Source organism: Mesorhizobium sp. M0563, from assembly GCF_040321065.1.
GTDB lineage: Bacteria > Pseudomonadota > Alphaproteobacteria > Rhizobiales > Rhizobiaceae > Mesorhizobium.
Window position 1 is genome coordinate 111,509 of the sequence record NZ_JAMYQV010000003.1, and the last position, 115,343, is coordinate 226,851.

General features: G+C 63.3%; 100 protein-coding genes and 1 riboswitch (1 of these 101 cut by a window edge). Of the genes, 52 read left to right on the forward strand and 48 right to left on the reverse strand.

The genetic code is table 11. The annotated features are described in order from the left end of the window. The first annotated feature begins 77 nt into the window (after positions 1-77). The 5 genes from NKI50_RS05880 to NKI50_RS05900 all read left to right on the forward strand — a co-directional run bounded on the left by NKI50_RS05880 (position 78) and on the right by NKI50_RS05900 (position 5,376). Positions 78-1,061, forward strand: coding sequence for an ABC transporter permease (locus NKI50_RS05880; RefSeq protein WP_198030454.1), 984 nt, complete (start codon positions 78-80; stop codon positions 1,059-1,061). Between the two features lie 149 nt (positions 1,062-1,210). After that, on the forward strand, positions 1,211-2,149 hold the full coding sequence (locus NKI50_RS05885) for a sugar ABC transporter substrate-binding protein (protein ID WP_352484098.1): 939 nt from the start codon (positions 1,211-1,213) through the stop codon (positions 2,147-2,149). Between the two features lie 33 nt (positions 2,150-2,182). Next, the gene (locus NKI50_RS05890; RefSeq protein ID WP_023716792.1) at positions 2,183-3,691 is read left to right on the forward strand and encodes a sugar ABC transporter ATP-binding protein; all 1,509 of its coding nucleotides are present in this window, start codon (positions 2,183-2,185) and stop codon (positions 3,689-3,691) included. A 126-nt stretch (positions 3,692-3,817) separates the two neighbouring features. Beyond that, the gene (locus NKI50_RS05895; RefSeq protein ID WP_023716791.1) at positions 3,818-4,582 is read left to right on the forward strand and encodes an SDR family oxidoreductase; all 765 of its coding nucleotides are present in this window, start codon (positions 3,818-3,820) and stop codon (positions 4,580-4,582) included. Between the two features lie 8 nt (positions 4,583-4,590). After that, positions 4,591-5,376, forward strand: a complete 786-nt coding sequence (locus NKI50_RS05900) for a glucose 1-dehydrogenase (protein WP_023716790.1) — start codon at positions 4,591-4,593, stop codon at positions 5,374-5,376. A 56-nt stretch (positions 5,377-5,432) separates the two neighbouring features. On the opposite strand, the gene NKI50_RS05905 is transcribed toward NKI50_RS05900, so the two are convergent. Further along, a complete protein-coding gene (locus tag NKI50_RS05905; protein ID WP_023716789.1) occupies positions 5,433-6,509 on the reverse strand; it encodes a D-alanine--D-alanine ligase family protein in 1,077 nt (358 codons plus the stop codon). Positions 6,510-6,800: 291 nt separating this feature from the next. Then, complete coding sequence (locus tag NKI50_RS05910) at positions 6,801-6,983, reverse strand: hypothetical protein (protein WP_023716788.1); 183 nt, start codon at positions 6,981-6,983, stop codon at positions 6,801-6,803. Between the two features lie 85 nt (positions 6,984-7,068). Between NKI50_RS05910 and NKI50_RS05915 the strand changes: the two genes are divergently transcribed. From NKI50_RS05915 to NKI50_RS05930, 4 genes are all read left to right on the forward strand, one after another. After that, a complete protein-coding gene (locus NKI50_RS05915; protein ID WP_352715779.1) occupies positions 7,069-8,043 on the forward strand; it encodes an ABC transporter substrate-binding protein in 975 nt (324 codons plus the stop codon). A 73-nt stretch (positions 8,044-8,116) separates the two neighbouring features. Then, a complete protein-coding gene (locus tag NKI50_RS05920) occupies positions 8,117-9,193 on the forward strand; it encodes a quaternary amine ABC transporter ATP-binding protein (RefSeq protein WP_023716786.1) in 1,077 nt (358 codons plus the stop codon). Then, complete coding sequence (locus tag NKI50_RS05925; protein WP_023716785.1) at positions 9,190-11,172, forward strand: ABC transporter permease; 1,983 nt, start codon at positions 9,190-9,192, stop codon at positions 11,170-11,172. The genes NKI50_RS05920 and NKI50_RS05925 overlap by 4 nt, the downstream gene beginning before the upstream one ends. A gap of 160 nt (positions 11,173-11,332) precedes the next feature. Next, entirely contained in the window at positions 11,333-12,898 is a 1,566-nt protein-coding gene (locus NKI50_RS05930) for a hypothetical protein (RefSeq protein WP_352484106.1), read from the forward strand. Positions 12,899-13,021: 123 nt separating this feature from the next. Here NKI50_RS05930 and NKI50_RS05935 read toward each other — a convergent pair whose 3' ends face one another. Genes NKI50_RS05935 through NKI50_RS05955 form a run of 5 tightly spaced genes read right to left on the reverse strand, consistent with a single transcriptional unit; the run spans position 13,022 to position 17,827 of the window. Beyond that, a complete protein-coding gene (locus tag NKI50_RS05935; protein WP_023716783.1) occupies positions 13,022-14,203 on the reverse strand; it encodes a M20 aminoacylase family protein in 1,182 nt (393 codons plus the stop codon). Between the two features lie 42 nt (positions 14,204-14,245). Beyond that, on the reverse strand, positions 14,246-15,019 hold the full coding sequence (locus tag NKI50_RS05940) for an amino acid ABC transporter ATP-binding protein (protein ID WP_023716782.1): 774 nt from the start codon (positions 15,017-15,019) through the stop codon (positions 14,246-14,248). Beyond that, entirely contained in the window at positions 15,006-15,926 is a 921-nt protein-coding gene (locus NKI50_RS05945; protein WP_023716781.1) for an amino acid ABC transporter permease, read from the reverse strand. Before NKI50_RS05945 ends, NKI50_RS05940 begins: the two co-directional genes overlap by 14 nt. 8 nt (positions 15,927-15,934) lie before the next feature. Next, a complete protein-coding gene (locus tag NKI50_RS05950; protein WP_031193332.1) occupies positions 15,935-16,804 on the reverse strand; it encodes an ABC transporter substrate-binding protein in 870 nt (289 codons plus the stop codon). Between the two features lie 33 nt (positions 16,805-16,837). Beyond that, a complete protein-coding gene (locus tag NKI50_RS05955) occupies positions 16,838-17,827 on the reverse strand; it encodes a substrate-binding domain-containing protein (protein WP_031193330.1) in 990 nt (329 codons plus the stop codon). Between the two features lie 108 nt (positions 17,828-17,935). Between NKI50_RS05955 and NKI50_RS05960 the strand changes: the two genes are divergently transcribed. After that, positions 17,936-19,273 (forward strand): aminotransferase-like domain-containing protein, encoded by a 1,338-nt coding sequence (locus NKI50_RS05960; RefSeq protein ID WP_023716779.1) that lies wholly within the window; start codon positions 17,936-17,938, stop codon positions 19,271-19,273. A gap of 27 nt (positions 19,274-19,300) precedes the next feature. Here the strand turns inward: NKI50_RS05960 and NKI50_RS05965 are convergent, their stop codons facing one another. Further along, a complete protein-coding gene (locus NKI50_RS05965; protein ID WP_023716778.1) occupies positions 19,301-20,659 on the reverse strand; it encodes a trimethylamine monooxygenase in 1,359 nt (452 codons plus the stop codon). Between the two features lie 260 nt (positions 20,660-20,919). On the opposite strand from NKI50_RS05965, the gene NKI50_RS05970 reads away from it, so the two are divergent. Both NKI50_RS05970 and NKI50_RS05975 read left to right on the forward strand, forming a co-directional pair. Continuing rightward, positions 20,920-21,636, forward strand: a complete 717-nt coding sequence (locus NKI50_RS05970) for a helix-turn-helix domain-containing protein (protein WP_023716777.1) — start codon at positions 20,920-20,922, stop codon at positions 21,634-21,636. A 156-nt stretch (positions 21,637-21,792) separates the two neighbouring features. Then, positions 21,793-22,164 (forward strand): endonuclease domain-containing protein, encoded by a 372-nt coding sequence (locus NKI50_RS05975; protein ID WP_023716776.1) that lies wholly within the window; start codon positions 21,793-21,795, stop codon positions 22,162-22,164. A 135-nt stretch (positions 22,165-22,299) separates the two neighbouring features. Here the strand turns inward: NKI50_RS05975 and NKI50_RS05980 are convergent, their stop codons facing one another. Genes NKI50_RS05980 through NKI50_RS05995 form a run of 4 tightly spaced genes read right to left on the reverse strand, consistent with a single transcriptional unit; the run spans position 22,300 to position 26,056 of the window. Beyond that, positions 22,300-23,340: a heme-dependent oxidative N-demethylase family protein gene (locus NKI50_RS05980; RefSeq protein WP_023716775.1), complete on the reverse strand. Its 1,041-nt coding sequence runs from the start codon at positions 23,338-23,340 to the stop codon at positions 22,300-22,302. Between the two features lie 9 nt (positions 23,341-23,349). Next, positions 23,350-24,315, reverse strand: a complete 966-nt coding sequence (locus NKI50_RS05985) for a PDR/VanB family oxidoreductase (RefSeq protein ID WP_023716774.1) — start codon at positions 24,313-24,315, stop codon at positions 23,350-23,352. Then, the gene (locus tag NKI50_RS05990) at positions 24,312-24,908 is read right to left on the reverse strand and encodes a dimethylamine monooxygenase subunit DmmA family protein (RefSeq protein ID WP_023716773.1); all 597 of its coding nucleotides are present in this window, start codon (positions 24,906-24,908) and stop codon (positions 24,312-24,314) included. The genes NKI50_RS05985 and NKI50_RS05990 overlap by 4 nt, the downstream gene beginning before the upstream one ends. 14 nt (positions 24,909-24,922) lie before the next feature. Next, on the reverse strand, positions 24,923-26,056 hold the full coding sequence (locus NKI50_RS05995) for an aminomethyl transferase family protein (RefSeq protein ID WP_023716772.1): 1,134 nt from the start codon (positions 26,054-26,056) through the stop codon (positions 24,923-24,925). A 248-nt stretch (positions 26,057-26,304) separates the two neighbouring features. On the opposite strand from NKI50_RS05995, the gene NKI50_RS06000 reads away from it, so the two are divergent. From NKI50_RS06000 to NKI50_RS06075, 16 genes are all read left to right on the forward strand, one after another. Next, positions 26,305-26,592, forward strand: coding sequence for a hypothetical protein (locus NKI50_RS06000; protein ID WP_023716771.1), 288 nt, complete (start codon positions 26,305-26,307; stop codon positions 26,590-26,592). An 11-nt stretch (positions 26,593-26,603) separates the two neighbouring features. Next, on the forward strand, positions 26,604-26,981 hold the full coding sequence (locus NKI50_RS06005; RefSeq protein WP_023716770.1) for a hypothetical protein: 378 nt from the start codon (positions 26,604-26,606) through the stop codon (positions 26,979-26,981). Positions 26,982-26,997: 16 nt separating this feature from the next. After that, positions 26,998-27,159, forward strand: a complete 162-nt coding sequence (locus tag NKI50_RS06010; RefSeq protein ID WP_023716769.1) for a hypothetical protein — start codon at positions 26,998-27,000, stop codon at positions 27,157-27,159. Positions 27,160-27,174: 15 nt separating this feature from the next. Then, positions 27,175-28,575, forward strand: coding sequence for an APC family permease (locus tag NKI50_RS06015; protein ID WP_031193329.1), 1,401 nt, complete (start codon positions 27,175-27,177; stop codon positions 28,573-28,575). A gap of 102 nt (positions 28,576-28,677) precedes the next feature. After that, entirely contained in the window at positions 28,678-29,307 is a 630-nt protein-coding gene (locus NKI50_RS06020) for a hypothetical protein (protein WP_051409557.1), read from the forward strand. Further along, on the forward strand, positions 29,304-29,624 hold the full coding sequence (locus NKI50_RS06025; RefSeq protein WP_352715789.1) for a hypothetical protein: 321 nt from the start codon (positions 29,304-29,306) through the stop codon (positions 29,622-29,624). Before NKI50_RS06020 ends, NKI50_RS06025 begins: the two co-directional genes overlap by 4 nt. Before the next feature lie 95 nt (positions 29,625-29,719). Continuing rightward, entirely contained in the window at positions 29,720-30,613 is an 894-nt protein-coding gene (locus NKI50_RS06030; RefSeq protein WP_023716765.1) for a class II glutamine amidotransferase, read from the forward strand. 4 nt (positions 30,614-30,617) lie between these two features. Then, positions 30,618-31,352, forward strand: a complete 735-nt coding sequence (locus NKI50_RS06035) for a GltB/FmdC/FwdC-like GXGXG domain-containing protein (protein ID WP_023716764.1) — start codon at positions 30,618-30,620, stop codon at positions 31,350-31,352. 6 nt (positions 31,353-31,358) lie between these two features. Next, positions 31,359-32,687: an FMN-binding glutamate synthase family protein gene (locus NKI50_RS06040; RefSeq protein ID WP_023716763.1), complete on the forward strand. Its 1,329-nt coding sequence runs from the start codon at positions 31,359-31,361 to the stop codon at positions 32,685-32,687. 34 nt (positions 32,688-32,721) lie between these two features. Next, positions 32,722-34,029, forward strand: coding sequence for a type III glutamate--ammonia ligase (gene glnT, locus NKI50_RS06045; protein ID WP_023716762.1), 1,308 nt, complete (start codon positions 32,722-32,724; stop codon positions 34,027-34,029). A 36-nt stretch (positions 34,030-34,065) separates the two neighbouring features. Continuing rightward, complete coding sequence (locus NKI50_RS06050) at positions 34,066-35,319, forward strand: sarcosine oxidase subunit beta family protein (protein ID WP_023716761.1); 1,254 nt, start codon at positions 34,066-34,068, stop codon at positions 35,317-35,319. Between the two features lie 17 nt (positions 35,320-35,336). After that, positions 35,337-35,612: a sarcosine oxidase subunit delta gene (locus NKI50_RS06055; RefSeq protein WP_023716760.1), complete on the forward strand. Its 276-nt coding sequence runs from the start codon at positions 35,337-35,339 to the stop codon at positions 35,610-35,612. Continuing rightward, the gene (locus NKI50_RS06060) at positions 35,612-38,596 is read left to right on the forward strand and encodes a sarcosine oxidase subunit alpha (protein ID WP_023716759.1); all 2,985 of its coding nucleotides are present in this window, start codon (positions 35,612-35,614) and stop codon (positions 38,594-38,596) included. Before NKI50_RS06055 ends, NKI50_RS06060 begins: the two co-directional genes overlap by 1 nt. Beyond that, positions 38,589-39,218 carry a sarcosine oxidase subunit gamma gene (locus tag NKI50_RS06065; RefSeq protein WP_023716758.1) on the forward strand — a complete coding sequence of 210 codons (630 nt, stop codon included), beginning with the start codon at positions 38,589-38,591 and terminating at the stop codon, positions 39,216-39,218. Before NKI50_RS06060 ends, NKI50_RS06065 begins: the two co-directional genes overlap by 8 nt. 301 nt (positions 39,219-39,519) lie before the next feature. Then, on the forward strand, positions 39,520-41,889 hold the full coding sequence (locus tag NKI50_RS06070; protein ID WP_023716757.1) for a trimethylamine N-oxide demethylase: 2,370 nt from the start codon (positions 39,520-39,522) through the stop codon (positions 41,887-41,889). A 395-nt stretch (positions 41,890-42,284) separates the two neighbouring features. Then, positions 42,285-43,994 (forward strand): trimethylamine N-oxide permease, encoded by a 1,710-nt coding sequence (locus NKI50_RS06075; protein ID WP_023716756.1) that lies wholly within the window; start codon positions 42,285-42,287, stop codon positions 43,992-43,994. 257 nt (positions 43,995-44,251) lie between these two features. On the opposite strand, the gene NKI50_RS06080 is transcribed toward NKI50_RS06075, so the two are convergent. From NKI50_RS06080 to NKI50_RS06100, 5 genes are all read right to left on the reverse strand, one after another. Next, on the reverse strand, positions 44,252-45,739 hold the full coding sequence (locus NKI50_RS06080; RefSeq protein ID WP_023716755.1) for an aldehyde dehydrogenase family protein: 1,488 nt from the start codon (positions 45,737-45,739) through the stop codon (positions 44,252-44,254). Positions 45,740-45,809: 70 nt separating this feature from the next. Next, positions 45,810-48,944, reverse strand: a complete 3,135-nt coding sequence (locus NKI50_RS06085) for an efflux RND transporter permease subunit (protein ID WP_023716754.1) — start codon at positions 48,942-48,944, stop codon at positions 45,810-45,812. Between the two features lie 208 nt (positions 48,945-49,152). Then, a complete protein-coding gene (locus NKI50_RS06090; RefSeq protein WP_352715795.1) occupies positions 49,153-50,304 on the reverse strand; it encodes an efflux RND transporter periplasmic adaptor subunit in 1,152 nt (383 codons plus the stop codon). A 62-nt stretch (positions 50,305-50,366) separates the two neighbouring features. Next, positions 50,367-50,975 carry a TetR/AcrR family transcriptional regulator gene (locus NKI50_RS06095; protein WP_023716752.1) on the reverse strand — a complete coding sequence of 203 codons (609 nt, stop codon included), beginning with the start codon at positions 50,973-50,975 and terminating at the stop codon, positions 50,367-50,369. Between the two features lie 250 nt (positions 50,976-51,225). Continuing rightward, the gene (locus tag NKI50_RS06100; protein ID WP_352715798.1) at positions 51,226-52,833 is read right to left on the reverse strand and encodes an acyl-CoA synthetase; all 1,608 of its coding nucleotides are present in this window, start codon (positions 52,831-52,833) and stop codon (positions 51,226-51,228) included. 191 nt (positions 52,834-53,024) lie between these two features. On the opposite strand from NKI50_RS06100, the gene NKI50_RS06105 reads away from it, so the two are divergent. After that, on the forward strand, positions 53,025-53,990 hold the full coding sequence (locus NKI50_RS06105) for a sugar-binding transcriptional regulator (protein WP_352715801.1): 966 nt from the start codon (positions 53,025-53,027) through the stop codon (positions 53,988-53,990). Between the two features lie 85 nt (positions 53,991-54,075). Then, the gene (locus tag NKI50_RS06110; protein WP_023716749.1) at positions 54,076-56,130 is read left to right on the forward strand and encodes a bifunctional aldolase/short-chain dehydrogenase; all 2,055 of its coding nucleotides are present in this window, start codon (positions 54,076-54,078) and stop codon (positions 56,128-56,130) included. Between the two features lie 73 nt (positions 56,131-56,203). Here the strand turns inward: NKI50_RS06110 and NKI50_RS06115 are convergent, their stop codons facing one another. The 4 genes from NKI50_RS06115 to NKI50_RS06130 form a co-directional block, all read right to left on the reverse strand. Then, a complete protein-coding gene (locus NKI50_RS06115) occupies positions 56,204-57,049 on the reverse strand; it encodes an acyl-CoA thioester hydrolase/BAAT C-terminal domain-containing protein (RefSeq protein ID WP_023716748.1) in 846 nt (281 codons plus the stop codon). 156 nt (positions 57,050-57,205) lie between these two features. After that, positions 57,206-58,261, reverse strand: coding sequence for a substrate-binding domain-containing protein (locus NKI50_RS06120; protein WP_023716747.1), 1,056 nt, complete (start codon positions 58,259-58,261; stop codon positions 57,206-57,208). 46 nt (positions 58,262-58,307) lie between these two features. Further along, entirely contained in the window at positions 58,308-59,303 is a 996-nt protein-coding gene (locus tag NKI50_RS06125) for an ABC transporter permease (protein ID WP_023716746.1), read from the reverse strand. An 83-nt stretch (positions 59,304-59,386) separates the two neighbouring features. Next, positions 59,387-60,898, reverse strand: a complete 1,512-nt coding sequence (locus tag NKI50_RS06130; protein WP_023716745.1) for a sugar ABC transporter ATP-binding protein — start codon at positions 60,896-60,898, stop codon at positions 59,387-59,389. A 135-nt stretch (positions 60,899-61,033) separates the two neighbouring features. Here NKI50_RS06130 and mtnK point away from each other — a divergent pair, with 135 nt between their 5' ends. The 10 genes from mtnK to dhaL all read left to right on the forward strand — a co-directional run bounded on the left by mtnK (position 61,034) and on the right by dhaL (position 71,452). Continuing rightward, entirely contained in the window at positions 61,034-62,305 is a 1,272-nt protein-coding gene (mtnK, locus tag NKI50_RS06135; protein WP_023716744.1) for an S-methyl-5-thioribose kinase, read from the forward strand. After that, positions 62,302-63,396, forward strand: a complete 1,095-nt coding sequence (gene mtnA / locus NKI50_RS06140) for an S-methyl-5-thioribose-1-phosphate isomerase (protein ID WP_023716743.1) — start codon at positions 62,302-62,304, stop codon at positions 63,394-63,396. The genes mtnK and mtnA overlap by 4 nt, the downstream gene beginning before the upstream one ends. A gap of 183 nt (positions 63,397-63,579) precedes the next feature. After that, entirely contained in the window at positions 63,580-64,464 is an 885-nt protein-coding gene (locus NKI50_RS06145) for a helix-turn-helix domain-containing protein (protein WP_023716742.1), read from the forward strand. Between the two features lie 131 nt (positions 64,465-64,595). Continuing rightward, the gene (locus NKI50_RS06150; RefSeq protein WP_023716741.1) at positions 64,596-65,255 is read left to right on the forward strand and encodes a 2Fe-2S iron-sulfur cluster-binding protein; all 660 of its coding nucleotides are present in this window, start codon (positions 64,596-64,598) and stop codon (positions 65,253-65,255) included. Positions 65,256-65,258: 3 nt separating this feature from the next. Beyond that, positions 65,259-66,245 (forward strand): FAD binding domain-containing protein, encoded by a 987-nt coding sequence (locus tag NKI50_RS06155; RefSeq protein ID WP_023716740.1) that lies wholly within the window; start codon positions 65,259-65,261, stop codon positions 66,243-66,245. Between the two features lie 70 nt (positions 66,246-66,315). Next, on the forward strand, positions 66,316-66,786 hold the full coding sequence (locus tag NKI50_RS06160; protein ID WP_023716739.1) for a nuclear transport factor 2 family protein: 471 nt from the start codon (positions 66,316-66,318) through the stop codon (positions 66,784-66,786). 98 nt (positions 66,787-66,884) lie between these two features. After that, positions 66,885-68,903 (forward strand): xanthine dehydrogenase family protein molybdopterin-binding subunit, encoded by a 2,019-nt coding sequence (locus tag NKI50_RS06165; protein ID WP_036244135.1) that lies wholly within the window; start codon positions 66,885-66,887, stop codon positions 68,901-68,903. Between the two features lie 128 nt (positions 68,904-69,031). After that, a riboswitch (FMN riboswitch) is annotated at positions 69,032-69,177 on the forward strand. Between the two features lie 76 nt (positions 69,178-69,253). Beyond that, positions 69,254-69,727 carry a 6,7-dimethyl-8-ribityllumazine synthase gene (locus NKI50_RS06170; protein WP_023716737.1) on the forward strand — a complete coding sequence of 158 codons (474 nt, stop codon included), beginning with the start codon at positions 69,254-69,256 and terminating at the stop codon, positions 69,725-69,727. Between the two features lie 69 nt (positions 69,728-69,796). Beyond that, on the forward strand, positions 69,797-70,804 hold the full coding sequence (locus NKI50_RS06175; protein WP_023716736.1) for a dihydroxyacetone kinase subunit DhaK: 1,008 nt from the start codon (positions 69,797-69,799) through the stop codon (positions 70,802-70,804). Between the two features lie 9 nt (positions 70,805-70,813). Further along, positions 70,814-71,452, forward strand: coding sequence for a dihydroxyacetone kinase subunit DhaL (gene dhaL / locus NKI50_RS06180; RefSeq protein WP_023716735.1), 639 nt, complete (start codon positions 70,814-70,816; stop codon positions 71,450-71,452). Here the strand turns inward: dhaL and derI are convergent. Genes derI through NKI50_RS06195 form a run of 3 tightly spaced genes read right to left on the reverse strand, consistent with a single transcriptional unit; the run spans position 71,449 to position 73,453 of the window. Next, positions 71,449-71,892: a D-erythrulose-4-phosphate isomerase gene (gene derI, locus NKI50_RS06185; RefSeq protein WP_023716734.1), complete on the reverse strand. Its 444-nt coding sequence runs from the start codon at positions 71,890-71,892 to the stop codon at positions 71,449-71,451. The two genes, dhaL and derI, sit on opposite strands and share 4 nt — an antisense overlap. A gap of 26 nt (positions 71,893-71,918) precedes the next feature. Continuing rightward, the gene (locus NKI50_RS06190) at positions 71,919-72,677 is read right to left on the reverse strand and encodes a triose-phosphate isomerase (RefSeq protein ID WP_023716733.1); all 759 of its coding nucleotides are present in this window, start codon (positions 72,675-72,677) and stop codon (positions 71,919-71,921) included. A gap of 11 nt (positions 72,678-72,688) precedes the next feature. Continuing rightward, entirely contained in the window at positions 72,689-73,453 is a 765-nt protein-coding gene (locus NKI50_RS06195) for a DeoR/GlpR family DNA-binding transcription regulator (protein WP_031193326.1), read from the reverse strand. A 262-nt stretch (positions 73,454-73,715) separates the two neighbouring features. Here NKI50_RS06195 and fba point away from each other — a divergent pair, with 262 nt between their 5' ends. Then, a complete protein-coding gene (gene fba, locus NKI50_RS06200) occupies positions 73,716-74,780 on the forward strand; it encodes a class II fructose-bisphosphate aldolase (RefSeq protein WP_023716732.1) in 1,065 nt (354 codons plus the stop codon). A 46-nt stretch (positions 74,781-74,826) separates the two neighbouring features. On the opposite strand, the gene NKI50_RS06205 is transcribed toward fba, so the two are convergent. The 10 genes from NKI50_RS06205 to NKI50_RS06250 form a co-directional block, all read right to left on the reverse strand. Continuing rightward, positions 74,827-75,765 carry a sugar phosphate isomerase/epimerase family protein gene (locus NKI50_RS06205; protein WP_023716731.1) on the reverse strand — a complete coding sequence of 313 codons (939 nt, stop codon included), beginning with the start codon at positions 75,763-75,765 and terminating at the stop codon, positions 74,827-74,829. Further along, the gene (locus NKI50_RS06210) at positions 75,765-77,282 is read right to left on the reverse strand and encodes a glycerol-3-phosphate dehydrogenase (RefSeq protein WP_023716730.1); all 1,518 of its coding nucleotides are present in this window, start codon (positions 77,280-77,282) and stop codon (positions 75,765-75,767) included. The genes NKI50_RS06205 and NKI50_RS06210 overlap by 1 nt, the downstream gene beginning before the upstream one ends. Before the next feature lie 19 nt (positions 77,283-77,301). Then, positions 77,302-78,342: a 2-hydroxyacid dehydrogenase gene (locus tag NKI50_RS06215; RefSeq protein WP_023716729.1), complete on the reverse strand. Its 1,041-nt coding sequence runs from the start codon at positions 78,340-78,342 to the stop codon at positions 77,302-77,304. 7 nt (positions 78,343-78,349) lie between these two features. Beyond that, entirely contained in the window at positions 78,350-79,912 is a 1,563-nt protein-coding gene (locus NKI50_RS06220; RefSeq protein WP_023716728.1) for an FGGY-family carbohydrate kinase, read from the reverse strand. Further along, the gene (locus NKI50_RS06225; protein WP_023716727.1) at positions 79,912-81,036 is read right to left on the reverse strand and encodes an ABC transporter ATP-binding protein; all 1,125 of its coding nucleotides are present in this window, start codon (positions 81,034-81,036) and stop codon (positions 79,912-79,914) included. Before NKI50_RS06225 ends, NKI50_RS06220 begins: the two co-directional genes overlap by 1 nt. Then, positions 81,033-82,151 (reverse strand): ABC transporter ATP-binding protein, encoded by a 1,119-nt coding sequence (locus tag NKI50_RS06230; protein ID WP_023716726.1) that lies wholly within the window; start codon positions 82,149-82,151, stop codon positions 81,033-81,035. Before NKI50_RS06230 ends, NKI50_RS06225 begins: the two co-directional genes overlap by 4 nt. A 4-nt stretch (positions 82,152-82,155) precedes the next feature. Further along, positions 82,156-83,013 carry a carbohydrate ABC transporter permease gene (locus NKI50_RS06235; RefSeq protein ID WP_023676025.1) on the reverse strand — a complete coding sequence of 286 codons (858 nt, stop codon included), beginning with the start codon at positions 83,011-83,013 and terminating at the stop codon, positions 82,156-82,158. A 9-nt stretch (positions 83,014-83,022) separates the two neighbouring features. Then, the gene (locus NKI50_RS06240; protein WP_023716724.1) at positions 83,023-83,946 is read right to left on the reverse strand and encodes a carbohydrate ABC transporter permease; all 924 of its coding nucleotides are present in this window, start codon (positions 83,944-83,946) and stop codon (positions 83,023-83,025) included. A gap of 153 nt (positions 83,947-84,099) precedes the next feature. Next, positions 84,100-85,545, reverse strand: coding sequence for an ABC transporter substrate-binding protein (locus NKI50_RS06245; protein ID WP_023716723.1), 1,446 nt, complete (start codon positions 85,543-85,545; stop codon positions 84,100-84,102). A 44-nt stretch (positions 85,546-85,589) separates the two neighbouring features. Continuing rightward, positions 85,590-86,564 (reverse strand): sugar-binding transcriptional regulator, encoded by a 975-nt coding sequence (locus tag NKI50_RS06250; RefSeq protein ID WP_023716722.1) that lies wholly within the window; start codon positions 86,562-86,564, stop codon positions 85,590-85,592. A 227-nt stretch (positions 86,565-86,791) separates the two neighbouring features. Between NKI50_RS06250 and NKI50_RS06255 the strand changes: the two genes are divergently transcribed. The 7 genes from NKI50_RS06255 (at position 86,792) to NKI50_RS06285 (ending at position 94,779) form a co-directional block, all read left to right on the forward strand. Beyond that, entirely contained in the window at positions 86,792-87,835 is a 1,044-nt protein-coding gene (locus tag NKI50_RS06255; RefSeq protein WP_023716721.1) for a LacI family DNA-binding transcriptional regulator, read from the forward strand. Between the two features lie 38 nt (positions 87,836-87,873). Continuing rightward, positions 87,874-89,142 (forward strand): ABC transporter substrate-binding protein, encoded by a 1,269-nt coding sequence (locus NKI50_RS06260; RefSeq protein ID WP_031193325.1) that lies wholly within the window; start codon positions 87,874-87,876, stop codon positions 89,140-89,142. A 76-nt stretch (positions 89,143-89,218) separates the two neighbouring features. Continuing rightward, positions 89,219-90,064, forward strand: coding sequence for a carbohydrate ABC transporter permease (locus NKI50_RS06265; RefSeq protein WP_023716719.1), 846 nt, complete (start codon positions 89,219-89,221; stop codon positions 90,062-90,064). Then, positions 90,061-90,900, forward strand: a complete 840-nt coding sequence (locus tag NKI50_RS06270; RefSeq protein ID WP_023716718.1) for a carbohydrate ABC transporter permease — start codon at positions 90,061-90,063, stop codon at positions 90,898-90,900. Before NKI50_RS06265 ends, NKI50_RS06270 begins: the two co-directional genes overlap by 4 nt. A gap of 21 nt (positions 90,901-90,921) precedes the next feature. Further along, positions 90,922-91,962, forward strand: coding sequence for an ABC transporter ATP-binding protein (locus NKI50_RS06275; protein WP_023716717.1), 1,041 nt, complete (start codon positions 90,922-90,924; stop codon positions 91,960-91,962). Between the two features lie 37 nt (positions 91,963-91,999). Beyond that, complete coding sequence (locus NKI50_RS06280; RefSeq protein ID WP_023716716.1) at positions 92,000-93,280, forward strand: amylo-alpha-1,6-glucosidase; 1,281 nt, start codon at positions 92,000-92,002, stop codon at positions 93,278-93,280. Positions 93,281-93,363: 83 nt separating this feature from the next. Further along, on the forward strand, positions 93,364-94,779 hold the full coding sequence (locus NKI50_RS06285) for an FAD-binding oxidoreductase (protein ID WP_352715813.1): 1,416 nt from the start codon (positions 93,364-93,366) through the stop codon (positions 94,777-94,779). Positions 94,780-94,814: 35 nt separating this feature from the next. Here NKI50_RS06285 and NKI50_RS06290 read toward each other — a convergent pair whose 3' ends face one another. The 13 genes from NKI50_RS06290 to NKI50_RS06350 all read right to left on the reverse strand — a co-directional run bounded on the left by NKI50_RS06290 (position 94,815) and on the right by NKI50_RS06350 (position 110,768). Next, positions 94,815-95,744: a pseudouridine-5'-phosphate glycosidase gene (locus NKI50_RS06290; protein WP_023716714.1), complete on the reverse strand. Its 930-nt coding sequence runs from the start codon at positions 95,742-95,744 to the stop codon at positions 94,815-94,817. 12 nt (positions 95,745-95,756) lie between these two features. After that, positions 95,757-96,866 carry a carbohydrate kinase gene (locus NKI50_RS06295; protein WP_023716713.1) on the reverse strand — a complete coding sequence of 370 codons (1,110 nt, stop codon included), beginning with the start codon at positions 96,864-96,866 and terminating at the stop codon, positions 95,757-95,759. Between the two features lie 86 nt (positions 96,867-96,952). After that, the gene (locus tag NKI50_RS06300) at positions 96,953-98,470 is read right to left on the reverse strand and encodes a zinc-binding dehydrogenase (RefSeq protein WP_023716712.1); all 1,518 of its coding nucleotides are present in this window, start codon (positions 98,468-98,470) and stop codon (positions 96,953-96,955) included. 10 nt (positions 98,471-98,480) lie between these two features. Beyond that, entirely contained in the window at positions 98,481-98,918 is a 438-nt protein-coding gene (locus NKI50_RS06305; protein WP_023716711.1) for an SRPBCC family protein, read from the reverse strand. Between the two features lie 81 nt (positions 98,919-98,999). Then, positions 99,000-101,186 (reverse strand): flotillin family protein, encoded by a 2,187-nt coding sequence (locus NKI50_RS06310; RefSeq protein WP_031193323.1) that lies wholly within the window; start codon positions 101,184-101,186, stop codon positions 99,000-99,002. Between the two features lie 79 nt (positions 101,187-101,265). Beyond that, positions 101,266-103,521, reverse strand: coding sequence for an ABC transporter permease (locus NKI50_RS06315; protein WP_352715816.1), 2,256 nt, complete (start codon positions 103,519-103,521; stop codon positions 101,266-101,268). Then, positions 103,514-104,299, reverse strand: coding sequence for an ABC transporter ATP-binding protein (locus NKI50_RS06320; protein WP_023716708.1), 786 nt, complete (start codon positions 104,297-104,299; stop codon positions 103,514-103,516). Before NKI50_RS06320 ends, NKI50_RS06315 begins: the two co-directional genes overlap by 8 nt. 27 nt (positions 104,300-104,326) lie before the next feature. Continuing rightward, entirely contained in the window at positions 104,327-105,574 is a 1,248-nt protein-coding gene (locus tag NKI50_RS06325; protein WP_023716707.1) for an ABC transporter substrate-binding protein, read from the reverse strand. A gap of 46 nt (positions 105,575-105,620) precedes the next feature. After that, entirely contained in the window at positions 105,621-106,646 is a 1,026-nt protein-coding gene (locus NKI50_RS06330; protein WP_023716706.1) for a branched-chain amino acid ABC transporter permease, read from the reverse strand. Beyond that, entirely contained in the window at positions 106,643-107,644 is a 1,002-nt protein-coding gene (locus tag NKI50_RS06335) for a branched-chain amino acid ABC transporter permease (RefSeq protein WP_023716705.1), read from the reverse strand. Before NKI50_RS06335 ends, NKI50_RS06330 begins: the two co-directional genes overlap by 4 nt. Positions 107,645-107,718: 74 nt before the next feature. Further along, positions 107,719-109,059 (reverse strand): metal-dependent hydrolase family protein, encoded by a 1,341-nt coding sequence (locus NKI50_RS06340; RefSeq protein WP_023716704.1) that lies wholly within the window; start codon positions 109,057-109,059, stop codon positions 107,719-107,721. A 54-nt stretch (positions 109,060-109,113) separates the two neighbouring features. Then, positions 109,114-109,893: an alpha/beta fold hydrolase gene (locus NKI50_RS06345; protein ID WP_352715820.1), complete on the reverse strand. Its 780-nt coding sequence runs from the start codon at positions 109,891-109,893 to the stop codon at positions 109,114-109,116. Next, positions 109,890-110,768 (reverse strand): fumarylacetoacetate hydrolase family protein, encoded by an 879-nt coding sequence (locus NKI50_RS06350; RefSeq protein ID WP_023716702.1) that lies wholly within the window; start codon positions 110,766-110,768, stop codon positions 109,890-109,892. Before NKI50_RS06350 ends, NKI50_RS06345 begins: the two co-directional genes overlap by 4 nt. A 21-nt stretch (positions 110,769-110,789) precedes the next feature. Between NKI50_RS06350 and NKI50_RS06355 the strand changes: the two genes are divergently transcribed. After that, positions 110,790-111,635, forward strand: a complete 846-nt coding sequence (locus NKI50_RS06355) for a FadR/GntR family transcriptional regulator (protein ID WP_245278491.1) — start codon at positions 110,790-110,792, stop codon at positions 111,633-111,635. Positions 111,636-111,678: 43 nt separating this feature from the next. Here NKI50_RS06355 and NKI50_RS06360 read toward each other — a convergent pair whose 3' ends face one another. Then, positions 111,679-112,527 carry a MurR/RpiR family transcriptional regulator gene (locus NKI50_RS06360; protein WP_023716700.1) on the reverse strand — a complete coding sequence of 283 codons (849 nt, stop codon included), beginning with the start codon at positions 112,525-112,527 and terminating at the stop codon, positions 111,679-111,681. Between the two features lie 215 nt (positions 112,528-112,742). Here NKI50_RS06360 and murA point away from each other — a divergent pair, with 215 nt between their 5' ends. The 3 genes from murA to murQ form a co-directional block, all read left to right on the forward strand. Beyond that, entirely contained in the window at positions 112,743-113,999 is a 1,257-nt protein-coding gene (murA, locus tag NKI50_RS06365) for a UDP-N-acetylglucosamine 1-carboxyvinyltransferase (RefSeq protein WP_023716699.1), read from the forward strand. Further along, positions 113,996-114,886, forward strand: a complete 891-nt coding sequence (locus NKI50_RS06370) for a glucosamine kinase nucleotide-binding domain-containing protein (protein ID WP_023716698.1) — start codon at positions 113,996-113,998, stop codon at positions 114,884-114,886. The genes murA and NKI50_RS06370 overlap by 4 nt, the downstream gene beginning before the upstream one ends. Before the next feature lie 186 nt (positions 114,887-115,072). Beyond that, positions 115,073-115,343, forward strand: the 5' end (the start) of a protein-coding gene (gene murQ, locus NKI50_RS06375; protein WP_502896899.1) for an N-acetylmuramic acid 6-phosphate etherase. The gene runs 635 nt beyond the window's last position; the window shows 271 of its 906 coding nt (coding positions 1-271); it begins with the start codon at positions 115,073-115,075; the stop codon falls past the right edge of the window.

Genomic DNA, 115,343 nt, shown 5'->3' on the forward strand with positions numbered 1-115,343 from the left:
GAACAAAGTGGCCCGGTGATGCAGCGCCGGATTGCTGTGGAGGAGACGAAGTGGCTGTGAGCAACGACGCAAGCGAGTTGAAAGCAGGCTCTGGTACGCAGGCCACGACGGGCGCAAAGTTTTCGGCTGTCTTTGCCGGAACCATGGGCCCGCTGATCGGGCTGGTCCTGCTGTGCCTGGCGCTCTCGCTGACCACCGATACGTTCCTGACCATCCGCAACATCCTCAACGTGCTCGACCAGGTTACCGTACTCGGCATCATGGCGATCGGCATGACGCTGGTCATCCTGATCGGCGGCATCGACCTGTCCGTTGGCTCGGTGCTGGCGCTGGCTTCCATGGTGATGGGCTTCGTCGCCCATCCGGACTATCTCAATCTCGGCCTGCCGGCCGGCATCGCCGCAGCCCTCGTCGTCGCCGGCCTTTGCGGGCTGGTTTCGGGCCTGCTGGTGACGGTCACCAAGCTGCCGCCCTTCATCGCCACGCTGGCCATGATGTCGGTGGCGCGCGGTCTCGCCAATATGATCACCGACGGCTCGCAGATCGTCGGCTTTCCCGACTGGTTCACCAGCCTGTCGATCATCCGCCATTTCGGCTTCCTGTCGGTCACCGTCGGGCTGATGATCGTGCTTGCCGTCATTTTCGCGATCTTCCTGAATTATCGCGCCACCGGCCGCAGCCTCTACGCAATCGGCGGCAGCGCCGAAGTCGCCCGGCTGTCCGGCATACCGGTCAGGTCGCTGACAAACTGGGTCTATACGATCTGCGCCGTGCTGGCCGGTCTCGCCGGCATCGTGCTTGCCGCCCGGCTCGATTCCGTCCAGCCGAGCTCCGGCCTTGGCTACGAGCTCGACACCATCGCGGCGGTGGTTATCGGCGGCGCCAGCCTGTCGGGCGGCGTCGGTTCGATCGGCGGCACCGCCATCGGCGTCCTCATCATCGGCGTGCTGCGCAACGGGCTGAACCTGCTCGGTGTCTCGCCCTTCATCCAGCAAGTGGTTATCGGCGTGGTGATCGCGCTGGCGGTGGCCACCGACACCTGGCGGCGCAGAGCACAATGAAAAATGGGGCACAATGAAGAATTGGGCTCAATGAGATTCACCCGGATATTCGGGCGAAAACGGATCGGTGATCCGAAACTGGGAGTTGTTCGGCCACGGGGCGCCGCGATGCGCGGGCAGGACAGATTGAACATCAACGGAGGAATAACATGCTGACTAAACGTTCATTGCTGCTTGCCGCCGCGGCCATCATCCCGCTGCTTAGCCTGTCCGACATGGCCTCGGCCAAGGAAGCCAAGAAGCTCGGCCTCGCCGTCGCCAATCTGCAGGCCGACTTCTTCAACCAGATCAAGCAGTCCGTCGAAGCCTACGGCAAGGAAAAGGGCATCGAGGTCGTCACCGTCGACGCCAAGGGCGATTCGGCGACCCAGGTCAGCCAGGTGCAGGATCTGATCACGCAGAATATCGATGCGCTGATCTACATTCCGGCCGGCGCCACCGCCGCCACCGTGCCGACCAAGACGGCCAAGGCTGCCAGCATCCCAGTCATCAATGTCGACCGCAACGCCGACGGCGCGCCCGGCGACACCTTCATCGCCACCAATAGCGTGGCATCGGCGAAAGCGGTTTGCGACTACATCGCCAAGCAGGCCGGCGGCAAGGGCGAGCTGATCATCATCCACGGCCAGAAGGGTACGACGCCCGAGGTCGATCGCTCGAAGGGCTGCGGCGAAGCGCTGAAGGGCTATCCCGACATCAAGGTCGTCGGCGAATTGTGGAGCGAAGGCTGGCACCAGGACGAAGGTTTCAAGCTGACGCAGGATCTGTTGCAGTCGCATCCCGACGTGTCGATCGTCATCGGCCAGGCCGATGCGCTGGCGCTCGGTGCGGCGCAGGCGGTCAAGGTCGCCAATCCCGGCCACAAGGTCTGGGTTGCCGGCTTCGACGGCGACGTGGCGGCGCTCAAGGCGCTGAAGGACGGCGTCTTCGACGTGACGGCGACGCAGCAGACCCAGGGCATGGGCCGGCTTGCCGTCGATGCGGCAATCAAGCTGGTGGCCGGCGAGACCATTCCCGCAGAACAGCTGCAGGATGCGACGCTGACCACCAAGGACAATGTCGAGCAGTTCATCGCCAAGCATCCCTGATTTAGACCAGTCCGGCAGTCGACGAGCGCAACAATGTCCACCGAACCTCGCCACACGCACAGCCCCAATCTGGGTCTCGTCGTCAGCGGCCTCTGCAAAAGCTACGGACCGGTGCAGGTCCTGGCCGATGCGAGCTTCGAGGTGCGGCCGGGCGAGGTCGTGGCGCTGCTTGGCGAAAACGGCGCCGGCAAGTCCACCGTCTCGAACATCATCGCCGGGTCGACCAAGCCCGATGCCGGCACCATCACCTGGCGGGGGAACGCTTATTCCCCCGCCAATCCTGCCGCGGCGATCGACGCCGGCATCGGCATGATCCACCAGGAGCTGAAGCTGCTGCCGGATCTGTCGGTCGCCGAAAACGTCTATGTCGGGCGCCTGCCGATGCGCGGCGGCCGCATCGACCGCGCGGCAATGAATGCACGGGCATCAGCCCAGTTGAAGCGCCTCGGGCTCGATGTCTCGCCCGAGCGCAAGGTGCGCACGCTGCGTATCGCCGCCCAGCAGCAGGTCGAGATTGCCAAGGCGCTGACGCTCAATGCCGAGCTGCTGATCTTCGATGAACCGACGGCCGCCCTTGGCGGCGAGGAAACGGAGCTCCTGTTCCAGCAAATCCGCAAGCTCAAGGCGGAAGGCATGTCCTTCATCTATATCAGCCACCGGCTGGACGAAATCGCCCAAATCGCCGACCGTGTGGTGGTGATGCGCGACGGGCGCATCGTCGCGCGGCACGAGCGCGCCGACATTCCGGTGCGCACCGTTGTCGAGCAGATGGTCGGCCGCAGCGTCGAGCGGATGTTCCCGACTTTGTCGGCGCCCCGCAACGACACGCTGCTCGAGGTCGAGAACCTGTCCTCGCCGGAACGCAGTTTTCAAAATGTCAGCTTTTCGGTGCGGGCCGGCGAAATCCTCGGCATTGCCGGGCTGATCGGCGCCGGCCGCACGGAGCTGGTGAGGGCGATCGCCGGCGCCGACCCGATCTCATCCGGCTCGGTGCGCGTCGCCGGCAAGCCGGTGCATCTCAATGGGCCGGCGGCGGCGATCAAGGCCGGCGTCGTGCTCGTGCCGGAAGACCGCAAGGCGCAAGGCGTGGTGCTCGACCAGACGATCGGCGAGAATCTGGCGATCGGCAATTTCGACCATGTCGCGCCGAATGGCTGGGTGTTCCCGAAGGCGGTGCAGAAATTCGCCGAGGCCGGTATTCGCCGGCTCGGCGTCAAAGGCCGGCCGAACCAGGCGGTCAGCAAGCTTTCAGGCGGCAACCAGCAGAAGGTGATCATTGCCAAATGGGTGTCGCGCCCGCCCAAGGTGTTTATCCTGGACGAGCCGACGCGCGGCATCGACGTTGGTGCCCGCGCCGCGATCTACGATGTCATCGCCGACCTTGCCCGTTCCGGCATGGCGGTGGTGGTGGTGAGTTCCGACCTCGAGGAAGTGCTCGGCCTGTCGCATCGCGTGCTCGTGCTGAGCCGCGGCCGTCAGCGCGGCATTCTCGACCGCAGTGATGCGAGCAATGTCGCCGTCATGGAACTCGCCACAAGCTAGGACAGCCCATCGAAACAAAGCGCAGCAGGTGGTATCCTCCCGGGCACCAGACCGCGCGGGGCGCCAGCAACAGAGTTGGCGCCCCTTTATTTCCGGAGGACGGCGGTTGGAGGAGAGGGACCGACGATGAAACTATTCGAACTTCATGGTGACGTGGCACTTGTGACAGGCGCCGGCAGCGGCATCGGGCAAGCAATCGCCATCGGCCTGGCCGAAGCCGGCGCCGACATAGCCTGTTTCGGTCACGCCTCCAAAGGCGGGCTGGAGGAGACCGCACACCAGATCACAGCACTCGGCCGCAAGGCACTGGTGCTGACTGGCACGGTGACTTCAGAGGCCGATTTGGCGGCTGCGATCGAGCGTACGGAGGCTGAGCTCGGCGCGCTGACCGTCGCCGTCAACAATGCCGGCGTTGCCGCTGCCGAGCCGGCCGAGACGCTGTCGCTGGAGAAATGGCAGAAGCTCTACGACGTCAATGTCAGCGGCGTGTTCCTGTCCTGCCAGGCCGAGGCCCGTGCCATGCTGACGCGGCGCAAGGGCTCGATCATCAACATCGCGTCGATGTCGGGCTCGATCGTCAATCGCGGCCTGACCCAGGCGCATTACAACTCGTCGAAGGCCGCGGTCATCCACATGTCGAAGAGCCTCGCCATGGAATGGGCCGATCGCGGCCTGCGCGTCAACGTCGTCAGCCCCGGCTACACGCTGACGCCGATGAACAAGCGGCCGGAGGTCGCCGACCAGGTCAGGATCTTTGAGCGCGACACGCCGATGGGCCGCATGGCGGCGCCGGAAGAGATGGTCGGCCCGACCGTGTTCCTGGCCAGCCGCGCCGCGAGTTTCGTCACCGGCATCGACCTGATCGTCGATGGCGGCTTCGTCTGCTGGTAGGAGAAAAAATGCAGAAGCGATTCCAGGGAAAAACGGCGGTGATCACCGGCGCGAGCGGCGGCATTGGCGCGGCAATGGCCAGGCGCTTCGCGGCGGAAGGTGCTGCGGTCGTCGTCAGCGCCATCGACGCGCGCGTCGAAGAGGTTGCCGCCGATCTGAAGACTGCGGGCGCCAAGGTCGCGTGGATGCGCATGGACGTGACCAAAAAGGACGAAGTCGTCGCGCTCTACGATCTGGCCGAGCAGGAGTTCGGCCGCGTCGACATCTCCGTGCAGAATGCCGGTGTCATCACCATCGCCAGGATCGAGGCGATGACCGAGGCAGAATGGGACAAGGTGATGGCGGTCAACACCAAGGGCGTGTTCCTGTGCTGCCAGGAGGCGATCGCGCGCATCCGCAAGCATGGCGATGGCGGCCGGCTGATCAACACCGCATCCGGCCAGGCGCGGCAGGGCTTTATCTACACGCCGCATTATGCGGCCTCGAAATTCGGCGTCGTCGGCATCACCCAGAGCCTCGCCAAGGAAGTGGCGAAGGAGAAGATCACCGTCAACGCGATCTGCCCCGGCATCATCGACACCGATATGTGGGCCTATAACGATGCCGCATGGGGCAAGTTGATGGGCGACTACAAGCCCGGCGAGCTGATGGCCGAATGGGTGGAGAACATCCCGATGGGCCGCGCCGGCAGCGGCGAGGACGTCTCCGGCCTGGTCAGCTTTCTCGCCAGCGACGATGCGGCCTATATCACCGGGCAGACCATCAATGTCGATGGCGGCCTGATCATGTCGTAAGATACGACACAGGCCAACGTTCCATCCGCCGGGATCTGAAAGCCGCTTCGCTGCATTCAGGCTGCTCGGCCGGCCCGCGCCAATCCATGTTCCACGAGCCGGTCGATGATTTCGGAATAGCTGACGCCGCTTGCCGCCATTGCCTTGGAGTACATGCTGATATCGGTGAAGCCGGGGATGGTGTTGATTTCATTGACCAAGAACTGCATGTCCGGTGTCAGGAAAAAGTCGATGCGCGCCATCCCGTCACAGCCGACGGCTCTGAAAGCCCTTGCAGCCACATCCCGCATGCTTGCCTCGACCTCGGGCGGCAGTTCGGCCGGCACTTTTAGCGCCGCGCCGTTCTCGTCGATGTATTTGGCATCGTAGCTGTAGAAACCGTGGCTTTCCGCCGGCACGATCTCGCCTGGCCGCGAGACGAACAGGTCGCCTGCCGGGTCCTCCAACACGCTACATTCGATCTCGCGCCCATGAACGAATTCCTCGGCCAACAGCTTGCAATCGTGCTGGAAGGCTTCAGCAAGCGCCCCATCGAATTCCTGGCTGGCATTGACCTTTCTGACCCCGACAGACGACCCCTGACGCGCCGGTTTGATGAAGAACGGCAGGCCGAGTTCGCTTTCTAGTATGGCGAGGGCAGGCGCCGCACCTTCATAGACCGTCACTGAGCGCGCGATTGGCAGACCCGCCGCTTTCAGGAGCCGCTTGGTGATATCCTTGTCCAGTGCGGTTGCTGAACCCAGGATGCCGCAGCCGGCGAGCGGCACCAGAGCCACCTCGGCCACCCCCTGTACCGAGCCGTCTTCGCCATGGGGGCCGTGCAGGACGGGAAACAGGATGTCGATCGTTGGCAGATCATAGGGCGTGCCGTCGGCCGGGATCGCCATCATCCGTCCGCGCCCACCCGGAAGCAGGCAAACTTCCGTGCCGCCTGCAGGTTTCGCGAGCTTACCATCCTGAAAGCTGCTCAGCCGCCACCGTCCCTCGCGCGTGACGAAGATTGGGACGGCATCGTATTTGGCAGGCAGCAGCGCACGCATGACATTGGTTGCGGAAAGCACCGAAACGTCATGTTCGGCGGAACGTCCGCCAAAGAGCACGGCAATGCGCAGTCTGTTCAAGGAAGAGGTCATGCAAGCCTCGGAGACGATCTGGTGTTGAAAGGGTCAGAAGCCGACGGCGATACCGCGGTTGGCGAAGAAATAAGGCGCTCTGGTCTGCTGCATTGTGTCGATATCCTGTCGTCGCGGCTGGTAACCCGATGACTGGCAACCTTGGCTTTTTTCGAACCGATCTAAGGGTTCATGCAAAAAGACGGCCGTGAAATTGGCGCAGGCGTTAATCGTTGCGCCACGTGAACGTTGGTATATATAATTTCATCTCATGAAAGTGGCTCTGGCAAATTACAGAGCCAACAGCCGAGATCATGGGACTTTGATGGTTTGCACCTCAAGACCGGCGATCGATCCGTGGATCACTGCCTCGGCAGCAATCGTTCGGCAGTCATGACGCGGCCGGTCCCGCCACATCTTCACCAATTTGGGCACCACGCCGTTTTGCGCCGGCATCCGCTTCGGCAGCATTGTGGCGCCGACGGCCTTGCGCAACGACCAGCTTTTCCAACACAATCAAAAAAAGACGCAAGAAGGGAACGAACGATAACGTCCACCAGAGCTTGACAGGAGAACAAGCATGTTACTTCGGAGCATGATTGCGAAACTATCAATGGGAGCCTTGGCGCTTGCCGCAGCAAGCGCGCTGACACTACCGGCACAAGCAGCGGCGCCGGAATCCAACGACCCGATCAAGATCGCGCTGTTCGACTGGACCAGCGTCAATCTGAACGCCAAGATCCTCGGCGGCATCCTCGAAAAGCTCGGCTATACCGTCGAGTACCCGACCGCCGACTATCTCTCCAGCCTGACCACCGGCCTGACCAATGGCGACATCGATGTCGGCATGGAGTTCTGGGACACGACGGCCGGCGAAGCGATGAAGGCCTCGGATGCGACCGGCCAGACCGAACGTCTCGGCAAGCTCGGGCCCAAGGCCAAGGAGGAATGGTGGTTTCCTGAATATATGAAAGAGAAATGCCCGGGCCTGCCGAACTGGGAGGCATTGAAGGACCCGAAATGCGCCGAGACCTTTTCGACGGCGGAAACAACACCGAAGGGGCGCTATCTCGGCGGCCCTGTGACATGGGAAGGTTTTGACGACGAGCGCGTCGAGGCGCTGAAACTGCCCTTCACCGTCATCCATGCTGGCACCGATGCAGCGATGTTCGCCGAACTGGACTCGGCCTATCAGCGCAAGGCGCCGATAATGCTGTGGATCTATTCGCCGCATTGGGCACCGGCCAAATACAAGGGCGAATGGATCGAATTCCCCGACTATACTGTAGAGTGCTACACCGACCCGAAATGGGGCGTGAACCCCGATGCGAAATACGACTGTGGCAAGCCGCATGGCGAGATCTGGAAATATTCCTGGGCCGGCATGAAGGACAAATGGCCGGTCGCCTACAAGGTCGCCAAAAACTACACGGTCGATACCGACGAGCTCAACAAGATGAGCGGCGAGATCGATCTCGAAGGCAAGACGCCGGAAGACGTCGCCGCCGCCTGGATCGCCGCCCACGAAGCCGACTGGAAAGCTTGGGCCGAGTGACCGTCTGACTGGAAATCCGACGGCCCGGCCATTCGTGGCCGGGTCTCGATCCCTATTCCAGAAGGACGATTGCATGACCGATACGATTGAACGCGCGGCGAAAGCGGGCAACGATGCCCGCCCGATAAAGCTTGCCTGCCGCAATGTCTGGAAGCTGTTCGGGGCGGACGCGGCCAATTTCATCCGCCGGCGCGACGGCAAGGCCAGCCTGGCGGACATCGCCGCTGCCGGACTGGTTGGCGCGGTGCGCGCCGTCGATCTCGAAATCCGGCAAGGCGAGATCTTCATCATCATGGGACTTTCGGGATCAGGCAAGTCGACGCTGGTGCGCTGCATGTCGCGGCTGATCGAGCCGACCCACGGCAAGGTCGAGTTTGAAGGCAAGGACCTGCTCAAGATTTCCGATGCCGCGCTGATCGAGCTGCGACGCCACCGCATGGGCATGGTGTTCCAGAATTTTGCCCTGCTGCCGCATCTCAACGTACTGGAGAACATCGCCTTTCCCTTGGGCATCCAGGGGCAGGACCGGCCGACGCGCGAAAAGCGGGCTCGCGAGGTCATCGAGTTGGTCGGCCTGCGCGGCCGCGAGCATTTCTATCCACGCGAGCTTTCCGGCGGCCAGCAGCAGCGTGTCGGCATCGCCCGCAGCCTCGCCACCAAGCCGGAAATCTGGTTCCTCGACGAGCCATTCTCGGCGCTCGATCCGCTGATCCGCCGTGAGATGCAGGACGAGCTGATGCGGCTGCAGACCATGCTGCACAAGACCATCGTCTTCATCACCCATGATTTCGACGAGGCCATCCGGCTGGCCGACCGGATCGCCATCATGAAGGACGGCGAGGTCATCCAGATCGGCACGCCGGAAGAGCTGGTGGTCAACCCGGCGACGGATTATGTCGCCGAATTCACCCGCGACGTCGACCGCGCCAAGGTGATCTCGGCCAAGAGCCTGATGCGCGCCTGCGACGGCGCTGAACATGGCGGCACGGTCGCGCCCGATGCCAAGATCGCCAGTTTCTCGGCAGATATCGTCTCTGCCGGCAAGCCCTTCGCGGTGGTCAACGGCACCGGCAAGCCGATCGGCGAGGTAACGCCGCAGGCGGTGATCGATCTTCTCGCTGGCATCGAACGTCCCGGAGCCGGCGCATGACGGTCACGGCAAGCGCGAGCGCAGCGAGGCCGCGGCAGGGTCAGACCTGGCTGGTGATCTGGGCCTGCGCGCTCGCCGCCGTGCTTGTTGTCTTCCTGCTGCAGGAAAGCCTGCCCTGGACGGTCAATTACCCAGCCAATGCCGTCATTCCCGTCGCCGACTGGGTCAGCGCGCTGATGAACTGGGTGAAGTCGAACTTCTCCTGGCTGACGCGCTCGCTCACCGCCGTGCTCGGCGTGCCGCTCGATTTCGCGCTCAATCTTCTCGCCAAGAATTTCAAGATCGGCCATGGCGCGGATATGATCGTCTTGCCGCGCCTGTCCTGGGTCGGCGTCTGCGCTGCCGCGTACCTTGCCGGCCGCGCTGCCGGCGGCTGGAAGCTGGGCGCGCTGGTCGGCGGGTGTTTTCTCTACATCGCGCTGTTCGGGCAGTGGACCAGCGCCATGCTGACGCTGGGCCTGATCTCGATCGCTGTGCCGTTTTGCATTGTCACCGGGCTGTTCGCCGGCATCTGGGCATGGCGCAAGCCTTGGGCAGAAAGGCTATTGATCTCCCCTGCCCTCGATCTGATGCAGACGATCCCAACCTTCGCCTATCTCATCCCGATGCTGCTTTTGTTCGGCAACAGCCCAGTCTCGGCAATGATCGCGACGGCAATCTTCGCGACACCGCCAATGGTGCGGGCGACGATGCTGGGCCTGTCGCGGGTGCCGTCGGAGATCGACGATTTCAGCGAGATGGCCGGCTGCACGGCACGGCAGAAGCTGTGGCGGGTGCTGTTGCCGTCGGCGCGGCCGACGCTGATGGTCGGCGTCAACCAGGTTATCATGCTGGCGCTCAATATGGTGATCATCGCCTCGATGATCGGCGCCGGCGGCCTCGGCTATGATGTGCTTTTGGCGCTGCGCGCGCTCAAGGTCGGCGAGGCGATGGAGGCAGGCCTCGCCATCGTCGCACTGGCAATTGCGCTCGACCGGCTGAGCCAGGCGATCGCGCACAATCACGCCAAGGGCAATGTCTATCAGGACGTGAGCCCGAGCTTCTGGCGCCGTTATCCCAATCTGACGCTGGCCGTTGCCATCCTTGCCGTCAGCACACTGTTCGGCCTGTTCGTGCCGGCCTTCGCGGCGGTGCCGAAGGCGATCACCTTCACCACCGCGCCTTTGTGGAAGGCGGCGGTGAACTGGATCACCATCAACTTCTTCGACACGATCGAGGCGTTCCGCGTGGCGCTGATCCTCAATGTGCTGAACCCGGTGCGCGCTCTCTGCGAGGGCTTTCCGTGGCTGGGCGCGGTTTGTCTCCTCGGCCTTGCCGGATACCAGCTCGGCGGCTTGCGCTTCGCCGCCCTGGTCGCGGCATTGACAGCGTTCTGCGCCGTCACCGGCCTTTGGGAAAAGACCATGGCGACGGTCTACCTGTGCGGCATCTCGGCCTTTATCGCTTGCCTGATCGGCATCCCTATCGGGCTGATGGCATCGCGCAGCGACCGCTTCGAAAAGATCGTGACGCCGGTCATCGACACGCTGCAGGTGCTGCCGTCGTTCTGCTTCATCATTCCGGTGGTGATGCTGTTCAGAGTCGGCGACGTCACCGCGATGATCGCCACCGTCGCCTTCGCCGTGGTGCCGGCCATCCGCTACACCAATCACGGAATCCGGCAGGTGCCGCCGGCGCTGATCGAGGCGGCGAAGGTTTCCGGCTGCACCAAGCGCCAGACCTTCTTTCGCGTGCAGCTGCCGCTGGCGTTGCCGGAGATCATGCTCGGCGTCAACCAGACTATCCTGATGGCGCTGGCAATGATCATCATCTGCGCCATGGTCGGCACGCGCGATCTCGGCCAGGAAGTGTTCATCGCCCTGTCCAAGGCCGATTCCGGCCGCGGCATCGTCGCCGGCCTGGCCATCGCCTTCATCGGCATCGTCGCCGACCGGCTGTTCAATGCATGGACGGCCAAGGCGAGAGCGAGGCTGGGATAGCCGGGAATAGGACGGCCACAGGAAGCTGCCGTTAATGGCGCCCCGGTGACGAGTTACCGATCCCTACGCCTAACGACATAGCCCTTCGGGATTATTGCTCGCTCTTGGCTCACATCGTACGGCTGTGATGGGACGGGTAGGCTCAACAGGAGAGCGGATAATGTCTAAACGCGTTCCCTTTACTACCGGTGATCTAGCAGATCATCAGTGGGGTATCGATGACGCCCTCACAGGCGATCCAAACACGAATATCTTGACCGGCGACGCCGGCGGCAGCCTGCTCGATTTCTCGAGAGGCGGCAACGATACCTTTACGGAAACCGCACCGTCGACCTACACCTTCTACGGTGACGCGGCTCGGAGCTTGTTCAATTTTGCTCGGGGCGGTGACGACACCTTCACCACGGGGCTTTCGTCCACCACGACGACTGCCTATGGTGACGCGGGCGACGATATGTCGGACCACAGCAAGGGCGGCAACGATACCTTCAACAGTGGATTGGCAAGGCAGGTAGTCGATACCTTCTATGGTGACGCCGGCGGCAACATGCTCGGCCATGCTCATGGGGGTGACGACACTTTCCTGACCCAAACCAAACAAGGAGCCGACCACACCTTCTACGGTGATGCAGGCGGCGAGATGTCCGATCGCAGCAAGGGCGGCAACGACACCTTCGAGGGCTCGAAAGAAGCCAATAACATTTTCTACGGTGACGCCGGCAGCAACATGTCCGGCAATGCGCGGGGCGGCGACGATAGCTTCACGGGCAAGAGCGATTCATTCAACACTTTCTACGGCGATGCCGGCGGCGACATGTCGGACGACAGTAGGGGTGGCAACGATACCTTTACGGGCCGCTCCTTTTCCACCAACACTTTCTTCGGCGACGCCGGCGGCAACATGTCTGGCCATGCTCTGGGCGGCGACGACTATTACACAGACACGTTTGGGGATCTCGGGAGCAAAACTCTCTATGGCGATGCGGGCGGCGATCTTTCCGGTTTTGCCACGGGCGGCAACGACACCTTCACGAGCGTGGGTGGGTCCCGGGTAACGTTCTACGGTGACGCGGGCGGCAGTATGTTCGACCATGCGCTTGGGGGCGATGACGTGGCCGTGCTGCAAGGCACCGCCCATAATGTGGGGTATGGCGACGCCGTGACGATGCTCGGCAACGCTGTGGGCGGCAATGACACCCTGACCGGCGGGGACAAGAGCGCCTTTCCTGACGTTCTAAACGAGTTGTCCGGCGACGCGCGCGCTATGTCCGGCTCCGCCCAGGGCGGCAATGACATTCTTACCGGGGGCCAGAACAGCGAAAGCGGCCAAGTTCGCAACTTCCTGTGCGGCGACGCTCTGCAAATGTCCGGTTCGGCTCAGGGCGGCAACGATGTCCTGTACGCAGGGAGCGCGGCACCTGGCTGCACGGTCATCAATGACATGTGGGGGGATGGACAACTGAGCGAGTTGGCTCAGGGCGGCGCAGACCAATTCATATTCAAGGACGATGGTTCAATGACGGTCGGAACCCAAAACACCATCTACGACTTCAGCCAGACCCAAGGCGACACTATCGTGTTTAGTGGCGTGGAGGGCGTGCAATCGTTCGATGATCTCACAATTGCGCAAAGTGGAACCGACACCATTATTACCGCGGGAGTCGATCAAGTTACTCTCGCAAACTTTGCGAGCCCGCTGACAACGAGTGACTTTTTGTTCGTCTGAAAGTGAAACCTTACCTGTTCGAAGTAGCTGGAATGCGGTGAGAGTTCGTTGAAGATGGTCGCGCGGCCGGTCGCCCCAATTCTGCTCGACCGGCCGATCGGCGATCCCAGCCGCAAGTATGGATCAAGCGGCCAGGAATCTCTCGGTCAATCGAGCCCAGAGCGCTGCGCCAACGGTCAAATTGCCGTCGTTGAAATCATATTTCGAGCTGTGAAGGATGGCTGAATCCTCGCCGTTGCCGAGGCGGAGGAAGCAACCGGGTTTGTGCTCGAGGAAATAGGAAAAGTCTTCGCTGCCGGGGATCAACGGGCAGACGGCCACCTTGTCGTGACCAACGAGTTCAACAGCGACGTCTGTCGCAAAGGACGTCTCGCTCTCGGAATTGACCACCACCGGGTAGCCGCGCTCGTAGTCGATCTCGACGGTTGCGCCATGCGCCTGCGCCACAAGTGCTGCGATACTGCGAATACGCTGCTCGAGCCTATCGCGAATCTCGACCGAGAAGGAGCGGACGCTGAGCGTGATCTCGGCCTGTTCGGGGATGACGTTGGAGGCCGTGCCGCCGTGAATGGTGCCGACGGTGACGACAGCCGTCTCGATCGGGTTGACGTTGCGCGACACCACCGTCTGGAGGGTCATGATGATGTTGGCGGCAGCGACGATCGGGTCGACCGTCAGGTGCGGACGCGAGGCGTGGCCGCCACGCCCGGCGATCTTGATGGTGACGGTATCGCTCGCTGCCATCAGCGGCCCCGCGCGCATCAGGAAGGAACCCGCCGGCGCGCCCGGATGGTTGTGCAGCCCGAAAATCGCATCGCAGGGAAAGCGCTCGAACAGGCCGTCGGCGATCATCGCCTGCGCCCCGCTTCCTTTGCCGGCTTCCTCGGCCGGCTGGAAGATGAGGTTCACCGTGCCGTTGAAATGGCGCGTGCGCGCCAGGTATTCGGCCGCGCCGAGCAGCATCGTGGTGTGGCCGTCATGGCCGCAGGCGTGCATCTTGCCGCTGGCTTGGCTGGCATAAGGGAGATTGGTCGCTTCGGTGATCGGCAAGGCGTCCATGTCGGCGCGGATGGCAATGCTGCGGCCGCTGCCTTGGCGCAAGCGGCCGACGACCCCGAGCCCGCCGACATTGCGTGTCACCTCATAGCCCCAGCTTTCGAGCCGTTCGGCAACGTATGCACCCGTTTCGTGCTCCTGGAAGGAAAGCTCGGGATGCGCGTGCAGGTGCTGGCGAGCCGCAGCAAGCTCGGCGGCCTTGTCGGCGAAGTCGGAAACATCGGCGAACTGGTTGGAGGTCTTTGGCATGAGGGGTCCTTTGCCGAGCACGTAATGGCGCCGGCTTTTCTGTCAGATGAAACGGCTTAAAAAGGCCCGCGTGCGCGGGTGCCTGGGTTTGGCGAGAACCTCGTCCGGAGGCCCGGCCTCGATCACATTGCCGTCGTCCATGAACACCACCCGATCCGCCGCTTCGCGGGCGAAGCCGATCTCATGCGTGACCACGATCATGGTCAAGCCCTGCCTGGCAAGATCGCGCATGGTGGCGAGCACCTCGCCGACCAACTCCGGATCGAGCGCCGACGTCGGCTCGTCGAAGAGCATCAATTTCGGGCGGATGGCGAGCGCACGGGCGATGGCGACGCGCTGCTGCTGGCCGCCTGAAAGCTGGCGCGGATAGGCGTCGATCTTGTCGGCGAGACCGACACGGGTCAGCAGTTCGCGGGCGTAGCCGATCGCTTCCTTGCGGTTCTCCCGGTGAACGCCGACCGGAGCCTCGATGACGTTCTGAAGGGTCGTCATGTGTGGATAGAGATTGAACTGCTGGAACACCATGCCGATCTTGCGCCGCTGCGCCGCGATCGCCCGATCGGAGAGCTTGTCGAGACGGTCGTCGTGCAACCGGTAGCCGATCTGCTCGCCGTCCACCTCGATCGCCCCTTGGTCGATCGCCTCGAGATGATTGATGCATCGCAGGAAGGTCGACTTTCCGGAGCCGGACGGTCCGAGAACGACCACCACCTCGCCAGGCGCGACGTCCAGGTCGATGCCCTTCAGCACCTCGAGCGGGCCGAAGGCCTTGTGAACGTTGCGCGCCCGGACCAAGGGCGTGTCATGCGCGCTCATTGGCGGCCTCCAGGGTGGCGGTCGCCGTCTTCTCGCGGGCGCCGCGGTCGCCGCGGCTGTAATGGCGTTCGATCGCGCCCTGCGCGACATTGAGAACCGAGATGATCAGCAGGTACCAGAGCACCGCAACCATCAGCAGCGGAATGATTTCGAAGGTGCGGTTGTAGATCGACTGCACGGAGTACAGCAGGTCGGCCATGGCGATGACGCTGACCAGCGACGTCGCCTTGATCATGCTGATCAGCTGATTGCCGGTCGGCGGCACGATCGAGCGCATCGCCTGCGGGATGATGATGCGCCGCAGGGCCCGCGCGCGGGTCATGCCGAAGGCTTCAGCCGTTTCGGCCTGCCCCTTGTCCACCGACAGCAGCCCACCACGAATGATCTCTGCCATATAGGCGGCCTCATTCAGCGCCAGACCGAGGATAGCCGCCGTCAAAGGCGTGATCAGGTCGTTGGTGTTCCAACTGGCGAAACCGATGGAAATGCGCGGAAACAGCGTCGAAAGATTGTACCACAGGATGAGCTGCACCAGCAGCGGCGTTCCCCGGAAGAACCAGATGAACAGTCCGGATAGAAAAGATGCCAGCCTGTCTTTCGACATGCGCGCGATGGCGAGCAGCAGGCCGAGCACGATACCCAGGATCATCGCCACGACCGTCAGGCCGAGCGTTACGGAAAGCCCCTGCATGACCGTCGGATCGAAGAAATACTGGGCGACGACTGGCCAACCGAAATTCGGGTTGACCGCGACGATATAGGCGAAGCCGGCCGCCACGGCGACGGTGAACGCCCAGAGCGCCAGCCGGACAAGCGGAAACGGCCGGTGGGCTCGCTTGACATCGCGCAGAGCGTCGTCGGGACGTCGCGGCACCTCGGACGCGTAGGCAGCGGTCGCGTCGGTCATGGCAGCCTCTACTGTCCCTGGTTGATGCCGGGCGCGTCGATCATGTTCTTCTCGAGACCCCACTTCTTCATCACCGCGGCGTAGGTGCCGTTCTTCATCAGGATCTTGAACGCGTCGAGTAGTACACCGCCCAGCGGCGAGCCCTTCTTGACGACGGCGCCTTGATAGATGTCCTTGAAGCCATTGGCCTGGCCGACACCTGAAAGTTCCAGTTGGCCCTTCGCCTGCTCGACGAAATAGGTCAGTGGCGCCTGCGAGGAGAAGAATGCGTCGGAGCGCTTCGACCGGACGGCCAGTATCGAGCTCGGCTGGTCGGTGAAGGATTGCACCTCGACGGCCGGCTTGCCGCCCTCGGTGCATTTCTGCGCCTGCTGCTTGATGACCTTTTCGGCTGAGCCACCCGACATCACGGCGATGCGCTTGCCGCACGCCGTGTCGAGCGAGGTGATGCCTTGCGGATTGCCCTTCTCGACGGAAAAGACGACGTATTCGCGCACCCAATCGATGAAGTCGTTGGATTTCTGGCGGTCGGGATAGTCGCCGACAGGTCCCATCGCGAACTGATAACGGCCGGCATTGATGCCGCTCAGCAAGGCCGGCAAGCCGGCGACCGAGGCGTGATCGACTTCGACACCGAGCAGCTGGCCGATGGCGTCGGAAATGTCCCTGGTTGCCCCGGTCAGTTCGGTGCCGGTGACGATCTCATAGGGCGGGAACGAGCCGTTGTTGACGGCCGTGATCTTTCCCGCCGTGCGGATCTCTTCCGGCAGCCGGGCCCGCAAATCTTCGTTCACCGATTGCTTCTGGATATCCTGGGCGAAGCTGGCCTGCGCCAGAATGGTGACGAGCGAGGCGAATATGAAGCTGATTGTCCTCATGGCATTCTCCTTCGTGTTCTTCGTTGCGCGTTGTCAGGCTGCGGTGGCCCGCGACCTGGCGTCGAAAGGAAACAAGGCTTCGGCGGAAATCGGTTCCGTCAGAATGCCCTGGGCATGTAGCTCGGTGACGAAATCCTCGATCATGCGCCGGTTGGCGGGCAGGCCGCTGGCGTTCCAGGAGGCAGGCAGGTCGCGCCCCGCATGAAGCAGCTCCTCGAGGATCCAGGGCGAGGTATCGGCATATTTTCGGCGCTTGCCCGTCCAGACGCGCTGGCTTTCGTCGATCAGCCTGGCGAGTTCCTGCGGCAGCCAGGGGTGCTCCCTGGCCAGGACGGCCTTGACGGCGACCAGATGCATGCCCGGGACATAACCGACGTCGGCGAAATAGGCGCGTTCGGCCGCGCGAAAATCGCGCAGCACTTGCCGGAAGCCGGAAGCCGGGCCGAAAAAGCCGTCCGGCATGAAGGGTGTGAAAACGGCGTCGAGCTCGCCTTGCGCCAGCAGCTCCATCATCGGGCGCTCGCCTGGCGCTGCTTCGATGCGACCCGGCCTGCCGAATCCGTCGAGGCGGTCGGCGACCGGGTGCTCGGATGTCAGCCTGCCGGCAAACCAGTAGGCGTCCTCGACGCCGACACCTTCGCGGCGAAGTGCCGCCCGCGTCCATGTGTTGCCGGAATCGCGCCAGCCGGTGACGCCGATGCGTTTGCCGGCAAGGTCGGAGAGCCGTACCAGCGGACTGTCACTGACCGTGATGATGCAGCGGTGGCGAAAGCCGCGCATGATGAAACACGGTATTCCAACCACCGTATCCCGGCCCGACGCCATGGCCGACACATAACGGCTGAACGAGACCTCCGCCGCATCGTAGTTCGGATCCGTGCAGAGATCCGGGATCAGCGTGGCGACACGGTCGACCTTCACCGACAGGCGGCTCGAAGTGACGTCACCCAGGACCAAGGGAGTGAGGTAGTCCCAATCGCGGGTGGCTATGGTGATGGAGACGGGCGTGGTGGAGGCGGGCATCGGCATGAACTTCAAAGCTATGTTTGACCGGCGATTGGTAAATGTTTATTTTTGGCCGATCAAATGTTATTATGTTACTGAACATTCACACTGACAGTCGTTGATTCGATGGATTTCGATGCAGGATGGTTCGCTGAACGCCTCGGTGACCGCACGACGCGCGGCATCGCGCGCGAGACCAGCGCGCTGATCAGAAGCGGCGCGCTGCCTGTCGGCGCAAAGCTTCCGCCGGTGCGCGATCTTGCCTATGTGCTCGGCGTCAGCCCGGCGACGGTCTCGCAGGCGTGGAGCGAGCTGCGGCGCTACAAGATCATCGGCGGCCGCGGGCGCAACGGCACCTGGATCATGGGCAACCGCTTTGCCGCCCGGCCCGAGCGCCACATGAGCGGCGGCAATTACGGTGCGGACATTCTGAACCTGGCGATCGCGGAGCCCGATGTGAAGCTCTTGCCGCCGCTCGACATCGCGCTGGCGCATGGCGCGCGCGCCGAAAAGCTCAACAGCTACGACCGGGTGCGCATCCTGCCCGAGCTGGAGGCCGCGGTGCGCCCGTCATGGCCGTACGATCCCGGCGCGTTCCTGGCCACCAATGGCGGTTACAACGCCATCTACACCTTGCTGCATGCGCTGGTCCCGACGGGGGCGCCTGTGGCCATCGAGAATCCGACGGCGCTTCGCCTGCTCGACATCCTCGAAGATCTCGACGTGCCGATCATCCCGGTCGACTGCGACAGTGACGGCCCCTTGCCCGACGCGCTCGCCAACGCTCTGCGGCAGCGGCCGGTCGCGTTCCTATTCCAGCCGCGCGTCCATTCGGTGACCGGCGCCTGCATGTCGTCGGCGCGGCTGGAAGTCATCGGCGACCTGCTCGCCGGCACCGACGTGCTGATTGTCGAAGATGACGGCGTTGGCGATATTGCCGATGCGCCGGGCATTTCGCTTGGCCGGCGTTTTCCCGATCGCGTCGTCCACATCCTGTCCTATTCCAAGACCCATGGCCCGGACCTGCGGCTCGCCGTGCTGTCCGGATCGGCGACGATCGTCGAACAGATCCAGTCCTATCGCAGCTTCAGCTCGGGATGGACCAGCCGTATCCTGCAGGCGGCCACCGCCTGGCTGCTGCAAGACCCGGCCACGGCTGTCTTGGTCGAGCAGGCGAAGGAAGTGTACCGCCGCCGTCGCGAACGGCTCGCCGGCGAACTGGCGAAACGCAATGTCGGGATCGACGCCGGACACGGTCTCAGCGTCCTCATTCCGGTTGCTTCGGAACCTTACGCAATGGTCACGCTGGCTGCCCACGGCATCGCGGTCCATGCCGGGGCCAAGTTTTCGACCGGGAAGACCAGTGCCGTGCGCGTCGCGACCAGCATCTTGAGCGAGGAGCACCTCGAGCACGTCGCAAATTCCCTGGCGCTGGCGGCCGACCCGGCGCGGGACGTTGTCTGAGGCAAGGCAATCGTCGTTCGGACTTGCCTACTCCGCCGCCACGCCCTTCACCTCGAGATAGCTCTCCATCGAATCGTCCATCGCCTGCAGCCAGGGCGTGTGATGCAGCGGCGCCATCGTGCCGGTCATCAGCGAGCGATAGGAATGGTCGCGGAAGCCCATGATGTCTTCCGCCTTGTGGTGCTCCCACTCCATGAAGGTCTGATTGACAGCCTCGACATCGAAGCCGGGATAGTCGGTCTGCTCCATCAACTCCCTGGTGTAGTCGCCCTGGAACCAGATCATCTGCTCGGCGTCTTCCAGCGTTTCCTCGCGTGCCCGCCACTTTTTGCCGTGCTCGGCCATCGCATCGGCCGAGGGCAGTTTGATGCGGCCCATGATGACGTCGCGGGCGAACCAGGCCTGCGCGTCGAACATGTTGAAGGTGTAGAACTGGTCCTGCATGCCGATATAGGACAGCTTCAGGTTTTTCTCCCAGACGACGCCCTCGTAGAGCCCGTCCGGCCACATGCGGTTGGCGGTCTTCAGCTTCAGATCTTCGGTCAGGAACGGGAAGGAGTGGAGATAGCCGGTGCACAGGATGATGGCGTCAACGTCTTTGGTGCTGCCGTCCTTGAAATGCGCGGTCTTGCCGACGACCTTCTGCAGCAGCGGCACTTCCTTCCAGTTCTCCGGCCATCTGAAGCCCATCGGCTTCGAGCGGTAGCTGGAGGTGATCGATCTGGCGCCGTATTTGTAGCATTGCGAGCCGATGTCCTCGGCCGAATAGGAGCGGCCGATGATCAAAATGTCCTTGCCCTTGAATTCCATCGCGTCGCGGAAGTCATGGCTGTGCAGGATACGGCCGTTGAAGGTCGAAAAGCCCTCGAAATAAGGAACGTTGGGCACGGAGAAATGCCCCGAAGCGACGACGACATTGTCGAACTCTTCCGAGTAGGTGACGTCGTTGGTGCGGTCATGCGCGGTGACGGTGAACTTCTTTGTCGCATCGGAAAAGGTGACCATGCGCACCGGGCTGTTGAAGCGCACCCATTGGCGCACGCCGGATTTTTCGACACGGCCCTTGATGTAGTCCCACAGCACGGCGCGAGGCGGATAGGAGCCGATCGGCCGGCCGAAATGCTCCTCGAACGTATAGTCGGCGAATTCGAGGCATTCCTTCGGGCCGTTCGACCAGAGATAGCGGTACATCGAGCCGTGCACCGGGTCGCCGTGCTCGTCGAGGCCGGTGCGCCAGGTGTAGTTCCACAGGCCGCCCCAGTCGGACTGCTTTTCGAAGCAGACGATCTCGGGAATGTCGGCGCCGTTGTCGGCGGCCGACTTGAAGGCCCTGAGCTGGGCCATGCCGGACGGCCCGGCTCCGATGACGGCAACACGATCTTTCATTTCGGGCCTCCCGATCTCATTTCTCTAACGAAACAAATTTCACTGACAGGACAGTAATTACCCCTTCGATGCTGTCAACAGGCCTTGTCGCGAAACCCTCGTTTCACCACGCTGGATTTCCAAGCGACGCGGTAGCTCGGGCGAAATCCGGACATTGCGCAATTCGACACGGGTGGCTTGCCGTAAGAGTTGCGCTTCTGTATCGGCACCGAATATGTTCACCGTGAGTGAAATGAATCGGCAAGGTCCGGGGTGGCGAAATGGCGAAAAAAGCGACCAGTCTAAAGCCTGCGGCAGCCGCCGCGGGCAAAGCCAAGCCGTCGGTTGCTGTAATCGATCCGCGCAAGATGCGCGCGCCGCTCACCCAGAACCCGCACGCCATTCGCGACACTCGCGAAAAAGTGCTGGAGGTCGCGATCGGCCGCGAGGTGCGGGCATTCCGCAAGAAGCTCGGCATCACCGTCGCCGATCTGGCGGCCGCCACCGACATTTCGCTTGGCATGCTGTCGAAGATCGAGAACGGCATCACCTCGCCGTCGCTGACCACGTTGCAGGCGCTGTCGCGGGCACTCGGCGTTCCCGTCACCGCATTCTTCCGCCGCTTCGAGGAAGAGCGCAGCGCCGTCTTTGTCAAGGCCGGGGAAGGCCTTGACGTCGAGCGCCGCGGCACGCGCGCCGGCCACCAGTACAATCTGCTCGGCCATATCGGCTCCAACACCAGCGGCGTCGTCGTCGAACCCTATCTGATCACGCTGACCGAAGATTCCGACGTGTTTCCGACCTTCCAGCACGAAGGCATGGAGTTCCTGTATATGCTCGAAGGCGAAGTGGTTTACCGGCACGGCAGCAATCTCTACCCGATGAAGCCCGGCGACAGCCTATTCTTCGACGCCGACGCACCGCACGGACCGGAAGTGCTGACCGTTCTGCCGATGCGCTATTTGTCGATCATTTGCTACCCGCAGAGCGCGGGGTGAGCGGAGCTCGATCTCCCCTTGGTCGCCTCGTGAGGGAGATCGGCGGCTTCGCGACGGCTACTCTTTGCAGCATTGGGGATTGGCGAAGCCGAAGTGACATTCGATCTCCCCCCTTGAGGGGGAGATGTCCGGCAGGACAGAGGGGGGCGAACCGCGATGACGCATAATCTAGTATCCGCCAACAACCGCCGCAATGCGCGCAAGATGCGCAAGGTGATGACCGATGCCGAACTCAAGCTTTGGAATGAGATCAGGGCACACAGGTTGATGGGACTGGGATTTCGACGCCAGATGCCTATCGCCGGCCATGTCGTCGATTTTGCATGCCCGGACAAAAAGCTGATCGTCGAGCTTGATGGTTCCCAGCATGGCCAGGCCGAAACGTCGGAATCGGACGCTGCAAGAACCGCGAAGTTCGAAGCGCTGGGCTGGACGGTCCTGCGCTTCTGGAACGACGATGTCATTCGCGATATCGACAATGTCTGTCAGCATGTCGTGATCGTGGCTGGGCTGGGCGGCGCGTCGTGAGCTTCGCGGAGGCGCTGGGGTGGAGATTGGGCAAGGCCGGCGCTCCACGGCGCCCCCCTCTGCCCTGCCGGGCATCTCCCCCTCTAGGGGGGAGATTGGCTGCTTTAGGGCAGCGCCAACAGGGGCAAGAAAAACTCAATCCGGCCCAAACCCCGGCGACGTCGCACTGCCGTCATCCAACTTCGACAGCCATTCGACGAGCGTCGCGCGGTAGCGCGTCAGGCCCTTGTAGGTGGCGAGTTCCTCGGGCAGGTCGCGGATGACGCGGTGCAGGCGCCGTGCCCATTTCGGCTGCATCACCAGCTCGTCCATCTTGATCAGGTAACAGCGGATCGGGAACACGATCGCATTCGAGCGCGGCAGCCGCCAGAAGCTCTGCAGCTCGACGCGCAGATGAACCTTGTCGCCGACATTTTCCGGCGTCACCGTGGCGCGGTCCGGACCCCATTTGTGGTAATTTTCCGGGCTGGTATCGAGGCGCGGATTGATGGTCATCGTCCAGTTCAGCCGGCGCGCCGGCTTACCCTGCTGGATATTGGTGAGGAACTTCAGCGCCCGGACGAATATGCCCTTCTCATGCGCCAGCGGCACCGGCGCGTGCCATTCGAAGAAGTTCATGCCGATGTCGAAATCGAGCGACCAGTCGGCCTGGGTGGTGACCATGCCGGCATCCATCCACAGATTGCCGTCGCGCTGGTCGAGGATGCAGAAATCGCCCTGGCTCTGGCGGGTGATGTATTCCATCGGCCCATAGGGCAGCGTCGAGACGTCACCGAAGGTGAAGCTGTCGTCGATGCCGAGCGGCCGGTTGATCCAGCGCCAGCGGTCGCCGTCGCGGGCCAGGGTGAAATGCTCGGGATAGGCCAGCGCCTGCTGCTCCATCAAAAGCTCAAGCAGATCCCAGCCGGCCAGCGTCATGTGCGGCAGCGATTGGCAGCGCAGCGGATCCTCGGCCAGCACCAAAGCGCGGTCCTGCATCTCGGCGACATAGTGCTCGTCGACGTCGATCAAATTCTGCAGCACGCTGCCCTTCGGCCCGACGACATGCGGCTCGATGTTGACCGCATACATGTAGCTGTCTTCGTGGAACGGGAACGGGAACCGCCTGATGTGCTCGGGGCTGTTCCTGAAGGTGAAGTCGTCGCGAAAGGTTTCCTTGCGAAAGGTGATGCCCAAGCTCGCCTCCTATCTTTCCAGCACCAGCGACCGGCCCTCGAAGCGCGAGACGCAGGGCATGATCTTGCAGCCCGAACGGTGGTCTTCCTCGCTCAGCCAGTGGTCGTTGTGGATGAATTTACCGTCATGCGAAATGACGTTGGTCTCGCACTGGCCGCAGACGCCGCCGCGGCAGAGATAGGGCGGATCGACGCCGGCCGCCTCGATCGCCTCGAGCAGGCTCTGCTGCTCGTCGACACTGATGGTCTTGTCGCTGAGCGCCAGCGTCACGTCGAAGGGCGCGCCGGGCTGCGGGGCCGCGAAATGCTCGAAATGCACGGTCTCGGGAGGCCAGCCGAGGGCGGCGGCACGCTCGCGCACCCAGCCGATCATGCCGGACGGGCCGCAGACATAGAGGTGCGTGCCGAGTGGCTGCGACGACAACAGCCGGTCGAGATCGACGCGCTCGTCGCGGTCGTCGTGATAGAGCCTGACCCGGCGATCGTAGCGCTCCTTGAGCAGGTCGGCATAGGTGCCGAGCGAGGCGGTGCGGCAGGTGTAATGCAACTCGAAATTGCCGCCTTCCGCCGCCAGCTGCGCGGTCTGCGCCATGAACGGGGTGATGCCGATGCCGCCGGCCAGCATCAGATGCTTCCTGGCGCGCAGATCGAGCGAGAACAGGTTGACGGGATAGCTGACCACCATCTCGGTGCCGGGCCTGACCTGCCTGTGCATGAACAGCGAGCCGCCGCGGCCGGCGTCGTCGCGGCGAACCGAGATGGTGTATTCGCGGGTATCGAGCGGCGAGCCCATCAGCGAATAGGGATTGAGCCTGGTGCGTTCGCCATCGCGCATCTCGACGACGACATGGGCGCCGCCGGAAAAGGTCGGCAAGAGCTCGCCGTCGCGCCTGCGGAAGTGAAAGCGCGTCACCAACTCGTTGACCGGAACGACATCGCTGACGATGACGTCGAGCTTGGTGGTGCCGGTGCTCATCGAAAGACCTCCTCCGTCGGAGGAATTTCACTGCGGTCCTCGGCGTTGATGCAGACGCCCTGAAAGGCGGCGAGCCGCCGCGAATAGTGATCGCGCACCAGAAGCAGCAGGCCGCAATGCGAACAGGTCGCCGGCTGCGTCGTGACATTCTCGGTGATGCCCTTGCAGTGGACGCACTGCATGCGGCGCGCCAGCGAGCCGCGATGCTCGGTCTGGATCGAGGTGTGGTCGATGCCGGCTTCGAGCGCCGCCTGCATGGCCTGGCCGATCAGCCCTTCGGTGCCGGCAAGGTAGAGCCTGAGTCCCATATGCGCGTTTGCCAGCGTCTGCTTCAGCCGCGGCAAAGCGCTGGCAAAGGAATGGCCGAGGTAGAACTGCGCCGGCTTCAGCGCTTCGAGCACATCGGCATATTTGCTGTCGCGGCCGGGAATGAAAATGATGTGGGCGCCGCCGAAGAAATCCGCCGGTGCCTTGGCGGCCAGATCGGCAATGGCCAGCGCTCCCTCTGCATCCGCTATGAAAAGATGATGCTTGCCGGGCTGCGGAGACAGGGTCCCATAGACCGGCCGGCTGATGATGCTTTTCGCTGCCATACCCGCAGTATGCCTCAGCCTTTCGCCGTGCGCTTGGTCTTCTTCGGATCGTCGAACGGAAGCGGCTCGGCGGTTGCGCTGATGGCGCCGCTCTTGTTGCGGATCTCGAGCCTGGTGCCTTGTACCGCGCAGTCGACGTCGAGCCGGGCGATGCCCATCGATTTTTTGACCAGCGGCGAATACATGGCGCAGGTCACCACGCCGACTTTTTTGCCGTCGCGATAGACTGGCGCGCCCTCGTCGGCCGGCTCCTTGCCTTCGAGCAGCACGCCGAAGATCTTGAAGCGCTCCTTGCCCTTGAGGCGATAATGCTCCTCGGCGCCGCGAAAGCCTGTCTTGCCGGGGCTGACGGTGAAATCGAGGCCGAGCTCCCACAGCGTGTCGCCGGGGCCTTCGTTCTCGAACGGGTATTTCTGCGAATTGTCGTAGGGGTAAAACAGCAGGTAGCTCTCGACGCGCAGCATGTCGAGCGTGGTGAAGCGGCACGGGATGATGCCGGCGCTCTTGCCCTCGTCGAGGATCCTGTCCCAGATCGTGCCGGCGTCCTGGCCACGGCAGAAGATCTCGTAGCCGCGCTCGCCGGTGTAGCCAGTGCGCGAGATCATCACCGGCAAGCCGAACAGCTGCGTCTGCATGTGATGGAAATAGTTGAGGTCGCGAATGCCCGGCACATGCTTTGCCAGATAGTCGACGGCGGTCGGGCCTTGCAGCGAAAGGTCGTGCAGATTGTCATCGAAGCGCAGCGACACGTCACGACCGACCGAAGCGCGCTGCAGCTCTTCATGGCCGGTGCCCGAGCCATGCACCACCATCCAGGAATTCGGGCCGGTGCGGTAGAGGATGCAGTCGTCGGTGAACTTGCCGGCCTCGTTCAGCATGCAGGCATAGGCCGACTTGCCGGGATAGATCTTTTCGACGTCGCGCGTCGTCGCCAGGTCGATCAGGTGCGAGGCGTGCGGCCCGGTGATGTGGACCTTCTTCAAGCCGGACACGTCCATCAGGCCGGCCTTGGTGCGGATGGCGATATACTCTTCGTCGGCGTCCTTGTCGTAGGTCCACGCGGTGCCCATGCCGCTCCAGTCTTCGAGCTTCGAGCCGAGCGCGCGATGGCGGTCCGCAAGGGCCGAAAATCTCCAGGATGCCGTCATCCGCTGGTCCTCCGTTCGAAAAAACTTCTTGCTTTCCCCTGCTCCCTGGCGGGAGCGTTGCCCGAATATTGATCGCAAACGCCGAGAGCCTGCAATACCCGCAAGCAAATAATTTCATTGTCAGGCAAAATCCGGCTGGTCAAACAAACAGTTAACGTTGCGTAAAATCGTCTTGACAATTGCGGAGTTCGGCTTGAAGTTATGAAAAAAATTTCACTCTCTTGAAAGAGAGCGATGGAGGGGAACCGATGTCCGACATGCAGCAGCGCATTGAAGCCCTGTACCGTTCCGACCTTCGTGGATCGGTGCTCCTGATCGTCTGTCTGTGGGCGACGATCCTCTTCGTCCTCTTCATGACATGGCCGTACATCCCCGACGCAGGCATCAAGCTAGTCGTCGCGGTCGCTGCCGCCGCGGTGCTGATCTTCAACACGGCCGCCATCCTGGCGATGGTCAACCACTACAAGGAAGACAAGGACTTCATCTACGGCCTCGACATCAAGAATGCCGACGCTTACCGCAACCGCAAGTCCTGAGGGGGAGACGCATGGCCCGCTACACACCGCCCGAACAGAGCAAGGCCGGACAGGTTTTCGATATCGCCGTCGTCGTGGTCGCGATTTTTGTCGCGCTGTGGCTGCCGCTGAAACTGGGGCTGGCAGGGGCGGCAAAATCCATCGACGCGCTCGACGCCAAGACGTGGGAAGCGCTCGGCCAGAACCCGACCATGGCCTCGATCTGGGAAAAGCTCGGCTACACGCCGGAAACCGCGCACGACATCATCCAGAACCGGTTCCACTACATCATCGACTGGCCGACGCTGATCATCATGGCCGCAGTGCTGATCGGCTATTTCATCTTTCTGTTCCGCGCATCGGACCGCGAATACCGCGACGTCATCAACGAAAAATTCGACGACAAATAAACCGGGAAGCATCGTCATGTGGGTGGCACTATCTTACGCATGCTGGGGCATCTCGATCGTGCTCGCGCTGTGGATGCTCTACGACTGGTTCAAGATCGACACGACATTTTCCGAAGACGTGCTGACCTCGTCCAGGGAAGGCGAACTTGAAGCCGTGTCCGAAAAACACCGGATCTGAGTAGGGGATTGAACGATGACGGTCACGCTTGAACCGGCAGTGCAAGTGCAAGGCGACAGGGTTTCGCTGCTCAGGGTGCTCGGCCCCGCCCATGTCTGGGCACTCGGCGTCGGCATTGTTCTGGTCGGAGAATTCACCGGCTGGAATTTCGCGGCGGACAAGGGCGGCGCGCTGGCGGCGCTGATCGTCTGCTGGATCGTCGGCCTGCTCTACACCTCGGTCGCCATGATCGATTCCGAAGTCACCTCAACGGTTGCCGCCGCCGGCGGCCAATATGCGCAGGCAAAGCACATTGTCGGGCCGCTGATGGCCTTCAACGTCGCGCTGTTCCTGGTCTTTGCCTACACCATGCTCGAAGTGTCGGACGCTATCCTGCTCGGCGACACGATCGTCGCCAAGGCCGGCGTCGAAGGCCTCAACCACAATTCCTTCATCGCCGCGACCATCGTCGTGCTGGCATGGCTGAACTATCGCGGCGTGCTGATGACGCTCAACGTAAACTTCGTCATCACCGCCATCGCCTATGTCTCGATCGTCATCCTGTTCTTCTCGGTCAGCCCGTGGACGCAAGGCGCCGTGCTCAAGCTGAACGAGCTGGTCACCCCCGGCAACGCCCTGCCCTATGGCTGGATCGGCGTCATCGCCGCCTTCCAGTTCGGCATCTGGTACTATCTCGGCATCGAGGGCACCACGCAGGCCGCCGAGGAAGTTCGCTCGCCGGCGCGCTCGCTGCCTTACGGCACGATGGCCGGCATGATTACGCTTTTGATCGCCGCCGCCATGACCTGGTATGTCTGCGCCTCGCTGATGCCCTGGGAATATCTCGGCATCACCTATTATCCGCTCTGGGACGCAGGCAAGCTGACCGGCAGCCCGCTGCTGGAGAACCTGTTGTTCATCGCGACGCTGCTTGCTGCACTTGCTTCGGCCAATGGCTGCATCAACGACGCCGCGCGCGCCTGGTTCTCGCTTGGCCGCGACCGCTATCTGCCGACCTGGTTCTCGGCGGTGCATCCGAAATACCGCACGCCCTATCGCTCGATCCTGTTCCTGCTGCCGATCGCGCTGGCCTTTGCCTTCATCGCCGACCTCAACCAGGCGATCACCTTCTCGATCCTGTCGGGCGTGCTGCAATACACCTTCATGAGCATCAACATCATCATGTTCAGGAAGAAGTGGCCGCTCGGCTCGATCCGCCGCGGCTACACCCATCCCTTCCATCCGCTGCCGGCGATCGTGCTGTTCTGCCTTTGCGTGGTCACCTTCTTTGCGATCTTCCTCGGCTTCGGCTCGCAGCTGATCGCCATGGTCGCCTTCTACTTCCTGATCTCGCTATGGTTCCATTTCTACCGCTACAGATTCGTGCGCCGCGGTGCCCAGTTCACCATGCCGTGGCCGAAACCACAGGGGTACTGACAGGAGGGCGCGCCCTGTCTGGGCGGGCATTTGCGTGACGAGGTGCGTTAGGTGATCTCAGCATTGCTCGCCGGGGCGGTTGCCCTGGCTCTCGTCCTCCACATGACCTGGTTTGCGCGCGCCAACCGCAACAAGGCTTCGACCGCACTTGCCGCCGACGAAGCGGGACTTCGCGAAATCATTCCCGACGTGGCCAACGTCTCGGACGGCACCGCCGGCGTCGTCACCTTCGCCGGCTCGTGGAACGGCCGGCGGGTGCAGGTACGGACCATCGTTGACACGCTGGCGATCAGGAAGCTGCCAGCGCGCTGGCTGAGCGTTTCGATCAACGAAAAAGTCGCGGTGCCAGGCACTTTCGACATGATGATGCGGCCAGGATCGCCGACGACTTTTTCCAATTTCGATCATCTCGACCATACACTGCCGAAGGCGGCGGAATTTCCAGCCGAAGCGGTGCTGCGGAGCGACCGCAAGGGCGTGCGCTTCCCTGACGCCATTATCACCGACCACCTCGATGTCTTTGTCGAGGGGCGCGCCAAGGAATTGCTGATCACGCCGAACGGCGTGCGCATCGTCTGGCTGCTGGCCGAGGCCGAGCGGGCGCGCTATGGCGTGTTCCGGCAAGCCGAATTCGGCACGGTCAGGCTCGATCCGGCGCTGGTCGAGAGGCTGCTGTCGTCGGCGTCGGCACTGCGCGATGCCATCAATCAAAGCGAACGGCAAGCGGCATGAGCAGGCAGAGCACCACCTCCCCCGCGCCACCGAACCCGTATCTGGTTCTCGGCGCCGCGATCGTCTTGCCGGCGAGCGGGCATGTCGTGCTAGGTGTGCCGGTGCGCGGCCTGCAGTTCCTGTTTTTCATGGTGATCCTGGCCTGGGTCACCGCCAAGATCGCGCCGCCGGATGCCAGCTTCATCGGCCGGCATGCCGGCGGCTTCCTGATCTATGCCCTGTCGATCCTGGATGCCTACAAGATCGCCCGCGTCCGCCATGCCAAATGGGTTCACAATGGCGGCAAGCGCAGCGATAGTGCGGACGGCAGCGCCTGAGCCGATATATAACGACAGGAAAATTTTTTTCATACTAATTGAATTCCCGGGACTCATTCGATACATCTCCAAGGGAACAAATCTCGGAGCCTGACATGTGCGGAATCGTCGGACTGTTTTTGAAGGACAAGTCGCTTGAGCCCCAGCTTGGCGCGATGCTGTCGGAGATGCTGATCTCGCTCAGCGATCGCGGTCCCGACAGCGCCGGCATCGCCATCTATGGCGCGTCTTCCAATGAAGCCAAGATCACCATCCAGTCGGCCAAGCCGGAGCGCGATTTCCGCGGCCTCGACGCCGACCTCGCCAAGGCGATCGGCGCGCCGGTGAGCTTGGCTGCGAAGTCGACGCATGCGGTGGTCAGGACGACGCCTGCCAAGATCGACGAAGCGCGCGAGGCGATCCAGGCGCTGCGCCCCGACATCCGCATCATGGGCGCCGGCGACGTCGTCGAGATCTACAAGGAAGTCGGCTTGCCGGAAGCGGTCGTCGATCGGTTCGGCGTCCGCGAGATGACCGGCACGCACGGCATCGGCCATACCCGCATGGCGACCGAATCGGCGGTGACGACGATGGGCGCGCATCCGTTCTCGACCGGCGCCGACCAGTGCCTGGTGCATAATGGCTCGCTGTCCAACCACAACAATGTCCGCCGCGAGCTGATCCGCGAAGGCATGACATTCGAGACCGAGAACGACACCGAAGTCGCGGCCGCCTATCTCTCCTCGCAGATGGCGCATGGCAAGAACCTCGGCGAGGCGCTGGAAGGCACGCTGAGCGACCTCGACGGCTTCTTCACCTTCGTCGTCGGCACCAAGAATGGCTTCGGCGTGGTGCGCGATCCGATCGCCTGCAAGCCCGCCGTGATGGCCGAAACCGACCAGTATGTCGCCTTCGGCTCGGAATATCGTGCGCTGACCAAACTGCCCGGCATAGACAATGCGAAGGTCTGGGAACCCGAGCCCGCAACCGTCTATTTCTGGGAGCATTGATCTTATGCCGGCAATTAACCTCTCCAAGGCCGCGCGCGAGCCGGGCCAGGCATCGAGGGTCTTCGACCTGGCCGAAATGTCGCTGCGCGAGCTCAACCAGGCGCTGCACGATCTGGCTCCCGGTTCGAACGAGACCGCCTGGGAGGTACTGCATCCGCGCGGCAGCCATTCGGTCGCCGTCGGCGTCGACCAGCCGGTCGCCATCGATGTCCGCGGCAGCGTCGGCTATTATTGCGGCGGCATGAACGACGGCGGCACCATCACCGTGCATGGTTCGGCCGGGCCCGGCGTTGGCGAAAACATGATGTCCGGCCAGATCGTCGTCAAAGGCGATGCCAGCCAGTATGCCGGCGCCACCGGCCGGGGCGGGCTGCTGGTCATCGAAGGCAATGCGTCGTCGCGCTGCGGAATCTCGATGAAAGGCATCGACATCGTCGTCCACGGCAATATCGGCCACATGTCGGCCTTCATGGCGCAATCCGGCAACCTCGTGGTGCTGGGCGATGCCGGCGATGCGCTCGGCGATTCCATCTACGAGGCGCGGCTCTTCGTGCGCGGCAAGGTCGAAAGCCTCGGCGCCGACTGCATCGCCAAGGAGATGCGGCCCGAACACCTGGAATTGCTGCAAAACCTGCTCGACCGTGCCGGCGTGACCGGCGTCAAGGCGGCGGAGTTCAAGCGCTACGGTTCGGCGCGCACGCTTTACAATTTCAATATCGACAACGCCGATGCGTATTGAGGCAGCATGACCTATCGCAACCCGCCGACGACGCCGCGCAAATCCGCGACCTTCGACGACTATACGCTTTCCGAGATCCGCCGCGCCGCGGCGACCGGCATCTATGATATCAGGGGCGCCGGCGCCAAGCGCAAGCTTCCGCATTTCGACGACCTTCTGTTCCTCGGCGCTTCGATCTCGCGCTATCCGCTCGAAGGCTATCGCGAGCGCTGCGACACCAGCGTCGTGCTCGGTTCGCGCTATGCGAAGAAACCGATCGAGCTGAAGATCCCGATCACCATTGCTGGCATGAGCTTCGGCTCGCTGTCCGGTCCGGCCAAGGAAGCGCTCGGCCGCGGGGCGACGCTGTCCGGCACCTCGACCACCACCGGCGACGGCGGCATGACCGAGGAAGAGCGCGGCCATTCAAAGACGCTGGTTTACCAGTACCTGCCGTCGCGCTACGGCATGAACCCCCGCGATCTGCGCCGCGCCGATGCGATCGAGGTGGTCGTCGGCCAGGGCGCCAAGCCCGGGGGCGGCGGCATGCTGCTCGGCCAGAAGATTTCCGACCGCGTTGCCGAAATGCGCACGCTGCCGAAAGGCATCGACCAGCGCTCGGCCTCGCGCCACCCCGACTGGACCGGGCCGGACGACCTCGAGATCAAGATCCTCGAACTGCGCGAAATCACCGATTGGGAAAAGCCGATCTACGTCAAGGTCGGCGGCGCGCGGCCCTATTATGATACCGCGCTTGCCGTGAAATCGGGCGCCGATGTCGTCGTCGTCGACGGCATGCAGGGCGGCACGGCGGCAACCCAGGAAGTGTTCATCGAAAATGTCGGCCAGCCGACGCTTGCCTGCATCAGGCCGGCTGTGCAGGCGCTGCAGGATCTCGGCATGCACCGCAAGGTGCAGCTGATCGTCTCCGGCGGCATACGCAACGGCGCCGACGTCGCCAAGGCGCTGGCGCTCGGCGTCGACGCGGTGTCGATCGGCACGGCAGCGCTTGTCGCGCTCGGCGACAATGACCCGCGCTGGGAAGCGGAATACAACGAGCTCGGCACCACCGCCGGCGCCTATGACGACTGGCATGAGGGACGCGACCCGGCCGGCATCACCACGCAGGATCCCGAGCTAATGAAACGGGTCGATCCGATTGCGGCCGGACGACGGCTGGCGAACTATCTTAAGGTAATGACACTTGAGGCTCAGACAATCGCCCGCGCCTGCGGCAAGAACAGCCTGCACAATCTCGAGCCCGAGGATCTTGTCGCCTTGACGATCGAAGCCGCCGCCATGGCCGGCGTGCCGCTGACCGGCACCAACTGGATACCGGGCAAGAACGGCTTCTAAGACAAACCAAAATGCCAGTAAGCGAGGAATTATAATGGGGAACGATCTCGCCGCCTTCGCCAAGGAGAAGGGCGTCAAATATTTCATGATATCCTACACCGACCTGTTCGGCGGGCAGCGTGCCAAGCTGGTGCCGTCGCAGGCGATCGCCGACATGCAGCGGGACGGCGCCGGCTTTGCCGGCTTTGCTACCTGGCTCGACCTGACGCCGGCGCATCCCGACATGCTGGCCGTGCCGGATCCGGATTCGGTGATCCAGTTGCCGTGGAAGCCCGAAGTCGCCTGGGTCGCCGCCAACTGCATGATGGACGACAAATCGGTCGAGCAGGCGCCGCGCAACACGCTGAAGCGGCTGATCGCCGAGGCCGCCGGCGACGGCATGCACATCAAGACCGGCGTCGAGGCCGAGTTCTTCCTGATCTCGCCGGACGGCAAGACGATTTCCGACGAATACGACACGGCGTCGAAGCCCTGCTACGACCAGCAGGCGGTGATGCGCCGCTACGACGTCATCGCCGAGATCTGCGACCATATGCTGGCGCTCGGCTGGGGCGCCTACCAGAACGACCATGAGGACGCCAACGGCCAGTTCGAGATGAACTGGGCCTTCGACGATGCTCTGGCGACCGCCGACAAGCATTCCTTCTTCAAATTCATGGTGAAATCCGTTGCCGAAAAGCACGGGCTGCGCGCGACCTTCATGCCGAAGCCGTTCCAGGGCCTGACCGGCAATGGCTGCCATGCCCACATCTCGGTTTGGGACAGGGACGGCAAGACCAATGTCTTTGCCGATAATGCGATGGAACTCGGCCTGTCGGCCAAGGGCAGGAATTTCCTCGGCGGCATCATGAAACATGCTTCCGCGCTTGCCGCCATCACCAACCCGACGGTCAATTCCTACAAGCGCATCAACGCACCGCGCACCATCTCCGGCGCCACCTGGGCGCCGAACACCGTGACCTGGACCGGCAACAACCGCACCCACATGGTGCGCGTGCCCGGCCCCGGCCGCTTCGAGCTGCGCCTGCCCGACGGCGCGGCAAACCCCTATCTGCTGCAGGCCGTGATCATCGCCGCCGGGCTCGACGGTGTCCGCTCGAAGGCCGATCCCGGCCGGCGCTACGACATCGACATGTACCAGTTCGGCCATACGGTCGAAGGGGCGCCGAAGCTGCCGCTCAACCTGCTCGACGCATTGCGCGAGTTCGACAACGACAAATCGCTCAAGGCGGCGCTGGGTGAGGAATTCTCGTCGGCCTATCTAAAGCTCAAGCAACAGGAATGGAATTCCTATGCTTCCCACTTCACCCAGTGGGAGCGCGACCACACGCTCGACATCTGATCCGGAATTGTTGCACGCCCGGCGCGAAACAGGTTCATGAAATACTCGATCTTCTCCCTCGCCCGGGCGGCATTTTCCGGCCATAAGAACTGGCAGCGTACCTGGCGCGACGCCAGCCCGAAGAGCCACTACGACGTGGTGATTATCGGCGGCGGCGGCCATGGACTGGCGACGGCATGGTTCCTCGCCAGCGAGTACGGCATCAGGAATGTCGCGGTGCTGGAAAAAGGCTGGATCGGCTCCGGCAATGCCGGCCGCAACACCACCATCATCCGCTCCAATTACGGGCTGCCCGGCAATACCGGCTTCTACGAGCTGTCGATGAAGCTGTGGGAACGGATGGAGCAGGACCTCAACTACAACACCATGGTCAGCCAGCGCGGCGTCATCAATCTCTACCATTCCGACGCGCAGCGCGACGCCTACGCACGGCGCGGCAACACCATGCGCATCAACGGCATCGATGCCGAACTGCTCGATCTGACGGCGGTCAGGAAGATGATGCCGTTCCTGAACTTCGACAACGCACGTTTCCCGGTGCAGGGCGGCCTCTTGCAGCGACGCGGCGGCACGGCACGACACGATGCCGTGGTCTGGGGCTACGCGCATGCGGCGAGCGCGCTCGGCGTCGACATCATCCAGAATTGCGAAGTGACCGGCTTTATCCGCGACGGCAGCGGCAAGGTGACCGGCGTCGAGACGAGCCGCGGCAGGATCGGCGCGGCCAAGGTCGGCATGGCGGTCGCCGGCTCCTCGTCGCGCGTCGCGGCGATGGCCGGCATGCGGCTGCCGATCGAAAGCCATGTGCTGCAGGCCTTCGTCTCCGAGGCGATCAAGCCGCTGATCCCCAATGTCATGACGTTCGGCGCCGGGCATTTCTACGTCAGCCAGTCCGACAAGGGCGGCCTGGTCTTCGGCGGCGATATAGACGGCTACAATTCCTACGCCCAGCGCGGCAATCTGCCTGTCATGGAAGACGTCTGCGAAGGCGGCATGGCGCTGATGCCGATGATCGGCCGGATACGGCTTCTGCGTCAGTGGGGCGGCATCATGGACATGTCGATGGACGGCTCGCCGATCATCGACAAAACACCGGTCGACGGGCTCTATCTCAACGCCGGCTGGTGCTATGGCGGCTTCAAGGCGACGCCCGGCTCCGGCCTGGTCTTTGCCCATCTGCTGGCGCGCGACGAGCCGCACAAGGAGGCTACTCGCTTTCGTCTCGACCGCTTCCGGCGAGGTGCGATGATCGACGAAAAGGGCCAGGGCGCCCAACCGAACCTGCATTGAAGGCTGGCTGAAGAAGCATGCGCATTGTCTGTCCCTTCTGCGGCGAACGCGAACTCGGCGAGTTCACCTATCTGGGCGACGCCAGGCCGGTGCGTCCGGCGGCCGGCTCCTCCGAAGACGAGGTCTTCGACTATGTCTATCTGCGCGACAATGTCGCCGGGCCGATGAGCGAATACTGGTATCATGGCGGCGGCTGCCGGGCCTGGCTGAAGGTCGCCCGCAACACGCTGACGCACGAGATTTCGTCGGTCGAGCCGGCTGCGGGCGTTGGCGCCGCCAAGGTGGGCGCCTGATGGTTGGCCCTGCGCAGACACACCGGCTGGAGAGCGGCGGTCTCATCGATCGCGCCGCGCCGCTGAGCTTCCGCTTCGACGGCAAGAGCTTTGCCGGCTTCCAAGGCGACACGCTGGCCTCGGCGCTGATTGCCAATGGCGTCAAGTTGATCGGCCGATCGTTCAAATACCATCGCCCGCGCGGCATCCTGACCGCCGGGTCGGAGGAGCCCAACGCGCTGGTCGAACTGCGCAGCGGAGCGCGGCGCGAGCCGAACACCAAGGCGACCACGGCCGAACTTTACGACGGGCTCGAGGCCGCCAGCCAGAACCGCTGGCCGTCGCTGCGCCACGATCTGATGGCGGTCAACCAGCTGTTTGCGCCGATCTTCGTCGCCGGCTTCTACTACAAGACCTTCATGTGGCCGGCGAAATTCTGGGAAGCGGTCTACGAACCGGCGATCCGCCGAGCCGCCGGTCTCGGCCGCGCCGCCGGCGTCGCCGATCCCGACCATTACGACAAGGCGTGGGCGCATTGCGACGTGCTGATCGCCGGCTCTGGCCCGGCCGGGCTCGCGGCGGCATTGGCGGCCGGGCGCAGCGGCGCCCGTGTCATCCTGTGCGAGGAAGATTTTGCGTTCGGCGGCCGTCTGCTTGCCGACGGCGGCACCATCGACAGCCTGCCGGCGGCCGAATGGATTTCGCGCACGCTGGCCGAACTCGCAGCACTCCCCGATATCCGCATCATGAACCGCACGACATTGTTCGGCGTCTATGATGGCGGCACCTATGGCGCGATCGAGCGGGTCAATGACCACCTGCCCTCCCCGCCAGAGCACCAAGTGCGCCAAAGGCTATGGCGGATCGTGGCTAGGCGCTGCGTCGTTGCCGCCGGCGCCATCGAGCGGCCGATCGTGTTTGCCGGCAACGACACGCCCGGCGTGATGATGGCTTCGGCGATGCGGACCTATGTCGCGCGCTACGCGGCGGCGCCGGCAAAGAGGATCGCGCTGTCCACCAACAATGCGGATGGCTGGCGCACGGTCGAGACCGCGCTCGCCGCCGGATTGCAGATCGCGGCGGTCGTCGATGCGCGCCCGGACGTCTCCGCCGCACATCGCGCGCTCGCCGCCAAGGCCGGCTTTCCGGTGCTCAGCGGCTCGGTCAACGGGGTCGAAGGCGGCAAGGCCGGCGTCCGGAAAATCGCGATCTCGCTGACCGGCGGCGCACGGGCGGAAGTCGAAGCCGACGGGCTTGCCGTCTCCGGCGGCTGGAATCCGGCGGTCGGGCTGACCTCCTACCATCGCGGCCGGCCGAAATGGCAGGACGACATCGCAGCCTTCGTCCCGGACGGTGCGCCTCCGGGCATGATGGCCGCAGGCGCCGCCAACGGCGCCTTCGGGCTGGGCGACTGCCTGCGCCAGGGCTTTGCCGCAGGAGCGGCGGCAGCACAGAGTGCCGGGCGCAGCGGCAATGCCGGCACGCCGCCGGTCGCCGACGATGAGGCGTTTTCGCTGACGTCGCTCTGGCATGTCGCCGGCAAGGGCAAAGCCTTTGTCGACTACCAGCACGATGTCACGGCGTCCGACATCGAACTGGCGCAGCGCGAGGGTTTCGAATCGGTCGAGCATCTGAAGCGCTATACGACGCTCGGCATGGCCACCGACCAGGGCAAGACCTCGAACGTCGCCGGCCTCGCCATCATGGCTACGTTGTCAGGCAAATCCATTCCCGAGACCGGCACGACGATCTACCGCCCGCCCTATGTGCCGGTCGCTATCGGCGCCTTCGCCGGCCATCATCGCGACGAGAACTTCCATGCGACGAGGCTGACGCCGTCGCATCACTGGGCAGCCGAACAGGGCGCGGTGTTCGTCGACACCGGCCTGTGGAAGCGCGCGCAATGGTATCCGCGCGCCGGCGAAAAGGACTGGCTGGAATCGGTGACGCGCGAGGTCAAGGCGGTGCGCTCCGGCGTCGGCTTCTGCGACGTCTCGACGCTCGGCAAGATCGACGTGCACGGCCCGGACGCCGGCGCTTTCCTCGACCGCGTCTACATCAACACCTTCTCCAGTCTTGCCGTGGGAAAAGCCCGCTACGGGCTGATGCTGCGCGAGGACGGCATCGTCTATGACGACGGCACCACCTCGCGGCTGGCCGAGGACCATTATTTCCTGACCACCACCACCGCCAAGGCCGGGCTGGTGATGCAGCATCTCGAATTCTGCCGGCAGGTGCTATTTCCTGAGCTCGACGTCCAGCTCACCTCCGTCTCTGACCAGTGGGCGCAATTCTCGATCGCTGGACCTAGGACCCGGGACCTGCTCCGGGAAATCGTCGATCCGGCCGAGGATCTGTCGAATGAAGGTTTTCCGTTCATGGGGGCGCGCGAGGTATCGCTTCGCGGCGGCACCAGGGCACGGCTGTTCCGCATCTCGTTCTCCGGTGAGATGGCGTTCGAGATTTCGGTTCCCGCCCGTTACGGCGACGCGCTGGTGCGCAATTTGATGCTGGCCGGGAAGCCATTCGGCGTTACGCCCTACGGCACCGAGGCGCTCGGCGTCATGCGCATCGAAAAGGGCCATGTCGCCGGGCCGGAGCTGAACGGCACGACGACGGCCGCCGACCTAGGCCTCGGCAAGATGATGTCGACCAAGAAGGATTTTATCGGCCGCGTCATGGCCGGGCGCGAGGCGCTGGTCGCCCCGGACCGGCAGGTCGTGGTCGGCATCAAGCCGACGGATAAGGCAAGCCGCCTGCGTTCCGGCGCGCATATCATTCCGAAGGACAAGACACCCGGTCCCGACAACGACCAGGGCTACGTCACCTCGGTCTGCTTCTCGCCGACGCTCGACCAGTGGATCGGGCTTGGCCTGGTCGAATGCGGCCGCGAGCGCATCGGCGAGATCGTCCATACGCATGACCCGCTGCGCGGCGAAGACTACGATGTCGAGCTGTGCAGCCCGGTCTTCTACGATCCGGATGGAGGGCGCCAGCGTGGCTGAGTTTTCCTGGATTGCCCGCAGTCCGCTGGAGCACGCGCTCGTCGTCGGCGCCCATGGCGCGCGCGGCACCGAGGCCGGCGTTTGGCTGACGGAAATCCGCAATTTCGACCTGATCCAGGTGATGGCGCGGCGCGGCAAAACGGCGGAGCTGGCAAAAGCTGCCCAGGCCCGTTTCGGCGTTGCCGCACCGGAAACGCCCAAGGCGGTCCGAGTTCCCGACGCTACGCTGATCTGGTCGGGACCGGATCAGTTCCTCGTCCTGTCCAATGCCGGCAAGCACGCGATCGAACCGCTGAGCCAGGCGTTCTCGCAATCCGCCTCGCTATCGGACCAGTCGCATGCGCGCGTCCTGATCAGCGTTTCGGGAGAAAAAGCGCGCTCGATGCTGGCCAAATTGTCTTCACTAGACCTGCACCCGGCGGCATTTCCGGTCGGCACCGCCGCCGCAACATCGGTCGATCACACCAGCATCAATCTCTGGCGCGGCAATGACTGGCCGGATGGACAGGCGGTGTTCAATCTCCTGGTGTTCGCGACGTTTGCCGGGAGCCTGTGGCACACGATGCTCGATGCCGCCGCGGAGTATGGCGTCGATATCCGGCATTCCGAGGAATTGGCATAGCCTTGGCGCGTCTTCCCTTCTCCCCTTGTGGGGTCCGAAGGACGGGACGAGACCCGTGGCTCGCCCAGGGCGGTGGATCGGCGCGCAGCGCCGAGACGGATGAGGGGTGTTCCAGCGGAGTGAGAGGCTGGCGTTCCCTGGAACACCCCTCATCCGTCGCCTTCGGCGACACCTTCTCTCCAAGGGGAGAAGGGGGAGCTTGTGCCACCTTCACCTTGCCAACTCCGGCTCTTCTGCCCTATTCTTCCCGCTAAAATAATTTCACGCACAGGCAAACTTGTTTCTCGAAACCAGGGTTGAGATGAGCCAGTCGCCCTACCCCGTAATCGCCGCCGGACCGCCCCGGCCGAGTCTGATCCTGCGGCCAGGCCAGATCGCGCTGCCGGCCGGGATGGAGCGCTATTCGGTTCAGGGCAATGGCGCGGTGCTGATCGAGGTCGAGGCCGGCGACAGCATCACTGTGCGCAATATCGAGGGCGGGCAGGCCTGCGAGCTGCTGGTATGGGACAGCACCGGCGTAACCGATCCCGGTATTCTCGGCGAAAAATCGAACAGCAATGCCGCCGGCATTAAGGCGCTGCTGGCCGATAGCGACGATAGCCTCGCTTCCTTGCGCCGAGGCCTCGAACGTCGCCAGGTACAGCTAGATCAGGCAAAGGCGGTCCGCGTCTTCGGCGGCTCCACCCCTGCCGGCACCGAACAGAGCTTTGCGATCGCCCGCGACGGCTCGATGCTCGTCGCTGCACCCGGCGGTCCGATGCTGGTCGACGGCCACGATACCGCAACGCCGCTCAGCGTCATCCTGCGCCGCGCCACGATCCGTCCAGCTGCGAAGTCGCGGCTTGCCGACCCGCTGGCCGATCCGGTGCTCGATCTGCGCGTCCATTCGGCGACGGCGGAAGCCTATTTCGTCAAAGCCGGCGACTATCTGCAGATCATCGATGTCGACGGGCGCCAATGCACCGACTTCCAGTGCTTTTCGGCGCGCAAGCTGGACAAGGGCCGCGATCATCCGCTCGACGTGACGACGACGCGCACGCTGATGGGTTCGAGCTATCCGATGCCCGGGCTGCACTCGAAATATTATGACCAGGACATGGAGCCGCTGGTCGAGGTTATCCAGGACACTTGCGGCCGCCACGATGCATTCGCGCTCGCCTGCGCTGCCAAATATTACGACGACATCGGCTATCCCGGCCATCCCAACTGCTCGGAGAATTTCAACCGCGCGCTGGCCGACAAGGGCGTGACGCCCCGCGCCGGCTGGATGGCGATCAACTTCTTCTTCAACACGGCCATCGACGCGTATGGCGTCGTGGTTTCCGACGAGCCGTGGTCGCGGCCGGGCGACTATGTGCTGCTGCGGGCGCTGACCGACATCGTCTGCGTCTCGTCCGCCTGCCCCGACGATACGACGCCGGCCAATGGCTGGAACCCGACCGACATCCATGTGCGGACCTATTCCGGCCAGCACAAATTCTCGCGAGCGATCGCCAGACGCATGACGCCCGATTCGGAACCGAAAATGACCCGCGAGACCGCCTTTCATTCGAGCTTTGCCAAGCACACCCGCAACTTCGTCGAGTACAAGGGTTATTGGCTGGCCAATTCCTTCGCCAAGCAAGGCCCGATCGGCGAATACTGGGCCTGCCGGCAGGATGCAGTGATCATGGACCTGTCGCCGCTGCGCAAGTTCGAGATCACCGGCCCGGATTCGGAAGCGCTGCTGCAATACACGCTGACCCGCGACATCAGGAAGCTCGGCGTCGGCCAGGTCGTCTATTCCGCCATGTGCTACGAGCATGGCGGCATGATCGACGACGGCACGCTGCTTCGGCTCGGCAAGGATAATTTCCGCTGGGTTGGCGGCGACGATCTATTCGGCGAATGGCTGCGCGAAACGGCGACGAAACTCGGCCTTACCGTGCTGGTGCGTTCATCGACCGACCAGATGCACAATGTCGCCGTGCAGGGACCGAAAAGCCGCGACATTCTCAGGCAGATCATCTGGACCTCGCCGCTGCAGCCGTCGATCGACGAGCTCGAGTGGTTCCGCTTTGCCGTCGCCCGCATCGGCGGCGGCAACGGCATTCCCGTCGTTGTCTCGCGCACCGGCTACACCGGCGAGCTCGGCTACGAGATCTGGTGCCATCCGCGCGACGCGGAAAAGGTGTTCGACGCCATCTGGGAGGCTGGCCAGCCGCACGGCCTGAAGCCGATGGGACTGCAGGCGCTCGACATGGTGCGCATCGAGGCCGGGCTGATCTTTGCCGGCTACGAGTTCTCCGACCAGACCGATCCGTTCGAGGCCGGCATCGGCTTCACCGTGCCGCTGAAGACCAAGAGCGACGATTTCATCGGCCGCGAGGCGCTGATCCGACGCAAGGAAAATCCGCAGAAGAAGCTGGTCGGCCTCGACATCGACGCCAATGTCGCGGTCGGCCACGGCGATTGCGTGCATGTCGGTCGCGCCCAGATCGGCGTCGTCACCTCCGGCATGCGCTCGCCAGTGCTGAACAAGACCATCGCGCTGGCCAGGCTCGACGTCACCCATTCGGCGATCGGCACCGAGGTCGAGATCGGCAAGCTCGACGGCCACAGCAAGCGGCTGCCGGCGCGCGTCGTCGCCATTGCCCACTACGATCCGCAGAAGACCAGGCCGCGCTCCTGATCGACGCTGCCCGGTTCTTCCCTTCTCCCCTTGTGGGAGAAGGTGGATCGGCGCGCAGCGCCGAGACGGTTGAGGCGCGCTGGACGAAGTGCGGTTTTGCCAAGCTGGAACACCCCTCATCCGACCGAGCTACGCTCGGCCACCTTCTCCCACAAGGGGAGAAGGAAAGACCGCACCCGTTGGCAGCGCCAACGAAGCTCGACTGTTTCACACGCGCAATGTGCACAGCGTCACAAACCGCTTGACGTGAAAGCGCGTTGGGTCAATCTTCACTGCTAAGAATAAAATACTACTGAGCGGAAAACGCCTGGGCAGTTCAACGTGAGCGTCGATGACGCCTCGCGAGATTGCGGCTGTTGCCGATGGGGAACATCAAAAATGGGGAATCCACGTAAATGAGCACGATAGTCACCACCTTGGTGCCGCCTGCCGAAGGGCAGCTGCACCGGAACATCGATTGGCGCGGCGCCTTTTGGGTGGCAAGCGGCGTTCCGGCCCTTGTCCTGTTTTCGATCGGCGGCATTGCCGGCACCACCGGAACGCTGGCCTTCATGATCTGGACCGCATCCATGATCATGGGCTTCCTGCAATCCTTCACCTATGCGGAAATCGCCGGCCTGTTCCCGAACAAGTCCGGCGGCGCCTCGATCTATGGCGCCACCGCGTGGCTGCGCTATTCGAAATTCATCGCGCCGCTTTCGGTGTGGTGCAACTGGTTCGCCTGGTCGCCGGTGCTGTCGCTCGGCTGCTCGATCGCCGCCGCCTATATCCTCAACGCGCTGGCGCCGGTGCCGCTGTTCACCGACACTTCGCCGGAGGTCGCCGCCTATATCGCGGCCCATGCCGGAACCAGCGCCGCCGACGCCATCACCGCGGTCACCGCGGCGGCGACGCCGGCGATCCGCAACTGGACGCTCTACGGTCACACGCTTGGTCCGGTTTCCTTCACCTTCAACGCCACCTTCTTCATCGGCGCGGTGCTGATGCTGATCATCTTCTCGATCCAGCATCGCGGCATCTTGGGCACGGCCAATGTGCAGAAATATATCGGCCTGCTGGTTATCATCCCGATGCTCATCGTCGGCGTGGTGCCGATCGTCACCGGCCAGATCAACTGGGCGAATTTCTCCCCGCTGGTGCCGCTCGCGGCAGCCTATGCGCCGGAGCCCGGTGCGTGGAACATCGCCGGCTGGACGCTGGTGCTCGGCGGCATGTTCATCGCGGCCTGGTCAACTTACGGTTTCGAGACCGCCGTCTGTTACACCTCCGAGTTCAAGAACCCCGGCACAGATACCTTCAAGGCGATCTTTTATTCCGGCCTGTTGTGCATGCTGCTGTTCATCCTGGTGCCATTCACCTTTCAGGGCGTGCTCGGCTTGAACGGCATGCTGGCGACGCCGATCGTCGACGGCTCCGGCGTTGCCGACGCGCTGGCCGGCATGGTCGGCGGCGGACAGTTGATCCACAGCCTGCTGGTGATGCTGATGATCCTGGCGCTGGTGCTCTGCATCATGACGGCGATGGCCGGCTCCTCGCGCACGCTCTACCAGGGTTCGGTCGATGGCTGGCTGCCGCGCTACCTCAGCCATGTCAACGAGCACGGCGCGCCGACGCGGGCGATGTGGACGGACCTGATCTTCAACCTGATCGTGCTGGCCATCGCCTCGGCCGACGCGACGAGCTTCTTCTTCATCCTGGCGGTGTCGAATTGCGGCTACATCATCTTCAATTTCCTCAACCTCAACGCCGGCTGGATCCACCGCATCGACAATGGCCACATCGCGCGGCCTTGGAAGGCGCCGAGCTGGCTGCTCGGCCTCGGCGCGATCTTTGCCTATGTCAACGCGGTCTTCATGGGCGCCGGAGCCAAGGTCTGGAACCCGATGGCATTGTGGGCCGGGCTGATCACGGCCGCCTTGATCATCCCGGTGTTCTGCTTCCGGCACTACATCCAGGACAAAGGCAAGTTCCCCGACCACATGCTGGCCGATCTCGGCATGAACTCGTCCGACCTCGCAGTGCGAAAGGCGGGCATGCTGCCCTACCTGACGCTGATCGCCGGCGTCGCGGTGATGCTGCTCGCCAACTGGCTGTTCGTCATCTGAGGCTTGCCTTGAGAGCAATTCCAGGAAAAGGTGTGAACGGTTTTCCGGCCGGAATTGCCTCAAAACAAAAATAGAGCGGTTCGGCGTTTCCGTGAAACGATGAACCGTTCTACGGATTGGGCGCGCGATGCGCGCTCGATCGCTTGCATTTTGTTCTTGCTTTGTGCCGGCAGCTATGCTACTAATCCCGCCATGGTGCTGATTCGCCCCGAGACCCGCCGCTGAGGCGGGTTTTTCGTTTCTGGGCCTATTCTGGCTCAATCGATCTTGATGAACACGCCCTTGGTGTTGAGATATTCGTCAAGGTGTTCGGCGCCGCCCTCGCGGCCGTAGCCGCTCATCTTGTAGCCGCCGAAGGGCACGGCCGGATCGATGGCGTGATAGGTGTTGACCCAGACCGAGCCGGCGCGGATCTTTTGCGACAGCCGGTGGGCGGTGGCGAGATTTTGGGTGAAGACCCCTGCAGCCAGGCCGTAAGGCGTGTTGTTGGCCCGCTCGACCGCCTCGTCCAGCGTATCGAACGGCAAGGCTGAAATCACCGGCCCGAAGATCTCCTCGCGGGCGATCTTCATATCGTCCGAGACGCCGGCAAAGACAGTCGGCGCGACGAAATTGCCGGCGGCAAGCGCGCCTTCCACAAGCCGGGTGCCTCCGGTGACGAGTTTCGCCCCTTCTGCAGTACCGGCCTCGAGGTAACCGGTGACCCGTTGCAACTGCTTTTCGGAGACGAGCGGGCCGATCTCGGTCGCCGGGTCGATGCCGTCGCCGACCCTGAGACCCTTGGCGTATGCCGCGAGACGCTCGATGAACTCGTCATGGACCGCGCGTTCGACGAAAAGGCGCGAACCGGCGATGCAGATCTGGCCGGAATTGGCGAACACCGACATCGCGGCCACCGGCACCGCTTTGTCGAGATCGGCATCGGCGCAGACGATGACCGGCGACTTGCCGCCAAGCTCCAGCGAGACGCGCTTGAGGTTGCCGGCCGAGGCGCGCACGATCGACTGGCCGGTCGCCGTCGAGCCGGTGAAGACGATTTTGTCGACGCCCATGTGCTCGGCGAGTGCGGCGCCCGCCTCGGTGCCGGTGCCGGTGACGATGTTGACGACGCCTTCCGGGACGCCGGCCTCGTTCATGATGTCGGCGATCAGCAGTGGCGTCAGCGGCGCCTCTTCCGATGGTTTCAGCACGATGGTACAGCCGGTCGCCAGCGCCGGGCCAATTTTCCAGATCGACGCGGCGGTCGGCGCGTTCCAGGGAATGATGGCGCCGACGACGCCGACCGCCTCCTTGCGGGTGAAGGAGACGATTTCGCCGGGCAGCGAGTTCTCGATCGTCTCGCCGTGCAGCGCCGTCGCCATGCCGGCATAATAGCGCAGCATGCCGATGACGCGGTTGCGATTGGCGCGGGTGCGCACGATCGGCATACCCATGTCGGTGGTGTCGGAGAGGCTGATCTCTTCCCAGTTCTTTTCGAAGAGATCGGCGATCCTCAGCAGCAGTACCTGCCGCTCGTAAGGTTTGAGCCGGCTCCACGGTCCCTCGAACGCCTTGCGGGCGGCAGTCACCGCCAAGTCGATGTCGAGGCGGTCGCCGCGCGGCACCGTGGCGATGACCGCGCCGGTGGCAGGATTGCGGGTCTCCATGGTCCGGCCGGAGCGGGCATCGACCCAGCCACCGCCGATGAACATCTGGCGATGGCGTCCGTCGATCGGCAGCCGCAGCGGTGCCTGAGCTATGGTCATGACGGTCCTCCTCCGGCACCTACGCCTGGTGGGCGGATTAAACCGCCGGAGGTCACATTTGCCAACAGCTCTATTCGGCCGCCAGGGCCAGTTGCGGCCTTTCGTTCTTTTCTTCCGTCTCGGCCGGCTGCTCCACCACCTTCTTGGGCTCCCGGCCGAAGAACAGCGCGTAGGCTGCCGGCAGGACAAGGATGGTCAGCACCGTGGCGACCAGGATGCCGCCCATCATGGCATAGGCGAGCGGCCCCCAGAAGACGCCGCGCGAGATCGGGATCAGCGCCAGCACCGCCGTCAGCGCCGTCAGCACGATCGGCCGGAACCGGCGAACGGCCGAGCCGATGATGGCCTCGGAGCGCTCCACGCCGGCGGCGATGTCCTGGTCGATCTGATCGACCAGGATGATCGAGTTTCGCATGATGATGCCGAGCAGGGCGATAACACCGAGGATGGCGACGAAGCCGAACGGCGCACCGCTGATCAAAAGTGCCGCCGCCGCACCGATGATGCCGAGCGGACCGGTCGCCAGCACCAGCATCGCCTTCCCGAAATGCTGCAGCTGGATCATCAGCAGCACGACGATGACCGCCAGCATGACTGGAGCTTTCGCCGCAATCGAGGCCTGGCTTTCGGCCGCATCCTCGGCGCCGCCCTGGATCTCGATCTTGTAGCCGGGTGCGAGGCCGGCGCGCAGGCCCGACATCTCGCCATACATTTTCATGGCGACATCGTTCGGCTGCACGCCATCCGGCAGCGTGGCGCGTACGCTGATGGTCGGCAAGCGGTCGCGCCGCCATTCGACGCCTTGCTCCAGCACCGGGACAATCTTGGCGACCTGCGACAGCGGCACGGAGCCACCGAAATCCGTCGGGATATAGACGGAATCGACCGCCGACAGCAGGTGACGGCTTGCCTCCGGTTCGCGGGCGACGATCGAAACCGTCTCCTCGCCGTCGCGGAAGTCATCGAGCGGCGCTCCCGACATGGTCGCCTGCAGCATCTGGCGGATGCGCTGCGAGGTGACGCCGAGCGCACGGGCGCGATCCTGGTCGATCACCAGCTTCATCGCCGGCACCGGCTCCAGCCAGTCGTCGTGGATGGCGCCGAGCAGCGGATTTGCCTGGAACTTCGCCTTCACCTCGTCGGCGATGCGGCGCACCTCCTGGCGATCCGGACCCATGACGCGCATCTGCACCGGCCAGCCGGTCGGCGGACCAAGGAACAGGCGGTCGACCTTGGCGCGGATCGACGGGAAATCCTCGGCCAGGATGGTGCGCAGCTTGACAATCAGCCGCTCGCGGGCCGGTTCGTCATTGGCCATCACCAGAAGCTGGGCGAAATTCGGATTGCGAAGCTGCTGGTCGAGCGGCAGGAAGAAACGCGGCGCGCCTTCGCCGATATAGGTGGCGATGAAGCGCTTGTCCTTGTCGTCCATCATCCTGGCTTCGAGCGCCTTGGCCTGTGTCTCGACTTCCTTGATGCTGGTGCCTTCCGGCAGCCAGAGGTCGACAAGGATTTCCGGGCGCGACGATTGCGGGAAGAAATTCTGCGGGATGAACTGGAACGCCCACAGGCTGGTGGCAAAGGTCATCATCGTCATCACCAGCACGATGATGCGATGGCGCACGGCCCAGGTCACGGTCGAGCGAAGGCGACGGTAGAAGCCCGTGTCGAAGACATCGTGATGGCTGCCGGCGTGCTTGCGCTGCTTCAGGATCATGTGGCCGAGCCATGGCGTGAAATAGACCGCCGCGAACCAGGACACGACCAGCGCGATACCGACGACGTAGAACAGGGTGCGCACATATTCGCCAGCCGTCGAGGCGGCGAAACCGACGGGGATGAAGCCGGCCGTGGTGATCAGCGTGCCGGTCAGCATCGGGAAGGCGGTCGAGGAATAGGCGAAGCTCGCCGCCTCGACCTTGACCAAGCCTTCCTCGAGCTTTCGCTCCATCATTTCGACGACGATCATCGCGTCGTCGACCAAGAGGCCAAGGGCGATGATCAGCGCGCCGAGCGAGATGCGCTGCAGGTCGATGCCGAGCTCGTACATGATGGCGAAGGTGGCGGCCAGGACCAGCGGAATGACGATCGCGATCACCAGACCCGAACGCCAGCCGATCGACAGGAACGAGACGACAAGCACGATCAGCAGCGCTTCACCGAGCGCTTCCATGAACTCGGCCACCGCATCCTTGACGACTTCCGGCTGGTCGGAGACCTGGTCCACCGACACGCCGTAGGGCAGCGCCTCCTCGAAGCGCTTGTAGGTCGCTTCGACGTCCTTGCCGACGTCGGTGACGTTGAAGCCCTTGGCCATGACGACGCCGAGCTGGACGCTGTCATGGCCGTTGAAGCGGTATTTGCGCTGATAAGGGTCCTCGAGGCCGGAGGTCACGGTGGCGATGTCGCCGAGGCGCGTCACCTGGTTGCCGGCCCGCAGCCGAAGCTCGCGAATGTCGGCCGCCCTGGCCACGTCGCCTTCGACCGAGATGCGCACCGAACGCTGGCCGGTGTCGACCGAACCTGCCGGGTCGACATTGTTCTGGCCCCTGATCGCATTCTGCAGGTCGGTCAGCGTCAGGCCGCGTTCGGCAAGCACCTTGGATGAAACGTCGATGTAGAGCTTTTCCGGCTGGTCGCCGATGATCACGGCTTTCTCGACGCCGGGCGTCGTCAGCAGCATGTCGCGTGCCTGGATGGCGAATTTCTTCAGCTCGGGATAGCTGTAGCCATCGCCGCTGATCGAATGCAGGGTGATGAATGTGTCGCCGAATTCGTCGTTGAAGTAGGGCCCGAGCAAGCCCTGCGGCAGTTCATTCGAGATATCGCCGACCTTCTTGCGCACCTGATAGAACGCATCCGCGACCTGCGCGGGACTGGTGTCGCCCTTGACCTGCAAGGTGATGATGGCGCTGCCGGCGCGGGTGTAGGAGCGGACGAAATCGAGATGCGGCGTTTCCTGCAGCTTGCGCTCGATCTTGTTGACGACTTGGTCCTCCATCTCCTTGATCGAGGAGCCCGGCCAGATCGCCTGGACGACCATGACGCGGAAGGTGAAATCGGGATCTTCCTTCTGGCCCATGCGCATCAGGCCGAGCGCACCGGCGACGATGATAAGCCCGAACAGGAAGCGGGCAATGCTCGGATGGCCGATTGCCCAGCGCGAAAGATTGAAAGACCGCTTTTCAGTGGTGTCGGTGGTCATCGGCGTCAGTCCGTTTCAATTTGATCAACAGAGCACGCGCTTTCGCATGCCCAAGGAACTTCCGATGTGGGCTTCCGAGCGGCGAGGCTTTCCGAGTTGAGAGATCTACATCGCGGTGGGACACGAGGATCGATGTGGGGGTTACATCGACCTGAGATCTCGAAAATCGGGGGCGCCTGCCGCCCGGAAACCGTGAATTGCCTGGCCGTCAGCGCAAGCGCCTTGCGGCGTCATCATCGGCCGAGGCCGACTGTTGTGCTGCATCACCGGTAAGCTTGACTTTCAGATTCTCGGTCATGAACTGCGTGCCGGCAGCGACGACCACATCGCCCGGCTTCAGCCCGTCGGCGACACTGACGCCGTCAGGCGTGAAGGCGGCGACCTTGACCGGATGCGCATGAACGGTACCGCCACTGCGGTCGACGGTCCAGACGATCGATTGGCTGTCCTTTTGTGCCAATGCGCTCAGCGGGATCGACACCAGCTGCTGCCGGTTGCCCGCCGCGGCTTCGATGGAGGCCGTCATGCCAAGCAGCACGTTCGGATCGTTGGGCAGGCTGACGCGAACGGCAAAGGTGCGCGACTGCGGATCGGCGCTGCCGGCGACTTCGCGGACCTTGCCTTCGAGCGTCAGCGCCTCATCGGACCAGAAACCCGCCTTGACGGTCTTGCCCGGCTTGAACTCGGCGATATCGGTTTCGGGAACAGCGATCAGGACTTCCTTCTCGCCGTCGATGGCAACGGTCACCACCGGCGTGCCTGAGCCGACCACCTGGCCGACATCGGCGGCAACGGCGGTGACGATGCCATTCTTGTCCGCCTTGAGATCGGTATAGCGGACCTGGTTCTGTGCCTGGGCAAGCTGCGAGCGGGCGGAGTCGCGCGTGGCGACCGCCTGATTGTAACTGAGCGTCGCCTGCTCGAGCTGCGACTTCGGTGCGAAATTCTTGGCGTAGAGCTGTTCGGCGCGCTTGCGCGTAAGCTCGACTGTCTCGACCTGACGGTCGGCGGCATCGAGGCTGGCCTGAGCGCTTCTCACCGAAAGCTCGTAGTCGGTGGGATCGATGCGGGCGAGAACGTCGCCGGGCTTGACGCGGTCACCGATGTCGACAAGGCGCTCGGTGATCTTGCCGTTGATGCGAAAGCCGAGATTCATCTCGGTGCGGGCGCGCACCGATCCGGAATAGGAGAGCTGACGGGTATCGCCCGCCTTGGCGATCTCGACCACCTTGACCGGGCGGATGATCTCCTTGACCTCGCCTTTCTCCTGCGAGCAGCCGGCGAGGCCGAGAGCGGCAACGACAATCAGTGCCAGGCCGGCGGCCGGTAGCCTGTAGGTGATGGACTTGGACAAAGACACTTTTCGTACTCCCGAACTGTGGGGATGAATTGCCGACATCACCGCCCGACGGGCGGCAACGGTCATTTCTTCAAGGCTCTGATGGCAAACTCGGTAAGCTCGTCCGGCGTCGCCCGGTTCTTCTTGGCGAGGCATTGGGCCATCATCTGCGGATGACAGAGGCTGATAATAGCAGCGCCGAAACACCTGGACGCGATCACCGGATCCTGATCGACGAACTCGCCGGTGGCGATGCCCTCGCGGATCACTTCCGCGACCAATTCGTGGATGCTGTCGATGTGCTTTTCGATGACATGCCAATCGCGTTCGATGGCGACGATGACCATCTCGTGCACTTTCTCCTGGTCGATCATGGTCTCGAGCGTCCACTGATAGTGCGTATGCACATAGCGGCGGAGCTTCTCGCTGGCGGTGCCGGGACCATGGCAGGCTTCGTAGGTCAACCGGTAGCAGGTGGCGAGCATACGGCCGCAAACCGCCTGGTGAATTTCCACCTTGGAGGCGAAGAAGCGATAGATGTTGGCGGTCGACATGCCGAGTTCGCGCGCTATGTCGGCGACGTTGGTCTTGCCGTAGCCGTAGTGGCGGAACAATCGCTCCGCGCAATCCAGGATGCGCGTGACATTTTCCTGGCGGGCGGAATCGGCGGTGGTGTCTAAGGTTTCAAGCATCTCGTTGGCCAAAATTTACGACTGACGAATTTAGAATTTCGTCACTCGTAAATTGAAAACCATCACCTGTCAAGACATGATTTCGGCCAGCTGATGCCACTGATGACAGATGGTGACATCTCTGGACGGAGTTGGCCCATGAAGCGCATGTGGTTCCCGCCGGGCACGCCTGCAACACCGCGCGTCTTTTTGAACGCACAGGATTTTGAAATGATGCCTCCCGAAATCGGTTCCGTTTTCGGGTCAGGCGCTAAGGCTGCTTCGCCATCTCCCGCAGCCGGAATTCTGCAAAGATCACCGCTTTCGGCACCTTGAAGCGGGCGAGCAGCGCGCGGCAGTGCTCGATGATTTCGGCCTCGGTTGCCGCCTTGCCCGGCTTCAGCTCGACATAGGCGACCGGCACCTCGCCCCATTTGTCGTCGGATCGGGCGACAACGCCACAGGAAGCAACGGCGGGGTGCTTGTAGAGCGCCTCCTCGACCTCGATCGAGGAAATATTCTCGCCGCCGGAGATGATGATGTCCTTGGAACGGTCCTTGAGTTGGATGTAGCCGTCCGGATGCATGACGCCGAGGTCGCCCGAATGGAACCAGCCGCCGGCAAAGGCCTCGTCGCTCGCCTTGCGGTTCTTGAGATAGCCTTTCATGACGATGTTGCCGCGGAACATCACCTCGCCGATCGTCTCACCGTCGGCCGGCATCTCTTGCATCGTCTGCGGGTCCATCACGGTCAGACCTTCGAGCGCGGCATAGCGCACGCCTTGCCTGGCCTTCTTCGCCGCCCTCGCCCCCTTCGCAAGCCGGTCCCACTCGCCATGCCATTCGTTGACGACGGCCGGGCCGTAGGTTTCGGTCAGGCCGTAGAGATGGGTGACGGCAAAACCCGCATCGGCCATGCCCGACAGCACCGCCTCAGGCGGCGGCGCCGCGGCGGTGTTGAAGGTGACGGTCTGCGGAAACTGCCGCTTGTCCTCGTCCCTGGCGTTGATCAGCACCGACATGACGATCGGCGCACCGCAGAGATGGGTGACGCCGTGATCGGCGATGGCGTCATAGATCGGCTTCGGCCGCACCCAGCGCAGGCAGACATGGGTGCCGGCCTGTACGGCAAGCGTCCAGGGAAAGCACCAGCCGTTGCAGTGGAACATCGGCAACGTCCACAGATAGACCGGGTGTTTGCCCATCCCGGCATGGATGGTGTTGGCATAGGCCATCAGTGCCGCGCCCCGATGGTGGCAGACGACGCCCTTCGGATTGCCTGTGGTGCCGGAGGTGTAGTTGAGCGATATGGCGTCCCATTCGTCGTCCGGCATCGACCAGGCGAAATCCTCGTCGCCGCCGGCGACAAACGCCTCGTAGTCGAGCGTGCCGATCCGCAGGCCCTTGGCATAGGGCGCGTCGGCGGCGTAATCGGGATCGTCGTAGTCGATCACCAGCGGCTTGACCTTGGCCAGCGTCAGCGCTTGTCTAACCACGCCGGCGAATTCGCGGTCGACGATCAGCACCTTGGTTTCGGCATGGTCGAGCTGGAAGGCAATGACTGCGGCGTCGAGGCGGGTGTTGAGCGAATGCAGCACCGCCTTGGTCATCGGCACGCCGAAATGCGCTTCCAGCATCGGCGGCGTGTTGGACAGCATGACGGTAACGGTGTCGCCCCTGCCGATGCCGCGCTTCGCCAGCGCCGAGGCAAGCCTCAGCGAGCGCTTCCAGAAATCGCGATAGGTCGTGCGCTGGCGGCCATGGATGATGGCGGTCTGGTCGGGAAACGTTTTTGCCGCCCGCTCAAAATAGGTCAGCGGGCTCAGCGGCTGGTGGTTGGCCGGGTTCCTGTCGAGATCCTGTTCGTAGGGATTGCCCATCCCGTCCTCCGCAATGTGTTCGTCGAGAACTTTAGCTACCGGCTTCCGGCCCGTCACCACCAACGATGCCACGACAGACCGCATTTGGAACAACAATGACGATCTCGATTCGACGGGCGCAAGAGCATTACCTGCCCGCGCCCAATTTGACTTTTGTCGAGAGCCGTGAATAATGTCAGCAAGGAGATGGCATGGCGATCCGACCGGCAGAACAGCTCATCCATAAGGCCGCCTGGCTTTACTATGCACACGGCCTGCGCCAGGACCAGGTGGCCAGCCAGCTCAAGATTTCCCGTGCCTCGGTGGCGATGTATCTGCGCAAGGCGCGCGAGACCGGCATCGTCAACATCTCGACCTCGACCCAGCTTTTCACCGACGACGTGCTGGCACGCAAGCTGGAAGACGCGCTTAAGCTCGACGCGGTCTGGATCGCGCCGGAAAACAGCTATGTCGCCGATCCGTCGACCGACATCGCGGTGCTGGCGGCAAGCGTCTTTCTTGAGTTGGTCAGGAAGGGCGACCGTATCGGCGTCGCCTGGGGGCGGACCATCTACACGATCGCCGACATCATGTCCTATGCCGACCTGCAGGACGTGACGGTGGTGCAGCTCTGCGGCAATCTGGGAGCACCCTATTCGTACCGGCCGGACCAATGCACCATGGAAATCGCGCGCCGGCTCAATGCCAAGGGGCTGAATTTTTACGCGCCGCTGGTGCTGACGACGGAAGAACTGGCACGCGGCCTGCGCGCCGAACCGGTGATCCGCGAGCAGTTGTCGGGTATCGGTGACTGCGACCTGGCGCTATACTCGGTTGGCTCGGTGGATACCGACAGCCATCTGGTCAAATGCGGCGCGCTGACGCCAAGCGAAATGGCTGCATTGCGCAAGGCGGGTGCAGCCGGCGTCATTGCCGGGCAGATCATCGATACCGAAGGCCAGGCGCTCGACTGCAGCTTCAACCGCCGGCTGATTTCGGCAGAGCTGTCATCGCTGCGCCAGATCGAAAAGCGCCTTGTGGTGGTGCAGGAAGAGAGCAAGTTCGAACCGCTCGTCGCGGCGATCGCCGGCGGGCTCTGCACCCATCTCGTCGTCGGCGCGCGCATGGCGCGACGGCTGCTCGACCATGCCGGAGCAGTAGCAGAAAAGGTCGCCTGATACCTAGTTTCAGTCGCCGACGCATTGTCATCAGGGCGTCGCGGCATTCCTGTTCACAACAAAAGAGAAATCGGACGAAGCTGACATGAAGAACCTGTGGAATGACGGCGACGCGGAGGAGCTGGTCGCCGACTATGCAAAGAAGGGTGTGGCCCGCGACCTGGCGCTGCGCGTCTATACGACCAGGCTGCTGGGCGGCGAGCCGCGGCTCGTCCTGCATGGCGGCGGCAACACCTCGTGCAAGACCAAGGCCACCGATCTTGTCGGCGACGAATGGGACGTGCTCTGCGTCAAGGGCAGCGGCTGGGACATGGGCGTCATCGAGCCGCAGGGCCTGCCGGCGGTCAAGCTCGGCGCGCTGTTGAAGGCGCGGTCGCTCAAGAAGCTCTCCGACGAGGACATGGTCGCGCTGCAGCGGGCGAACCTGATCGATCCGTCCTCGCCCAACCCTTCGGTCGAGACGCTGCTGCACGCCTTCCTGCCGCACAAATTCGTTGACCACACGCATTCGACCGCAATCCTGGCCATCGTCGACCAGGAGGACAGCGAGGCGCTGAGCAGAAAAGTGTTCGGCGAGAAAATGGGGTTCGTGCCTTACATCATGCCGGGCTTCGATCTGGCGAAGGCTGCCGCCGATGTTTTCGACGCCGACCCGACGGTCGAAGGCCTGATCCTCGACAAGCACGGCATTTTCACCTTCGGCGACGATGCCAGGCAGGCCTATGACCGGATGATCCATTATGTGAACGTCGCCGAGGATTTCATCGCCAGCCACGGCAAGCCGCGCACCGAAAAAGCGGCCTTGCCGGCCAGATTGGCCAAGCCCGCGGACATTGCGCCGATGCTGCGCGGCGCGGTGGCGGTGGCACGCGGCGAAGGCCGCTTCGACCGCATGGTCAGCGATTTCCGCACCTCGGATGCGATCGTCGATTTCATCAATTCGGCTAGAATTGCCGACTATGCCGGACGCGGCGTGTCGACGCCCGACCTGTCGATCCGCATCAAGACCGGACCGATGGCACTGCCGGCGCCCGACGCGGACAATGTCGGCGACTACAAATCCGTCATCCGCCAGCATGTCGAAAAATTCGCCAAGGACTATCGCGCCTATTTCGAAACCAACGATGCGCTCGACGACGTGAAGCGCACCATGCTCGACACGATGCCACGGCTGACGCTGGTGCCCGGCCTCGGCATGTTCGGCCACGGCCGCACGCTCAAGGACGCGAAGATCGCCTCCGACGTCGGCGAAATGTGGATCGAGGCGGTACGCGGCGCCGAAGCCGTCGGCGATTTCCGCCCGCTCTCCAAAGCCGATCTGTTCCCGCTCGAATACTGGTCGCTGGAACAGGCCAAACTCGCCGCCAACAAGCCGAAGCCGCTGACCGGCCAGGTGGTACTGGTCACCGGCGGCGCCGGCGCGATCGGTGCTGCCACGGCAAAGCTATTCGCCGACAACGGTGCCCATGCGGTGGTCGTCGATGTCGACGGGTCAAGAGCTGCCGAGGCCGCCAAAAAAGCCGGTAACGGTTCGATCGGCATTGGCGCCGACATCACCGATCCGGAGCAGATGCGCGCTGCGTTCGACAAAGCCGTCGCCGTCTTCGGCGGCCTCGACATTCTCGTCTCCAATGCGGGCGCAGCCTGGGAGGGCCGGATCGGCGAGCTCGACGACGCCACTTTGCGCAAAAGTTTCGAACTCAATTTCTTCGCCCACCAGTCGGCGGCGCAGAATGCCGTGCGCATCATGCTCGAACAGGGCACCGGCGGCGTGCTGTTGTTCAATACCTCCAAGCAGGCGATCAATCCGGGACCGAAGTTCGGCGCTTACGGCATCCCGAAGGCGGCAACGCTGTTCATGTCCAGGCAATATGCGCTCGACTACGGCGCGCAAGGCATCCGCTCCAATGCCGTCAACGCCGACCGCATCCGTTCGGGGCTGTTGACCGACGCCATGATCGCCAGCCGCTCGGGCGCGCGCGGCGTATCGGAGAAGGAGTACATGTCCGGCAACCTGCTCGGGCAGGAAGTGATGGCCGAAGACGTCGCCCAGGCCTTTCTGCATCAAGCGCTGGCCGATCGGACCACAGCCGATGTGACGACGGTCGACGGCGGCAACATCGCGGCGGCGCTGCGGTAGGCGGAACCGGCCGAGACAGGCACGCAACTCGGAATTTTGCGACACGGCCATGGAAGGCATTCTCGAACTGCTACTACAGCAGGCCTCGGATGCCTTCCCAAGCCTTTCTGCCCAGCTTTGAATCGGCCTCGTCATTGCCTCCATGTGCGTGCAATGTCGAGCGTGGTGTGCTCTCGCCTGGCAACAGAATGCGGTGTCCCGCATCCGGCGACGAAATGAGATGAGTGACCTTACCTGCTTCGCCGCGCCGCCTAATAATATCTCGGGCGAACGATAGGGAAGGCCACAGCGCATCGTTGCCACCGGCGACAAGCAGAAGCTCGGCCGATATGGTCTCAACGGGGATGGTCGCCGCATTCGCTTCGCTCTTGAAGGTTTTCAAACAGCATTTGAAAAGCCCCCTGTAAGATACCAGGCCATCCACATACTCTCGTGTCCAATCTGGATCTGCCGGCACAAACGGCAGCGCGATACCGTTGAGCGACCATGAGGATCGTTCAGGCCAACTGGCACCATCCCGGCCCGCACCGATATTCCCCCAAACTACCGATGACGGGCTGATCGCGACCACCGCGTTGATTCGCTGGTCATGGACCGCGGCAAGCAATGAGGCCTCGGCACCTTTGGATGTGCCGACATAAACGATGCGACGGCACCCTGTTTCAATGAGATAGTCTGTTGCTGCAAAGAACGTTTCCAGGGGAATTTCACATATTCCCGGAATCTGGCCCTCGCCGCCAAACCACTGCAACGCCAAGGCCGACGTACCGGCATCTGTAAAAAGCCGCGCGCGCCCGACATCAACACGACCACTCGATCCACCCAACACCACAACGCCCGTGGTGGCCTGCGAGCGTCGGAAAAATGTTCCGGCGACGACACCGGTCGGACTTTCCTCTCTTACCGCATGCGCCTCCATGTACCCGTCGAATCCTGGGTTCAACCGTCCAATCGGCCTGCAAATCGGAGACTGCGACAATTGAAATTCGGCAGTCCGGCGCGCCAGACATCTTCGACAAAAAAGCCGCCTGCAGCAAGCTGCTGCAGGCGGCTATTGTTTTGCTCGTGCCGAAAGTTACTTCGCGTTCGGGTTCGGCATCCAGGCCGGCATGGCGACATCGGCATGGGCGAACTGCGGCAGCTTGGCCGAGAGGTCTTCCATGTTCTTGATGTCCTTGTCGAGCAGGTCCTTCTGGGTGATCAGCGTCGGTGGCACGATGACGTTGTGGCCGGGATCTTCGCCGGCCAAGAGCTGCGCCAGCGCACGCACCGAGACCTGGCCGACGACGGCCGGGTTGGTGGCGGCGGTTGCCGCCCAGGCGCTGTCGGGCTCGCGCATCGCGGCGATGTCGGAGGTCGAGATGTCGGCCGAATAGATCTTGATATCCTTGTTCAGCCCGGCCTCGTCGACGGCGATCTTTACGCCCTTGGCGAATTCGTCATAGGGCGCGAACATCACCTTGATGTCGGGATGAGCCGACAACACCGAGCGAGCCTGGTTGGCAACCGAATTGGCGATCGGATTGTCGAGCGTGCCGAACATGGCGGCTTCGTTGATGCCCGAATATTTCTTCTTGAATTCGACCCAGGTCTCGTTGCGGCGATCGAGCGGGGCGATGCCGGCGACATAGACATAGCCGGCCTTCCAGCTCTCGCCATTGTCTTTGACCGCCTGTTCGAGCGCCAGGCGCGCGAGGTCGCGGTCGGACTGTTCGATCTGCGGGATCTTGGGGTTTTCGACATTGACGTCGAAGGCGACGACCTTGATGCCGGCATCGACGGCACGCTGGGCGGCGTCCTTCATCGATTCCGTCAATCCGTGCTGGATGATGATGCCCTGGACGCCGAGCGCGATGGCCTGGTCGACCATGTCCGCCTGAAGCGCCGCGTCCTGACGGCTGTCGAGCACGCGCAGGTCGACGCCGAGCGCCTTGGCCTGCGCCTCAACGCCGGAGAGATAGGCCTGGAAGAAGTCGCCGGTCGAGAGATAGCGGACCAGCGCGATCTTGACGGCACCCGGCTTGTCGAACGGCGCCGGCCTGTCCTGCGCAATTGCCGGCAACTGCATCAGCAATGTTGCGCCGGCAAGCCCGAGCGCTGCTTTCCCCAAAAGTCTTCTTGTGATGTTCACGTCGTTTCCTCCACTTGTTGAACCCAAAATGTGACCCGGTCGAACCCTATCTCCTGCCCCTGCCGGACAGGGCGAAGGTGAAGACAAGGGCGACCACGAGAACCACGCCCTTGACGAAATCCTGCGTGTAGTAAGGCGCGTTCATCATCGTCAGGCCCTGCAGCAGCACGCCGACAAACACCGCGCCGACGGCCGTGCCGAAGGCGTTCGGTTTGGCGGCGCCGAGAACCGCGTAACCGATGAGTGCCGCAGCCACCGCGTCGAGCAACAGATTATTACCCGAGGCGATGTCGCCGCGTCCAAGCCGGGCGGCGAGCAAAATGCCGCCGATCGAGGCAAAAACCCCAGAAATAACGTAGGCCCAGATTTTGTATGCCTTGACAGGCGCGCCGGCGAGTTCGGCAGCGCGCTCGTTGCTGCCGACGGCGTACATCATGCGGCCGAAACGGGTGTATTCGAGAAAGAACCAGATCAGCACCGCCAGCACGAGCAGGACGACGACCGACACCGGAATGAGGTTCGGGATGAAGAAATCGAAGCGATGGCGGCCAAGCGCCAGGAACGCGGCGCCGAAGCTGCCGTTGGCGACCGAGCCGTCGGGCATGGTCATGCCGGTGGCGATCGAACGGCCCTCGGTAGGGATGCGCTGCAGGCCGACGAGCAGGAACATCATGCCGAGCGTCGCTAAAAGGTCCGGCACCCGCATATAGACGATCAGCCAGCCATTGATGAGGCCGACAACGGCGCCGATCACAAGACAGGCGACGACCGCCACGACGGCATTCTGCTCCAGCACCACCATGACGTAGGCAGCCGCCATCATGGCGCTGGTGGCGACCGAGCCGATCGACAAGTCGAAGCCGCCGACGACCAGCGTGGCGGTGACGCCGAGCGCCAGAACGCCGGTGATGGCGACCGACTGGAAGATGAAGACGGCGCTTTGCGGCGACACGAAGCCATCGGCGGCAATGGCGAAATAGGCGATCAGACCGAACAACAGGACGATGAAGCCATACCGGATGGCACGGTCGCGCAGGATCATTCAGCGCTCCCGCACGCTGGCACTGTCTTTACCCAACCTGAACTCATGCCCTCTCCATTCCAATTCTCATCGTCTTCCTGCCGTCAGGCTGCGCTGTGCAACGGCCCGCCCGCCACTTCGGCCAGCAGCCGCTCGAGATCGACATCGGTGTTGCGGTGCTCGCCGACGATCGTCTGCTCCGACATCACCAGAATGCGATCGGCCGTCTCCAGGGCTTCGTCCAGTTCGGTGACGAACAGCAGCGTCGCGCGGCCGCTGGCGCTGGCCCGCAGCTTGGCGGCGATATCGCGCCTGGCCGAAATGTCGACGCCCTGAAATGGCTCGTCGAGGATGAAAAGCCTTGCGGTCTGCGATATCCAGCGGGCGACCATCACCTTCTGCTGATTGCCGCCGGAAAGCGACGACATCTCGTCCTTCTCCGAGCGGCAGACGATGCCCAACTCCTGGATCTGCTGGCGGGCAATGGCGCGTTCGATGCGGCGCTTGAGGACGCCGAGACGCGACATTCGCCTGTGGAACGGCAGGCTGATATTTTCCTGGATGTTGAAGTCGCCGACGATGCCGTTTTCGCCCCGGTCCTTGGCGACGAGAAACACGCCGGCGGCAATCGCTTCGCCCGTCGACGCCGGAGCATAGGGTTTCCCGTTCAGCACCATGGTCCCGGACAGCGGCTGGCGCAAGCCGAACAGCGTCTCGGCGAGCGCGGTCTTGCCGACGCCGACGAGGCCGGTGATGGCGACGACCTCGCCGTCGCCGAGCGTCAGCGAAATCGGCCTGGCGCCTTCGGCAATCCGCAAGCCGTCGGCAATAAAAATTGATTTGGCCGAATTCCTGGCGACGATCCGCTCGAGTTGGATCTTGCGGCCGAGCATGGCGTTGACCGCACCTTCATAGTCCAGCGGCTTCCTGTCGAAGATACCTGAGATGACCCCGTCGCGCATCGAAATGATGCGGTCGGCAAGCCGTCTGATGTCAGACATACGGTGCGAAATATAGAGAATGGCCACGCCTTGCTGGCGAAGCCGGTCGAGCAATGCGAACAGCCGGTCGGCTTCGGCACTGGACAGCGAGGAGGTCGGCTCGTCGAGGATCAGCACTTTCGGCCGGTGCGCCATGGCGCGGGCGATCGCCACCATCTGACGATCGGCCAGCGAGAGGTCACTGATGCGGGCCTTGAGGTCGATGGCCAGCCCCATGCGGTCGGCAACCGCCTTGGCCTCACGGCGCACCCGGCCTGGATTGAACAGCGTCGGCACGCCGCTGCCGCTCAGCCTGTCGAGCGTGAGGTTGGTTGCGACGTCGAGGTCGGCGACGACGCCGTCATTGATGTTCTGGTGGACGGTGACGACGCCGGCGCAGATCGCCTCGGCCGGCGTTTTCGGCGCAAAGTCCTGACCGACAAGCGACATCGAGCCGCCGCCATGGTCGTAGACGCCGCTGATGATCTTGACGAGGGTGGATTTGCCGGCGCCGTTGGCACCCATCAGCACGGTGACTTCGCCGGCATGCAATTCGAGCGAGACGCCGCCAAGCACCTCGATATGGCCAAAGGATTTCCTCAGGCCGTCGACGCGGAACACGGCATCATTGCCCATTCGTTCCTCCCTGACCGTGACGCTATGGGCTATATCGGCAATTGTCAACACGATTGACAATTGCTAGCGGGCTTCCTAGCTTGGCCCGACCGCCATGGCTCCGCTATCATCGGAGCACATAAGCGGGAGGTGAGGATGACTGGGAAATCGCCGTTCGAAGCACTGTCGGTCGAGACACTGGCGGGCCGTCTCCGTGCCAACGGGGCCCTGTGTTCGCAGATCGGCAAGGATACGAGCCGCTGGAAGGTCCGTGAAGTCGGCGACGGCAATCTGAACCTGGTGTTCATTGTCGAGGGTGCTGAGGGTGCGGCCGTGGTCAAGCAGGCCCTGCCCTACGTCCGGCTGGTCGGCGACAGCTGGCCGCTGCCGTTGAAACGCTCCTTATTCGAATATCATGCGCTGACGCGGCAACAGGCGCGGGCGCCGGGTTCCGTGCCTGATATCTATCACTTCGACGAAGGCCAGGCGCTGATCATCATGGAATATCTGTCGCCGCACATTATCCTGCGGCGGGCGCTGATCGAGGGCCGGCAACTGCCTAACATCGCGAAAGACATCGGCCTGTTCATGGCCCGCACGCTGTTTCGCGGCTCCGACCTCAGCATGGCGACCAAGGACCGCAAGGCCGATCTGGCGCTGTTCGCCGACAATGTCGAACTCTGTGACATCACCGAGAACCTGGTTTTCTCGGACCCGTATTTCGATGCTAAGATGAACCGGCACACCAGCCCGCAGCTCGATGGCATTGTCGCCGAACTGCGCGCCGACCGCGACCTCAAGGTCGAGGCGCAGCGGATGAAGCACCTCTTCGCCGCCAATGCCGAGACGCTGCTGCATGGCGACCTGCATTCCGGCTCGATCATGGTCACCGACACCGAAACACGGATGATCGACCCCGAATTCGCCTTCTACGGCCCGATCGCCTTCGATGTTGGCATGCTGCTCGCCAATTTCTGGATGGCGTTCTTCTCGCAGCGCGGCCATGAGCAGAATGGCAAGCGCGACGCCATGCGCGCCTATCTGCTCGACGTCACGGTCGATACATGGTCGGCATTCCGCGCCGAGTTCTCGCATCTGTGGCGAACCGAGCGTGACGGCATGCTCTACCAGAAGAGCCTGTTCGAGGATCAGGGCGACAGGCTTGGCGCCGAGCAGGCGCTCGACCACATGCTGCATTCGATCTGGACCGATCTGCTCGGCTTTGCCGGCGTCGAGGTTCACCGGCGAATTCTCGGACTTGCCCACAATGCCGATTTCGAGACCATTGCCGATCAGGATCTGCGCGCCAGATGTGAGGCAAAGGCGCTGAAATTCGGCCGTCACCTCGCCGTCAACCGGCGCCAGATCCACAGCATCGACGAGGTCAACCAATTGGCCGCGCTGATCGAACGGGAGAGCAGGATTTGAACGTCGGTGACCGCCACTACCGCACGATCTGGCCGAGTGACGACGGGCGTTCGGTGGAGATCATTGACCAGCGCTGGCTGCCGCATGATTTCCGCATCGAAAAGATCGATACCGTCGCCGGCATCGCCACGGCAATCCGCGACATGTGGGTGCGCGGGGCGCCGCTGATCGGCGTCACTGCCGCCTATGGCGTCGCCATGCAGATGGCCGACGATCCGTCGGATGCGGCGCTCGACGCCGTCTGGGCAACCCTGCACGAAACGCGCCCGACGGCGATCAATTTGCGGTGGGCGCTGAATGAAATGCAGCGCTTCCTGCTGGCGCTTCCCCTGGCAGAACGTGCCGCAGCCGCCTATCGGCGTGCCGGCGAGATCGCCGACGAGGATGTCGGCCTCAACCGCGCCATCGGCGCCCATGGGCTCGAAATCATCAAGACGATCGCGGCGCGCAAGCAGCCGGGCGAACCGGTCAATATCCTGACCCACTGCAACGCCGGCTGGCTGGCCACCGTCGACTACGGCACCGCCACCGCGCCGATCTATCTGGCGACGGAAGCCGGCATTCCAGTCCACGTCTATGTCGACGAAACGCGACCGCGCAACCAGGGCGCCCAATTGACCGCCTGGGAGATGGCCGGCCACGGCGTGCCGCACACGCTGATCGTCGACAATGCCGGCGGCCATCTGATGCAGCGCGGCCAGGTCGACATGGTCGTCGTCGGCACCGACAGGACCACCGCCGACGGCGATGTCTGCAACAAGATCGGTACCTATCTCAAGGCACTGGCCGCCGCGGACAACGACGTGCCGTTCTATGTCGCGCTGCCGTCGCCGACGATCGACTGGACGGTGGGGGACGGGTTGGCCGAAATCCCGATCGAGCAGCGTTCGCCCGACGAGGTCTCGCTGGTCTGGGGCAAGACCGCTTCCGGCGAGATTGCCCAGGTCCGCGTGTCGCCGGAAGCCACGCCGGCGGCCAACCCTGCCTTCGACGTGACGCCGGCGCGGCTGGTCACCGGCTTGATCACCGAACGCGGCGTCGCCACGGCCTCGCGCGAAGGCCTGAAGGCGATGTTTCCCGAGCGCGGATGATCCGCTTTGGAGTGCCAGGAGGAGCCCTGGATTTTGCCTGATCTCACGATTTCTTGAACACGGCGCGGTTAAAAACGTCCGTTGCCTGTCCCAGATGGACGGTCGTATGCGTAGCGGCGGGGCGGCGCAACGCTCAAGCCGGGGCTGACCACGGCTCGGCGAGTGAACCAGCGGGATGCCGCGATGTCATTCAGACCGCTGCTTGGTGACGGACGGGTTCGGAGCCAGGAGGAAAAGTCGGAGCCCCTGCAAACCGCGTCATGGGTCAGCTCCTCGATCGTTTTCGACAACCGGCGGTGGGCGTGCCGGGAGGCGGAGCTCCGCTGGACAGCCCCTCATCATCTGATCGTGCTGACCGAAGAAGGCGGCACGTCCCATACGTCTATCCGGCACGAGGCAAGATCCCTCTACGACGGAATGGATCATCCCGGAGCCCTCACCTTCGTCCCGGCAGGCGCGGAGCGACAGGGCTTCTATCGCGATGTAAACCTCTCCTATTCAGCCCTGTGGATCGATTCCGATATCGGGCTTCCCGGATGCGAACGCCTGAGGAACCTGCCGATACTGGTAAACAAGAAGGACGCGGTCGTCGCCACGCTGCTGAGTTCGCTTCGCGACGAGATGGCCCTCGGTCACAAGCCGGACACTGCCTATGTCGAGCATCTGGTGGCCCTCGTCAGCCTCCGCGTGGCCAACCTGAGCCGCGAGCAACAGCCGCTCGTACGTCACGGCTGTCTCAGCCGCCGAGCACTTGGTCGAGTTCGGGATTATATCGATGCACGTATGAATTCCGACATTTCGCTAAGCGAGCTTGCAGCTGTCGCCGACTTGGCCGTCGACAGTTTTGCGCGGCGCTTCAAGGCGACGACCGGTCTTGCCCCCTATGCCTATGTAATCGAGGAACGGGTGCGGCGAGCGGAGGCACTGTTGCGCGAAACGGGTTTGTCGATCAGTACCATTGCCTTTCGGCTCGGCTTTTCAAGCCAGAGCCACTTCACCACGACGTTCCGGCGTCTCAGGGGCATGACGCCTCGTGCCTATCGGGTGAATTCTTCTCCAGAATCCTGATAGTGCCGCCGGTTTCTTGAAAGAAAGCCGCTGCGTGCGCCCCCACCTCCAGTGTCGATGACCGAACCCGAGGGTCCGCTGTCGGGGTCAAATTGCCGTCTGCGTCCTTCATTGCGACTGGGAGATCTTGCATGGCCAAAACAGACAACAGGAGGGGGCCAACGCGTCGAACCGTGTTGGAGGGCGGGGTGGCGACCGGGGTGCTCCTGGCTACCGGGATACCGGTCGGCGCCGAGCCGGCCGACACCGTCACGGCGACGGCATCTGGCACGCCGGTACCGACGATGCCGATATCGTTGCGGATCAACGCGAAGGACCTTGCCGTCGAACTCGACCCGCGGACGACGCTGCTCGATGCCCTGCGCAACCATCTCGGCCTCACCGGCTCGAAGAAGGGCTGCGATCACGGCCAGTGTGGCGCATGCACGGTGCTTGTCGATGGACGCCGGATCAATTCCTGCCTGACGCTTGCCGCAATGCATGATGGCGACGAGATCACCACGGTCGAGGGCCTTGCCGAGGGTGACCGGCTGCATCCGGTGCAGGCCGCCTTCGTCGCCCGCGACGGTTTCCAGTGCGGCTACTGTACGCCAGGCCAGATCTGCTCGGCGGTCGGTATGCTGGGCGAAGCCAAGGCCGGCTGGCCGAGCCATGCGAGCGCCGACGTGGCAGCGGCTTCCGTCGCTCTCAGCGATGCCGAGATCCGCGAGCGGATGAGCGGCAACATCTGCCGTTGTGCCGCTTATCCGAACATCGTCGCTGCAATCCGCGACGCGGCAGAGGAGGCATGAGCAATGCAGTCCTTCACTTATGAACGTGCAACGAGTGCCCAGCAGGCGGCCGCCGCGGTCGCGGCCCGGCCGGACGCCAAGTTCATCAGCGGCGGCACCAACCTGCTCGACCTGATGAAGCTCGATATCGAGCGCCCAGCGCATCTCGTCGACATCAGCCGGCTGCCGCTTGATCGGATCGAGGAGACGGCAGAAGGCGGGCTTCGGGTCGGCGCCCAGGTCCGCAACAGCGATCTTGCCGCCGACCCGCGGGTGAGGTCCCGCTATCCGATGCTCACACAAGCGCTGCTGGCGGGAGCGTCCGGCCAGATACGCAACAAGGCCTCGACCAGCGGCAATCTCCTGCAACGCACGCGCTGCCCCTACTTCTACGACCGCAACATGCCCTGCGACAAGCGCCAGCCGGGTTCGGGCTGCGCGGCGCTTCAAGGCTTCAACCGCATGCACGCTGTACTGGGCGCGAGCGAAGCCTGCATCGCGGTCCATCCTTCGGACATGGCGGTCGCCATGTCCGGGCTCGACGCCAGGATCGAGACCGTTTCGCCCGGCGGCGAGACCCGCACGATCCCGATCGGCAATTTCCATCGATTGCCCGAGACGATGCCCCATGTGGAGACCGTGCTCGGCCACGGCGAAATGGTCGTCGCGGTTACCCTGCCGCCGCCACCACCCGGCCGGCAGCTTTACCGCAAAGTGCGCGACCGAGCTTCCTACGCCTTCGCGCTGGTGTCGGTGGCAGCAATCGTCGAAAAAAGCGGCGATCGTATCCGAAGCGCTCGGATCGCCATGGGCGGCGTGGCAGCGAAACCCTGGCGCGCGACGGAGGCGGAGCGCGGGCTGGCAGGCGCAGCGGCGTCCGACGATACCTTTACCGACGCTGCCGAAGCCGCGCTCGCCGGAGCCGTTGGGCATGGCGCCAATGACTTCAAGATCCCGCTGGCGAAACGAACGGTGCGGCACACACTCGCTGCTGCCGTCGAGAGTGCGTGAGGCGACACGATGACAGAGACGACGACCCGAACAGCGGTTCCCAGATGCAGGCGACGAGCAGGAGATCGATATGAAACTCACGCGACGCGCCGTTGCCGCCGCGGGTGGCGGCCTTTTTGTTTCTGCCGCCGCAGCTTGGGGCGCCACATCCGACCCGGGAGCTCGTCACGTGCTCGAGGCCGCCGTCGACGCCTTCTTTGCCGGCTGGGCCTCCGGCGACTGGACGGCATTCCTTGATTGTTGCGATGAGACGATGACCTTCCAATTCCCTGTCGGCGAGCAACGAGGCCGACACGGACCGCCAGACGGCAAGCCGGCACTCGCAGCCTGGACCGCCGCGCATCAAGCGCAAGGAAACAGGATCACGAAATCGACCGTCGATCTCAAGCTCTTCGCCGCCGACTGGGTCATCGTCTGCGATCGCGGGAGCGGGACAATCAGCGGCGCGCCCTACACTGGCCTGCATGCGATCTTCATGCGCGCCGGCCCGACAGGGAAGCTGGTCGAGTTTCGCGAGTATTTCGGCGAGATCGCCGCGTGAGCTCCGGCCGCTGCGCGACGAACATGAAGGTGCGAGGAAAGAGGCGTCGTCGCGGCCTCGATGCTTCCGAACTCCAAATGAAAATCTTTAGGTGACTTATGAACGAGACCATACCCGGACTGCCCGGCTCCGCCACCCATTCAAGAGTGAAACCGCGTCCCGGTGCTGGCATCATCGGGAGGCCGATCGACCGCATCGACGGTCCGCTCAAAGTGACGGGCGGCGCCACATACGCTTACGAGAATGAGCTGGATGGTACAGCCTATGGCTACATTCTCGGCGCCGCCGTCGCCAAGGGCCGCATCGCCGAGATCGACACGACCGAAGCCGAACGGGCGCCGGCAGTGCTGCTCGTCATGACGCACCGCAATGCGCCGGCCCAGCCGGATTTCGGCCCGGCGGTCACGCCGACGGTGCCGGAGGTCTTCACCCGCGCCCGGCCCGCGCTCAACAGCGATCGGGTGCGGTATTGCGACGAGCCGGTCGCGCTGGTCGTTGCGGAGACATTCGAGGCGGCACGCGCTGCTGCGGGCCTCATCAGAGTGCGCTACGACGAGGAGCCGGGCCTCTACGATCTACCGGGACATATCGCCGACTCCTACGCGCCAAAGCGGACCAATGCCGGCTTCGAGACCGACAGCGTGGTCGGCGACTTCGAGCGCGCCTTTGCGACGGCGCCGATCAAGATCGATGCCGCTTACCGGACCCCCTTCGAACATCACAATCCGATGGAGCCGCATGCGACGCTCGCCGCCTGGTCAGGCAACGAGCTGACGATCCGTACATCGGCGCAGACCCTCGCGAACTTCCGGGCCGGCGTCGCCAGCACGCTTCGCATCCCGCGCTCGCTCTATGCGGCGCCGAACCGTCTCACCCGCCATCGCCTGGTTCCGCTGGACATCAACCGCGGCGAATGGATGCGCTCGCCGGGCGAAGCGCCCGGCATGCTGGCTTTCGAATGCGCAGTGGATGAGCTCGCCGAGCGGGTCGGCCTGGACCCGATCGAACTCAGGATCCGCAACGAACCGGCTCAGGATCCCGAGCGCGAAGTGCCGTTCTCCACCCGCAATCTCGTCGCCTGCATGGAGGAAGGCGCCCGCCGTTTCGGTTGGGAGCGGAGAAACCCGACACCGGGCCGCACCCGGGAGGGCCGGAAGCTCATCGGCTACGGCATGGCGGCGGCGATCCGTCCGAACTACATCGGCGCGGCGACGGCGCGGGTTGCGATCGACCGGGACGGTCGGGTGACGGCGCGGCTCGACATGACCGACATTGGGACCGGCACCTATACGATCCTGACCCAGATTGCTGCCGAGAGCCTCGGCGTGCCGATCTCGTCCGTCAAGGTGGAGCTCGGCGACAGCCGCTTCCCGCGTACCGCCGGCTCCGGCGGGTCCTGGGGCGCGGCGAGCGCGGGTTCGGCCCTGTATAATGCGTGCAACGCCCTCAAAGGACGGATCCTGGACGCGGCGCAGTCGAGCGAAGCGTCACCGTTGCGCGGCGCGAACGCCACCGAGGCAAACTTTGCCGACAGCGAGGTCAGGATCGGCCAGCGATCGGCGAGCCTGGCCGATCTCATCGGGAGGATCGCTCCCGACGGGTTCGAGGCCGAAGGCTCCGTAGCCGCAGGCGCCACCACCGAGTCGTACAAGACTTATTCGCAGCATTCGTACGGAGCGCATTTCGCCAAGGTCGCTGTCGATTGCGACACCGGTGAAATCCGCATGCGCCGGATGCTGACTGTGGTCGGCGCGGGCCGTATCCTCAACCCCAAGACTGCACGCTCGCAAATCATCGGCGGCATGACCTGGGGGATCGGTGCGGCGCTGATGGAGCAGACGGTGCTCGATCCGCGCTATGGCCACTTCGTCAATCACGATCTTGCCGAATATCACGTCCCGGTCAATGGCGACGTCCCCGAGATGGAAGTCGTCTTCCTCGAGGAAGATGACGACAAGGCCAATCCACTTGGCGCGAAGGGTCTCGGCGAGCTCGGCGTCTGCGGTGCGGGGGCTGCCGTCGCCAACGCCATTTACAACGCGACCGGAGTGCGTGTGCGTGAATTTCCCATCACCTTGGACAAGGTGCTGCCTGCCTTGCCCGTGATCGCCATTTGACGCTGCGACGTATCAGCGCCTCCCTCGCCCTCAAGGGTGACCAAGTCGGAACGGATGGCCATTTCTGCGCCATCCGCGACGACGTCGGTGGTTGACAGCGTTATCCGGCCCTTCCATACAAACGCCGTCAATGTTCTCAGGGCGGGGTGAAAGTCCCCACCGGCGGTAAGGGTCTCGGCCAAGCCCGCGAGCGCTTTCCGGACTACCGGAAAGGTCAGCAGATTCGGTGTGATTCCGGAGCCGACGGTTACAGTCCGGATGAAAGAGAACGAATGGAAGACGGTCCGCCTTCGCGGTTCGGACTCCGTATCGTGCGTCCTGATTCTGGTTCGAAACGGAAGGATGGACCCATGAATCAGCATTCCCAGAACGACTATGAAACGATCCGCGTTGCCGTCATTCGGGCGCGCTGGCACGCCGATATCGTCGACCAATGCGTTGAAGCATTCGAGGCGGAACTGGCGGTTGTCGGGGAGAAACGCTTTGCCGTCGATGTCTTCGATGTGCCGGGCGCCTTTGAGATTCCCCTGCATGCAAAAACGCTTGCCGAGACCGGCCGCTATGCCGCTATCCTCGGCGCCGCGTTCGTCGTCAATGGCGGCATCTACCGGCATGAGTTCGTGGCGAGCGCGGTCATCGACGGCATGATGAACGTGCAATTGTCGACTGGCGTGCCGGTGCTGTCGGCGGTGCTGACGCCGCACAACTACCATGACAGCGCTGACCATCACCGCTTCTTCTTCGAGCATTTCAGGGTCAAGGGCAAAGAGGCGGCCAGCGCCTGCGTGCAACTGCTGGCGACACGCGAACGCATCGCGGCGTGAAATCTCCGCCGCCGGGTGGAAATCCCGGTAAGGCGCTGTAGTATCTCACGAAAACCAGGGAGGATGCCGGTGCAGACCAAGAAGATCATCAATGACGGCAACCGCTCCGTCGACGAGATGCTGGAGGGCATTCTGGCCGCGCATCCGCGCCATCTCAGACGTGCGGACGGCAGCCCCCGCTCCATCGTCGCCCGCGACGGGCCACGCCCCGGCAAGGTCGGCCTCGTCATCGGTGGTGGCTCGGGCCACGAGCCGACCTTCCTCGGCTTCGTCGGCAAGGGGCTTGCCGACGCGGCCGCGATCGGCAACGTTTTTGCCTCGCCGCCGCCGGACCCGATTCTTGAATGCGCCAAGGCGGCCAGCGGCGGTGCTGGCGTGCTATTCATGTACGGCAACTATGCCGGCGACGTGATGAATTTCGACATGGCCGCCGAAATAGCGGCAATGGACAACATCGAAGTGCGCACCGTTCTGACCACCGACGATGTCGCCTCGGCGCCGCGCGACCAGAGACAGAAGCGGCGCGGCGTCGCCGGCAATTTCTTCATCTTCAAGGCTGTCGGTGCCGCATGCGACCGGATGCTGACATTCGATGAATGCGAGCGTATCGCCAGGAAGGCCAACGATCAGACCTTCACTATGGGCGTGGCGCTTTCGCCCTGTTCGCTGCCGCAGACCCGCCGGCCGAATTTCGAAATCGGACCGGACGAGATGGAGATCGGCATGGGCATCCATGGCGAGCCGGGCATCGCACGCGGAAAACTAAAGACGGCCGACGAGATCACCGACGAGATGCTGGACAAGATCCTCGACGAAATGGCGCCGACGCGCAGCGACAAGGTCGCCGTGCTGGTCAATTCGCTCGGTTCGACGCCGCTGATGGAGCTCTACATCATGAACCGGCGGGTCAAGCAGAGGCTCGACGACATCGGCGTTTCCGTCCACGCGACCTGGGTCGGCAATTATTGCACCTCGCTCGAAATGGCCGGCGCCTCAGTGACGCTGATGCATCTCGACGGCGAATTGCAGGAGATGCTCGACCATCCCTGCGACTGCGCCATGTTCCGCGCCGGCTGAGAAAGCATCATGACCTCGATCGACTCAGCCGGCTTGAAAAGAATGTTCGATGAGATCGCGGCGGCGATCGACGCCGACAAGGACAGGCTCTGCCAACTCGACGGCGTCATCGGCGACGCCGACCACGGCATCGCCATGGCGCTCGGCTTCGGCGCGGTACGCGAGGCGCTGGCGCAACTCGACCTCGCGGCGACCGGACCGACGGCGCTGCTCAATACCGCGGCAAAGTCGTTCCTCAACGCCGTCGGCGCGTCGTCAGGCCCACTCTATGCGACCGCCTTCATGCGCGCTGCCGCCGCCGTCAAAGGCAAGGCAATTCTGGAGGATGCTGACATCATCGCCATGCTCCGGGCGATGGCGCAAGGCATCCAGGATCGCGGCAAGGCCGAGCTCGGCGAAAAGACCATGGTCGACGCCTGGCTGCCGGCAGCACAGGCAGCGGGCGCCGCGCAGGAAGCCGGCAAGACCCTGTTGGAGAGCTTGGAAACTGCACTCGCCGCAGCCGAACGGGGCGCCGAGGCAACCAAGAACATGATCGCCTTCAAGGGCCGCTCCTCGCGGCTCGGCGAACGATCGCTCGGGCATATGGATCCCGGCGCTGCCTCGGCCGTCACGATCATCAAAGCGATACGGGACAGTCTGGCTTAACGGACCTTCGCCGCGTCGAGCCTATCGATGGCCTGGACATTGCCGGCCGACGGTCCCTTCTCATCGAATTCCGAGGCAAGCCATGCATCGACGATCGACTTGGCCAATTCCGGGCCGATGACGCGCGCGCCCATGGTGATGATCTGGGCGTTGTTGGATTTTGCAGCGCGCTCGGCCGAATAGGTGTCGTGGGTGAGTGCGGCGCGAATGCCGGGAACCTTGTTGGCGGAAATGGATACGCCGATGCCGGTGCCGCAAAACAGGATGCCGCGATCGTTCTCGCCGTCCAGGATGGTCTGGGCGAGCTTCTGCGACAGGTCGGCGTAGTAGCCCGTCTGGCTGAGATCGCTGACCGTGAGGCCGGGCTTGGTGGCCAGGTGAGCGGCGATGACATCGAGCAGCGGTTTGCCGGCGCTGTCGGCTCCAATGGCTATTTTCATGTTCGGTTTCCTTCCTGTTCGATGGTTCAGATCGCCGCTGAGGCGCGTTTGAGGATGTCTATATAGCCGTCCGCCTGCCAGGCGGAACGGCCGATGAACAAGCCGTCTATATGAGACTGTCCGATCAGTTCGGCGGCATTTTGCGGATTGACGCTGCCGCCATAAAGCACCGGCGGCACGGCCGGCAGCAGGTCGCGCGCGATTTTCTTGATCAGCGCCTGCTGTCTGCCGGCATAGTCCGAGCTTGCCGGCACGCCCTTGTCGCCGATCGCCCAGACCGGCTCATAGGCAAACAGGATCGTCGCCGCCCTGGCCGCGCCTTCGAGAAACTGCAGCGCGCCGTGCACCTGCAAGGCCAGCACCGTATCCGCCTGCCCGCTGTCGCGTTGAGCCAAAGTCTCGCCGACGCAGATCAGTGGCACGAGACCGTGCTTCACCGCCGCTGCGGTCTTCAGCCCGACAGCCTTGTCGGTCTCGCCGAAATGCTCGCGCCGTTCGCTGTGGCCCAACTCTACCATATCAAGTTCGCAGTCTTTCAGCATTACCGGCGAGATCTCGCCGGTCCAAGCGCCGGCGTCAGCCCAATGCATGTTCTGCGCGCCGACCTTGATGCGCGTCGGCGACAGCGCTTTCTTGACCTCGCGGACCGCCGTGAAGGGTGGGATGACGAAGGGCTGGATGCGCTCGTCGAAACCGGGGACGAACTCGGCCAATGCCCTCGTGAAAGCCATCGCCTCGGCGAGCGTCTTGTTCATTTTCCAGCTGGTGCCGACCCAGTAAACCATGCGTGCTCCTCCTACTCTGCGACCACTGTCAGCGACACGCCGGCACCATCCAGCGCCGCACGCATCTGCGGCTGCGGCTCGCGGCCGGTGAAGACGGTATCGAAAGCCTTGAGATCGGTCAGGAAATGCAAGGCTGTGCGGCCGAACTTGCCGTGATCGACCAGCAGATATTTGCGCGCCGCAGCGGCCATCATCAGCCGTTTGGTCTGGACCACTTCCTGATCCTGGTGAAAGGCGGAAGCGCCGTGGATAGCCGATGACGACAGGAAGGCGACATCGGCGCGCAATGATTTCAGCGTGTCCTCGGCGAGCAGGCCGAAGAAGCCGTGAAACTTCTTGCTGTACTGGCCGCCGAGCGCAATCAGGTTGATGCCGGCAACGCCCGCCAAATCCTGGATGACAGCCAGATTGTTCGAGATCACCGTCAGCGGACGCAGATCGGCGAGATGCCGAGCAACGCCGCCCGCGGTCGAGCCGTCGTCGATGATCACCGTCTGACCCGGTTCGATCATCGTCACGGCAGCGGCGGCGATGCGCTTTTTCTCGTCGCCGGCCAGTCTCTGGCGGTAGCGGAAATCGCTCTCGAAAAGGCTGCTCGGCTGAATCGAGGCGCCGCCGCGTACCTTGCGCAGGAAGCCGCCCTCCTCGAGCTCGTCGAGGTCGCGGTGGACGGTCATCTTGGAGACGCCGAAGCGCGAGGCAAGATCGTCGACACTGGCGGTGCCGGTGTCCATCAGAAAATCCATGATGCCTTGCCGACGGCCGTCGCTCTTCATTTCCGCGGCTTCCTCGTGCAATCCGAACCACGTTCCGAGATATAACAGGAAACATCGCATAGCCACCAGTATTTTTGTGATAATGTTATACCTGCCTGGGATATCATGACGCTTCTGACGGCGTGCCGTAACAAGAATTGCTGTCGGCCGGGCGTCCAGCGGTTGCGGTGCAGCGGAAATCCGGCCAGAAGCTTTAGCGGGCTCGACAATAGCCGAACAGCCCGCAAACACTGGCTCGAAACCGGATACGGGAGACTACTGAGTGGCTCGCATCACACTGAGACAATTGCTCGATCATGCCGCCGAATACGGTTATGGCGTGCCTGCCTTCAACATGAACAATATGGAACAGGGCCTCGCCATCATGGAGGCAGCCGAGGAGACCAAATCGCCGGTCATCCTGCAGGCGAGCCGCGGCGCGCGGGCCTACGCCAACGATGTCGTGCTGGCCAAGCTGATCGACGCGCTGGTCGAAATCCATCCTGATATCCCGGTCTGCATGCATCTCGACCATGGCAACAACGAAGCGACCTGCGTTACCGCGATCCAGTACGGCTTCACCTCGGTGATGATGGACGGATCGCTGAAGGAAGACGGCAAGACGCCGGCCGACTACGCCTATAATTCCGATATCACCCGCCGCGTCGTCGATATGGCGCATTGGGGCGGCGTGTCGGTGGAGGGCGAGATCGGCGTTCTCGGATCGCTGGAGATGGGCGGCGGCGAACAGGAGGACGGCCATGGCGTCGAGGGCGTCATCAGCCACGATCAGCTGCTGACCGACCCGGTTCAGGCCGAACAGTTCGTGCGCGACACCCGTGTCGATGCGCTGGCCGTCGCCATGGGCACCAGCCACGGCGCCTACAAGTTCAGCCGCAAGCCGGACGGCGCGGTGCTTGCCATGAACGTCATCGAGGAAATCCACCGCCGCTTGCCGAACATGCACCTCGTCATGCACGGCTCGTCCTCGGTGCCGGAGGAGCTGCAGGAGATCATCAACAAATATGGCGGCCAGATGAAGCCGACATGGGGGGTGCCGGTCGAGGAAATCCAGCGCGGCATCAAGCATGGCGTGCGCAAGATCAATATCGATACCGACAACCGCATGGCGCTGACCGGCGCGATCCGCAAGGTGCTGACCGAGAACCCGAGCGAATTCGATCCGCGCAAATATCTGACGCCGGCGATGGCCGCCATGCGGAAGCTGTGCAAGGAGCGTTTCGAGCAGTTCGGCACTGCCGGCAACGCACCGAGGATCAAGCCGCTGCCGGTCTCGGAAATGGCCAAGCGCTACAAGTCGGGCAGTCTCGATCCGAAATTCGGCTGACATATTCCGGTTCTGAGCAGGAGCCGCGTCGGCACCTGCTCATCCATCATGCTTTCGGCAAAAGACCGGCCCTGCCGGCCTCGATGAAGGGCGCCCAATAGTCGACCGATTCGCGGATCATGGCGACGACCTGGTGGTCGACGGGCTCGCGTTCGCGGAACGACAATTCGAGGCAGATCTCATTGTCGACGCCGCCGCCACGGCGAACAGTGTCCAGCAGCTTTTCCGGCGTGATGCGGCCGTCCTTGTTGTAGGCGGCAATGAACGGCCAATGGCCACCCTTGTTCATTGAGGATTGCTTGACGTGGATGATCGGCGATTCCTTTGGAAAGGCTTCGGCCCAGGCATAGGGGTCGATGTCGTCCGGATTGCTCGACGTCACGTCGCCATGGTCGATATCGACCATCATCTTGAGCGGGATCGCCATGCCGGCCGCATCGATCTCGCTCTGCAGCGTCCGGCAGCTTTCGATCGTATGGCCGAACTCGCGGCCGACCGACATCGGCTCCCAGAACAGGTAGGTCAAGCCGGCCGCTTTGGCGTGCTCGGCGACCGCGCGCCAGCATTCCAGCGCGATCTCGAAAAGCCGCGCGCGACGCTCGGGATCGTCATAGTCACGATGAGTGAAGATCGCGAATTGCGTGCCCATGCCGCGGGCGCCGAGCTCGGCCGAAATTTCGGCAAAGGTCTTGAACCAGTCGACATAATAGCGCCGCACGTCGGCATCGGGATGGCCGAAATGATTGAGCCGGCCGTAGGGGCCGGTCATCGCGGAGGTCACACGCACGCCGGTGCGGTTGAGAGCGGAGCGGAACAGGCGGATGAATTTGGCGATCGTCGCCGCCGGCCAACCGGGATTGACGAATTCATGCGTGAGCTGCACGTCGCGGATGCCGATGTCGTAGGCGATCGCATCGATCAGATCGTCCGGTTCGGCGAAACGATTGACCAGCGGGTTGGTGTTGAGGGACAGCGTAAAGGCCATCAGCCTGCCTTCGCCAGCCGGCTCGAGCACCAGTCTTCGAAGGCGGTTCTTTCTGCGGCGGACAGATGCAGTCCGTGTTTGGTGCGCCGTTCGAGAATATCGGCGGCCGTCTCGGCCCATTCATGCTCGAACAGGTAATTGGCTTCGCGCTCGAACAAATCCTTGCCGAAGCGCCGCCCCAGTTCAGCGAGCGAACCGGCCGCGCCGACCAGATCACGCGTCCTTGTGCCGTAGAGCCGGCCATAATGCTTGACCAGCGAGGCCGGCATCCAGGGATATTCGTGGCCGAGGTCACCGAGGAACTGCTCGAAATCGGCATTGGCGATATCGCCGCCTGGCAGATGTCCTTTCGAGGTCCACGGCTTGCCCATCTTCGGGAAGAACGGGGCGATGCGGTCGAGCGCGTGCTCGGCCAGCTTGCGGAAGGTGGTGATCTTGCCACCGAAGACGGAAAGCAGCGGCGCCTGTCCCGCCGCCACGTCGAGCTCGAAAATATAGTCGCGGGTGACCGCGCTCGGATTGTCGGCATTGTCGTCATAAAGCGGCCTGACGCCGGAAAACGAGTAGACGACGTCGCTGCGCGCAAGCTGGCGCTTGAAGTAGCGGTTGACCACCTTAATCAGGTAGTCGACCTCGCTGGCGTCGGCGGTCACGTCTTCCGGCCGCCCGTCATAAGGAATGTCGGTGGTGCCGATCAGCGCCAGATCGTTCTGGTAGGGATTGATGAAGATCACGCGCTTGTCGCTGTTCTGGACGAGATAGGCTTGCCGGCCTTCCCAGAATTTCGGCACGACGATGTGGCTGCCCTTGACCAGGCGCACGTTGCGCCTGGAATTCTGGCCAGCGACGCGATTGATGATGTCATTGACCCAGGGGCCGGCGGCGTTGACCAGCGCCCGTGCCCGAACCGTGGTCCTGACGCCGGTTCGACCGTCGCGCATCTCCACCGACCACAGGCCGTTTTCGCGGCGGGCGGCGGTGCAGGCAGTGCGGGTGAATATCCTGGTCCCACGCTCCGCGGCGTCGAGCGCGTTGATGACGACCAGGCGGGCGTCGTCGACCCAGCAGTCGGAATATTCGAAGCCGCGTTTGAAGCTGTCCTTGATCGGCGCGCCCTCGGGTGCGGTGCGCAGGTCAAGCGTGCGAGTGGCCGGCAGCCGCTTGCGGCCGCCAAGATGGTCGTAGAGGAACAGGCCGAGCCGGACCAGCCAGGCCGGCCGATCATCCGGGCTGTGCGGCAGCACGAAGCGCATCGGCCAGATGATGTGCGGCGCGGATTCCAGCAGCACCTCGCGCTCGATAAGCGCCTCCCGCACTAGGCGGAACTCGTAGTATTCGAGATAGCGCAAACCGCCATGGACGAGCTTTCCCGATCGCGAACTGGTGCCTTCGGCGAGATCGTCTTTTTCGCAGAGGATGACCGACAGCCCCCGGCCTGCTGCATCGCGCGCAATGCCGGCGCCATTGACGCCGCCGCCAATGACGAAGAGATCGACGATTTCGCTGTCACCGCTCATCTCGCTCTATGCCCTGTCGTCAGCATGGATTGACCGGCGGCAGGCCGGCGATGAAGCGGCGCACTTCCTCGGCCGCCTGCTCGGCAGCATAAGTCACCGTGCGTACCGACGCGCCGGCGATATGCGGCGTCAGCGTCACATTCGGCAGCTGCAGCAGCGGCCAGTCGGCCGGCACCGGCTCGACGGCGAACGTCTCCAGCATGGCACTGCCGATCTGCCCCGAGACGAGCCCCTCGTAGAGCGCATCGTAGTCGACCAGCGGTCCGCGCGCGGTATTGACGAAGATCACGCCGGGCTTCATCCGGGCAATGGCGTCCTTGCCGATCAGGCCGCGCGTCTCCTCGGTGACCCGGGAATGCAGCGTGACCACATCGGAGCGCGACAGGAGATCGTCCAGCGCAACCAGCTCGACGCCGGCATTGCGGTCCTCGACGCTCAATTGCACATAGGGATCGGAGACCAGGATGCGGCAGCCGAATGCGCGCAGCAGCCGAACCAGCCTGGTGCCGATATTGCCATAGCCGATGACGCCAACGGTCATTTCGTTGAGCTCGCGGCCGGTGCGGTCGGCGCGGTAGAGATCGCCGCGCCACTCGCCCTTGCGCAAGGCTTCGTGGCCGACGCGGATCAGCCGCGTCTCGGCGAGAATGGCGCCGATGGTGAACTCGGCCACCGCGCTGGCGTTGCGGCCGGGCACATTGACCACGGTGATGCCATGGGCGTTGGCGGCAGCCATGTCGATGTTGATCGGCCCGCCGCGCGACACCGCAACCAGCCTGAGCGCCGGCAAGCGCTGCATCATGGTTTCGGAAAGCGGCGCAAGCTGGGTGACGAAGATTTCGGCATCGCCGATAAAATCGACCACCTCGTCCGGATCACCGAAATATTCCTTGACCTTGTCGAGGCCGAGCGCCGCATTGCCGAATTCCATCGGCTCGTCGGGCCATGCGGTCTCAATGGTGCGGATGTCGAGATTATCGCCGCAGGCCGCTTCGATTTTCTCGCGAAACACTTCCGGAAGCATGAAGCGGTCGCCGATGATCGCAATTTTGTTGGGCATGCTCTTCTCAATTCACGTCAGTTTGTCTGGATGCGGCCAGCGAACGCCAGACCGGCCGCAGCGCCTCATGCGCCAATGTGTAGGACGGAACAATCGCCTCGTAGGCAGCGGCAAGTTTTCGGTCGCTAGGTTCGGCCGCACGGAGCAAAGGCGTGACCCATTCACTGACGCAATCGTCCATTGATGCGTACTGGCCGACGCAGACCGCAGCAATCATCGCAGCGCCCGCAGCACCGGCCTCCTCGCGCTCGCTGGTGCGAATGTCGGCGCCGACCGCAGCACCCAGGATCTTGCGCAGAGCCGGGCTCCTGGCCGCTCCACCAGTCAGGCGGATTTCCTCGGGCAGCGGCCCCATGGCGGCGTAGCAATCGCGTGCCGCGAAAGCCAGCCCTTCGAACACCGCACGAACCATGTCGGCATAGCCGTGCCTGGACGAAATGCCGACGAAACCGGCCCTGGCATTGGCATCGACGAACGGGCCGCGCTCGCCCGCCTCGGAGACATAGGGCTGGTAGAGCAGCGAGCCTGGCTCGGACGACGATATCCACTGGTCGACCAGCGCGATCATCTCGCCATTGGTCCGCGTGATACCTTGCGAGGCGAGAATGCCGGACGCGAGGCCGAGGACCCAGTCGATGTTGAGCGTTGCCGCCATGTTCGACTGCATCTGCGCAAAGACGCCCGGTGCCGGCATGGTCATCGTGTAGCCGGTTGCAGCTTCGTTGAGCAGAACCTCGTCCGGCGTCTCGGCAAGCCGCATATGCATTCCGGTGGAGCCGATTATCGAGCATCCCGGCTTGCGCTCGCGATCGAACAGGCCGGCGCCGAGCGCCGTGCAGGCGACATCGACATAGGCCAGAACGACCGGCGTGCCGGCAAGCAGGCCGGTCGCATCGGCTGCTGTCGCCGACAGTGCGGTGCTTTGCCTGGTGCCATCGACGATGGGCGGCAGCAGATGCCTGAGATCGGTGACGCCGAGCACCTCAAGAACATCGTCGCAATAGCTGCGCGTGCGGAAGTCGCCGAAGGTGAAGGTGCCTTCGGACGGGTCGGTGGCGCGTTGGCCGGTCAACTTGAAATAAAGCCAGTCCTTGCAGTGGAACGCCGTCGCTGCATTGGCAAGCATCGCGGGCATGTGCCGCTTCATGAAGACGAATTGCGACCCCTGCTGGCAGGCAGCGAGCCCGCTGCCGGTCTTTTCGAAGCGCAGCCGGTCTTCGGGCCGCGCGCGGATCTCCTCGACGACGGCGGCAGCGCGCGCGTCGAGCCACAGCCAGCCCTTGGCCACCGGCTCGCCATCCTTGTCGATCAGCCAGGTGCCGTCGCCCTGCCCGGTCACGGCGATGGCAATGGTCCGGCTGGCGAGATCCGGCACCTTGTCGGCCAGTTGGCGCAAGGTCGTCGCGGTATCGGCCCAGGTGCGGACTAGGTCCTGCTCGGCGCCGCCACCCGGCAGTGTCTCGTATCTGTTCGGCAGCGCGGCTGCCGCGATCTGCCTGCCCGCCGTGTCGAAGGCGACGGATTTGATAACAGACGTGCCGGCGTCGATGCCGATCAGCACATCCCGCATCAGGCAAGCTCCGTGCCGTGCGAAATGGCGTCGCCGCTCGCCTGATCGAAGACGTGCAGGTTTTTTGGATCGATGCTGACCTTGATAGGCGCCCCGAGTTCCAGGCGAGTCCGGTCATGTTCGACCAGAACCAGCGAGCCGCCGGCGAAGTCGGCGGCGATATGGGTCTGGTCGCCGAGCCATTGATTGGCCGAAACCGTGGCCGGCACACCGTCCTTGGAGCGGCGGACGGCATAGGGCCTGACACCGATGACGACGCGTTGCCGGTTGAGCAATTCATCGCGAACTGGGCCGCTGAACGCGTCCTTGTCGTAGTCGAGCGAAAGCCCGTCGGGCAGCTTGAGACTGATCTTGTCGGCAGCCGTGCCGACATAGGCCTCGAAGACATTCATCGGCGGCTCGCCGACGAAGGTGCCGGTGAACAGGTTTGCCGGCCGTTCCTTGAGCCTGTCAGGCGTATCGAACTGCTGCAGCACGCCGCCCTCCATGACGGCGATGCGATCGGCCAGCGCATTGGCCTCGGTCTGGTCGTGCGTGACCAGGATCGCGGTCAGGCCACGCTCCTTGATGAAATGCTTGATGCGGCCGCGCAGCACGGCGCGAAGCTGCGGCTCGAGCTGGCCCATCGGCTCGTCCAGCAGATGCAGGTCGGCCTCGCGGATCAGCGCCCGGCCGAGGCTGGCGCGCTGCTGCTGGCCACCGGAGATCGAGCTCGGATAGCGCTCGAGAATGTCCTCGATCTCGAGCAGCTTGGCGATGTTGGCAACCTTTGCATCGACCGCACTCTTCGCCAGCCTGGCCGCCTTGAGGGCGAAGGCCATGTTCTCGCGCACGGTCAGGGGCGGATAGAGCGAATAGCCCTCGAAGGCCATTGCGACGTTGCGCCTGACCGGCGGCAACGTGTGCACCTTGCGGCCGGCAACCGCGATGGTGCCACGCGAGACCTCTTCGAAGCCTGCGATCATACGCAATGTCGAGGTCTTGCCGCAACCGGACGAGCCGAGCAGCGCCACGATCTCGCCCTTGGCGATTTCCATCGTCAGGTTCTTGACCGCATGCACACCGCGGTCGATCGGACCGTAGAACTTGTCGACGCCTGAGAGGGTGATTGCGCTTGGGCTCATGCCGCTTCTCCACTGCGCAAATTGACGACGTTTTTCGAGCCAATGCGCTCGCCGCTCGCGCGATCGAACAGCAGGGCGCTTTTGCTGTCGACGGCTATATGCGCCCTGCCCTCGGATTGGCCAGGTGTCCCGGACGGACGCGAGACCAAGATTTCACGGCCGCGCACGGTTCGCGCCAGGGTGACGATCTTCTCGTTGAGCGGCGTCTCAGCCTCGACCGTCACCGGGATGGCGCCGGGCGTGCCTTCATCAACAAACGCCAGAGCCTCCGGCCGCAGGCCGATCACGCAATCACGGCCGACCGCCGCCTCATGCGCGCCGGCAAGATGGACCTGGACGTTGGACAGGCCGACATAGATGCCCTTGGCGTCCCGCGACGGCTTGACGTCCAGAAGGTTGATGGTCGGGTCGCCGAACAGCCGGGCAATCTCGACATTGGCCGGCTCGCGATAGATCTGCTCGGGCGTGCCGAGCTGTTTGACGACGCCTTGCGACATCACCGCGATGCGGTCGCCGAGCGCCATCGCTTCCTTGTAGTCTTGGGTGACGTAGATGACGGTCGCGCCACGATCGGCGAGCAGCCTTGGCAGCTCGAGGCGCATTTCGAAGCGCAATTTGGCATCGACGTTGCGCAAGGGATCATCGAGCAGCAGCAGCGGCGGCGAGCCGACCAACGCGCGGGCAAGCGCGGTGCGTTGCTTCTGGCCGTTGGACAGCGCCCGCGGCTTGTGGCTGAGCACATGGCCGATTTTCAACAGCTTAGCGACGCTCTCGACGCCGGTCTTTATCGTGCCCTGCGATGAGTGCTTCGCCTGCAGAGGCGTGGCTATGTTGTCGAACGCCGTCATATGCGGGAACAGCGCGAAGTTCTGGAATGCCATGCCGACGCCGCGGAACTCGGCGTCGAGATCGGTCATGTCCTCGCCGCCGATGAGGATCTTTCCCTCGTCGGGGTCGATGACCCCGGCCACCAGCCGCAACAGCACCGTCTTGCCGGCGCCGGACGGTCCGAACAGGACCAGCGTTTCGCCGTCGGCGACGGTCAGCGACAGATTGTCGAGAACGGTCTGGCTTTTATAGCGCTTGACGATGTTTCGCAGTTCGAGGCTTGCCATCGGACTATCCTTTCACCGCGCCAAGCGACAGGCCTTCGACCAGATAGCGTTGCGCATAGAGAGCGAGCGCCAGGGTCGGCGTGATCGACAGCACGATCGCCGCCGAAATCTGGCCATACTGGATGCCGGAGGACGTGATGAAGGCGAGCGCGCCGACCGTCACCGGCTGCTTGTCGGCCGAGGCGAGCACCAGCGCAAAAACGAAATTGTTCCAGGCAAAGATAAAGGCGAGCAGGCCGGCAGCGGCAATGCCTGGGCCGGCGAGCGGCAGCGCGATCTTGCGGAAGGTAGCAAACCAGGAATGTCCGGCAATGCGGTAGGCGTATTCGATGTCGGCCGGTATATCCTCGAAATAGCCGCGCACGATCCACAGGATCAGCGGCAGGCAGATCAGCTGGTAGACCCAGATCAGCCCGATATAGGTATTGGCCAGCCCGAGCTTCTGGAAATAGAGGGTGAGCGGCAAAAGCACCAGCAGCGCCGGCGCGAAACGGAACGACAGCAGCGTGAAGGCAATGTCCTCCGAGCCGCGAAACTTATGCCGCGCAAACGCATAGGCGGCCGGCACGCCGAGCAGCAACGCGACGGCAACCGAGGTGACCGACAGGAAGACGGAATTCCAGAGATTGCGCATGAAGGCGATGTCGAGCGTGCCGGCCGCCGTCATCAGCTTGCCGGTGATCAAGGCGGTGTAGTTGGCGAGCGTCGGCTCGAAGACAAGCTGTGGCGGAATCCGCAGGATTGTCTCGTTGGTCTGGAATGACATCATCAGGATCCAGACGATCGGGAACATGAAGAAGATCACGACCAGCGCCAGGGCTATGCCGCGCAGGATGCGTTCGAGAAGGGAGGTATGTTCCATGCCAGCCTCCTATGCCTGGCCGCGGGCGCGTTCGCGCAGCCGCAGCCAGTTCTTGATGAAGATGTTCGAGAGGAAATAGGTGATCGCCCACAGGATGATCATCAGCGCCGCCGAGCGGCCGACATTGGTCGACTGGAAGAAGTTGAGATAGGCCTCGACCTGGAACACGGTCAGCGTGTCGCCCGGACCACCCTGGGTCATGGCGTAGATGATGTCGAACTGCTGGATGGAATCGAGCAGGCGGAACAATGTCGCCGTCAGGATATAGGGGGTTAGCATCGGCAGGGTGATGCGGAAGAACACGAAGCTGCGCGGCACGCCGTCAAGTGCTGCCGCCTCGAAGGGCTGCGTCGGCAGGCTGCGCAGACCGGCAAGCAGCAGGATCATGATGAAGGGCGTGTAGACCCAGATGTCGACAAGCACGACGGTGAGCAGTGCCGTCGAGGGCGACGAGGCCCAGCGGAAATCCTGCAGCCCGATCAGGCTGGCGAGATAGCTGAGCACGCCAAAGCCGGGATTGGTCATCAGCTTCCACATCAGCGCGGCGAGCGCTGGCGCCGTCATCAGCGGCATCAACAGCATGATCGAGATGAAGTTGTTCAGCGTCGAGCGCTTTTGCAGCAGCATGGCGATGCCGAGACCGAGAAGCAACTCGAGCACGACGGTGATGCCGGCGTAGAGCAGCGACACCTGCAGCGTGTTCCAGAACTTCGGGTCGGTGAAGAACGAGATATAGTTGTCGCCCCAGTTGAATTGCCGCGCCCAAGGCTGGCTCAATCGGTAGCGCTGGAAAGAATAGACCACCGATGTGAAGAACGGGATCAGGATGCCGATGCAGACCAGCAAGGCCGGCAAGCTAAGGAGATAGGGCAGCACCCGCTTGCTGATCCTGAAGCCCGACGGCCTGTTTCTTTGTATTGTCGCCGCAGTCATCTGCTGCTCCGTCATTCTGTTGCTTCGCCGTCCCGGCCGCCCAAGGGAGCAAGGCGGCCGGTCGGGCGAGCAGGCGGTACCGCTCGGCACCGCGTCGCAAACGTATCACATCTCAAAGGCTGACCCGCGGACGGGCCAGCCTTGGCCGCGGCTTTAGCCGAGCCCGGCTTCCTTGAGCTGGCTGTTGATGCTCTCGGCCAACTTGTCGAGGCCTTCGTCGACCGGCACTTCCTTGGCCACCATCTTCTGCAGCGTCGCCGCCCATTCGGTGGTGAGATCGAAGAACAGCGGCTGCGGTGTGAACTTGATGCTGGCGCCCGGCGCCGAGACGTCGAACATCTCGACGTAGCCCGGATAGCTCTTGTTCAGCTTCTCGCGGAACATCTCGTCGTTCCAGACCGACTGACGAACCGGATTGACGAAGTCCATCTTGGTCGCACCGAACAATGCATGCTCGGGTCCGGATGCCCATTGCATGAAGTACCAAGTGGCGTCCTTGTCCTTCGAGAAGTTGGACATCGACAGCGACCAGATCCAGATATTGGGCGTCGGCGCCTTGGCGGCCGGGTTGGCCTTGAACGCGGAAAAGGCGAGCTTGCCGGCCATCTTGTTGTCGCCGCCATTCATGAAATAGCCGAGGATATCGGCGTCGAAAATCATCGCCGACGCACCTGCACCGAGATCGGTGCCGACCTGATACCAGGTGTAGGTCGACCAGTCCTTAGGGCCGCTCTCCTGGATCATCTGCACCCACTGCTTGTGGAAAGCCTTGGATTCGGCGGTGCTCATCGCGGCCGACAGCTTGCCGTCAGCCGAGACGTTCAGGTCCTTCTGGTCGAAATTAGCGTAAGCCGACAGGAAGCCCGGGTGGATCGTTGCCCAGGAGCGCGAGCCGCGCACGCCGATGCCGTAGACGCCGCCACCAACATCCTTGGTAAGCTTCGCCGCCGTAGCGACCATTTCATCCATATTGCCGGGAACGCTGACGCCGACCTTGTCGAACATGCCCTTGTTGTAGGTGATGTTGTTCTGCTCGAAGCCCCACGGAATGCACCATTGCTTGGCGTCTTCCGAACCGAGCGCGCCGCCCGGCTGGCCGTTCCAGGCGCAAGAATTCTTGACGCCGGGCAGGAAGTCGTCCCAGGCATATTTCGGGTTGGTCTTGGCCGGATCCTTGATCCATTCGTTGAGATCGGTGATCCAGCCGGCCGGGCCGTAGGTCCAGGTCATGTAGGCGCCGGTCATGAAGGCATCGTATTCGGGCGAGCTGGCCGACAGCGCGGCGGTAACCTTGTCGAAATAGACGTCTTCGGGGAACACGTCATAGACGACTTCCATGCCGGTCAGCTTCTTGAAGTTGTCGAGGTTGGCAATCATCGCATCGGCGTACGGATGCTTGTTGAGCAGCAGCTTGATGGTCTTGCCCTTATGCGCCTGCCAGTCGAAATCAGCTGCCAGGGCGCGGGTCTGCCCGAAATTGAGCAGTGTACCGGCGGTGCTGGCGGCAAGGCCCATTGCACCGAGGCCCTTGATCAGCCCACGGCGGCCGACTTGTCCACGCAGGAACGCGTCGATGAGGTCTTTCTCTTTCTCATGCATTTCTCTTCTCCTCCACAGGGTAGTTTCAACGAAATGGTTGCCGGCTACCCGACCGGCGTCTGTTCCACGAGCGATCGCGCCGTCCGCTCGTCGGTTATCAGGCCTTTGAGATAGCGGCCCTCCAGCACTGACTTGATGGCGCGAACCTTCACCTTGCCGCCGGCGACGGCGACAATCCTGCGGTTGCTGATGTCTTCGCGCGCCAGTGCCAGCGCCCGGTCGGAAAGCGTCGTCGCGACGGCCTTTCCGGCATCGTCGAAGAAATGGCCGAGCAGTTCGCCGACGCCGCCGTTGCGGCGGATCTCCTCCATCTCGCCCTTTTCGATCATGCCGGTGGCGACAAGCGAGGCCTCACGCTCGGCGGTGCCAATGCCGGCAATGAGCAAGTCGGCGGTCTTGGCGAGGTCGAAGACATCGCTGACGCCCTTCTGCCCGAGCAGCACCGTTCGATCCTCGACCGTGTTGGCGAACATCGGCACCGGCATCACATAGGCCTCCGCGCCGGTCCGTTCGGCGACGCGGTGGATGACGTCATGCGGATTGGCGGAGAACTTGCGCGTCAGGCCGCCAAGCAGCGAAACGAAACGGATCCTGCCGGCCGATATGCGCGGCAGATATTCGACGCAGGCGGCAAGCGTGCGGCCGTGGCCGACGCCTATCAGCGCCTCCTCGCCGCGTTCGATCTCGCGCTTGAGAAACTGCGCGCCGGCAATGCCGAGCGCCTTGAGCGGCAGGTCTTCGGCATCGAAGTCCGGGACCACCTCGCAATAGTCGAGGCCGTAACGGCCGGATAACTCGTCCTCGAGTTCCACGCATTCTGAGACTTCGCCATCGATATAGACTTTGACCAGGCCCTCCTGATTGGCCTTGGTGATGAGGCGGTGCGCCTTGAGGCTGGTCAGGCCGAGCCGCTTGGCGACTTCCGACTGGGTCAGGCCGCCGGCATAGTGAAGCCAGGCAGCGCGGGCTGCCATCCCGGTCTCATCGTCGCGCAGCAGGCCGTTGCCAAAACCAACCATTTCCGCCCTTTGATATTTTTATCAGTTGCTGTAAAATTTTTCACAAGGCGCCGTCCGAGTCAAGCAACCGCTGCGTTTAAATCTCCGTCCGGAAGCTTGCCGGCCCGGGGCCGAACAGGGCCGCGCGAACCAACGGGCAAGAAGCAACACCGATCGCTAGCATTTAAAACGTTTGCAATTTCGCTTGGACTGATTACAAACGTTTCAAACTTCGTTCGAGAGGAACGATGCCGGGCCGCGTTACCACCCTCAAGGAACTAGCCGCACAGCTCGGCCTGTCGATCACCACCGTTTCGCGCGCCCTTGCCGGCCACGAGCAGATCGCATTGAAAACGCGCCAACGTGTCACCGAGGCCGCGCGCCAGGCCGGCTATGTGCCGAACACGGCAGCCCGCACGCTAGTCTCCGGCCGCAGCGGTTTTGTCGGCATGGTGCTGCCGATCCGTGGCCCCAATCTGGTCGATTCCTTCCTCGGCGAATTCGTCACCGGGCTCGGCGAAGGGTTGGTTTCGCACGGCTCCGACCTGATCCTGGCCGCAGCGGCGCAGGGCCAGTCGGAACTTTCCGTGCTTCGCCATGTTGTCGAATCCGGACGCGCCGATGGGGTCGTCGTCACCCGCATCGCCGAGGTCGACGAGCGGCTTGCCTACCTGCGTCAACGCAATTTTCCGTTCGTCGCGCATGGCCGGCTGCTCGACGGTGACTTTGCCTATCATTGGCTCGATACCGATGGCGCGCACGCATTCGGCGAGGCCTTCGACATGCTCTACGATCTCGGACACCGCCATTTCGGCCTGGTGACGATTTCCGAGCCGATGACGTTTCGCCATCTCAGGCAGGATGGGCTCGCTGCCGCGATCGCCCGCCGAGGCGATCCGTCGGTCAGGCTCGATGTGGCGACGGCACCGCGGTTCGATCGCGGTGCCCGCATCCAGGCAATCAACCGGCTGCTGCACGCCACCGAGCGGCCGACAGCCATTGTCGCGCTGTTCGACGAGCTGGCGCTGACGGTGATGGAAGAGGCTGCCCGAGCCGGCCTTGCCATTCCTCGCGACCTTTCGGTGATCGGCTTCGACAACATAGCCGCCTCAGCCTATGCGCCGCCGGGGCTAACCACTTTCGACGCCTCGATCCGCCAGTGCGCGCGCGAGATCGGCGAGATGCTGCTGACCGTCATCGGCAACAGGCCGGACGCGCCACTGACGCGGCTGGTCCGGCCGACACTTGTCTCGCGGGCAAGCCATGGCCCGGCACCCACAAGACAGAACTGACGCCCGCTTCGCGGCGCAACCCAGGGAGGAAGATGACGATGAATGCTTTGCGGATATTGGCCGGCGCCGTGCTGGCGCTGTCGCTCGCTGCCGGTGCAGCGCAAGCCCAGCAGGTGTTGTTCTGGTCGACACAGGCGCGACCTGTGGAAGAGACGCAAAAAATGCGCGGCGAGGTGCTGAAGGGGTTTGATGGCCAGGTCGACTATCAGGTCGCCGAGGACGGGCCTTGGCTCACCCGCCTTCAGGCCGAACTGCAGGCCGGCTCCGGCACCATAGGCGTGCTCGGCGGCCTGCACGGAGACTTCTCCACCGTCGGCGCGGACCTTGTCGATCTCTCTGGCGTCGATCTCGGTGGCGTCAAGGTCAACGAGACCTATAAGAAGCTCGGCATGCTCGGCACCGGCGAGCAGAAGTACCTGCCATGGATGCAGGCCACCTTTCTGATGGCGGCCAGCAAGCAGGCGCTGCAATATCTGCCGGCCGGCACCGATCTCAACACCATCACTTATGACCAACTGATCGAGTGGGCGAAAAACATCGCTGAAAAGACCGGTTCGCCCAAATTCGGTTTTCCGGCCGGCCCGAAAGGGCTGAAGCACCGTTTCTTCGAGGGTTTTCTCCTTCCATCGTATACCGGCTCGATGGTGACCAAGTTCCGCTCGGCGGAGGCCGAGACGGCGTGGAACAAGTTCAAGGAATTGTGGCAATACACCAACCCGAATTCGACCAACTATGCCTTCATGCAGGAGCCGCTGTTGACCGGCGAAGTCTGGGTGGCATTCGATCACGTGGCGCGCCTCGCCGACGCCTTCAACCAGAAACCCGATGACTTCGTCGCCTTCCCGGCGCCGGCCGGCCCGGCAGGCCGCGGCTACATGCCGGTGGTCGCCGGCGTCGCTATCCCGAAGACCTCGCCCGACATGGACAAGGCCAAGGCACTGGTCGCCTATATGCTGAAACCGGAAACCCAGATCGCGACGCTCAAGGCGACAAACTTCTTCCCCATCGTCGACGTCAAGCTGCCCGACGACATGCCGGCCTCGGTGAAGGCCTTCAGCCCAGTGATCGCCACCATGACCGGAGCCCCGGATGCGCTGCCGGCGCTGCTGCCGATGGGACTTGGCGGCCTCGGCGGCAAGTTCAATCAGATCTACACCGACAGCTTCGAGCGCATCGTGCTCGGCGGCGAGGATGTGCACGGCGTGCTCGACGAACAGGCGACGGCGCTGAAGGCGATCATCGACCAGGCGAAAGCGCCGTGCTGGGCGCCCGACAAACCATCGCAAGGCGCCTGTCCCGTCGATTAAGAATCCTCCCCGGGCGTCCGGATTTCCAGCGCGCCGGGCGCCCACCCCTTTTGAAGCTTCGAATAGAGAGAGCTCCATGCACGGCAAGGCCCTGCCCTATCTGCTGCTGACGCCGGCGACGCTGTTCCTTTGCGTCTTCTTCCTCTATCCGTTTGCGCTGGTCGCCTTCGAGGCGTTCACCCGCGACGGCGGCTTTACGCTCGACAATTTCCGCACCATGACCAGCAGCTGGAAATTTCCGGTCACGGTTCGCAACACGCTGCTTCTCAGCGCCGTCGTCGTGCCCATCCAGCTGGTCATGGCGCTGCTGATGGCAACGATGGTGTCGCGACTTGCGGCCGGGCGCAGCGCCGCGCTTTATATCTTCGCTATTCCGCTCGGCATCTCCGATCTCGCCGCTGGGCTGATCTGGCTCGCCATCTTCGACCAGTCCGGCTTCCTCAACACCTTGCTCTCCAATCTCGGCGTCATCGACAGGCCGGTCATGTTCCTCGGCTACCAGAGCAAGCTGACGATCTTCATCGCCGTGGCGCTGGCCGAGATCTGGCGTGCGACCGCCATCATGATGGTCATTCTGGTCGCCGGCATGGGGCTCATCCCCCGGGAATATTACGAGGCGGCGGAGGTTTTTGGCGCTAGTCCGTGGAAGCGCTTCATCAAGATCACGCTGCCTCTGCTGCGCCCCAGCCTGCAGACGGCGATCATCCTGCGCGTCATCCTTGCCTTTGAGGTCTTTGCGGTGGTTGCAGCACTCGGCGGCACCAATCTGCCGGTGCTGATGGGCGAGACCTACAATTGGCAGTTCACGCTGCAGGACCGCAATGTCGCCGCCGCCATGGCGCTGTTCATCCTCGCCATATCGATCGGTTTCACGCTGTTCTTCCTGCGGGTGCTGCGTGTGCCGAAGGAGGCGCGGATATGAGCACGGTGGAGCTGTCGATCGCCGCGCCTGAGGCCCGCAAAGCCGGCAACTGGTTGCTGGTCGCCACCGTCATCCTGCTTTGCATCTGGGTGCTGCTGCCGATCTATCTGTTGATCGTCAACGCGCTGTCGTCGCCGGAAGAGGTGACCGCCTTTCCCAAGCGCTTCTTCCCGTCATTCGATTTCGGCAGCCTTTCTTTCTTCATCAATTTCGCCGGCGTCGCCAGGGCGCTGTGGAACTCCGTTCTCGTCGCCACGCTGACGATGCTCCTCTCGATCGGCTTCGGCGCACCCGCGGGCTACGCGCTGTCGCGCTTCGAATTCCCGGGCAAGGAAACGTTCCGTTTCCTCGTGCTGATGACCCGCGCCTTCCCACTGCCGCTGCTGGCGCTACCGCTGGCGGTGATGTTCATCCGCACCGGCCTCGACGACACCGCGATCGGGCTGGCGCTGGTCCACACCACGCTGGCGCTGCCATTCGCGGTGCTGATCACGTTCTCGCTCTTCTCCGGCATTCCAGTCGAGCTGGAGGAAGCGGCCTGGACGCTCGGCTGCACGAGATTGCAGGCATTCCGAAAAATCATTCTACCGCTGGCGCTGCCGGGCATCGCGGCGTCGGCGGTATTTGCCTTCACCATCTCCTGGAACGAAGTGTTTGCCGCCGCCGTGCTCACCATCGAGAACCGGACGCTGACCGCCTTCCTGCTGCAGAGCCTTGGCGAATCGCCGCTCTACCTCAAATTCGCCGGTGGCGCGGCACTGGTCATCCCGGCGCTGATCTTCATCTTCACCGTTCGCAAATATCTGTTCGCCATGTGGGGGATCGCCAACCGATGACGCGCACAAAAGAGAACGCCGATGGCTGAGATCGCCATCAAGCAGGTCGCAAAACGTTTCGGTGGCTTCACCGCGCTGCATTCGATCGACCTGACCATCGCCGACCAGGAATTCATGGTGCTGCTTGGCGCCTCGGGTTGCGGCAAGACCACGCTGCTGAGGATCGTCGCCGGGCTGGAAACGCCAAGCCAGGGCGAGGTCTGGATCGGCGGCCGTCGCGTCGACCATCTGCCGCCGCGCGAACGCGGCATCGCCATGGTGTTCCAGAATTACGCCGTGTTTCCGCACCTGACCGTGTTCGAGAACATCGCCTTCGGCCTGCGCATGAAGAAGCTGCCGCAGCAGGAGGTCGAGGGGCGCGTCAACCGCACCGCGGAGCTCATGCACATCGAGCAGCTTTTGAAGCGCTATTCGGGCCAGCTTTCCGGCGGCCAGCGCCAGCGCGTGGCAGTCGCTCGGGCACTTGCGATGGAGCCGGACGTGATCCTGATGGACGAGCCGCTGTCGAACCTCGATGCGCTGCTGCGGCTCGAAATGCGCGCCGAGCTCAAGGGCGTGCTCGCCGCGTCCAAGACCACCACCATCTATGTCACTCACGATCAGGTCGAGGCGATGAGCCTCGCCGACCGCATCGCCGTCATGCATCAGGGCCATATCGTCCAGGCCGCCTCGCCGGTAGAGGTCTATCGCAATCCGGCCGCACGCTTCGTCGGCTCCTTCATCGGCAACCCGCCGATGAATTTCATCCTGGCGACGAAGGCGGCAGACGGCAGCTGGACCGTCGCCGGGCTGACGCTGCCCGGCCCCAAATCGGACAAGCAGACGATAGAATTCGCCATTCGCCCCGAGGATGTCGACACCGGCACCGAAGGGCTGCACGCCACCGTGCGCGTTGTCGAGCCGCTCGGACCGCACACGCTGGTCACCTGCGATGTCGAGGGCGGCCTGTTCCGCGCCATCCTCGAATCGAATGCCACGGTCGCCGTCGGCGATCACCTGCGGCTCTTGCCCAAACCCGACCGCATCCGCTGGTTCGACCCCGAAACCACCAACGCGCTTTGATCCAAACGCCCTTCGATCCTGAAAGTACGACCGCCCCATGATATCTCTTGCTGTCGACGAAACCATCGCCCGCGCCGTAGAGGTGCTCAGGGAAAACGACCAAGGCACCTACACCATACCGACCAAGGGCCTCTACCCGTTCCAGTGGAACTGGGATTCCTGCCTGACCGCGCTCGGTCTTGCCCACTACGATGAGGCTCGAGCCTGGACCGAGATCGACACGCTGTTCGCCCACCAGTGGCCGGACGGCATGGTACCGCACATCGTCTTCCATGTCTGGAGCGACGGCTATTTCCCGGGACCGGAGGTCTGGCGGACGGACCGCCCGACCGCCACCTCGGGCATCACCCAGCCGGCGGTCGCCGGCTTTGCCGTGCGCCGCTTGTTTGACCAGGCCAAGGACAAGACGCTGGCGGCCGAGCGTGCCCGGGTGTTGCTGCCGAAAATCGATGCCTGGCACCGCTGGTTCTACGAAAACCGCGACCCGAACGGCGAAGGGCTGGTCGCCATAATCCACCCATGGGAGTCCGGTCGCGACAACTCGATCGACTGGGACGAGGCGTTTGAGCACGTGCCGACCGAAGGCGTCGAGCCCTACACCCGCCGCGACATCCTGCACGCCGATCCGGCGCATCGTCCAACCAAGGCACAGTATGACCGCTATATCTGGCTGCTGCAGCATTTCCGCGGGCTTGGCTGGGATAATGCCAGGCTGCACGATGCCTCGCCGTTCCAGGTCGTCGATCCCGGCTTCAATGCCATTCTGATCCGTTCCGCCGCCGATCTTGCCGATCTCGCCGAGGCACTTGGCGAAACCGAAATCGCAAAAGCCAACCGCGCCCGTGCCGAAAACGGGCTTTCGACGATGGAACGGCTGTGGAGCGACACACATAGCCAGTACATTTGTTTCGACCGAGTGGCCGGAAAGCACGTTGACAGCGCGTCGGTCGGCGGCATTCTGCCGGTGTTTTCGGCTATTCCGGAAAGCCGGGCAGCGGCCATCGCCGCAACGATCGAGCGCATCGCCGGCAAAGCGCGTTACATCGTCCCCTCGCACGATCCTGGCGATGCGCGCTTCGACGCCAAGCGCTACTGGCGCGGCCCGGTCTGGCTGGTGGTCAACTACATGATCGCTAATGGCCTTGCCGCCGCCGGCCACAGCCAAATCGCACAACGGATCACCCAGTCCAGTCTCGACCTGATCGCCGAGAGCGGCTTTGCCGAATATTACGATCCCCTCAGCGGCGAGCCGCTCGGCGGTAACCGTTTCACCTGGACCGCGGCAATGGTGATCGAGTTTTTGAAGGGTCGAGGCTGAAGGCCGGCCACGACTGGCAGTCCCGCGTGGGTTTGACAAACAGCAGTCCGTGTCTATCGTCCTGCCTGTTACAGGAGCGGCGCATGACGACACCATCCGTGAGCGCTCTGTCCCCACTGACCGGCGAACTCCTGTCGCGGCTGGAGAAGCGGCTGGACCGGTCGGCGATCGTTTCGGCCGATGAGGCCGGGCCGCGTTACAGGGAAGACCCCGACGGCAAAGCCGGCGTATCGCCGGAGTTCGTGCTGCGTCCACGTAGGGCCGGCGAGGTGTCGGACATACTTCGCCTGTGCAACGAGGCCGGACAGAGGCTTGTCATCCAGGGTGGCCGGACCGGGCTCGCCGGCGGCGCTCGCGTCCAACCCGGCGAAGCGGTGCTGTCGCTGGAGTGTATGACTTCCGTTGAAGCCCTCGACCGTGAAGCGGCAACCATCATCGCCGAGGCCGGCGCGCCGCTGCAAACGGTGCAGGAAGCCGCCGATGCGGCCGGCTTACTGTTCGGCGTCGACATCGGAGCGCGCGGCGCGGCGACCGTCGGCGGTAATGTCGCCACCAATGCCGGCGGCATCCGCGTGCTGCGCTACGGCATGTACCGGGCGCAGGTGCTTGGCCTGGAAGCGGTGCTTGCCGACGGCGGCATCCTGACCTCGCTCAAGGGTTTGGCGAAGGACAATTCCGGCTATGACCTCAGCCAATTGTTCATCGGCAGTGAGGGCACGCTCGGCGTGGTCACCCGCGCATGCCTGCGGCTGCACCCGAAGCCGGCCACCGAGATCAACGCCTTCTGCGCGCTTGCTTCGCTCGACGCTGCAATCGCGCTGCTGGCGCTGCTCAGGCAGAAACTCGGGCCCTCGCTCTCGGCCTATGAGGTGAATTTCGCCCCGCTCTATGGCGCCATGATCGCCGGCATGGACGCGCCGGCGCCGCTGCCCGCGGGCTCGCCCGTCTATGTGCTTGCCGAGATACAGGGCAGCGAGCCCGACCGCGACGGCGAACGCTTTGCCGCGACGCTGATGCAGGCGGTCGAGGAGGGCGTGATCGACGACGTGGTCGTCTCGCAATCGCCGCGCGAATTCCGGGCGCTCTGGGCGGTGCGGGAGGAGGCCAACCGTTTCCTGTTTTCGATGGCAGGCCTGATTGGCGTCGATATCAGCATCCCACTGGCGAGAATGGCGACTTTCCTGGACGAAACAGAAGCAGCCATCAAGGCCGTCGACCCCGGCGCCGACATCTACGTCTTCGGCCATCTCGGCGATGGCAATCTGCATTACCAGATCCGCACGGTGGATCCGGCAGCCGCATACGGCACCGTCTACCGCGGTGTGGCCGCCGCCGGCGGCGGCGTTTCGGCCGAACATGGCATTGGCCTTGACAAGAAGGAGTGGCTGCATCTGGTGCGCAGCGATGCAGAGATTGCGGCCATGCGGCGCCTGAAAGCAGCCTTCGACCCGAACAACATCCTCAATGCCGGGCGCATCTTCGACCTTGCGACGGGCTGAAATCGAAGGCCGGTAGCGCTGGCCGGGTGCTGCCTCTATCTGGTCACGCCCTTCAATTTCGCATGCACCACCGCGATGCGGGCGGCGAGCGCGGCGTTGTTGCGGACCAGCGCGATGTTGGCCTTCAGGCTGCGGCCTTGCGAAAGCTCGTTGATGCGGGCGAGCAGAAACGGCGTCAGTTCCTTGCGCCCGATGCCGCGCTGCTCCGCTTCGGCTACCGCCGCTGCGATCGTGCCGTCGATGAATGCCGGATCGAGCGCGTCCGCTTCGGGGATAGGGTTGGCGACGAGAATGCCGGTGCCGGATTCCATCTCGTCATGCAGCAGCATGGCTCGCGCGATCTCGTCGGGGGTATCGAGGCGATGATCGGCCTTGAGCCCGCTGGAGCGGGTGTAGAAAGCCGGAAAATCATCACTCCCATAGGCGATCACCGGCACACGCTGGGTTTCCAGATATTCCAGCGTCTTCGCAATATCGAGGATCGACTTGACTCCGGCGCAGACGACAGTCGTGCCGGTTTGGCCGAGTTCGGTCAGGTCGGCCGAGATGTCGAAAGTCGCTTCGGCGCCGCGATGCACGCCGCCGACGCCGCCGGTCGCAAAAATGCCGATGCCGGCGAGTGCCGCGATCCGCATCGTCGCCGAGACGGTGGTTCCGGCCGAGCCGCCGTGCACCATGATGGCGGCGAGATCGCGCCCGGAAGCCTTGACCACGCCCTTTGCCGCTGCCAGCTCTTCCAGTTCACGGTCGTCGAGGCCAACCTTGATCTTGCCGGCGACCACCGCGATCGTGGCGGGCACAGCGCCGTTTTCACGCACCACGGTCTCGACACCACGAGCAGTCTCCAGATTGGCCGGATAGGGCATGCCGTGGGTGATGATCGTCGATTCCAGCGCCACCACCGCGCGGCCTTCATCAAGCGCAGCAGCGACTTCATCGTTCAAGTGGACAAGGGAAGGTTTCATATCATCTCGCTTTCAGGCAGGAATGCGGTACGTGCCGGCGGCAAGGAAGCGCGGCGACAGATCGGGGTGGACGCTCGATTCGCTCTCGGTGGTCAGCGTGGCGAGCAGCGCGCCGGTGCGCGCGGCATGAGCGACCGGATCACCCGAAAGCACCTTGTACAGAGTGCCGGCGATCATCGCGTCACCGGCGCCGGTGATGTCGACGGGCTGGGCCGGGACGGAGTGCATGGTCGTCACACCGCTCTCAGTCGCAACGGCAAATCCATGCGCGCCTGCGGTTACGATCACCGCGCTGGCGCCGGCCGCGCGCAGCGCTGCTGCTGCTTCCTCCGGCGTCAGCCGCTTGTCGGCATCCGTTATGCCGAGCATCGTATTGGCCTCGTCATGGTTGGTGAAAAGAAGGTCGATGCCGGTCAGGTCCTTCGGCGGCCGCGCTGATTTCGGCGACGAGACCGTGTCGACGGCGAGCTTGAAGCGCGCGCCCTGCTTGCGCGAGATCAGTGCTGCGATGGTCGAAGCCGGCAGATTGCAGTCGATGAACACCCATGTCGCCGAAGCCAGATGCGGCCAGAAGCGGTCGAGATAGGACGACGAAAACAGATCGAAGATCTCCATGTCGGCAATGCCGAGCACGAGATCATTGTTGCGGTCGAGGATCGCCGCATATTCGGCCGTCGGCCGTTCCGTGGTGGTGATGACCTGGCTGACATCAGCGCCAAGATCGCGCAGGTGCCGCACCAGCGAGCGGCCGGTTTCATCGTCGCCGACGATCGAGACGAAGCTTATGTCGACGCCGAGGCGGGCAAGGTTTTCGGCGACGTTGCGGGCGACCCCGCCGAAGCTGCGATAGCCGTCGACCGGGTTCGACGTCTCGAAAATCAGATCCTTCTTGGCGTGGTATTTGCGGTCGAGCACCGCGCCGCCGACGCAGACCATGCGCTTGGACGTCGGCAAGACGTAACCACGGCCGAGAATATAGCCCTTGTTGACGAGTTGCACGATGTGGGCCGCGACCGTCGAGCGGGCGATGCCGAGCGCCGTTGCTATGTCCTGCTGGCCGGCGAATGGGTTCGCCGCAATGAGGTCGAGAACCGCTTGTTCCTGTGCTCCAAGGTCGTCCATTGTCCCACCCGGCCGTCAAATTCGAGGCTGAACGCCTTCGCAACAACAGATGACATTGTCAACATCTGTTTTCGACCGAGTGTCGGCTACGGCACCAGCACCAATGCGCCTGTTGTCCGCCTGGCCTCAAGGTCGCGGTGAGCCTCGCCGGCGTCGGATAGGTTATAGCGCTTGGGCGCTTCGATCCTGACGACGCCCTGTCGCAGCGCGGCAAAGAAACGCTCGACGTGCGGGGCTAGTTTTTCCGGCGTGTCGGTGTAATGCGCATAGTTGGGACGCGATACGGTGATCGACTTCGATGCAAAGCGGCCGATGTCCCAATTGCCGATCGGCCCTGACGCCTGACCGAAACTGACGAGGTGACCGCGAATGCGGAGCGCCGCCAGCGAGCCGCCGAACGTATCCTGGCCGACCGCATCGTAGACCACATCGGCGCCGACGCCTCCCGTCAGCCGCATGACGGCCTCAGTGAAATTCTCACGCGAGTAGACGATGACATGATGGGCACCGAGGCGTTCGACGATGCGCGCCTTGTCGTCGCTCGACACCGTTGCAATGACCGTTGCGCCGAGATGGCGTGCCCATTGCACCAGAAGCTGGCCGATGCCGCCGGCGCCGGCATGGACGAGAACGACGGAGCCCGGCTGCACCGCATGGATATCATGCAGCAAAAAACTCGCACTGATGCCCTTGAGCAGCCCCGCGGCCGCAATCTCGTCGGGAATATCGTCGGACAGGCGAACCAGCAGATCGGGCACCATGTTGCGCCGCTCGGTATAAGCGCCGACCGGCGGGCAGGCATAGGCGATGCGGTCGCCGACCGAGAAACCGGCAATCTCCGAACCGACCGCTTCGACGACGCCGGCCGCCTCCATGCCAGGCACGCCCGGTGGTTGCAAAAGGTCGAAATAGCCGGTGCGGCAATAGACATCGATGAAGTTGACGCCGATCACAGTATGGCGGATCCGCACCTCGTTCGGCGCCGGCGGCGGCAAGCCGATCTCCTTGAGTTGCAGCACCTCCGGACCGCCATAGCGCTCGACCACAATAGCCCTGGTTGTTGCTGACTGGCCGAACGATGTTGTTGCGGAAGAGACCGGCGAAGGGATCAGCGGCGGGGCTGACGGAGGTGCCGGCGTCGGCGCTCTTGCCTTGGCAGTCAGAACCCTTCCTCGCAAAAGGCTACGGATCGCCGCGAAGCCGGCCTGATAAATGCCTTCGGAGACGAGCTTGACCAGTTCGTCGCGGCGGTGCGTAGGTGGATGGAATTCGGAACGCCATTCCCAGAAGGTCGCGTTGCCGTCGGTCACCGGCTTCAGCTGGATCGATGCGACATAACCCATCAGCGGCAGCGGCGCTTCGAGCAGGCAATAGGCGAGCCGAAAGTCCTTGTCGGACAGCGCCAGCAGCTGTTCGCGCAACTCGCCGCCATCGGCCAGGCGGAAACGACGAACCGAACCGACCGCGTCGACCGGGTCGCCACCTTCGATTTCGCTGAACGAGATCGCCGGGTGCCAGCGTTCATGGCCGTTGAAATCGCGCAGAATCGACCAGACATCATCGATCGGCGCATCGATGATGGTGCTCTGGCGGACTTGAACCATCGCGGGAATGTCAGCGCCCGAAGCGCTGCTTGAGTGCGCTCAACGCCGCCTGGAAGACGCCGGTGCCGATCTGATGCATAAGTGCTGCTTCGCGCTCAGGCGCACAGTCGAACTCCGCCTCCCATTCGGCCAGAGTGAGATTGCCGTCGGTGATCGGCGTCAGCGACAGCGTGGCGATATAATTCTCCACCGCCATCGGGCTTTCCAGGATAGCGTAACTGCACGACAGATCGTAGTCGGACAGTGCCAGCAATTTTTCGCGAATCCGCCCGCCATCCCTGAGCACAAAGTTGCGGATGCAGCCGATCTGGTCGGCCGGTGCGTTCTGTTCGACGCGGCTCTCCGCAACGAATGGCGCCCAGGCGGGAAGGCCGTTGAAGTTGCGCACGAGCTTCCAGACTTCCGCAGCCGGCGCAGGGATGACCGAGGACACATAGACCTTGGTCATGCCCCACCGCCCGCATCGAACGAGCGGCCGGTGCCGAGGCATCGCCACTCATTCGCACAGCACACCGCCCACCGGACCTGGTCAGCGGTCGCGGTCGTCATCGTCGTCCTTGCTGACCTTGCCTTTGCCTTTCTTGTCGCGGGTCAGGCTCGATATGTCCTTGGCATCGCGCAGCACGTCGGTCATGCGGCCGAGCGAGCCGCCCTCGATGCCGATCTCCTTCATCAGATTATCGATCATCGGCGCCTGGACCCGGTAGCGCAGCGCCGAATCGATCACCTCGTCGGTGACGTTGCGGTTGCCGCCCTGCCCGCCATTGATGCCGTCGACGTGCAGGATCTTGATGCCGTCGATTTTCTCCATCGGCTTGACGCTTTCGCGGATGATGCCTTCCATGTGGTCGAGCAACTTGCCGCGCAGGCGACCGGCACGAGCCTCGTTGGAGAGCAGATTGTCGGCCTCGTTGAGCTGACGATGGCCGGCGGCATCAACCTCGTAGCGCTGGGCCGCCGCAAGGGCGTGGATCTTCTCCGCCTCGGCCGCGGCAACAGCGGCGATCTTCTGCGCTTCGGCCAGGCTCTTGGCCGCCTTCATCTCGGCATCTGCGGCCGCGGTTATGCGCAAGGCCTCGCGCTCGGCCTCGCGAGCCGCACCGATCAAGTCGGTCAGCTTGCGGCGCTCGGCGATCTCGCGCTCGCGCGCCGTGAAGGCCTGCTCCTCAGCCTGGATGGCCTTGGCGCGCACCGCCTCGGATGCCGCGATAGCGGAGGAACGCTCCTGCGTCTTTTTGGCGATGTCGATGGCCTTCTGGATTTCGGCTATCTCGATCTTCTGGTCGCGCTCGACGCCGAGCTGGCGGATGTCGCGGTCCTTGATCAGCCGCGCCTCCTCGATGCCGCGCTCGGTGGTGATGCGAGCGCGCTCGACCTCTTCGCCGGCCGATATTTCGGCTTCCTCGAAAGCCTGGCGCTTGGCGATCTGCAGCGCCTCGAGGTGACGCTCGCGTGCAATCCTGACCTCGTCGATGGCACGCTCCTGCCCGATCCGCGCTGTTTCGGTCGCCTGGTTCTCGACAATTTCGGCGCGGCGCTTTTCCGCCTCGGCCCTGGTAACCTCCAATGCCTTTTCCGCCAGCGCGATCTGGCGTTCGAGCTCGGCGATTTCGAGGGCTTTCCTGCGCTCGATCTCGAGCTCGCTCTGCGTGCCTTCGCGTTCGATCCTGGCCTTTTCCAGGGCGAGCTCTAGCGCGATCTGCTCGCGCTCGGTCAGTTCGCGCATTTTCATTTCCGTCTCATCGAGGGCGCGGCGGCGCGCAATCTCGCGGCGCTGCGTGTCTTCCTCGCTCTTGATGCGCTCCTCGGTAATGTTGCGCTCCTGGTTGAGGCGCGATTTCTCGACGGCCTCGCGCGCCGACAGTTGCGCCTGCTCGGCCTCCTGGTCGCGGATCGCCCGCTCCCTGGCGAGTTCGGAGCGCTGCGAGGCGCGACGTATCTCGACCTCGCGCTCCTGCTCGAGGCGGGCGTATTCGGTGTCGCGGTCGATCTCCAGCACCTTGCGCTGGGTGTCGAGGTTCTGGTTGCGGATGTCGACCAGCGTGCGCTGCTCGATCTCGTTGCGCATCCTGCGGCGCGTCTCGATCGATTCCGTCAGTTGGGTGAGGCCTTCGGCGTCGAAGGCATTGGACGGATCGAAATATTCGAGGCTGGTCTGGTCGAGGTCGACGATGGCGACGCTCTCCAGCTCCAGCCCGTTGGCGGCGAGCGATTCCGAGGCAAGCTGCCGGACCCTGGCCGCATAGTCGCCGCGCAGCTCGTGCATCTCTTCCAGCGTCATCTGGGCGGCAACGGTGCGCATGGCACCGGCGAATTTGCCCTCCAGCAATTCGCGCAGGCTGTCGGGCTGCAGCGTGCGGCGGCCGAGCGTCTGGGCGGCGGCTGCGACCAGCTCGCGGCCGGCGCCGACACGGACGAAGAACTCTGCGACCAGATCAACGCGCATGCGGTTCTTGGTGATCAGCGCAAAGGCATCCTCGCGGCGCACTTCGATGCGCAGGACGTTCATGTTGACCGGCGTGATCTCGTGCAGCACCGGAATGACGAAAGCGCCGCCGTTTACCACCACCTTCTCGCCCATGAAGCCGGTGCGCACGAACGCCGTCTCTTTGGTCGACCGGCGATAAAGCCATCGCAGTATGTAGACGGCGATCACCACCACGATCGCGGCAATGATCAGCCACAAAAGGAAAGCACCCAAGGTCTGCGCGGCCATCTTTTCTACCCTCCCAAATAGAATGCGGTCAGCCACAGGCTACCGGCACCGATTTTACAAATGCGCCTGCTCGAAGCCATTATGCTCGCCTCTGCAGTTTCGGTGTGATCGCGCGGAACGCATTGACCGCTGCATCGACGAAGAGCGCGTCATTGATGTTCGCACCCACACGCTCGAGATGGCGCTGCGGCGTCTGGCGAACGGTCTTCTCGATCGCCTCGAACAGGGCGCTGTCGGCTTCCGGATCATGAAATGGTTGGCCCGATGCATCGAGCATCGAGACACCGCCCTCCGGCAACAGGAACCGCACCGGGCCATTCATGGCATTGAGCCGCGCACCGATCCATTCGCCGAAGGCGCGGTTCTCGTCGCGGGTTGTCCGCATCAGCGTGACGTTCGGATTGTGGATGACGAATTTGCGGCTTCGAAATTTCTCCGGCACGCTGTCGCGCGGGCCGAAATTGACCATGTCCAGCGCGCCGGTTGAGCCGACATAGGGCAAGCCGGTGCGGATTGCGGCGCCAAAGCGATCTTCAGTCGCCGGGAACACACCGCCGACGATCATGTCGGCCACCTCCGTGGTAGTCAGATCAAGGAAAGCCGAGAGCAGCCGCGAATCGCCGAGGTTCTCCATTGCCCGTCCGCCGATGCCGGTCGCGTGGAACACGAGACAGTCGTAGTCGGCTTCGAGCCGCCTGGTTACCGCCTGCACCGCCGGCGTCGTGACACCGAACATGGTGATGCCGACAGCCGGGCGCGCCAGCTTGCGCCTGGCTTCCCAGGCTTCGGCATTGGGCAGCTGCGCGACCATGCCCGCCATCGCATGCGCCGCATTTGACAGCACCTGTTCGGTGATCGAGTTCAGCCCCTGAACGTCGGCAACCGAATGGAACATCATGATGTCCGCGCCGCCGACATATTTGGCGACATCGCCGGCTGCCACGGTCGACACCATCAGTTTGGGGATACCGACGGGCAGCACGCGCATGCCTGCTGTTGCCAGCGTGGTGCCGCCGGAGCCGCCGGCCGAGATGACGCCGCCAATGCGCGGCTCGCGCTCGATCCAGCGCGCGAAGGCTTCCGCCATAGCGCTCACCGAGCCGCCGCGATCATTGGTGAAAACGGCCGCCGATCCCCGCATATGCATTCCGGCCACCTGCATGGCGGGAACGTCGGCGCTCGACGGTTTTCCGGAGGTGGAGAGGTCGACGGTGCGAACCGGAATGCCGAGGGACTTCAGCCGGTCGGCGACGAACCGCAACTCCTTGCCCTTGGTATCGAAAGTGCCCGCGACGAGCACTGTTCTTCCAATGCGTTCGGCGAAAGGAATTGCAAAGACCTTCTTCAAATCGTCCTGTGGCGCGGCCTTCTCGATAGCCGCTTGCCGCATGGCCGTGACCGGCACGTTCCAGCGGTTGGGCAGTTCGGTGACCGGAAGGTAGGTTCCATTCTGGGTCATCGGTTCGGAACCGGTAGCCGTCCGGTCGATGCGGTAGACTTCAGCCAACTGGTCCTTCGCCTGTGCCGCGGCTGCCGGCGTGACGGACGTCTCGTCGGCATGGCGTCCGACACCAAGCAGCCGTTGCTGCAATTCCCGGTCTGCCGCGAGCGCTGCCGCGTCCATCAGCCGATTGATGCGGCCGTTGACCATGATGGCGACCTGGTTGGAAACAGCGGTCGCCACGCCGATATTCTGCTCGATGACGAGGATCGCCATCTCACCTTCCTCGGCCAGGGTGACGAGCATCCGCTCAACCTGGTCGACAATGATCGGCGCAAGGCCTTCGGTCGGCTCGTCCATGACCAGCAGCTTCGGGTCGCTGAGCAGGGCACGCGAGATAGCAAGCATCTGCTGTTCGCCGCCGGAGAGCTGCGAGCCGCCATTGGTGCGGCGCTCGGCGAGGCGCGGAAATGTCTGGTAGATGCGTTCGACGGTCCAACTCGCATCGCGCCGATGGCCGGCAGCGAGACGGAGATGCTCATCAACGCTCAGGCTTGGCCAGACGCGCCGCCCTTGCGGCACATAACCGACGCCGAGGCGATGGATCTCGTGCGGTTCGAGCGCAGTGATCTCGCGGCCGTCGACGCGGATCGAGCCGGAGCGCGCGCGCTTCAGGCCGACGATGGTGTTGCAGAGCGTCGACTTGCCCATGCCGTTGCGGCCGACCACCGACAGCACGCCGCTTTCCAGCGCCAGCGAGACGCCCTGAAGGGCATGGCTTTCGCCGTAATAGACCTGCAGATCCTCTATTTTGAGGATCGCCTTGCCTATTTTGCCGGAAGAGGCTGGGCCAGAAGGGAGCGTTCGGCCGAGGGGAACGGGGCGCTCAGCCATGCTTGCCCCCGAGATAGATCTCCTGGACCTCCGGGTCGGCCTCGATCTCTTGCGGCGTGCCTTCCTTGAACAGACGGCCGTTGTGCATCATCGACACATATTCCGAAACGCGCAGCGCGACATCCAGATCGTGCTCGATGATAATATAGCCGATATGCTTGGGCAGCGCATTGAGGATCGCCACCAAGTCGCGGCGCTCGGTCGGCGACAGGCCGGCCGCCGGCTCGTCGAACAGGATGAAGCGTGGCGCGCCGGCCAGCGCCAGCGCGATCTCCAACTGCCGCTGCTGGCCATGGCTGAGTGTCGCCACCAGCAGGTCGCGATAGGCCTCGAGATGCACGGCATTGAGGATCGATTCCGCCTGCACCATGTTGACGTCGGTGGCCTTTGGGCGGAGCAGCGAGAACCGTCGGCGTGAGACGCCGCGGCAAGCGAGAAAGATCGAGTCGAGAACCGACAAGCCTTTGAACAGCTGCGAGATCTGGTAGGTCCGCCGCAAGCCCCGCCGGATGCGTTCATGCGGCGGCAAGTCGGTGATGTCCTCACCGAAGAAGCGGATGCGGCCAGCCGTCGGCAGGAAATCGCCGGTCACTGCATTGAACAGCGTGGTCTTGCCGGCGCCGTTAGAGCCGAGAACCGCGCGCCGCTCGCCAGCCGCGATCCTCATATCAATGCCGGAGAGCGCCACCAAAGCGCCGAAATGCCGCGCAACGCCATCGAGTTCCAGCGCAAAGGCGCCGGAGCCTTGGAGACGGTTCGCGGCAAGAGTTTCGGTCACGGGCGGATATACTCGCAAGCCACGCGGTTACGGGCAGCTCGGATTGTCGCGGCTGACAGCCCCAAGCTTGGTGAACTCGTCTTCGGGAATGCCCAGCGTCTGGTTGACCTGCGACACGACTTTGACGAGCTTGTTCAAAAGATTGCCGTCCGGCCCCTCGGTCACCTCGGTCAGGTAGATGTCGGCAATCGCGTTGCGGTTCTTGTCCAGTGACACCTTGCCGGTCGGCGTGTCGAAAGACAGTTTCGAGAGTGCGTCACGCAGTTTGGCGCCGCCATCGGCGACATCGCCGCCGACCTGTTCGAGACCGAGCAATGTCGCCTTCATGTTGACGTAATAGCCGTGGGCGAAGAGCGACGGCGAGGGAAAGGCACCTGGCTGCTTCTTGTAGGCTTCGACGAAAGTTTTCCAACTAGGCGCGTCGTTGGTGTCGGCGGTTGGTCCGGCGGAAGGCGTGCCGACCAGCACGTCGCGCAGCTTGCCCTTCGAGGTCAGCACCGTCTGGTCGACGGTGATCGAGCCACCAATCAAGGGGGCCGCGCCGCCGCCCTGCTGATACTGGGTCAGGAAGTTCACGGCGTCGGCGCCGCCAAGCGCGACGTAGATTGCATCGACGTCATCGGGAATGGCCGCGATAACCGACGAAAAATCCTTGTTGCCGATCGGCACCCAGGATTTGGACGGCACCTTGCCGCCTGCCTTGCAGAACTCGGCCATGAAGCCGAAGACCTGCGTATACGGGAAAGAATAGTCCTCGGCGACCGTAGCGACCCGCTTGTAGCCTTTGTCGTTGAAGGCATAAGTGCCGAGACCGGCCATCCACTGCGCGCCGTCGGTCGAGAAGCGGAAGAAGTTTTCCGCCGGATTGCGCAGCGTCGTGTCCTGCGCCGCCGAGGTGCCATTGATGAAGGTCACGGTCGGCTGGGTCTTGGCATAGTCCTTGACGGCGAGGCCCTCATCGCCCGAAAGCGGGCCGACCAAAACCTTGACACCATCCTGCTCGACCAGCTTGCGCGCAGCGCGCACGGCGCTATCAGGTGAAGCGTCGGACGAGCCTTTGACGATTTCGATCTTCTTGCCGGCAACCATGCCGCTGACCTCGTCGAGCGCCGTCTTCGCGCCGCGCTCGCCGTCTTCGCCGAGCACCGTGAACGGTCCCTCGAAAGTGGCGAGCAGGCCGATCTTGATCGTGTCGTCGGCGGCTAGCGCCAGAGACGGAGCTGTCAGCCCGGTGGCAAGCGCCAGCGCAAGCAGTGTGCGTCGATGTATTCTCATTTTTTCCTCCCTTTGATTGATTGATGCAGTTCATTCCGCTCCGGCGTCACGGACCGGAACGCAAGGACTCCTGAGCTAGCTGCGGTCTGATCCTCCCCCACAACCCAAGAATTCCATCCGGCGAGATGAAGACGATCACCAGGAACACCAGCCCGATCAGCGCGTTGAAACGCTCGGCTCCGACAAGGTCGATGGCAAAGGTCTGCATCAGGACAACGACGAGCGCGCCGAGAAAAGGCCCGATCGGGTGGCGCAAACCGCCGATGACGGCGATGATCAGCACGTCGATGGCTGCATCGACGCCGATCGTGCCGGGTGAAACGCGCCCATTGAACCAGACCAAAAGCACGCCTGCGACACCGGCAATGATTCCAGCCAGGAACCATGCGAAGACCTTGTGTGCGGTGACGTGATAGCCGAGCGCGCGCATGCGACGCGGATTGTCGCGGATTGCCTGCACGGTCATGCCGAAGGTCGAGCGGGCGCCGTAGAGTATCCCCGCGTAGGACAGCACCGCCGAACCCAGGCAGAGATAATAGAAGGCCTTCGGGTCGCGCCAGTTGACGCCCCAGAACACCGGCGCGCGAATGCCGGCATAGCCGGAATGGCCGTTGAAGATCGCGTAGTTTTGCTGGGCGAAATAGAAGGTCGCGGTGGCGATCGCCAACGTGATCATGATGGTGTAGATGCCTTCGGTGCGCACCGAGATCCAGCCGATCAGCGCCGATGCCACCGCAGCTGCCAGAATGGCGAAGGGTGCTGCGATCCACCACGGCCAGCCGAGGCCGAGCACGTTCGAATTGTTCTCGCCGAGGATGGCGATGGCATAGGCGGCGATGCCGGCGACAGTGATCTGGGCAAGGCTGACCATACCGCCATAGCCGGCCAGCATCATCAGCGACAGTGCGAGCATGCCGAAGATCAGCGAATAACCGCCGATCTGCGTCAGGAAGAAATCGGATGCCACCAGCGGGTAGAGAACCAATGCTACGGCAAGGATGATGTGACCGGCGCCGAGCTTCTCCAGCCAGTTCTGTCGAGGCGCGGCGCCTACGGCGACGGTCAGGCTCATCGCGCTTTCCCCATGATGCCTTGCGGCCGCACCGACAGCACTACCACCATGATGACGAAGGTGAGCACGATGCCGTAGGTCGGGAAATAGACGAGGCCGATCTGTTCGGCGAGGCCGATCAGCAGCGCGCCGATTGCAGCACCGGTAATCGAACCCATGCCGCCGACGATGACGACGACGAGCGAGGCCAGGAGATAGCGGACGTCCTCGCCGGGCGCAACCGACAATGCCGAGCCGCCGACGACGCCGGCAAAGCCGGCAAGCCCGGCGCCGACGGCAAAGACGATAGCAAAGACCGCGTGTACGTTGACGCCCGAGGCCGACAGCATGGCGCGGTCGTCGACGCCGGCGCGGACCATCATGCCGACGCGCGTCTTGTGCAGCATCAGCCAAAGGCCGATGCCGATAACGATCGCAGCCGCCAGCACGACGACGCGATAAAGCGGGTAGGTGAGAAACACCGAGACGCCGTTAGACCGCACGGCCGTGACCACCGGTAAGGTCAGTGCACCGTCGAGCCATTCCGGCACCGGGATCTGATAGGTGCCGCCGGCCCAGACCGCCAGCATCAGGTCGGCGGCGACGATCGAGATACCGATGCTGACCAGGGTCTGGCGAAGGTCGTCGCCTTCCAGTCGCCGGAAGACGAAGATCTGCATGACGACGCCGACAAGGGCCAGAACGATGAAGCCCGCGGCGACACCCAGCAGCCAGTAGCCGGTGCGGTTCGCCACCTCATAGCCGATATAGGCGCCAAGCAGATAGAGCGAGCCATGCGCCAGGTTGACGTTGCGCATCAGGCCGAAGATCAGGGTAAAGCCGCTGGCGACCAGGAAATAAAGGCCAGCCAGGGTGATGCCGTTGAGGATGGCGCTGACGAATGCCTTCTTGGAAATCAGGATGGCGTTCAGCCAGTCCGGCCAGACGGCAAAGACCAGCCATGCAATGACGGCAGCTGCGAGGAGCCAGAAAAGACCCCACGCCTGTCTGCGCGTCATGCCGCCGCCAGAAATCTCGAGCCCCGAAGTCTTAGGCCGCGAAATGTCGGGCGAAGATGGCCGGTCCAGAATGCTCATGCGGTCAGCCGGCGGCGCTGCTCATTCAAGCGCGGCGCCTTGTGGAACTTGCCGTCCTTCATGATGGCGAGGATGCGGTTCTTGTCCTGCAGGATGCGCACGTCCGATATCGGGTCGCCGTCGATCAACAGCAGATCGGCGAGATAACCTTCCTTGATCATGCCGAGCTCGTCGGCCATCCCCATGATCTGTCCGCCATATTTGGTCCCGGCCTGGATTGCCTCCATCGGCGAGAAGCCAAGCATCTCGACGAAGGTCTGGATGTCCTTGGCGTTGGTGCCTTGCGGCGTCCAGGCAAAACCGTAGTCGCCGCCGATGCAGACGCGGATGCCGCGTCGATGCATCTTTTTCATCGTCTCGATGCACATTTCGAGCTCGCGCTCATATTCGAGCGAGAGCGGCGAGCCGGGCTTGATGCCCCATTGCTCGGCATGGCGCGCGGTGTTGATCAGCCAGGCGATGCCGGGGGCCACGAAATGCTTGTCCTTGGCCGCCTCGAGCATGTCGAGCGCTTCCTCGTCGGCAAACGAAGCGTGGTAGATGTTCTGGATGCCGTGGCGGACACATTGCTTGACCGAGCCGGATGAGCGCGCATGCGCCGACAGCACCTTGTTGCGGCAGCGCGCCTCGGAGGCGGCCATGGCGACCTCTTCCTCCGACATCGGCGTTTCTTCGGCGCCCATGCCGGTGATGCTTTCGCCGGACAGATTGAGCTTGATGGAATCGACACCGTATTTGATCAGCTGGCGCACCGTGCGGCGGATTTCCTCGGGACCGGAGACAACGATGCCGAGATTGAGGCCTTCATGCGGAATGTGCGAAGGCGCGGAATCGCCGAGGCCGCCGACCGTCGTGATCTCGGGACCGGCGGCGAGGTAACGCGGCCCGGGAAAACGCCCCTGATTGATGAATTTCTTGCACACCACGTCGAGCCGCGGCTTGGCGGCTGCGGCGCCGCGGCCGGCAGTGAAGCCGGCGTCGAGTACCAGCTTGGCCATCTCCATGGTGACCAGCATGTGCTCTTCCACCTCCATCATCTGGATCGGGTCGATGCCGGGCGCGTTGTTCCAGGAGAGATGCAGATGCGCGTCGATCATGCCCGGCATCAGCGTCGCGCCCATGCCGTCGATCGTTGTGACACCGCCTGACAAGCCGCTGTAGGAGGACGACACAGCCGGCGAGCCGAAACGCGACGAGCCCTTGGTGATCTGCTTGATACGGTTGCCCTGAACCAGCACTTCGCCGGTGTAGGGGTATTCGCCGGTCGCATCGAGCACGCGCACATTGGTAAAGAGCGTGCTGCCCGAACCGTTTCCGTTCCAGCCGTCGTCTGCCATCAGAAAACCTCCCAAACTGTCGGGCGCACTGTTTTTACGCCCGAATTCCGATCCTCACCTATCAACGCGTCTCAAAAAATCGGCGAGCCTTTGGCTGCTTTCGCGGGGGCACTCCACCGTGGCCCAATGTCCGCACCGATCGAGGGACAAGAATATCGCTCCCTTTATCCTGTCGGCAAGCGCCTGGCCGACGCTCATCGGATTGATCGTATCGGCGTCGCCGGTAACCAAAAGGGTCGGCGCTGAAATCCGGCGCGTATCCACAGCCGTGGCCTTGGCCAGGGCTTCGCAGGTGCGGGCATAGGCTTCCGGGTCCTGCCTGGTGATGGATTCGCGCACGAAGGCGACGGCGGCCGGCGAGGTCTCCCTGGTATGGGCCGACAGTGCATTGGCAACGATCTGGTCGGCGATGTCGGCGATACCGCCCGATCGCGCCAATCGCGCCCGGTTGGCAAGGCCTTGCCGCGTCGCCTCAGCTGGCTCGGCGAGAGCACCGAACAAAACCAGCGACCTGACCAGCGACGGCTGCATCGCTGCGACCAACTGACAGACGATCGTGCCCATGGAGTGGCCGACGAAATGCGCCCGGGTGACGCCCATGCCCGCCATGGCGCGGATGACGGCGTCGCTCATGACCTCGATCGTCAATGGATCGAGCGGCCGCGGCGAGCGGCCGGATCCAGGCAGGTCGAGGCGGATGACACGGTAGGCCGAGAGCGCCTCCAGCTGCGACTGGAACATGTTCGAGGTTCCGCCGAGACCGTGGATCATCACCACCGGCTCGCCCTCGCCGGCGACTTCCGCGACAATCGGACCGACGGTGACAGTCGTCATTGCACCCGCTCCACGATCCGGTTCTCCAGCGTCCCGATGCCGTCGATCTCGACCCGCACAATGTCGCCGGCTTTGAGATATTTCGGCGGATCAAAGCCGATGCCGACACCGACCGGCGTGCCGGTGGCGATGATGTCGCCCGGCTTCAAGGTGATGCCTTGCGAAAGCGTCGATATGATCGTCGGAATATCGAAGATGAGCAGCGATATTTTGGAATTCTGGCGGAGGTCGTCATTGACGAAACAACGTACCGAAGCGTTTTCCAGGTCGAGCTCATCCTTGGTGATCGCCCATGGCCCCATCGGGCAAAACGTATCCTGCGACTTACCGATTAGCCATTGGCTATATTTTCCCTGCAGGTCGCGGGCAGTGACGTCGTTGACAATCGTATAACCCCAGACGTGATCGTAAGCCTCGGCTTTCGAAATGCCGCGTCCGCCCTTGCCGATAATGACCGCCAGTTCCGCCTCATAATCGATCGCAATCGATATGGAAGGGTCGATCAGCACGTTCGAATGTGTTGCAACGACCGATTCGGGGACCTTCGAGAAAATGATCGGATGTTGCGGAATGGCGCCGGCACCGGCGCTCGAATCGAAGCCGCTGCGGGCAAACTCGTGGGCGTGTTCATAATAATTCTTGCCGACGCAAAAGATGTTGCGGGCAGGCAAAGGTATCGGCGCCTCGAGCTCGACCTGCGCCAGCGGAACCGGCGACAGCGTGCGCGGCATCCCGGCGCCGTTGCGCCGCAACAGCGCCAGCACGCCAGACAGCGCCTGGTCAACAGGGATATCGAAGGGGGCGACCGACTGATTGTCGACATCGACAACGCCGACGCGACGTTCGCCTGCAATCGAAAACGTCGCGACCTTCATTCGTTCCTCCCTGAACCTTTTATGAGCCAATATAAGCTCTTTCGTTACACGCTATCGCCGATTGGTTTAGGCTGCAAGAGGGTTTTCGTCACTTGTCGCGGTAAATCGGGCCTTGACCTCATCAGGTACTGGACCGGCAGGGCGCCGGCTGATAGTATTGGTTCAACATTGGATCAGATTAAAAGCTCTCAACAAATGCCCAAGCTCGTCGCCAACGACATCGCCACTGTGCTGAAAAAACGGATTTCGGCCGGCGAGTGGCTTCAGGACGGGCGGATGCCGCCCGAGCGCGACCTTGCGGCCGAGTTTGGCGTGGCGCGCAATACGGTGCGTCGTGCCGTCGGCTTCCTGGAGGAGGACGGAACGGTTGTCCGGCATGTCGGGCGCGGCACTTTTCTGACTGCGACCAATCCCGATTCCATCGCGGCGACGGTCACGCGGATGGAAGGCACCAGCCCCGCCGACATGATGGAGATCAGGCAGTTGCTGGAGCCAGCGGCGGCGGCCTTCGCCGCCACAAATGCCAGCATGGCGGAACTAAACGCGGTTCGCGAAGCGCATCAGACCGCATGCGCTGCCGAGGACATGCCGGACTTCGAGCATTGGGACGCCGAGTTCCATCACTGCGTCTTCGCCTGCTGCCGCAATGACTTCCTGAAAGAGATTCACAATCTCATGCGCACGATCCGCAACCAATCGCCGTGGTTCGAAATGAAAAAGCGCTCATTCTCGGAGGAGCGCAGGCGCGTTTATTGCGACGAGCATCAGACAATATTGGACGCATTGCTGCGCCGCGACCCGGAAAGCGCCAACCAGGCGATGCTCGCCCATCTCAAGACAGTCGAGCGCAACCTTCTGGGCCGCTAATAGACGCGCGGCTCAAGGAGAGCGGGTGAGATGCGTCCAACGACTAAGCCTTCAGTACCGAGACGGCCAGTTCGCTGTTGTGGACGTATTCGTTGGCGTCAGGCTGCTTCTGCACGAGCAGGATGAACAGCAGGTCGGTGAGCGTCAGTTGTGCGTCGCGCGCGGTTATCGACGAAGAGCGCGCGCGCTCTTCATCGGCGATCGTGTGGAGGCGAATGTCGGCAACGCGGCTCAGCGGATTGTCGCGAAGTCCAGTGACGGCGATCACGGTGGTGCCACGTTTGCGAGCCAGTTCGGCTATCCGCAGGGTTTCGATGCTCGCCCCGGAATAGGAGAGCGCGAACAGCACGTCGCCTCGTCCAAGCGTCGAGACATTGGCCATTTGCACATGGCTGTCGCTGTCGTGCAGCACGTTGCGGCCGAGCTTCATCAGCTTGTAGGAGAAATCGCGCGCCACGAGCGAGGATGCGCCGACGCCGGCCAGATGAATGCGGCGCGCCCCGTTCAACGCTTCGAGGGCTTTGCCGATTTCCTGCTCGGTGTTGGCTGCGACGGTCTGTTGCATCGACAAGAGCTTGCTGCCGATCAGCTTGCGCAAGATGACCAGATAGCTGTCGCCGACCTCGATCGAACCGTGGATCATGCCGGCCGGCACGTGCCATTCCTGCGACTTGGCCTCGCTGACGGCGAGCTTGAGCTCCTGATAGCTGGCATAGCCGAGCTTCTGGCTGAACTTGACGACGCTCGACTGACTGCGGCCGATTTCGGCGGCGAGCGCCGCCGTCGACAGGCGCAGCATCTGGTCGGGATTGTCGACGATGTACCGCCCGATCTCGCGATCGCCGGGCGCCATGATCTCGAGCTTGGCCTCGATCTTCTTCAGGACGGACATGCGTTCCCCTGTTGCCAGTCATCGACAATGCCAAGCCAAGGAATAAATTATTCCGTTCCTGATTGACAGCCAAGAATGATCTATCAAATCTCGACCCGTGCGGTTTCGGCCTAGCCTTTCGCCCACACCAACGATCGGACATGCACGGGAATTCGGACATGAAAGATCGCCTGCAAGCGCGTAGACTCGCCGACACCTTGGATTAGGTCAGAGCCATGGATAGATTGCGGATCGTCGGCGGGCACAGGCTTGAGGGCGCGGTGACGATCTCCGGCGCCAAGAACGCGGCCTTGCCGCAAATAGCGGCAGCTTTGCTCAGCCCCCACCCGCTGGAGCTGACCAACCTGCCTGAGGTGACCGATGTCGACAACATGCTTGGCGTCGTCGGGCTTCATGGGGCTGAAGTCACCAGATCGGCGCATGCCGCCACAATCGATGCCAGTGCTGCCGTCTCCAGGGAGACAAGCTACGACACAGTCAGGCGCATGCGCGCGACGGTGCTGGTTCTCGGTCCGCTGCTTGCCCGCTTCGGCCATGCCCGGGTCTCGCTGCCTGGCGGATGCGCGATCGGCGCACGGCCGGTCGACATGCATGTCGCCGCGCTTGCGGCACTTGGCGCCGACATTGCCATCGAAAACGGGCTGATCGTCGCGTCTGCGCCGGGCGGGCTGAAAGGCGCGCGCATCGTTTTGAGCTCGCCGTCGGTCGGCGCGACCGAAACTGCAATGATGGCGGCGACGACTGCAAACGGCGAGACCGAGATCCTCAACGCGGCCCGTGAGCCGGAGGTGGCCGATCTTGCCGCCTGCCTGAACGCCATGGGCGCGCGGATCGAGGGCGCCGGCACGCACCGCATCCTGATCGCGGGCAGCACAGACTGGCGCGCCGCCACGCACGACATCATCCCGGACCGGATAGAGGCCGGCACCTATGCTGTCGCAGCGGCCATCACGGGCGGCCAGCTCGAGCTGACCCATGCCCGGCTCGAGCACATGGCATCCGTCGTCCAGCTGCTCGAAGCCAGCGGCGCGAAAATCTGGCCGGGCGATCGCGGGCTGATCGTATCGAGAGATGGGCCACTCGAGGCGGTCGACGTGACGACGGAGCCCTATCCGGGCTTTCCGACCGATCTTCAGGCGCAGTTCATGGCGTTGATGTGCTGTGCCGAGGGCGCTTCGCTGTTGCGCGAGACGATCTTCGAGAACCGTTTCATGCATGTGCCCGAACTGATGCGGCTCGGCGCCAATATCAAGCTGCAAGGCACCATGGCGCTGGTGCGCGGAGGCGAGAAGCTGAGGGGCGCGCAAGTGATGGCGACCGACCTGCGCGCCTCCGTCTCGCTGGTGCTGGCGGCGCTGGTGTCCGAAGGCGAGACGACGATCAACCGGGTGTACCACCTCGACCGTGGCTATGAGCAGCTGGACCGCAAGCTCCGCCTGTGTGGCGCCCAGATCGAGCGGATAAGTGGATGAGTGCCGGCGCGGCGTCTCCGCATTATTTCCTGGGCGTCGATGGCGGCGGAACCGGCTGCCGGGCGCGTATCGAAGACGAGGCAGGAACTGTGCTCGGGCAAGGCCTGTCGGGCCCGGCGACAACGCGGCTCGGTATAGAGGCGGCCTGGGCCTCGATTGCCAAAGCCTTTGGCGCGGCGATCGAAGAGGCAGGGTTCGCGGCGGCGGAAATCGCCAGGATCCGCGCCGGCATCGGTCTTGCCGGCATCGGCCGCAAGGGTGCGCTCGAGGCGTTTCGTGGCATCGAACATCGCTTTGCGAGCATCGACTTCGTCAGCGACGGCGTCGCGGCTTGCCTGGGCGCTCATTCGGGTCAAGACGGCGCCATCGTCATAGCCGGAACCGGTTCGATCGGGCTCGGCTTTGTCGAAGGGCGCGACATGCGCGTCGGCGGCTACGGTTTTCCGATTTCCGACGAGGGCAGCGGCGCCGATCTCGGACTAAAGGCAGTGCAGCTTGCCTTGCGTGCCCATGACGGCCGGCATGAGCGGACGGCGCTGCTGACCGAGGTGATGCAGCGCTTCAGGGACGATCCGTTCGAGTCGGTGGCCTGGATGGACCGCGCCACCGCGACCGACTATGCCGCCTTGGCGCCGATGGTGATCCGCCACGCCGACCAGGGCGATCCGGCCGGACGGCGCATCGTGCAAGGTGCTGCCGAGCAGGTCGACACGTTCGTGCGGGTGCTGTTCGAAAAGGGCGCGCCGCGGGTTACGCTGCTCGGCGGTCTGTCCAGCCCGCTAGAGCCATGGCTCGCTCCCGACGTCCGCCGACGTCTGAAGCCGGCCGATGGCGATGCGGTTTCGGGAGCCATAATCCTGGCTAGGAAATCCCTGTGTCAGCGATAGTGCTCCTGCCTGAAGGAATATTATATTCCTAGTATCCGTTGACACGAGGAATATCGAATTCTAAAAAGTTAACCAAGCAGAAGCAAGTTGCCGGTCGCCGGCTGCGGGCACTGGTCGTCGGCTGGCACCGCATCACATTCCTGCTCACAGCAGATTGAAAGCAAGCAAGTGGTCGAACACGGGTTGATGTCGGAGCTGGAGCGATTGGTTTCCGAGGACCGGAATCCGAAGACGATGGACATCGATCTGTTGCCGACCCTCGAGGTGCTGCGCAAGATCAATGACGAGGACAAAGGCGTTGCGGCAGCCGTCGAGAAGGTCATCCCCGACATTGCTGCGGCCGTGGACCGGATCGTGAGCGCGTTCCAGAAAGGTGCACGCCTTGTCTATATGGGCGCGGGCACGAGCGGCCGGCTTGGCGTCCTCGACGCCTCGGAATGTCCGCCGACCTTCGGCG

Excerpts from the sequence above, each read along its gene's own strand:
- NKI50_RS06100 (WP_352715798.1), bottom strand. The coding sequence starts at position 52,833 with ATGGGCAATCCCTACGAACAGGATCTCGACAGGAACCCGGCCAACCAC.
- NKI50_RS05920 (WP_023716786.1), top strand. The coding sequence starts at position 8,117 with ATGACCGATACGATTGAACGCGCGGCGAAAGCGGGCAACGATGCCCGC.
- NKI50_RS06345 (WP_352715820.1), bottom strand. The coding sequence starts at position 109,893 with ATGACGACTGTCACCGTCGGTCCGATTGTCGCGGAAGTCGCCGGCGAG.
- NKI50_RS06030 (WP_023716765.1), top strand. The coding sequence starts at position 29,720 with ATGTGCGGAATCGTCGGACTGTTTTTGAAGGACAAGTCGCTTGAGCCC.
- NKI50_RS06225 (WP_023716727.1), bottom strand. The coding sequence starts at position 81,036 with ATGAGCCCAAGCGCAATCACCCTCTCAGGCGTCGACAAGTTCTACGGT.
- NKI50_RS06000 (WP_023716771.1), top strand. The coding sequence starts at position 26,305 with ATGTCCGACATGCAGCAGCGCATTGAAGCCCTGTACCGTTCCGACCTT.
- NKI50_RS06220 (WP_023716728.1), bottom strand. The coding sequence starts at position 79,912 with ATGCGGGATGTGCTGATCGGCATCGACGCCGGCACGTCTGTTATCAAA.
- NKI50_RS05935 (WP_023716783.1), bottom strand. The coding sequence starts at position 14,203 with ATGCCAAAGACCTCCAACCAGTTCGCCGATGTTTCCGACTTCGCCGAC.
- NKI50_RS06275 (WP_023716717.1), top strand. The coding sequence starts at position 90,922 with ATGGCTGAGATCGCCATCAAGCAGGTCGCAAAACGTTTCGGTGGCTTC.
- NKI50_RS06370 (WP_023716698.1), top strand. The coding sequence starts at position 113,996 with ATGAGTGCCGGCGCGGCGTCTCCGCATTATTTCCTGGGCGTCGATGGC.
- NKI50_RS05965 (WP_023716778.1), bottom strand. The coding sequence starts at position 20,659 with ATGAAAGATCGTGTTGCCGTCATCGGAGCCGGGCCGTCCGGCATGGCC.
- NKI50_RS06160 (WP_023716739.1), top strand. The coding sequence starts at position 66,316 with ATGAAACTCACGCGACGCGCCGTTGCCGCCGCGGGTGGCGGCCTTTTT.
- NKI50_RS06335 (WP_023716705.1), bottom strand. The coding sequence starts at position 107,644 with ATGACGCGCAGACAGGCGTGGGGTCTTTTCTGGCTCCTCGCAGCTGCC.
- NKI50_RS06115 (WP_023716748.1), bottom strand. The coding sequence starts at position 57,049 with ATGGAGGCGCATGCGGTAAGAGAGGAAAGTCCGACCGGTGTCGTCGCC.
- NKI50_RS06230 (WP_023716726.1), bottom strand. The coding sequence starts at position 82,151 with ATGGCAAGCCTCGAACTGCGAAACATCGTCAAGCGCTATAAAAGCCAG.
- glnT (WP_023716762.1), top strand. The coding sequence starts at position 32,722 with ATGGGGAACGATCTCGCCGCCTTCGCCAAGGAGAAGGGCGTCAAATAT.
- NKI50_RS05960 (WP_023716779.1), top strand. The coding sequence starts at position 17,936 with ATGGATTTCGATGCAGGATGGTTCGCTGAACGCCTCGGTGACCGCACG.
- NKI50_RS05975 (WP_023716776.1), top strand. The coding sequence starts at position 21,793 with ATGACGCATAATCTAGTATCCGCCAACAACCGCCGCAATGCGCGCAAG.
- NKI50_RS06145 (WP_023716742.1), top strand. The coding sequence starts at position 63,580 with ATGTCATTCAGACCGCTGCTTGGTGACGGACGGGTTCGGAGCCAGGAG.
- NKI50_RS05940 (WP_023716782.1), bottom strand. The coding sequence starts at position 15,019 with ATGAGCGCGCATGACACGCCCTTGGTCCGGGCGCGCAACGTTCACAAG.
- NKI50_RS06015 (WP_031193329.1), top strand. The coding sequence starts at position 27,175 with ATGACGGTCACGCTTGAACCGGCAGTGCAAGTGCAAGGCGACAGGGTT.
- NKI50_RS05945 (WP_023716781.1), bottom strand. The coding sequence starts at position 15,926 with ATGACCGACGCGACCGCTGCCTACGCGTCCGAGGTGCCGCGACGTCCC.
- NKI50_RS06040 (WP_023716763.1), top strand. The coding sequence starts at position 31,359 with ATGACCTATCGCAACCCGCCGACGACGCCGCGCAAATCCGCGACCTTC.
- NKI50_RS06250 (WP_023716722.1), bottom strand. The coding sequence starts at position 86,564 with ATGGTTGGTTTTGGCAACGGCCTGCTGCGCGACGATGAGACCGGGATG.
- NKI50_RS06005 (WP_023716770.1), top strand. The coding sequence starts at position 26,604 with ATGGCCCGCTACACACCGCCCGAACAGAGCAAGGCCGGACAGGTTTTC.
- NKI50_RS06215 (WP_023716729.1), bottom strand. The coding sequence starts at position 78,342 with ATGCCCAACAAAATTGCGATCATCGGCGACCGCTTCATGCTTCCGGAA.
- NKI50_RS06060 (WP_023716759.1), top strand. The coding sequence starts at position 35,612 with ATGGTTGGCCCTGCGCAGACACACCGGCTGGAGAGCGGCGGTCTCATC.
- NKI50_RS05905 (WP_023716789.1), bottom strand. The coding sequence starts at position 6,509 with ATGACCTCTTCCTTGAACAGACTGCGCATTGCCGTGCTCTTTGGCGGA.
- murA (WP_023716699.1), top strand. The coding sequence starts at position 112,743 with ATGGATAGATTGCGGATCGTCGGCGGGCACAGGCTTGAGGGCGCGGTG.
- NKI50_RS06130 (WP_023716745.1), bottom strand. The coding sequence starts at position 60,898 with ATGGGCAATGATGCCGTGTTCCGCGTCGACGGCCTGAGGAAATCCTTT.
- NKI50_RS06085 (WP_023716754.1), bottom strand. The coding sequence starts at position 48,944 with ATGACCACCGACACCACTGAAAAGCGGTCTTTCAATCTTTCGCGCTGG.
- NKI50_RS06190 (WP_023716733.1), bottom strand. The coding sequence starts at position 72,677 with ATGGTTTACTGGGTCGGCACCAGCTGGAAAATGAACAAGACGCTCGCC.
- NKI50_RS05925 (WP_023716785.1), top strand. The coding sequence starts at position 9,190 with ATGACGGTCACGGCAAGCGCGAGCGCAGCGAGGCCGCGGCAGGGTCAG.
- NKI50_RS06080 (WP_023716755.1), bottom strand. The coding sequence starts at position 45,739 with ATGACCATAGCTCAGGCACCGCTGCGGCTGCCGATCGACGGACGCCAT.
- NKI50_RS06285 (WP_352715813.1), top strand. The coding sequence starts at position 93,364 with ATGACGACACCATCCGTGAGCGCTCTGTCCCCACTGACCGGCGAACTC.
- NKI50_RS06210 (WP_023716730.1), bottom strand. The coding sequence starts at position 77,282 with ATGAGCGGTGACAGCGAAATCGTCGATCTCTTCGTCATTGGCGGCGGC.
- NKI50_RS05995 (WP_023716772.1), bottom strand. The coding sequence starts at position 26,056 with ATGACGGCATCCTGGAGATTTTCGGCCCTTGCGGACCGCCATCGCGCG.
- NKI50_RS05950 (WP_031193332.1), bottom strand. The coding sequence starts at position 16,804 with ATGAGGACAATCAGCTTCATATTCGCCTCGCTCGTCACCATTCTGGCG.
- NKI50_RS06055 (WP_023716760.1), top strand. The coding sequence starts at position 35,337 with ATGCGCATTGTCTGTCCCTTCTGCGGCGAACGCGAACTCGGCGAGTTC.
- NKI50_RS06025 (WP_352715789.1), top strand. The coding sequence starts at position 29,304 with ATGAGCAGGCAGAGCACCACCTCCCCCGCGCCACCGAACCCGTATCTG.
- NKI50_RS05885 (WP_352484098.1), top strand. The coding sequence starts at position 1,211 with ATGCTGACTAAACGTTCATTGCTGCTTGCCGCCGCGGCCATCATCCCG.
- NKI50_RS06300 (WP_023716712.1), bottom strand. The coding sequence starts at position 98,470 with ATGGTTCAAGTCCGCCAGAGCACCATCATCGATGCGCCGATCGATGAT.
- NKI50_RS06050 (WP_023716761.1), top strand. The coding sequence starts at position 34,066 with ATGAAATACTCGATCTTCTCCCTCGCCCGGGCGGCATTTTCCGGCCAT.
- NKI50_RS06105 (WP_352715801.1), top strand. The coding sequence starts at position 53,025 with ATGGCGATCCGACCGGCAGAACAGCTCATCCATAAGGCCGCCTGGCTT.
- NKI50_RS06075 (WP_023716756.1), top strand. The coding sequence starts at position 42,285 with ATGAGCACGATAGTCACCACCTTGGTGCCGCCTGCCGAAGGGCAGCTG.
- NKI50_RS06070 (WP_023716757.1), top strand. The coding sequence starts at position 39,520 with ATGAGCCAGTCGCCCTACCCCGTAATCGCCGCCGGACCGCCCCGGCCG.
- NKI50_RS06255 (WP_023716721.1), top strand. The coding sequence starts at position 86,792 with ATGCCGGGCCGCGTTACCACCCTCAAGGAACTAGCCGCACAGCTCGGC.
- NKI50_RS06125 (WP_023716746.1), bottom strand. The coding sequence starts at position 59,303 with ATGATCCTGCGCGACCGTGCCATCCGGTATGGCTTCATCGTCCTGTTG.
- NKI50_RS05990 (WP_023716773.1), bottom strand. The coding sequence starts at position 24,908 with ATGGCAGCGAAAAGCATCATCAGCCGGCCGGTCTATGGGACCCTGTCT.
- NKI50_RS05930 (WP_352484106.1), top strand. The coding sequence starts at position 11,333 with ATGTCTAAACGCGTTCCCTTTACTACCGGTGATCTAGCAGATCATCAG.
- NKI50_RS06350 (WP_023716702.1), bottom strand. The coding sequence starts at position 110,768 with ATGAAGGTCGCGACGTTTTCGATTGCAGGCGAACGTCGCGTCGGCGTT.
- NKI50_RS06095 (WP_023716752.1), bottom strand. The coding sequence starts at position 50,975 with ATGCTTGAAACCTTAGACACCACCGCCGATTCCGCCCGCCAGGAAAAT.
- NKI50_RS06235 (WP_023676025.1), bottom strand. The coding sequence starts at position 83,013 with ATGGAACATACCTCCCTTCTCGAACGCATCCTGCGCGGCATAGCCCTG.
- NKI50_RS06240 (WP_023716724.1), bottom strand. The coding sequence starts at position 83,946 with ATGACTGCGGCGACAATACAAAGAAACAGGCCGTCGGGCTTCAGGATC.
- NKI50_RS06020 (WP_051409557.1), top strand. The coding sequence starts at position 28,678 with ATGACCTGGTTTGCGCGCGCCAACCGCAACAAGGCTTCGACCGCACTT.
- NKI50_RS05955 (WP_031193330.1), bottom strand. The coding sequence starts at position 17,827 with ATGCCCGCCTCCACCACGCCCGTCTCCATCACCATAGCCACCCGCGAT.
- NKI50_RS05890 (WP_023716792.1), top strand. The coding sequence starts at position 2,183 with ATGTCCACCGAACCTCGCCACACGCACAGCCCCAATCTGGGTCTCGTC.
- NKI50_RS06110 (WP_023716749.1), top strand. The coding sequence starts at position 54,076 with ATGAAGAACCTGTGGAATGACGGCGACGCGGAGGAGCTGGTCGCCGAC.
- NKI50_RS06340 (WP_023716704.1), bottom strand. The coding sequence starts at position 109,059 with ATGGCAGACGACGGCTGGAACGGAAACGGTTCGGGCAGCACGCTCTTT.
- NKI50_RS06150 (WP_023716741.1), top strand. The coding sequence starts at position 64,596 with ATGGCCAAAACAGACAACAGGAGGGGGCCAACGCGTCGAACCGTGTTG.
- NKI50_RS05895 (WP_023716791.1), top strand. The coding sequence starts at position 3,818 with ATGAAACTATTCGAACTTCATGGTGACGTGGCACTTGTGACAGGCGCC.
- NKI50_RS06305 (WP_023716711.1), bottom strand. The coding sequence starts at position 98,918 with ATGACCAAGGTCTATGTGTCCTCGGTCATCCCTGCGCCGGCTGCGGAA.
- NKI50_RS05900 (WP_023716790.1), top strand. The coding sequence starts at position 4,591 with ATGCAGAAGCGATTCCAGGGAAAAACGGCGGTGATCACCGGCGCGAGC.
- NKI50_RS05915 (WP_352715779.1), top strand. The coding sequence starts at position 7,069 with ATGTTACTTCGGAGCATGATTGCGAAACTATCAATGGGAGCCTTGGCG.
- NKI50_RS05970 (WP_023716777.1), top strand. The coding sequence starts at position 20,920 with ATGGCGAAAAAAGCGACCAGTCTAAAGCCTGCGGCAGCCGCCGCGGGC.
- NKI50_RS06265 (WP_023716719.1), top strand. The coding sequence starts at position 89,219 with ATGCACGGCAAGGCCCTGCCCTATCTGCTGCTGACGCCGGCGACGCTG.
- NKI50_RS06165 (WP_036244135.1), top strand. The coding sequence starts at position 66,885 with ATGAACGAGACCATACCCGGACTGCCCGGCTCCGCCACCCATTCAAGA.
- NKI50_RS06245 (WP_023716723.1), bottom strand. The coding sequence starts at position 85,545 with ATGCATGAGAAAGAGAAAGACCTCATCGACGCGTTCCTGCGTGGACAA.
- NKI50_RS06315 (WP_352715816.1), bottom strand. The coding sequence starts at position 103,521 with ATGGCTGAGCGCCCCGTTCCCCTCGGCCGAACGCTCCCTTCTGGCCCA.
- NKI50_RS06010 (WP_023716769.1), top strand. The coding sequence starts at position 26,998 with ATGTGGGTGGCACTATCTTACGCATGCTGGGGCATCTCGATCGTGCTC.
- NKI50_RS06355 (WP_245278491.1), top strand. The coding sequence starts at position 110,790 with ATGAGCCAATATAAGCTCTTTCGTTACACGCTATCGCCGATTGGTTTA.
- NKI50_RS06260 (WP_031193325.1), top strand. The coding sequence starts at position 87,874 with ATGAATGCTTTGCGGATATTGGCCGGCGCCGTGCTGGCGCTGTCGCTC.
- NKI50_RS06035 (WP_023716764.1), top strand. The coding sequence starts at position 30,618 with ATGCCGGCAATTAACCTCTCCAAGGCCGCGCGCGAGCCGGGCCAGGCA.
- NKI50_RS05985 (WP_023716774.1), bottom strand. The coding sequence starts at position 24,315 with ATGAGCACCGGCACCACCAAGCTCGACGTCATCGTCAGCGATGTCGTT.
- NKI50_RS06280 (WP_023716716.1), top strand. The coding sequence starts at position 92,000 with ATGATATCTCTTGCTGTCGACGAAACCATCGCCCGCGCCGTAGAGGTG.
- NKI50_RS06170 (WP_023716737.1), top strand. The coding sequence starts at position 69,254 with ATGAATCAGCATTCCCAGAACGACTATGAAACGATCCGCGTTGCCGTC.
- derI (WP_023716734.1), bottom strand. The coding sequence starts at position 71,892 with ATGAAAATAGCCATTGGAGCCGACAGCGCCGGCAAACCGCTGCTCGAT.
- NKI50_RS06330 (WP_023716706.1), bottom strand. The coding sequence starts at position 106,646 with ATGAGCCTGACCGTCGCCGTAGGCGCCGCGCCTCGACAGAACTGGCTG.
- NKI50_RS06325 (WP_023716707.1), bottom strand. The coding sequence starts at position 105,574 with ATGAGAATACATCGACGCACACTGCTTGCGCTGGCGCTTGCCACCGGG.
- NKI50_RS06290 (WP_023716714.1), bottom strand. The coding sequence starts at position 95,744 with ATGAAACCTTCCCTTGTCCACTTGAACGATGAAGTCGCTGCTGCGCTT.
- mtnK (WP_023716744.1), top strand. The coding sequence starts at position 61,034 with ATGACTGGGAAATCGCCGTTCGAAGCACTGTCGGTCGAGACACTGGCG.
- NKI50_RS06155 (WP_023716740.1), top strand. The coding sequence starts at position 65,259 with ATGCAGTCCTTCACTTATGAACGTGCAACGAGTGCCCAGCAGGCGGCC.
- NKI50_RS06310 (WP_031193323.1), bottom strand. The coding sequence starts at position 101,186 with ATGGCCGCGCAGACCTTGGGTGCTTTCCTTTTGTGGCTGATCATTGCC.
- dhaL (WP_023716735.1), top strand. The coding sequence starts at position 70,814 with ATGACCTCGATCGACTCAGCCGGCTTGAAAAGAATGTTCGATGAGATC.
- NKI50_RS06195 (WP_031193326.1), bottom strand. The coding sequence starts at position 73,453 with ATGAAGAGCGACGGCCGTCGGCAAGGCATCATGGATTTTCTGATGGAC.
- NKI50_RS06295 (WP_023716713.1), bottom strand. The coding sequence starts at position 96,866 with ATGGACGACCTTGGAGCACAGGAACAAGCGGTTCTCGACCTCATTGCG.
- NKI50_RS06360 (WP_023716700.1), bottom strand. The coding sequence starts at position 112,527 with ATGTCCGTCCTGAAGAAGATCGAGGCCAAGCTCGAGATCATGGCGCCC.
- NKI50_RS06205 (WP_023716731.1), bottom strand. The coding sequence starts at position 75,765 with ATGGCCTTTACGCTGTCCCTCAACACCAACCCGCTGGTCAATCGTTTC.
- NKI50_RS06270 (WP_023716718.1), top strand. The coding sequence starts at position 90,061 with ATGAGCACGGTGGAGCTGTCGATCGCCGCGCCTGAGGCCCGCAAAGCC.